Source organism: Mycobacterium sp. NPDC003323, from assembly GCF_053589535.1.
The window spans coordinates 238,950-352,310 of sequence record NZ_JBSFSB010000005.1 but is presented as its reverse complement, the minus strand read 5'-3'; the positions used below and the strand labels follow the sequence as shown (position 1 = coordinate 352,310).

Here is a 113,361-nt window from a genome sequence, read left to right as displayed (position 1 = left end):
CATGCTTGGCCGCCACGTAGTTGCCGCAGTGCGGGTAGGCCTTCAAGCCGCCCACCGAGCTGGTGAGGACGATCGACCCGCCCTGTCCTCCTGAGATGATGTGCGGGACAGCGGCTTTGACGGACTTCCAGACACCGGAGAGATTGATGTCGATCATCTCGTCCCAGTCCAGTTCGCTGGTCTCGTGCAGGACGTCGCCACCGTTGCCGATGCCGGCGTTGGCAACGACGATATCGAGGCGGCCCAGCTGCTCGACCCCGCTGTCGACGGCAGCCTTGACCGCCGCGGCGTCGCGCACGTCGACCTCGGCGGTGACGATGCGCCGGTTCAGACCCTTGACCAAGTTGGCCGTCTCGGCCAGATCATCGGGGGTCGACGCCGGGATCGCGGTGTCGACGCCGGGCCGGATCGGTCCGGCGATGTCGATCGCGATGATGTCGGCGCCCTCTTCGGCCAGTCGCACGGCGTGACTGCGACCCTGTCCACGAGCTGCGCCGGTGATGAATGCGACCTTGCCTTCTACCCGCCCTGCCATGTTTCCTCGATTCTGTACGAACGCGTTCCGCCGCGGACTGCTTGGCACTTGCTCAGCACTCTGTCACCGGCGGCGATCCGTGTCAACGACAGATCCGAAACGGAACATTTGTACTCTTCGCTTAGAAGAATCTGATTCTCGCATTGCGATGCCGACGCGACCGTGGGAGGCGTGCGGCGGACATGCCGAACACCGGCCGATGCACGAGCATCGACCGGCGAGCAGGGAGGAGAAATCAGTCTTCGGTGGTGAAACCGTGTGCCACGAAGTCCCACACCTCGGCGGCGGTGATCGGCTTGTTGGTGGCGTCATCGCTGCCACTGGACTGCGCCACGAACATCACGGTCTGCATCGTCATCGCCGCCATCCGGCGCGGGTTGATCGACGGACGCAACCGGCCTGCCGCGGCGGCCTCTTCCATCAACTCGGTGAGCAGCACCAGCAGTGGTGCGTGCGCCACCTTGACCTCCGACGGGTGCGAGACCAGCAGTCGAGGGGCGAAGTCGGTGAACAGCGGGCGCTTGGCGGTCGGGTCCGGGCGCGATGATTCGAACAGCAACTCGATGGCGACCTTGAGTCGCTCGATCGGATCGGTCTGGCTGGCCGTCGCGGCCCGGATCTGGTCCGCCGACCGGCTCAGTGCGTCCTCGAACAAGGCCAACAGCAGTTCGTGCTTACCGTCGAACTGGAGGTAGAAACTGCGCAACGACTGGCGGGACCGGTCGACGACCTCCTGCACGGTGAAATCCGTGCTGCCCTTCTCGATGATGATCGACTGGGCGGCGTCGAGGAAGCGCTGGACGCGTTGAGCGGCACGCAGTTTGGCGGTCTTGATGGACCGCTCGACGGCGCGCTGCTTCCAGGCGGGTTCTTCGCTTGCGCTGGTCACCGACGCCTCACCAGTGGGGAGAACATGAATGGACTGTACCGGAGAATGCCTGGGCATTGCTTCGCTCCACCCCCTCGCGACGGACGTGTCGGAGACTCTAGCTTTCTCATGGCGAGAATACTATTCTCATTTACGCAGTTTCAGAAGACCTACCGGGAAACCGGCTTTCCCTGTCCTGCGAAGTCCGCCACGAACACTACCTCGGGCCGACGAATCATGCTCCGAGCAGGACAAACGGGGTACCTGCAGGTGGTGCTAGAGCTGAGCCAACCGGGGTGCCGAGCCGCGGGCCCGCAAACCCGCACCGGCCTTGCGGGTCAGTTCGCGGGAGTTGCCCAGTAGCCCATCGAGCACCATCACGCGTTTCACATGGTGGTGTAGATCATGTTCGGCGGTGAATCCGATACCTGCCAACACCTGCTGGCAATGCTTGGCCGCGGTCAGCGCGGCCTTGCCGGCGGCGGCCTTGGCCAGCAGGGCGGTGAGGTCGGGATTGTCCACCGGGGGCAGCGTCAGGGTCGCCTCGGCGCCCTCGATCGCCACCAGCGTCTCGGCCAACCGGTGGCGCACCGCCTGGAACGACGCGATCGGCTTGCCGAACTGCACGCGGTCCAGCGCGTGGGTGCGGGCCAGGTTCAACATCGCCCGCGCCGACCCGAGCAGCCACCAGCTCACCGCGATGCGGGCCTCGGCGATGCGGATCGGGTAACCCTCCTCTTCCGGGAACAGCGGCAGTCCCCCCAGCGTCGCCGACGGTCGCGGGTCGGCACTGCGATCCCACACCACCCAGGTGTTGTTGGCGTAGGGCAACGGCAGTTCGACGGTGTCGCCGATGGTGTTGCCGGTGGCGTTGAGCACCACGTCGACCAGAACCGAGGCGTGCGAACCGGTTTCACCCAGCAGGCGGAACACCAGCGGAACCGCCAGCTCCGGCATGTCGGTGAGCATTTCGGCCCAGCCCATTTCGGCCAGCGCCGCGTCCAGCTCGGCACCCGATTCGGCGAGCATGGTCTTACGCAGCGTGTCTTCGAGCATCTCGACGTCACGGGTATCCACGGTTACTCCTTCCCGAGATCCAGCAGCCGACGGGCGATGATGTTGCGCTGCACCTCAGCCGTCCCGCCGTAGATGGTGGCCGCCCGCGAATACAAGAACTCGGTGCGCCATTCGTTGTCGTCCAGTTCGATGAGACCGGGTTGTAGATCGCGCACCGTGTCATAGAGCCGTTGTTCGGCCCCGGCGAGCAGGACCTTGTCGACGGAGGTGTCCGCGCCGAGCTTGTGCCCCTCTGCGAGACGGTGCTGGGTCGCGCGCGACCGGCAGCGCAGCGTGTGCAGGGCCAGGTAGGTCTCACCGAGATCGGTGTCGACGCTCGAACCCTGCCGCTTGACGTCCTCGATCAACGCGTCGAAACGCGAGTAGAGGTAGGCGATGCGCTGCCAGAAGCAGGTGGAGCGCTCGTATGGCAGCAGGTCCATCGCCAACTGCCAGCCGTCGCCGGGCTTTCCGAGCATCCGGTCCGCACCGACCACCACATCGTCGAAGTAGACCTCACAGAATTCGTCGACGCCGTGCATGGTGTGCAGCGGGCGCACGCTGATGCCCGGGGTGTCGACGTCGACGAAGAACGCCGTGATCGCCTCATGGCTGGGTACACCGGCGCCGCCCGTTCGGGTCAACAGGATGCAGCGATGGGAGAACTGGGCGAAGCTGGTCCACACCTTCTGGCCGTTGATGATCCAGCGATCACCGTTCTGCACGGCTTTGGTGGTCAGCGAGGCGAGATCGCTGCCCGAGCCCGGCTCGGAGAATCCCTGGCACCACTGCTCTTCCCCGGACAGCAGCTTGGGCACCATCTCGGCGGCGAGTTCGGGGGAGGCGTAGGCGATCATCGTCGGGGCCAGCACCTCGAGCATCGAGTACGGTCCGGGTTCGGCCAGTCGCCGGCCCACCACCTCCTCGCCGACGATGGCGCGCAGAATCGCCGGGCCACCGAGTCCGCCGGCGTGCTCGGGCCAGCCGTAGCGGCTCCAGCCCGCGTCGTACAACGCCCTCTGCACCCGGGCGAACTGGCGGATGTGCCCCTGCAGCGAATGGTCGTCCGGGGCGGTGAGGTCGTTCTCGCCCAACCATTCCTGCAGGGCCGCGCGGAACGTTGCGGGATCGTGGAGATCGCTCATGCCGACGGCCTCCCGATCGCGTGCGGCTTACCGTGGTCATGGGCACCGCTGCGGCGGATGAAGGTCATGGCCCTGGTTTGCAGCCGCCAACCGGCGTCGGTACGCACGTACGTGTCGCGGTAATAGCCGATCCGCATGTCGTGGGCCGAATGCTCGATGAAGCACAGCGGCTGGGTGCCACTGGCCTCATCCGCCCCCTCGGCGAGGTCGACCAGAGCCGTCCCGGTCATGAACAGACCCTTGGGCGCGGCGTCGACCAGCACCGGAAACCGTTCCAGCGCATATGTTTCGCCGAAGGCGCTGTAGGTACCATCCGGGGTGAACACGCTGACCAGGCCGTCGATGTCACCCTGGGTGATGGTCACCGCGTACTTGGCGAGCAGCTGTTGGATCTCGACCAGATCGTCGGTCTTACTTGGCGTAGTCATTGCGGTAGACCTTACCCCCCTTCATTACAAATGTGACATCCCGTGTAACGGCGATATCTTGGAGTGGGTCGCCGGGCACGGCGATGATGTCGGCCAGATACCCGTCCGCCAGTCGCCCGAGAACCTTGGAGTTGATCAGATCGGCGGCGATGGTGGTGGCCGAGCGCAGGACCGCGGCCGGCGGCATACCCCATTCCACGAGGGTGACCAGTTCATCGGCGTTCTTGCCGTGCGGGATGGCCGGCGCATCGGTGCCGACCGCGATCTTGACTCCCGCTTCGTAGGCCGCCTTGATCGAGGTCTCCGCCTTGGGGAACATCTCGGCGGCCTTGTCCTGCAATTCCTTCGGGGCCTTCGAGACGTCCATGGCCTGGGCCAGCCTGCGCGTGGTCACCAGGAACCGGTCGTTGTCGACCAGCATCTGGATCGCCTCGTCGTCCATCAGGAAGCCGTGCTCGATACAGTCGATACCGCAGGCCACCGCATGCTTGACGGCCTCGGCGCCATGGGTGTGTGCGGCGACCCGCAGGCCGCGGCGATGCGCCTCGTCGACGATCGCCCGCAGCTCCTCGTCCGAATAGTGCTGTGCGCCCGCTTCTCCGGTCAGCGACATGACGCCGCCGGATACGCAGACCTTGATCAATTGAGCGCCGTGCTTGATCTGATAGCGCACCGCCTTGCGGATCTCGTCGACACCGTTGGCGATGCCCTCTTCGACGGTCAGTTCCAAGGCTCCCGGCATGAACGCGGCGAACATGGTCGGATCGAGGTGACCGCCGGTGGGGGTGATGGCATGCCCGGCCGGGACGATGCGTGGACCCTCGACCCAACCGGCGTCGATCGCCTTGCCGAGTGCCACATCCAACAGATAGCCACCGGTTTTGACGAACAGGCCGAGGTTGCGGACCGTGGTGAAACCGGCACGCAGCGTGCGCCGGGCGTTGCCGACCGCGCGCAACACCCGGGTCGGGGGGTCGTCTTGCACCTGGGACAGGCCGGGGTTCTCACCGCGGCCGCCCATGAGGAGATTGACCTCCATGTCCATCAACCCGGGCAACAGGATCGCATCACCCAGATCGATGATGTCGCCGGCGTCGGCTGAGCCGACGATGTCATCGAGATCTCCGCCGACGCCGACAATGCGGTCTCCGTCGACACGAACGATGCCGGGGCGAACAATCGCCCCGGCATCGACGTCGACCAGACCCGCAGCTTTGAGGGTCAGCACGACTAGACCACCGGCTCCTTGATGAGGTTGATATAGGCCGCACCGCTGTCGAGGACGCGGGGCTGCTTCCACACCTCGATGGGAAAGCTCACCATCACGATCGACTGGCCCAGGTGCACCAGCGCCTTGGCGTCATCGGGCATGCTCGCCAGCGGGAACCGCGCGTCGACGTAGACCATGATGTCCTCCAGGCGGGCCATCCCGGCATCGTAGAGCTCCTGCATCTCGTCCATCGTGGAGTTCAGCCGCTTCTGGTAGCGCTCCTCCTCGGTGGGCAGACACCAGTCGCTGAACTGCTCCAGGTCGGCGAATTCGTCGGGCAGCTTAGACATTTGCGGGATCCTTCTCGGTCGTCTTGAGTGCTGAACCGTTCGTCGAGCCGTTCTTGGCCGCCATGGCTTCCTTGTACCGGTCGACATACTTGTGCGCGGTGTGGTGCAGGTGGCGCAGCAGGATCTCCTGGTCGCACAGCGGGAAGTCGAGCACGGCGCGGGTGCCGATCTGGGTCTGGGTGGCCTCCAGGGTGTTGGCGTCCTGGAAGGCGTACTCCTTGAACGTCACCGCGGCGAGCTCCTGTGAGAGACGCTCGCGCAGGTTCTTCGGCGGCACGAAGTACAGGTCGGCCTCGAAGATGTGGGTGTCCACCCCGGTGGGCCAGTAGTTGTAGGTGAGATACCAGCCCGGCACCCAGAACAGCAGGGTGAAGTTCGGGAAGAACTCGAAAGAGTCCTGGCCCCAGGTCTTGTGGCGGCCGGGATTGATGGCCGGCGGCAGTTCGTCGGGCAGAATGCCCTCGATGTCGGGACGGTCCCACGGCCCGAACAGACCACTGTGCAGGATCCGCTCGATGGGCTTGACCATCTTCAGGTCCTTCGGCGGGCTCATGCCACCCCAGGACGAGATCATCGAATGGTCACCCTTGATGTCGTAGTGCAGTGCCTCGAAGCCGAACTTGGCCAGCTTCTCGGCCTCCTCCTTCTCCGCCTGCTTCATGTGCAGGATCGGAGCGTGGTAGAACTCGACGAACGCGTCGATGAACAGCTTCCAGTTCGCCTTGATCTCCGAGCGGTAGCTGTAGTGCTCGGTCATCTCGTGGAACGGATAGCCCTTCAGGCCCTGACCGAATTCTCCGAGGTACTCCTCAAGCGAGACCGCGTCGTCGTCGAAGTTGACGAAGATGAAGCCCTCCCACACCTCGCAGCGCACCGGCTTGAGCGGGTAGTCGGCCTTGTCGAGGTCGAAGAACTCCTGCTCCTGCTGGACGAAGGTGAGATCGCCCTTGAGGTCGTAACGCCAGGCGTGGTACTTGCAGACGAACTGGCGGCAGCTGCCCGAGACCTCTTCGCCCGGATAGTCGTTCCACACCAGCTTGTTGCCGCGGTGGCGGCACAGGTTGTAGAAGGCGCGGATCTGCTCACCGTCGTTGACGATGACGATCGACGTGCCCGGCCCGACCGACGGCAGTTCGCGGGTGATGTAGCGGCCCTTCTTGGGCACCAGCTCCACCCGACCCATCTGCAACCAGGTCTTACGGAAGATGGCCTGCTGCTCGAGCTTCCAGTGCTCCGGGTCGATCGAGTCCTCGTAGTTGACCGGGGCGGTCCCGAGCTCGGGCCAGTTCTCGGTCCAGCTGCCGGCAGCCGGTTTCGGGAAAAATGCCACGGTGTACCTCTCCTGTGTGCGATGTGGTGGGGACGAATCCGGCCGTGCGCCGAGGTCGTCTTCTCCGGTACGAGAATCATATTCTCATATCTGACTAACAGATTTCCACTCTCGCGTCGTAAGGTCAATAGTGCAGGCCCGGCGACGTGGCCCAATTGGCGCGGGTGTCGGGCAAAACAGCGCGGTCAGGGGCGCTCGGACGGCTTGCGGACGTTGATTCTCGTCGCGCGAGAAGTTAGTTTGCATTGTTAGAGAACCCCAGATCGGCGATCGGCGAAAGGGACCAGCCGTGCATATCGACGACATGATTCTGATCAGCGTGGACGACCACATCATCGAACCGCCGGACATGTTCGCCAACCACCTGCCCGAGAAATACCGGGACGAGGCGCCGCGGTTGGTGCACAACCCCGACGGCTCGGACACCTGGCAGTTCCGCGACACCGTGATCCCGAACGTCGCACTCAACGCCGTCGCCGGCCGGCCGAAGGAGGAGTACGGCCTGGAGCCCCAGGGGCTCGACGAGATCCGCAAGGGTTGCTACGACGCCGCCGAACGCGTCAAGGACATGAACGCCGGCGGGGTGCTGGCCACGATGAACTTCCCGTCCTTCCCGGGGTTCGCGGCGCGGCTGTTCGCCACCGAGGACGCCGACTTCTCGCTGGCGCTCGTTCAGGCCTACAACGATTGGCACATCGATGAGTGGTGCGGTTCGCACCCGGGGCGGTTCATCCCGATGGCCATCCCGGCGATCTGGGACCCGCAGTTGTGCGCCCAGGAGGTCCGCCGGGTCTCCGAGAAGGGCGTGCACTCGCTGACCTTCACCGAGAATCCGGCGGCGCTCGGTTATCCGAGCTTCCACGATCTGGAGTACTGGAAGCCGTTGTGGGATGCGCTGGTCGACACCGACACCGTGATGAACGTGCACATCGGATCCTCGGGCCGGCTCGCGATCACCGCCCCGGACGCACCGATGGACGTGATGATCACCCTGCAGCCGATGAACATCGTCCAGGCCGCCGCGGACCTGCTGTGGTCGGCGCCCATCAAGGCCTACCCGGATCTGAAGATCGCACTGAGTGAGGGTGGCACCGGGTGGATCCCGTACTTCCTGGACCGGGTGGACCGCACCTATGAGATGCACTCGACCTGGACGCACCAGGACTTCGGCGGCAAGCTGCCCTCGGAGGTGTTCCGCGAGCACTTCATGACCTGTTTCATCTCCGACCCGGTCGGGGTGAAGAACCGGCACATGATCGGCGTGGACAACATCTGCTGGGAGATGGACTACCCGCACTCGGACTCGATGTGGCCCGGGGCGCCCGAGGAACTGCACGCCGTCTTCGACACCTACGACGTGCCCGACGACGAGATCAACAAGATCACCCACGAGAACGCGATGCGGCTGTACCACTTCGAACCCTTCACCCACATCCCGCGCGAGCAGGCCACCGTCGGCTCACTGCGCAAACAGGCTGAGGGGCACGATGTCTCGATCCAGGCGCTGAGCAATCACGAAAAGCGGGGTGGGTCCAGCGTCGCCGATTTCACCGCCAACGCGCGGGCCGTCACCGGCGTCAAGGACTAGCCCCGATTTCGAGGAGGGCACCGGCGCGCGCAGTGGTGCGCCGGTGCGTGACCATGTGAGCTGAGGAGTGCCCGTGTCCGGAATGAACTTCGAACTGACCGAGGATCAGCAGCTGATCCGCAAGTCGGTGGCCGAACTGTCGGCAAAGTTCGACGACCACTACTGGATGGAGAAGGACCAGGCCCACGAGTTCCCGACGGAGTTCTACGAGGCCATCGCTGCCGGCGGCTGGCTGGGGATGACGATCCCCGAACAGTACGGCGGGCACGGTCTGGGCATCACCGAGGCGACCATCCTGGCCGAGGAGGTGGCCCGCTCGGGCGGCGGCATGAATGCCGCCAGCTCCATCCACATGTCCATCTTCGGCATGCAGCCGGTGGTGGTCTTCGGCTCCGACGAGATGAAGGCCGAGACGCTACCGCGCATCGTCGACGGTGACCTGCACGTCTGCTTCGGGGTCACCGAACCCGGTGCCGGACTGGATACCTCGCGCATCACCACGTTCGCCAAACGCAGTGGCAGTGACTCGACCGGTGACTACATCGTCAACGGACGCAAGGTGTGGATCTCCAAGGCGCTGGAGTCGGAGAAGATCCTGTTGCTGACCCGCACGACCCCGCGCGACGAGGCGGCCAAACCCACCGACGGCCTCACCCTGTTCCTGACCGATATCGACCGTGACCACGTCGACATCCGCCCGATCAAGAAGATGGGCCGCAACGCGGTGTCCTCCAATGAGGTGTTCATCGACGACCTGCGGATTCCGGCGGCGCACCGCATCGGTGAGGAGGGCAAGGGATTCTCCTACATCCTGCACGGGCTGAATCCCGAGCGGATGCTGATCGCCGCCGAGGCGTTGGGTATCGGCCGGGTCGCCCTGGACCGTGCGGTGAAGTACGCCAATGAGCGGGTCGTGTTCGACCGTCCGATCGGGATGAACCAGGGCATCCAGTTCCCGCTGGCCGACTCGCTGGCCCGCCTCGACGCCGCCGAGCTGATCCTGCGCAAGGCCACCTGGCTCTATGACAACGGCAAATCCTGTGGACGCGAGGCCAACATGGCCAAGTATCTGTGCGCCGACGCCGGCTTCGATGCGGCCGACCGGGCGCTGCAGACCCACGGCGGGATGGGCTATTCCGAGGAGTACAACATCTCCCGGTTCTTCCGCGAGTCACGGCTGATGAAGATCGCTCCGGTCAGCCAGGAGATGATCCTGAACTTCCTGGGCGCCAACGTCCTCGGCCTGCCCAAGAGCTACTGATGGGTCCCTTCCCGCGGATCGTCGGCGGCATGGTTATGTGGCAGTGTGAGCGCACCGCTTAACGGGATCACCGTCATCGCCATGGAGCAGGCGGTGTCCGCGCCGATGTGCACCAGGGTGCTCGCCGACTTCGGCGCCCGGGTGATCAAGATCGAGAACCCCAACGGCGGGGACTTCGCCCGCGACTACGACGATGTGGTCAACGGGATGGCCGCGCACTTCGTCTGGGCCAACCGCGGCAAGGAGTCGGTGACGCTGAACCTGAAGTCGCCCGACGGTATGGCGGTGTTGCACCGCCTGCTCGACGGTGCCGACGCGTTCGTCTCCAATCTGGCCCCGGGGGCGACGGCGCGGCTGGGGCTGGGGCCGGACGATCTGCGGCAGCGCCATCCGCAGGTGATACCCGTCGAGATCGACGGCTACGGCCCGGGCGGCCCGCTGTCGGCCAAGCGCGCCTACGACCTGCTGGTGCAGGCCGAATCGGGTTCGTGCGCCGCGACCGGATATCCCGGGATGCCCGCCAAACCCGGCGCGCCGGTCGCCGATATCACCACCGGCCTGTACTCGGCGCTGTCGATCATGGCGCTGCTGCTCGGCCGGGCCCGCTCGGATGCCACCGATGCGGCGCCATCGGTGGCGGTCAGCCTGTTCGACACCATGACCGACATCATGGGCTACCAGTTGACCTACACCCAGCACTCCGGGATCGACCAGGAACCCCTGGGAATGAGCTCACCGGCGGTCGCGCCCTACGGAGCATTCCCCACCCGCGACGGGCAGACGGTCGTGCTCGGCACCACCAACGACCGGGAATGGAAGCGCCTGGCCCGTGAGATCATCGACCGGCCGGACCTGGCCGACGATGCCCGCTTCGCCACCAACCCGCAGCGCTGCGCGCACCGCGACGAGCTCAACGCCGCCATCGAATCCTGGTGTGCACACCATGATCTGGCCGATATCCAGCGGACTGCCGACGCGGCGGGCATCGGCAACTCCCGGTACAACAAGCCCAGCGAGGTCATCGCGCATCCGCATCTGCAGGCGCGCGACCGCTGGCGCCAGGTCGGCACGCCACAGGGGGAGATCGCCGCCCTGCTGCCGCCGCCGGTGATCAGCGGCCTGGAGTTGGGCATGGGCGCGGTACCGGGCCTCGGTGAGCACACCGATATGGTGCTCGGCGAACTCGGTTACAGCGCAGCCGATGTCGACGAGTTGCGTTCGGCAGGCGCGATCGGCCCGGCGTTCTCATGACATCACTGTTGGTGGACGACCGCGACGGCGTGCGCACACTCACCCTGAACCGGCCGCAGCGCAAGAATGCCATCGACGTCGAACTCTGGCACGCGTTGGCTGCCGCGCTGCGTGCCGCCGACACCGATGATGCGGTACGCGCGGTCGTCCTCACCGGTGCCGGCGGATCGTTCTGCTCGGGCGCCGATATCGGCACCGGTGAAAACGTGCACCCGCGCCGGAAACTGCAGCGGCTCACCGATGTCGCGCTGGCACTGCACAATCTGACGGTGCCGACCATCGCCAAGATCACCGGTGTCGCGGTCGGAGCCGGCTGGAATCTGGCTCTGGGCTGCGATCTGGTGGTCGCCACCCCGGAGTCCAGGTTCAGCCAGATCTTCGCCAAGCGCGGACTGTCGGTGGATCTGGGCGGCTCCTGGCTGCTGCCGAAACTTGTCGGCCTGCAGCAGGCCAAACGGCTGGTGCTGCTGGCCGACATGATCGATGCCGCCGAGGCGCACGAGCTCGGACTGGTCACCTGGGTGCGCGAGGCCGGTGAGATCGACGAGTTCGTCGATGCGTTGGCGCGGCGACTGGCCGATGGGCCACCGTTCGCGCTGGCACAGAGCAAGGCGTTGCTCAACGACGGCACCGCCGCCACCTTCGCCGAGGCGCTGGCCAATGAGGCACGTGCTCAGCCCGGCAATTTCGCCACAGCAGACTCGGGGGAGGCGTACGCGGCGTTCGCCGCGAAACGTGACCCGTCATTCACAGGAAGCTGGGCGGTACCGCCCGCCGGTACGAAGGAGTAACTCATGCGTGAGACCGTCATCGTCGGAGCCGTGCGCACCCCGGTCGGGAAACGTAACGGCGCACTGTCCGATCAGCATGCCGCCGACCTGTCCGCCCTGGTGCTCAACGAGCTGTCCGAACGCACCGGGGTGGACCCGTCGCTGATCGACGATGTGGTGTGGGGCTGTGTATCCCAGGTGGGCGATCAGTCCAGCAATATCGGCCGTTACGCGGTGCTGGCGGCCGGCTGGCCCGAGAGCATCCCTGGAACCACGGTCAACCGGGCCTGCGGATCCAGCCAGCAGGCACTGGATTTCGCTGTCCAGGCCGTCATGTCGGGCCAGCAGGACGTGGTGGTGGCCGGGGGTGTGGAGGTGATGAGCCGGGTCCCGCTGGGCTCGGCACGCGCCACCGGGCAGCCGTACGGACCGAAAGTGCTTGCCCGCTATGACGATTTCTCGTTCAATCAAGGCATCTCGGCCGAGATGATCTGCCAGAAATGGGATCTGTCCCGGACCCGGTGTGACGAGTACTCGGCACAGTCGCACGAGCGGGCCGCCGCCGCGCAGGACGCCGGCGCCTTCACCGACCAGATCGTGCCGGTGTTCACCGAATCCGACGTCGTCACGGATGACGAGGGAATCCGCCGCGGCACCACCGTCGAGAAATTGGCCGGTCTCAAACCGGCGTTCACCGAGGACGGCGTCATCCACGCCGGGAACTCCTCGCAGATCTCCGACGGTGCCGCGGCGCTGCTGGTGATGTCGGCCGATCAGGCGCTCAACCTCGGCCTGACCCCGCTTGTGCGTTACCGCGCGGGCGCGGTCACCGGTGCAGATCCGGTGCTGATGCTGACCGGCCCCATCCCGGCGACGGAGAAGGTACTGCACAAGGCCGGTGTCGGGATCGACGAGGTCGGCGTGTTCGAGGTCAACGAGGCCTTCGCGCCGGTTCCGCTGGCGTGGCTCGCCGAGACCGGCGTGGACGAGGCCAGGCTGAATCCGCTGGGCGGGGCGATCGCACTCGGGCATCCGCTCGGGGCATCCGGTGCGGTGCTGATGACCCGGATGATCCATCACATGCGCGACAACGGCATTCGGTACGGGCTGCAGACGATGTGTGAGGGCGGCGGTACCGCCAACGCCACGCTGGTCGAGCTCGTCTCCTGAGCGAAAGGAACTCCTGGAAGTGCAACGCAATCTGTTCACCGAAGACCACGAGGCGTTCCGCGAACTGGCCCGTGATTTCGTCGAGAAGGAAGTGGTGCCTGCCTATCCCGAGTGGGAGAAGGGCGGCCGGATGCCCCGTGCGGTCTTCGCGAAGATGGGGTCGCTGGGCATGCTGGGCATGGCCATTCCCGAGGAATTCGGCGGTGGGGGTGCACCGGATTACCGCTACAACGTGGTGCTGCAGGAGGAGGCGGCGCGCGCGCTGGTGACACTGTCGACCGTGCGCACGCAGCTGGAGGTGATCCTGCCGTATTTCCTGCACTACGCGAACGAAGAGCAGCGCAAGCGGTGGTTCCCGGGGCTGGCCGAGGGCACGCTGCTGACCGCCGTGGCGATGACCGAACCCGGCACCGGATCCGACCTGGCGGGCATGCGCACCACCGCCGTGCGCGATGGTGATGATTGGATTGTCAACGGCGCCAAGACGTTCATCACCGGCGGTATGCAGGCCGACCTCGTCATCGTCGTCGCCCGCACCTCCACCGACCAGGACAACCGCCGCAAGGGCCTGACCCTGCTGGTCGTGGAGGACGGCATGCCCGGGTTCACCCGGGGCCGGGAGCTGGAGAAGATGGGTTGCAAGGTGCAGGACACCGCGGAGCTCTCGTTCGTCGACGTGCGGGTGCCCGCGACCAATGTGCTCGGCGAGGTGGGTGAGGCGTTCGGCTACCTCGGACACAACCTGCCGCAGGAACGTCTGACGGTGGCGGTCGGTTCGGTGGCGCAGGCGCGCTCGGCGATCGCCGCGGCGATCGACTACACCAGGGACCGGAAGGCGTTCGGCACACCGGTCGCGTCGTTCCAGAACACCAAGTTCGAGCTCGCCGCCTGCTCCACCGAGGTCGAGGCCGCCCAAGCCATGCTCGACCGGGCGATCCAGCTTCATGTCGACGGCGAACTGTCCCCGTCCGATGCGGCGCGAACCAAGTTGTTCTGCACCGAGATGCAGGCCCGGGTGATCGATCGCTGCCTGCAACTGTTCGGCGGCTACGGCTACATGATGGAGTACCCGATCGCCCGGTTGTACACCGATGCACGGGTGGCACGCATCTACGCCGGCACCAGTGAGGTCATGAAGGTGATGATCGCCAAGGATCTCGGCTTGTAGACAGATCGGGTCCGAACTGTAACGTCGCTGGTCATCGGTTGAGCGCCGCTGCGACCGTGACACCTGTCGAAAAAATTGTTAAGTGAGACCCTTGTCACAGCCGCTCAACCAACCTACTGTGTGTTCAGTTGGTTGGTTCGCGACGACGAGGGAGATCCGTGTCGGCCATTTCTGCAGCGCCCGGGCCCAGGCCCTATGAGTCGCTGCTCGCCAAGGGCGAGGACCGCAAGCAGCGCATTCTCGCTGCTGCGGAGACCCTGCTGGCACGCAATGGCTGGCGCAACACCTCGCTGGCGCAGATCGCGCGCGAAGCGGGTGTGAGCGCCGCCGGCCTGCTGCACCATTTCGAATCGAAGGAAGCGCTGCTGCACGCGGTGCTGGACGCCCGTGATTTCGACGATGACACCCACGCCGACCGCGGGGGCGACCTGGTCGCCAACATCGGTCGGGTCGCCGAACGGTTCACCCGCGCACCGGCACTGGTGGGGACCTTCACCGTGCTGCTGGTGGAGAACATCCAGCCCGACGCACCGCTGCACGATCGGCTGGTCGCCCGCCAGCAAGCCGCCGTCGCGATCGTCGCCGATGCCATCCGGCGCGGGCAGGACGACGGCCGATACCGCTCAGACCTCGACCCGGCCGCCAAGGCCGTGGAAATCCTCGCTTTCGTCAATGGAATGGAGACCGCATGGCTACTCGATCCTTCGATTCCGCTCGCCGCCGTGTTCAAGGGGTACACCGAGGCACTGGCTCGCGACTTCGCCCCACTGACGGCAACGATTTCGGACAGGAGTTCGCTATGAGGTACCGACTCGACGTGGTGGCACCCAGCGTGGCCGAGGTGGTCCGCAACGCCGGCGGTTGGCTCGTCGACCGCGTGATGGCGGGGTGGGATGTCACCGTTCTGATCTCCGGCGACGGCGACGGCGATATCCGCCCGTTGCAGATCCTCGGCGTCGAGATCGGTGATCTGGAGGCGGCCATGCAGTCGTGGGAGGAACGGCCGCATCCGCAGACCGTGGCGGTGGCCGCCGACCTGTTCGTCAGCGATGCCCGCGTGCGTGAAGGTGTCCTCGGCGCTCTCGATCAGGGGTTGACCGAGGTGACCCTGTGGGGTGAGAGCTGGCCCCAGGAACTCGACAGCACCGTCGATTGCGTCCAGCACGAACTCAGTGCCGCCGCCCGTGCGTTCAAGGCCCAGGCGATGGCGGCCGCCGGCGACGCCGCCACCGTGCAGCGCACCGAGGTGTTCCGCTGCGGTGTGATGTCCTGTCCGTCGGTGGCCGCCGACCTGGTGCCGGCCAGCTAGCCGGTAGCCACGATGGTCGGCATCGCCGACCATCCGCGTACCGCCGCGGTCTCCGAGGCCACGGCGCCGTCCCAGTCCACCTCCCACTCCGGGAACCGTTTCAGGATCTCCTCCAGGGCGACCCGCCCCTCCAGGCGTGCCAATGCGTTACCCATGCAGAAGTGGGTTCCGGCGCCGAAGGTCATGTGCGACTTCGGTTCTCGATGGATGTCGAAGACGTCCCCGTCGGGCGCGAAACGACGGTGGTCGCGGTTGGCGGCACCGACGAGCATGAGCATGGCCGAGCCCTCGGGCACGGTTCGGCCGTAATACGCGACATCGCGGGTGACATAGCGCGCGATCTGCAGGGCCGGCGGCTCCCAGCGCAGGATCTCCTCGATCGCCTGCGGGATCAGCGCGGGATCGGCGACCAGGTCCCGACGCTGATCGGGATGGTCGGCCAGCGTCTTGCCTGCCCAGCCGAGCATCCGGGTGGTGGTTTCGGAACCGGCCGTGGCGATGACGGTCAGATACAGCAGCAATTCGTCGCGGCCGAGTTTGCGCACCGTGCCGGTCTCGTCCTCGAACTCGACGTTCAGCAGATCGGTCATGATGTCATCGGAGGGATGCTCGGCTCGCCAGTCGAGGAACTCGGCGAAAACCTCACCGGTGGCCAGAGAATCGACCGTCTTGCCCTGCAGGGTCTCCTCGCCGTGGTCGGTGATCTGGCGCTGCCGATCCTCGGGGATGCCGAGCAGCATGCCGATGACGCGCATCGGCATCTGTTCGCCCAGATCGTTCACGAAATCGAAACGGTCACCGGTGACCTGATCCAGACAGCGGGTGGTGAACTCCCGGATCTGCGGTTCCAGAGCCAGCACCTTGCGCGGGGTGAACATCCGCGACAGCAGGTTGCGGTGGATGTTGTGGATCGGTGGATCCTCGAAGATCAAAGTGCCCGGCGGTATTTCGATTCCCGACTTGATGAGCTCCAGCAGCGCGCCGCGACCGGAGATGAAGGTTTCGTGGTCGATGACACCCTTGTTGACATCGTCGTACCGGCTCAGCGCGTAGAAGTCGTGCTGCTCGTTGTAATACAGCGGCGCCTCCTCCCGGATTCGGGCGAACACCGGATAGGGGTTCATGTTCAGGTCGACGTTGTAGGGGTCGTAATACAGGTCGGCCTCGGTTGGTGCGCTCATGCGACTCCTGACAAAGTGTGGGCTGCTGGGCACCTGCCTAGCAGAGTTTCAGCAACCCGGTCAAGGCTGGAGCCGGCGTGGTGGGACATTACGATCATTGCGCTGGGTGTAAAGCCGCCTGCGGCGACGGCCGAACCTCGATCAGCACCTTGCCGACCGCTCGCCCGTCGGCCACGTGTCGCAGTGCGGCAACGGTGTCCGACAGTGGATAGACGGCACCGATATGTGGGGTCACCGAACCGGAGGCCAGCAGCGCCCGCAACTCCGACTCGTTGCGCGTGAACTCGTCGGCCGGCACGTCCTGGAAGTGGAAGCCGACGATGCTGATGCCCTTGACCAGCACCAGATTCAGCGGGATGCGGGGGATGGTGCCCGATGCGTAGCCGACCGTGACGAAGCGTCCGCCGCGATGCAGCGCTCGCAACGCCGGTTCGGACAACGTCCCGCCGACCGGATCGATGACCGCGGCGGCGCCACCGGGTAGCCCCTCACGCAGGGCAGCACGCAGATCGGTGGTTCGATGGTCGATCACCCGGGCCGCCCCGTGATGTGCTGCGGTATCGAGTTTCTCTTTCGATGACGCCACCGCGGTGACGACGGCGCCCAGCGCCGCGCCGAGGGCGACCGCCGCCAAGCCCACGCCGCCGCCGGCGCCCAGCACCACGATTTCGTCACCGGCGTCGACGCGGGCGACCGAGCGCAGGCAGTGGTAGGCCGTCCGGAATGCCACCCCGGACGCCGCCGCCGTCGGATCGTCGACGCCCGGCGGGATCGGCGTCAGCGTGCTGGGCTCGACACAGACCTGCTCGGCGAAGGCCCCGACCATCGCGGTGCCGGTGACCCGATCGCCGATGGCGAATCCCGAATGGACATTCGAGATCTCGGTCACCACACCGGCGAACTCACTGCCCGGCACGAACGGTGGTGGCACCTTCACCTGATACCGACCGGCGATCAGCAGCACGTCGGGGAAATTCACCGCGGCCATTCCTACGCGGACGCGCACCTGATTATCGCCGAGTTCGGGCGCCGCGAGTTCTCGGACCTCGACCACATCGGGTGGGCCGAAATCCGGGCAGACGGCGGCCCTCACCGGTAGTCGCTGGATTCGGCGAGTTCGGCCGCCGAGGCCATCAGGTCGGTGACCACCGGGCCGAACGCCAGCAGCTTCTCATCGGTGCCGGCGCGTTGATAACCCTGTTCGAGCACGATCGCCAGTTTCCACTTCGCGAGCACCAGATAGTAGTCCAGATCGTCGACCTGACGGCCGGATACCTCGGCGTAGTGCGCGACCACCTGATCGCGGGTGGGCGCGCCCCGCATGTCGACGTAATCCATGGCGGCCCGGTCGTTCTCGTCGGCCGGCCAGCTCTGCACCATCCAGGCGAGGTCGAGTTTCGGATCGCCGACGGTGCCCATCTCCCAGTCGACGATCGCCGCCAGCCGCGCGGGCGCGCCGTGTCGGTACATGACGTTGGCGAACTGGTAGTCGCCGTGCATGAGGCCAGGAATGAAATCGAGTGGTCGGTGTGCCCGCAGCCATGCCGTCGCCACTTCCAGGCCGGGCAGATCGCGGTTCTTGATGCGGTCCAGGAACCCGATCCAGCGATCCACCTGCCGCTCGTGGAAGCCGTCCGGCCGGCCGAGGTCACCCAGCCCGCGTGCCTGCCAGTCCACCCTGGACAGCAGGGCGATTCCCTCGGCCAGTTGATAACTCAGCGCCGGCCGGGTGGCGGGATCGCCGGCGAACGGCTCGGGCCACGCGCCGTGGCGGTCCATCGGTGACCAACCGTCGACGAACCCCATCAGGTAGAACGGCCGTCCCAGCACCGTCGGGTCGTCGCACACCGCAACGGCCTCGGTGTGCGGCACGTCGGTGCCGTCGAGAGCCTCGATGATGCGCCACTCGCGCAAGATGCCGCGGTCCCGGTCGGCCGGCGCCCCCGGCGGTGGCATCCGGATGACGCAGCGGTGCTCACCGCGGGTGAGTTCGTAAATCACGTTCTGCGTGCCACCGGACAGAAACCGCGCCTGCAGTGGGATGCCTCTGCCCGGAAGCCCTGCCCGGTCCATCCAGTCCGCAAGGCGGGCGATGTCGATAGTCGGGGCGTTCACAGGTTTCCGACCTCGGCTTCCAGGTATTCGGCGAAGCGGGCCCGCGCGGCATCGCGCTTGCCCGGCAACCATTCCGAGGGCCACAGCCCGTCGGTGCCGCGGTAGTCGCGCAGTACCTGCTTGGCGACGGTGGTCTTGTGCACCTCGGTCGGGCCGTCGGCCAGTCCCATCACGGCGGCGCCGGTCACCATGCCGAGGAACGGCATCTCGTTGGTGACGCCGAGCGCACCGTGCACTTGCATTGCCCGCCAGGCGATGTCATGCAGTACGGTAGGCATGACGACCTTCACCGCGGCGATATCCTTGCGCACCTTCTTGTAGTCGTTGTACTTGTCGATCTCCCACGCGGTGTAGAGCACCATCAGCCGGAACTGCTTGAGCTGGGCGTAGGAATCCGCGATATAGCCCTGGACGGTCTGCTTGTCGGCGAGCAGGCTACCCGCGGTGTGCCGTGACAGCGCCCGCTCGCACATCATGTCCATGGCCCTCTGCGCCAACCCGATGGTGCGCATCGCATGATGGATGCGGCCCCCGCCGAGCCGGGTCTGGGCGATGACGAATGCCTGCCCCTCCCCACCGAGCAGCGCGGTATCGGGCACCCGGACGTTGTCGTAGTGGATCAGCGCGTGCGAGCCCTCGCCATCGGCTTCGCCATAGAGCCCGGAATTGCGCACGATGGTGACGCCGGGCGTGTCGGTGGGCACCAGGAACATCGACATGCCTTGATAGGGACTGACATCGGGATTGGTGACCACCATGACGATCAGGAACGAGGATGTGGCGGCGTTGGACGAGAAGAACTTGTGGCCATTGATCACCCAGTGGTCGCCATCGCGCACCGCCGCGGTGCGGAACTGGGTCGGATCGGCACCGCCCTGCGGTTCGGTCATCGAATAGCAGGAGAAGACCTCCCCGTCGAGCAGTGGGCGCAGATAGCGCTCCTTCTGCTCCGGAGTTCCGTAATGGGCGATGATCTCGGCGTTGCCGGTGTCGGGGGCCTGACAGCCGAAGATGATCGGCGCCCACTGCGACCGGCCCAGGATTTCGTTCAGTAACGCGAGTTTGAGTTGCCCGTAACCCTGGCCGCCGAGTTCAGGTCCGAGGTGGGTGGCCCACAGCCCTTTTCGACGGACCTGCTGCTTGAGGGGATCGATCACGGCGCGGCGGGTGTCGTCCAACGGCGTGAACTGCAGGTGCGGCCAGATCAGATCCAGTGGTTCGACCTCATCGCGCACGAAGGTGTCGGCCCAGTCCAGGAGTTCGGCGAACTCCGGGTCGGTCTCGAAATCCCATGCCATCACGGTCTCCTTTGATATCCGGCGATCAGGGTGCTGATATCGGCGCCGACGACCTCGGCGAACGATCGGCTGCCGAACGCCCCGGCGGCCCAGTGCCGGGCGCCTTCGCTGACCATCGTCATGGCCAGATAGGCCAGATGGGCGGTGTCGGTGCCGGCGGGCAACTTCCCGTCGGCCACCGCGCGTTCGAACAGTTCGGTGAACATTCCGCCGTCCAGGTCCGGAGCGGTCTCACCGGTCGCCAGCAGGCGGTGTTCGTGCCGGTAACCCTCCAGGATCGTCTCGACGATCAGTTCGGCCGGATTGCGACTCATGGACCGCTCGAGGTCGGTCAGGGCGGCGGTGACGACGGCGGGTATGTCGTAGTCGCCGTCGAGTCGATCGGCGATGATGCGCTGCGCCGAACGGGTGGACATCACGCCCACCTCGGACAGCACGTCCTCCTTGCGCGGGAAGTAGAAGTAGAACAGTGCTTTCGACACGCCGGCGGCGGCACAGATCTCGGCGACGGTGGTCGTCGCGTATCCCTTGGTGCGCCACAGCGCCATCGCCGCCTGGACCAGCATGCGTTTGGTCTCATGGGAGTTGGCGCGCTGAAAGGTGGCCCTGCGCTGACCGCGGTCAGCTTTGGTGGCCCGCGAACTTCCCGCCATGGGTGCACGTTAACCGATGGCGGCAAAGCTGACCAGTGTCCAACTAAAACTCCGAACAGGTTGTCGCGGCACACTGGTGGCGTGGCATTACGAGCGGCAGGCGTGGCATTCGGGATGCTGGCGCTCGTCGCGGGCGGGCTGCAGCTGTGGGCGTACGGCGACTCGGGCTGGGTGCGGCATCTGATCCTGGGGTTGTTCGCCGCGGCGGTGGGAATCAGCGTCACCGCAGCGGCGCTGAAGCGATCGCGTCAGCCGGGCGGGATGCCCGCGCGCCGGGTGAGGTAATCGATCTGGCGGTACATGGCGATCAGCGCGAAGAACGGCAGGATCATGAACGGCACGTTCTCGGCGACGAATTTGAACCAGAGGCCGAACCCGCCCTGGCCGATATCGCCGAATCCGGCGCGCACCTCGGAGAGGAAGTAGACGGCGGTGCTGCTGATCAGCATGGCGCAGCCGGTGAATCCCAGCCACAGGCACTTGATGCGTGACTCGGTCGGCAGATCGGCGCGCAGCAGGCGCAGCCACACGATGAAGAGCATGGTGCCGGTGATGACCCCGACCAGTTCCAGGCCGAAGATCCAGGCGTTGCCACTGGTGTAGCGGGTGTCCGCCAGACCGTATTGCCACCACAGCCACTTCCAGCCGGGGTCGGAGGTCGGCGTCCACCAGTTCAGTGGGTGGCCGATGAGGAAGATGGTCTCGTAACCGAGTTGGCTACCCGCGGTGTACGGGAGATAGATCAACGTCAGCTCGGAAGCCCGCTCCAGACGTGGACGGTGTTCGCCGCGTCCGGTCCAGAAGTAGACGAGCGGAAGGATGATGACGGGCAGCCCGAAGGCCAGATTGGCGGCCACGTCGACGGTGAAGCTCGGCGGCAGCAGACCGGTGCCGACCCCGATGACGGCTGCGCTGAAGGCGACCCCGGTGATCGCGGTGAGAGCGACATAGGCCTTGCGCCGGTGCGGCGCCCACGGCCGAGCGAGATCGGGTTCACCGGCGGTCGCGGCCGGCAGGTCGACGTCGGAAGTCATCGGGTGGCCACCTCGAAATTCTGATGCTTGTCGAATTCTGTTCCTCAGCGGAGGATAGGCACTCGAGGTAGCAATGTTGAGCGAACGCTCAACATTGCGAGAACCACGTTCTCTGTAGTGGTCCGACCGGTGTCGATTGAGCGACTCGGTCAGGCGTTTGCCCTCGTTGACGACGGCGCGGCGCTATGGAAATGTGATACTCGTATTCGAGAGGCCCATTCTCATCGGATGGTGAATGGCGGCCAGGAACGGAGTGAAACCCATGGCGATCGACCCCGCCGGCATCGACTGGTTCAAGGACCCGCGGCTGGTCGACGACCCGTATCCGTACTTCAACGCGCTTCGTGACAAGTGTCCGGTCGAGCCCGAGGACCACTACGGCGTGACCATGGTGACCGGCTGGGAAGAGGCCGTCTCGGTGTACAACGACGAACAGACCTTCTCGTCGTGCACATCGGTTACGGGTCCGTTCCCCGGATTCCCGGTGCCGCTGGAGGGCCGCGACGACGTCGCCGAACTGATCGACAAGCACCGTGACGAACTGCCGTTCAGCGATCAGCTGCCCACCCTGGACCCGCCGGTGCACACCAATCACCGCTCGCTGATGATGCGGCTCATCACGCCCAAGCGCCTCAAGGAGAACGAGGACGCCATGTGGCAGCTCGCCGACGAGGTGCTCGACGATTTCCTGGCCCCCGGTAAGGGCGAGTTCATCAAGGGTTTCGCCAGCCCCTTCACCCTGCTGGTGATCGCGGACCTGTTGGGCATCCCACCGGAGGACCGCAACGCCTTCGTCGACGGGATCTCGCAGAACTCGGGTGGCGGCGTCGGCTCGACCAGCAGTGAATCCCTGGCGCACAGCCCGCTGGAATTCCTGTACGAGCAGTTCGAGGCGTACATCGAGGACCGCCGCGCCAACCCCCGTTCGGACATCATGACCGGAATGGCCACCGCGCTGTTCCCGGACGGCAGCACGCCCAGCCCCGGTGACGTCGCACGCGTTGCCACCAACGTTTTTTCGGCGGGCCAGGAGACCACCGTCCGGCTGCTCGGCACGGCACTGAAGGTGCTCGGCGATCACCCCGACATCCAGGCGCAGGTGCGTAAGGACCGCAGCCTGCTACCCAACTTCATCGAGGAGGCGTTGCGCTTCGAGAGCCCGGTCAAGGGTGACTTCCGGCTCTCGCGCACCCCGGTCACCGTGGGTGGCAAGGACTTACCGTCCGGGCGCACCGTCATGGTGGTCAACGGTGCGGCCAACCGCGATCCGCGCCGCTTCGAAAATCCCGACGAGTTCGATCCGGCGCGCAAGAACGCCCGTCAACACCTGGCTTTCGGGCGCGGTATCCACAGCTGCCCGGGCGCACCGCTGGCGCGTGCCGAGACCCGCGTCGGGCTGGAGCGGTTGCTCGATCGCACCACCGACATCCGCATCTCCGAGGAGAAGCACGGTCCGGCCGGCAATCGGGATTACCACTACATCCCGACGTTCATCCTCCGCGGGCTGACCCACCTGCACCTGGAATTCGACGTCAAATGAGGGTCGCCGTCGACGAGGACCGGTGCGCCGGGCACGGTATGTGCCTGACACTGTGCCCCGAGGTGTTCCAGCTGTCCGATGACGGCTGGGCGGTCGCCACGCCGGGGGAGATTCCCGCCGAGCACGAGGCCGCCGTCGAAGAGGCCATCGATTGTTGCCCCGAGAACGCGATCCACACCAGAGAAGGAGACTGACCAGATGGCCAAAGGCTATGTGCTGCTCACCGAGACGATCACCGATCCCGAGGGGATGAAGGAGTACGGGAAGCTGGCCGGTCAGGCGATGGCGGGCGCGACGATCCTGGTCGTGGATCAGAAGCCGACGGTGCTCGAGGGCTCGTGGGAGACCACCCAGACCGTGCTGCTGGAGTTCGAATCCGTGCAGGCCGCCAGCGACTGGTATCACTCGGACGCCTACCAGGCCGCGGCAAAGGTCCGCCAGTCCGCCGCCACGTGTAATGCCGTGATCCTCAACGGTTTCGGCTGACTCACCTTCTTTGCGCGAGCAGACGTGAAAGGCCCCCTTACTCGGCGTTTCGGGGCCCTTCACGTCTGCTCAGCCCGCAAGTCGGGCGCGGTCGAAGTGCCATCGCAGTCGGGCGCACAGCTGCTCGGGATAGTGGCGGACATCGTCGACCACCAGCGGTACCGTCGTCAGGCCGAGCTCCTGCAGTCGCGCGTACTTGATCCGGTCATGCCGAAGCGCCTCCGGGGTCGCGTGGAACTGCATGCTGTCGTACTCGGCCACCACACCCATTGCTGGCCAAGCGAAGTCGACGCGCCACAATTTGCCGTGCCGGTCGACGATCTCGTACTGAAGTTCCGCCGTGGGCAGGCCACCGTCGATGAACACCAGGCGGGCTTCACTCTCCATGGGTGATTCGGCACGACCATCGGCCAGCGGCAGCAATTCCCGGACGGCGACGATGCCACGCCTGCCCTTGTGCTCGGCCGCGGTCGCCACGAGTTCGGCAGCCGTGCACGAGCGGCTGTGCAGCGCGGCATCCAGCACCGCCAGCGCCCGCGGACGTCGCAGCGTGCGGGCGATCTCTATCGCAGTCCATGCCGGCGCCGTGGCCAGTCGGTCACCCACACGTCGAAGCGGCGCCCCGTGACGTTGGTGCACCACGAGCTGCGGCGTCGGACGCAGCCGGACGCCGGGGTCGAGGACGTGCAGCTTGTCGTCGGGCTCGGTATCGAAGCCGTACAGCGCCGCCGCCGTCTGCATGCAGGCGACGATCCGCTCGCGGGATCTCATCTCCAGGCTCGCCAATCGCAGTGCGGGGTCGGATTCGCGGCGTGCATAGACACCGCGCTCGACTCGGATCAACTCGCCCCATTGGACGAGCAGACGCAGTTGCTTTCGGGACATGAGCGCAAGCAACTGGGCTGTGCTGGCCACCTCGCTGTGGGTGAAGGCAGCGTGCCATGTCATGACGTGGATGGTTGCCCGGACGTGACTCGAAGGGAAGTGCGGGCCGGAAATGCCTGTGCATAACCTCGGTGAGCAGACGTGAAGGGCCCCTTTTACTCGGCATTTGAGGGCCCTTCACGTCTGCTCGCGGGAAGAGGTGATCAGCGCGGGACCAGGGGACCGACCGGCTTGGTGGTGGTTGCGTGCACCAGGAGTTCGGCGAGTTCGCGGGGCCGGCTCAGGAAGGGCGAGTGCGAGCTGTCGATCGACAGTTGCAGCACACCTAGTCGGCGCGCGACGGTATCGGCCAGCCAGCGAGGCATCGACCGGTCCTGTTCGCAGACGATGAAACTGCGCGGGATGTCGGCCGACCAGAAGTTCGGCACCGACACCGGTGTCACCGTGGTGTCCCCGAACCGTTCCGGTCCGAGCCGGTTGAACGCCCACCGCGCCGTCGCCTCGTCGCAGTCGTGGTAGAAGTACTTCCTGGCACCCTCGAAATCGGCGAAGGTCATGGCGCCGTCCTCGGCGAAGTGCAGATAGTTCAGCATCTGCCCGACATCGGCGTCGAACCCCTCGTGCAAATCCTCGTCGTCACGCATGGCCATCGCCTCGGGATAGGTACGACCCTCGCGGGGTAGCGCGGCCGCCAGATACACCAGATGGCGGACCATGTCCGGTGCGGCGTCGGCGGCCAGCGTGATGTCGAAACCACCCCCGGAGTGACCGACCAGCACATCGCCGGGCCGTAGCGCGGCCAGGATCGCATCGCGCCGATTCGCCAGTGTCGACTCATGATCGACGAGCGAGCCGTGACCGGGCAGGTCGATCGCGATCCCCTCGTGGTCGAGTTCGCTCAGCGCCCCGATGGTCCGATCCCAGCACCAGGCGGCGTGAAAACCGCCGTGTACGAACAGGAATCGCATCGGCTCACTCTACGATGGCGATCGCCTGCCGTGGGCATTGTCGGACCGATTCGCGGATCTGCTGCTCGTTCTCGGGTGTCACCTCATCGGAGAGGACGTGCAGATAATCCTCGTCGTCGAGGTGGAACACCTCCGGGATGATGCCCATGCAGACCCCGTTGCTCTCACACAGGCCGAAGTCCACCTCGATCTTGCTCACCGGACGGCCTCGCAAGCTCGCGTCGCTCCGTGATCGTCGATCATGACGCGATCCTGCGCACCGGCACATGTGAGTACCCCGCCACGTTCTGCATGTGAACTCGCTGCAGCCCTTCCCATTTCACCTCGTAACGCGGCATGAAGTCCAGCAGCTTCTCCAGGGCGATGACGCTCTCCATCCGCGCCAGCGCGGCACCCAGGCAACTGTGGATGCCGTATCCCAGCCCGAGATTCTGCGCCTCGGTGCGGTCGCGCTCGATATCGAACTTGTCGGCATCGGTGAACGCGTCGGTGTCACGGTTGGCCGCCGCGCTCAGCAGGAACACGGGCTTGCCGGCGGGGATGGTGCCGCTGGGCACGTGTGCCTCCTTGAGGGTGTAGCGCACGTTGTATTGCACCGGGCCCTCGTAACGCAGCAGTTCCTCGACGGCCGCGGGCACCAACTCGCGGTTGTCGAGCAGTTTCTGCCACTGGTCGGGGAACTTCGCGAACAGCACCATGGCGGTGCCGATCAACTTCGTCACCGTCTCGGCGCCGGCGCCGCCGAGCAGGGTGGCAAAGCCGGTGATCTCCACATCGTCGAGCTTGTGCAGTTCGCCGTCCTCGCGGGGGATCTCCGCGGCGATCAGGCGGCTGATCATGTCGTCGGTGGGATTCTCCCGACGCTTCTGCACCAGCGAGTAGTAGTACATCGCGGTGTCGATATTGGCCTTCATGCCGGCCTCGGAGGTGCTGAACTGCCCGGGCTCCCGCGACAGGCTGGTATCGATCCAATGCCGCACCTGCTGGCGGTATTCGGGCTCCACCCCGGCCATCCGGGTGATGACCTCGACCGGGAACGGGCCGGAGAAGTCCTGCACGATGTCGAAGTCGTCGGCGGTGATCGCGCTCAGGTAGCGGTCGACCTGTTCGATGATGGTGTCGCGCTGGGACTGGACGGCGCGCGGGGTGAACGCCTTGTTCAGCAGACTGCGCATATGCCGGTGATCGGGTGGATCCATGAAGATGATCGACTTCTGCGGCGGGGTGTCGCTCTGCACCATGGCCAGGTCGCAGCCGCGGGTCGACGAGAACGCCTCGTGGTCCTTCAGGGCGGCCGCGACGTCCTCGTGCCGGGTCAGTGCGTAGAAATCGCGCTCGGCGTTGTAATACAGGGGCGCTTCATTGCGCATCCGCCGGTAGATCTCGAACGGGTTCTCGAAGTATTCCTCGGAGAACGGGTCGAAAACGAGTTCCGCGGTGGTCATACTCGGTCCTCCTCCAGGGTGTGCGAACACACCCGAAGCATTACGGAAGGCTGTAAAACTGTAACGCTAACTGTAGACCCGTCGACGTGCATGCGAAACCATCAAACTCGGCCGCGTGTCCGCGAAATTCAGCGTCCCAGGCCCGCGTCGACCACCGCGTCGAGCGCGCCGAGATCGGCCCCCATCTCGGCGACCGTGCGCCGCACGACGGCGACATCCTTGCCGATGAACTCTCCGACGGCACCGATGAACGCGGCCGTCGACCCCGCACGCACCACGTTCTCCAGCGCGCGGCTGGCACCACTGCCGTACGGCAGCGCCCGCAGCAGCGCAGTTTCGTCCACCTCGAGGCGCCGGGCCAGCTTGGCCGCCTCGGCCAGCAGGCCGATCTGCGCGGCAAACAGCGTGTTGTTCACCAGCTTGACCTTCTGGCCGGCACCGAGCGGGCCGACATGCAGGGCCGGGTCGGCGTAGGCGGTCAGCACCGGTTCGGCGCGGACGAACGCGGCGTCGGCGCCACCGGCGAAGACGGTGATCCGGCCGGCGTCGATATCGTGCGGTCCACCGCTGACCGGCGCGTCGAGCACGCCGAGGTGCGGTGCCGCCGCGGCGATGTGCTCGGCGGTGCCGGGGCTGCCGGTGGTGTGGATGACCAACGCGGCCCCGGCGGGAACAGCGTCCAGCAGCGACGGCACCGCGATCTCGCGGACCTGCTCATCGGTGAAGACGCACAACACCACGACATCGGCGTCGACGGCGACGTCCGCCGCCTCGGACACCGGCGTCGCACCCAGGTCGGTTATGGCGCGACGCTTGTCCTCGGTGCGACCGAGTGCGCGCACATCGTGGCCGGCGGCGCGAATTCGGCGCACCATCGGCGCACCCATCCGGCCGGTGCCGATGAAGCCGACGCGCATCAGCGCGGATGCGCCATGAGGTGCAGCGCCGCATCGGCGGCATCGAACACCGCCCCCTCGGGCGCGGATGCCTTGTCGGCCAGCGTCGCTGCGTGCCGGCAATCCTTCTGCAGCAGGGCGCCGGCGATGGGGGCGAGGTTGTCCAGCGAACCTCCGAAGGCCGCGATGCTGCCCAGCGCCTTGCTGGTCGCCGATCCTCGGGTGATCACCTCGCACAGGCGCTCCCGGGGCACGCCCAGGGACTCACCGAGTTCCAGGGCGCTCATCGCCGCGCCGAGATTGGCGGTGAACAGCAGATTGTTGAGGATCTTGGACACCTGCCCGCTGCCGAGCGGGCCGAGATGCACGATCGGGTCGGCATAGGTGGCGAACACCGGTCGGACGCGCTCGACATCGGCCGCCTCGCCGCCGATCATCACCAACAGGGTCCCCGCCTCGACCGCGGGACCGCCACCGCTGACCGGCGCATCGATGACCGAGACGCCCTTGGCGGCAGCATGTTCGGCGATCTCGGTGCAGGTGTCGGGATGAATCGTGCTGTGGATAGCGATGATGCCTCCGGGCGCCATCCCGGCCAGCACACCTTCGTCACCGGACAGCACCTGGCGCACATCGTCATCGCCGACGACACACAGGCACACCAGGTCGCTGGCAGCACCCAGTTCGGCCGGGGTGGCGGCGACCTCGGCGGCCGTGTCGGCGTAGGGCTCCACAGACGCCGACCGGCGTGCCCACAGGGTCAGCTCGAAGCCGCCCTCCACGATCCGGCGGGCCATCGGCCCGCCCTGACTACCCAGTCCGATGAACCCGACACGCATCAACCAGCCTCCGCTTCCTGGGCACCGCCGGTGGCAGTGCACTCCTCGATGAACGACAACACCCGCGAGTGGTAGGTGTGCGCCGACAGGCCGACGCTGAGATTGTGCCCGCTGTCAGACATCTCGTTGATCGCCACGCGCGGCGCGGCGGTGAACAGATCGGTGATCTCGGTCAGCGCGGACGTCGACGTCTCCCACACCCGTTCGTGTTCGGCCACGCTGTACTGAACGGGCACCCGCACCCGCGCCGCGAGATCGGGGAAGTCGCGCCGCGACCAGTTGGCGGTCACCGCCGCCTCGTACGCCACGCCGGGCGCCGACAGCGCGCCGGTCAGCACCTCGGCCGGGTACAACTCGGCAGGCTCCCAGAGCAATTCACGCAGACCCGCCGGGCGCCGGGTCAACGTGGCCGTGCGAAGGATCTCGGCGGCGTCGCGCCGGTAGTGCAGGCCGGTGCCCGCCAATTCGACACCGATGACGTCATCGCGGGCGACCGTCATCCGCAGCGCGAGTTCGGAGCCGAGTGAGTGGGCGAAGACGAAGATCCCTGCCCCGCAGCGCTGCCCGGCAAGGATCTTGTCGACGGCGCCGGCGGCCAGCTCCACCCGCCGCGCCGCGTCGTCCATCACATCCTGGTACAGCGCCGAGGCGCCGTAGCCGGGGCGGTCGAGCGCGATGGCGGTGAAGCCCGCCGCGGTGGCGGCGTGCAGCAACGACAGCTCCGGGTGGCCCGGGCAGTCGAAGTACACCGACGAGGTCGCACCACCATGGATCGCGACGATCACCGCACGTGGCTCGGGTACGGCGGCGACGAGTGCAGACATCGGTACCGATCCGACCATGACCACCCGGGGCCGCACCGAGCTACCCATCGGCGCGCAGCAACAGGACACCGCTGGGCGTCAGACCGCCGCTGCTGACGACGGCGACACGGGCGTCGGCGACCTGGCGGTCGCCGGCCTCACCTCGCAATTGGGACACCGCCTCATGCACCAGGCCCATGCCGTGAGTGCGCCCGTGCGACAGCTGCCCGCCGTGGGTGTTGAGCGGGACGGTGCCGTCACGGGCGATGGCCGTGCCACCGTCGAGGAAGTCCTTGGCCTCGCCGATACCGCAGAATCCCAGCGCTTCGATCCACGACAGACAGTTGAAGGTGAATCCGTCATACAGCTGCGCGACGTCGACATCCGCGGGCCGCAGCGATGTGCGGGTCCACAGGTGGGCGGCCTGGCCGAGCACCTGCGGTTCGTGGGTGAGCGTGGTCTGGTCCCAGTCGGTGCGCTCGATGATCTGGGTACCCACGGCCTCGAAGTAGACCGGCGGCTTCGGCGCGTCGGCGGCGGCGTCGACCGCGGACACGACGACGGCGACGGCACCATCGCAGGGCACATCGCAGTCGTAGAGGCCGAAGGGTGTGGTGATCGGACGGGCGCTCAGATAATCGTCCATCGTCATCGGATCGCGGTAGATTGCAGTCGGGTTGAGCGCGGCATTCGCGCGCTGGTTCAACGCGATCCAGCCGAGCGTCTCCCGGGTGGTGCCATAGCGGTGGAAGTGTCGCTGCGCGTTCAGCGCCAGCGTGTGTGCCGCCGAGGTGGCACCGAACGGCGCCTGCCAGTTGTTGACCCTGGCACCACCGGGCGGGGCGACCTTGCCCTCCTTCATCAGCTGGTTGAAGGTCGCCTCCCACAGCGTGCGGAAGCACAACACGTGCCGGGCCATGCCGGTCGCCACCGCCATGACGGCCGCGATCACGGAACCGCCGGGCCCGAACGTGTCCATGCCACCGTTGATCCACGTCGGTCTGATCCCGAGCGCACCCTCCAGCGCCGTGCAGCCACCTTCGCCCATACCCATGGCGTCCATGGCCGGGTACGTCGACAGGCCGTCGATATCGGCCAGGGTCAGACCGGCGTCGGCGATCGCCGCCTCGCAGGCCTGCACGGTCAGCGACAAGGGTGAAACCATCAGCCGCCGACCGAGTGTGGATGCACCGATCCCGGTGATGGCCGCTGCGTCCTCGAACTTCTGCTGCGTCAGCCGGGGCCGGACGAACTTGCCGAAGTCCTGCGGGGCGATCTCGTCCTCGGGCAGTGCGGCCGCCTCGGCTTCGGCCGTCGGCCGGAACAACGGCAGCCACACATCGTCGTTCTGCTCGAACACCACCTCGACCACGCGCCCGAGCTCCAGCTCGGCCGGATCGCAATCGATGATGTTGGTGGTCAACCGAACCCGCGGATCCTCCTCGATCGCGACCTGCGCCACGACATACGGTGCCTGCAGACCGGGGATCGAGAATCGCTCGTTGATGGTGAAGGCCGACAACACCGCCCGGCCCGATACCGCACGTGGACCCAGATTGTGACTGCCGCAGTACCGGCACACCGGTTGCGGCGGGTGGATCAGCGCCTTGCAGTCACCACAGCCTTGGATGCGCAACACCCCGTCGGCGCCGGACGTCCAGAAGAACTCGTTGTCGAACGTCAGTTGTGGCAGCGGAAGACGGCTCATCGGGTGAGGTCCCACTGGGCGGCATCGGCGTCGGCGCGCACGTTGTCCACGTCCGGTTCGACCAGCGTCGGCGGCGGCGGATCATCGGGCCGGCGTTCGGAGATCTCCAGGATGGCGTGCACCGGGCAATCCAGCAGCGCGCGTTGGACGGCGGCCCGGTCCTGTTCGGGGATGTTGCCGTCACCGACGAGAACGGCGTAACCCCAGTCGTCGAGCGAGAAGTACTCCGGTGCGTGCCGGGCGCAGATGCCGAACCCGTCGCACAAGGTCCGGTCGAGTTTGATCCGCATCTTGTCGATCACAGGGACTCCACTTCGAACGGCCGTGTCGCGGTGTAGGTGGTCTCGCGGCGCGGACCATCGAGCAGGCGCGCGACGTCATCACCGAACATCGCCAGCATGCTGGCGGCGATGTTGCACGCGGCGTCCAGCGTCGCGCAGGCACCCCGGCCACGCAGCACCACCGACCAACGCTGCAGGCGGGCCAGGTCGTCCTGGTCGGCGACACCGTCACGCAGCGCGGCGGCCGCGGCCGCCATCGCGGCCGTGCCGTTGAAACACGAACCGCACTGGTCGGCGTTCTCCCGGTCGTAGTAGGCCAGCACCGCGGCGCCGACGGCGATCGGGCATTCGTCGGTGAGCACCGACACCGCGCCGCAGCCCAGTCCGCTGCCCAGCGCCTGCAGCGACGCGTGGTCCATGGTGGCGTCCAGGATGCGCCGGTCCAACATGCCGGCGAAATAGCCGCCCATCAGCGCACCGCGCACGTCGTCGGCCGGAATGCCGTGCAGCGCCAGGAGTTCGGACGCCGAGACACCGAAGGGCAGCTCGTAGAGGCCCGGCGGACGGCCGCCGCCGGTGATGGTTGCCAGGAAGGTGCCGGGGGAGCCGTCGGTGCCCAGTTCGCGGTAGGCAGCGGCACCGTGGCGGTGGACGAACGGCAGATTGGCCAGCGTCTCGACATTGCTGACCGCCGTCGGCAGACCACCCACGCCGACCTCGAAGACCCGGGGCGGCTTGTCGGTCGGTTTGGCCGGGCCGCCGTTGATGGCCCGCACCGCGGCCGACTCTTCGCCTGCGACATAGCTCGGTGCCACCGTGCGCACACTGATCGTGACCCCGTCGAGCGATTCGGGGGTGAGTTCGGCCAGCGCCGCGTGCACCGACTCGGCCCCGTGCCGGTCGGATACGTAGACGTGTGCGTGCCGTGCCCCGACGATCCGCGCGGCCAGTCGCACACCATCGAGGACCAGATGCGGCCGGTTGCGAAGCAGCCATCGATCCTTGATCGAGGCCGGTTCACCCTCCTCGCCGTTGGCAACCAGCACGGTGTCCTGACCTGCCAGCGCAGCGCGACGGACCGTGGTGAATTTGACCGCAACCGGGAACGCCGCACCGCCGCGGCCGACGACGCCGGCCGCGCCGAGATCGTCGAGCAGGGACTGCACATCGGTCAGCGGCCGGTAGCCGCCTGCTTCCCGATACTGCGCCAGCGACTCGGGTCCTTCACCGGCCCGTAGCAGACGCGGGGTGAGACCGGGCCAGGCGGCAACCGTCAGTTCGGTGTTCATCGCCGTGCTCATATCCGGCTACCCTTCCCTGCATGCGGACGGCAGTGGTGCGGATCGGCGTCGACCCCGAGGGCGGGCTGGACGCCGATCAATTGCGAAGCGGTATGGCCGAATTGGTCCGGCTGGCCGCCGAGGCCGGGGCCACGGTCATCGACAACGACCTCTCGGCGTTGCCGCTGTCGCGGCGGGAGGCCGAGATCCTGATGCAGGGTGCCGATGCCGATGTCCTGCAATCGCAGGCCCTGGCTATGTGCGCCAAGGCTTTTCAGACCCGGCCGGTTCTCGGTGTGCTCACGTTCGTCAGCCACGGCACCGACGATGACGCGCACGGTGTGCTCGCCGGTTTCGGATTGACCGGTCATGTGCACCGTTATCCCAGCGGGCAGGGCTGGGATGTGGTCGAGGTGACGCTGAGTCGAGCCGACCTGCAGCGGGTACCGGAAAGTCGCATCCATACCGCGCTGGAAGCCTCGCTCAACAGCGAGGTGCGCATCCTGGTGAGCTGACCCCATCAGGATGCGCCCAGGAAGTCCAGCATCGCCGGCGCGGCCTGTACCCAGGTGTCGAACAGGCAGAAGGTTTTTCCGCCGCTCTGGGCGAACCGCTCACCGGCTCGTTCCCAGGCGTCCTCCGGCCACGGCGGATCGATCAGCGTGGAGCCCTTGATCAGGCAACTCACCTCCAAAGAGGTGCGCTTGGGGTGATCCCAGTCGTTCTCGCCGCCACGGATGATGAGCGTGGGGACGGTGATGTTCTCGAACATCTCATCGGGCACGCCCGGGATGGTCTGGCCGGGCTTGGGCACGAATGCGTTCAGCCAGCGCAGCATGACCTTCAGGTAGGCGTCGGCGTCGAGATCGAGGATCCGCTGCCGGTTGTCGGGGTTCTGGTCGATGCGCTCGCGCCATTCGGCGACGTTCAGCAGACCTTCGATGCCCAGGCCCCGTACGGCCAGGATGCTGGGAATCACGTAGTGTCCGCCGAGCACGAATGAGCCGTACACGCCGCCGACGATGTTCCACACCACCAGCTTCCGCACGATCTCCGGGTACAGCATGGTGGTGATCATCGAGTCCCGCGCGCCGCCGGACCCGCCGGCGATGATGACCGGGCCGTCGGTCACCGCGGTGATCAGCCGGTGCAGCGTCTCGGCGCGCATGTGGGATTCGCTCTCGCCGTAGAACTGCACCCCGGACTTGCCGCAGTTGGGTCGATCCCACAGCAGCACCCGGTAACCACCGGCCACCAGGGCCTCGGCGAGCGGGCGCAATCCCGGGATGTCCTTGCTGAACCGGCCGCCCGGTGTCAGTGCGATCAGATCCCCGGTCTCGCCGAGGATCTCGTAGACGACGTCACCGCCGTTGATCTCGATGGACTGCTCGCCGGGACCCAGCACAGGGCCTGTCACACTCATGCCTGCACCAGTACTTCGTTGCCGACGACCCGGACCGGATACGTGCGGATGCTCCACTCCGGCTTGACGGCGGTGGTTCCGGTGGCCAGTTCGAAACCCCATTGATGCCAGGGACAGTAGATGTACTCCTTGTCGCGCACCATCACCGCGTCGCCGGGCACACTCTCGTCGACGATGTTGAGCCCGCGGGCCCGGCCGGAGCACAGCGGTCCGCCCTCGTGCGGGCAATAGTTCGCGATGGCATAGAAGGTGCCGTTGACGTTGTAGACCCCCACGCCGTGGCGGCCGATCGGCACCAGTTTGTGCGAGCCGTGCGGGATCTCGTCGACGGTGGCGACGACGTGTTCACGCCCCTGAGCGAGTCTGGGCGTCGTGTTGTCCTGTCCCATGTGTCAGAAGACCCGTACCTGACCCTCGAGTGCGGGCACGGTCGCCGGCACGTTGCGGTAGGTGGCTTGGGCGTTGCGGAACATGATCGGTTCGCGGGCATGGTCGGGCAGGTGCTTGACCAGCCACCGCGGGTCATCGAAAGTCCAGTGCGGGTAGTCGCTGCTGAACAGCAGGATCTTCTCGCATTCCATCCACTCGAAGGCGCGGGTCAATTCGGTCTTGTCCTCCGGGTAGTCCAGCGGCTGGGTGGTGAACTTGATGTGGTCCTTGACGTACTCACTGGGCTTGCGCTTGATGTCCAGCCATGACTTGCGGGCCTCGTACAGCGCGTCCATCCGCCACATCAACGGCAGGATCCACGTGAACGCGTGCTCGACAAAGACGATCTTGAGCGTGGGATGCCGGTCGAAGGTGCCGTCGAAGATCAGGCTCATCACCTGATTGGCCGCCAGCAGCGAGTAGGTGACCATGAAATCGTGGTTGTAGCTCGGCAACCCGACCGGCGGCATGGGCAGCTCGTCGTAATGGCTGCGGGACAGGTGGCAGCTGACGGGGATGTCGTGCTTGGCGGCCGCGGCCCAGATCGGGTCGTACTTCGGGTTACCCCAGGACGGTCGCGGCTCGGCCTTGATCAGGATCTGCGACATGTACGGATGATCGGCCCAGTTCTCGATCTCCTCGACGCTGCGCTCCGGCTCTTCGATCGCCAGGCAGATCGACCCGCGCCAACGCTCATGCCAGTTGTTCTTGCTGTCCAGCCAATGGTTGGCCTGCCAATGGTTGAGCGCGACGGACATCGCGTGCTGCGCTTCGGGGATGCGTGCCGGATAGGCCGCAGGCTCCAGGATGCAGACGTCCGCTCCGGCCTCCATGATGAGCTGCTTGAACGCCAGTTCGGGGTCACTGCAGGCGAATTCGCCATCGGAGGGAAAGGCGTCCAGGCGCATCGCGTAGGAATGGGCGTAATCGGGTGCATCGTAATAGATCTGGTCGCCGACCTTATGGGTGCCGAAGTACTTGCTGCGCCACGGTTCGGGGATGTACTGGCCGAGATCGCCCGACCGCGGGGCGGGGTGGACGTCGGAGTCCACACACCGCACGGCGATGCGTTCGGCCGTGGGTACCCGGGGATTGGCTGTGGTGGTCATGATCGTGCCTCCTCGTTCCCTCTACTGTGCCCCAGTCGCGGCCGTGAAGACCGGGATTTCGATGCCGTAGAGCTCCGCGGCGTTACGCCAGCACAGCTTGTCGCGTTGTTCGGCGCTGAAGGCAGCGGGCACCGACAGCTCGTTGAGTTGCCAGTGCGGGTAGCTGGAGCCGTAAATCACCATGTCGTCCTTGCCGGTGAAACCGGCCCATTCACCGGCGAATTCGACATCACCGGGTCCGTCGAGGACGCCCTGGATGAAGTGGACGTGGCCGGGCAGATAGTCACTGGGCATCTTCGGTGCCCACGGGGTCTGCTCCAGATGCGGTCTGCCGAAACAATCCATCCGCCAGATGAACGGCGTCAGCATGTCGGCGGCACCGTCGGCCCACACGAACTTCAGCTCCGGTGACCGCTCGAACACGCCCTCGGCGATCATGTTCATCAGGTGGTACAGGAAGTTGAGCGCGGTGAAACCCACGTACTGCTCGTAGGTGCGGGTGATGCCGTTGGGCGTCGGCGGCAACGCAACCCCGGACCCGACCTCGAAGTGCACGGCCACCGGGAGTCCGGCATCGACGGCGGCGTCCCACAGCGGCCAGAACTGCGGCTTGCCATACAGTTCGCGCGACTGCAGCGGGATGCCGATCTGCACCACCTGTGGATGGTCCTTGTACTTGGCGATCTCGCGCAACGCGCCGGTGATGTCATCGGGATTGACCCGGATGGTGCCCCGGAACTTCTCGCCGAACTCCGGATGCTCCAGCCATCGGGTCACCATCATCTCGTTGTGCGCCGCGGCGATCGCGGATCCGAGGTGACGATCGGGCATGATGCCGCGCGTCATCGGGTGTAGCACAGCGACATCCACACCGCGGTCGGCGAACAGGTGCTGGGCGACCACGGCCGGGTCCGATCCGGGGTACTGCCGGTCGGGACCGGTGGTGCGCGGTGCATACTCGCCGCCCGGTGCGCCGTACCAGTCCATCTCGTAATCCGGAAAGCCTCTGCTGCGGAACGGTTCCTGCAGGAAGTTCTTGCGCAGGTCCTTGTTCGACGCGACGAAGATGTGCACGCTGGCATCGATGACGGGCGTGCGCACGACGCCGCCCGTACCGTCCGGCAGCTCTTTCACTGTGGTCCATCCTTCACGTCTGCGGCCGACCGAGCGCCGCGCACTCCGGCAGCCGTCCCGAACCCCAGTGTAGATCCTAGTTCTTCGATATCAAGAACAATGTTCTCCAGCGGTTCGCTTACATACTCGCTGGTGAGAGTGTCTGCTGGTCAGTCGCGCAGCGTGCGGCTACGGGAACCTGATAGCGGCATTTCGAGAATGCCGGCATTGAGTATGAGAATGCTATTCTCATAGGGACGCGACGACGGAGAGACGGGAGGTGCCGGATGCTTCTGGAGTTCGACGCTGATCAGCGGCTTTGGCAGGAGACGGTGCGCGACGCGGTGGGCAAGCAGTGTCCGGCCTCGTTGGTGCGCGGCATCGCCGAGAACACCGACAGCGCCGGTGCCGCCGATTCGTTGTGGCGGTCCTATCTGGAGGCGGGATGGACCGAACTGACCGACCCGGTGAATGCCGTCGAGCTCGCCATCGTCCTGGAGGAACTGGGTCGAGCCACCGATCCGACACCGTTCCTGGCCACGTTGTCGCAGTTCGCCCCGTTGGCCGGTGCGCGTTTCGATCCTTCGGAGGCCGGCGCCGCCGTGTACGACGGTGTCAGCGCCAATTGGGCCGGTGACGGGTGGGCCCTCGACGGCACCTCGAAGTTCGTGCTCGACGGTGACCGCGCCGACAAGCTCGCGGTGGTGACCTCGGCCGGAGTGTTCGTCATCGACGCCGCCCTGGCCATCGCGCGGCGCCGTGACGTGTTCGATCCGGTGTTGCACGTGTCGGAGGTGAGCTTCGACTCCGTGCGGGTCGAGGAGTCCGACCGCCTCGACCTCGACCCCTCGGCGGCGCTGACTCTGGTGGAGCGCTCTCGTCACGTCGCCCTGATGGGCATGGCCGTCACCATGGTGGGCGCCTGTCAGCGGGTGCTCGACCTGGCCCTCGAACACGCCAAGAGTCGCTATCAGTTCGGGGTGCCGATCGGGTCGTTCCAGGCCATCCAGCACAAGGCCACCGACATGTACGTGGCGATCGAACGGGCGCGGGCGTTGTCGTACTTCTCCGCGCTGACCATCGCCGCCGATGACCCGCGTCGGCGGATCGCCGCGGCGATGGCCAAGGCCAGTGCGGGGGAGTGTCAGACTCTGGTGTTCCAACACGGCCTGCAAACGTTCGGAGCCATGGGCTTCACCTGGGAGAACGACCTTCAGTTCGCGTTGAAGCGGGCCAAGGCCGGCGAGCTTCTGCTCGGCGGCGCCGCCGAACACCGCGCTCTCATCGCCGAGGAGTTCGATGCAACTCGAATTTGATCCCGACGTCGAAGAGTTCCGCGCCGAATTCTCGGCCTTCCTCGACGAGCATCTGCCCTCTGCGGCAGACACTCTGGAACGTCCGCGTTCGGTATCGCACATGCCGCAGTGGGCGCGCGACTGGCAGCGGCTGCTGTTCGACAACGGCTGGTTGTTACCGGCGCAGCCGCCGGAGTTCGGCGGCCGCAATGCCACGGTGCTGCAGACTTACGTGCACCTGGAGGAACTGTGCCGGCGCCGGATCTACCATAGCTTCAACCCGCAGGGCGTCAACATCATTGCCGCATCGCTGATCTCGTTCGGCAGCGACGAGCAGAAGCAACAGTGGGCGGTACCGGTGCTGCGTGGCGAGAAGACCGCCTCCCTCGGTATGAGCGAGCCCAGCGCCGGGTCGGATCTCGCGTCGTTGCGGACCCGCGCGGTCCGTGACGGGGACGATTTCGTCGTCAACGGGCAGAAGGTCTGGACCTCGGGTGCCCACGACGCCGACTGGCTGCTGACCTTCGTCCGGACCGATCCGGACGCGCCGAAGCACAAGGGCATCAGCGTGCTCATCATCCCGACCGACACCGAAGGTGTGGTGTGCCGGCCGTTCGCCGACATCTGCGGTGAGGAGAACAAGGACTTCAACGAGGTCTTCTTCACCGACGTCCGGGTGCCCGCGCAGAACCTGGTCGGTCCGCTCAACGGGGGCTGGAAGGTGGCCAACGGATCGCTCGGGCACGAGCGCACCATGATGTGGTTGGGTTTCGCGGATCGAATCGCCAACTCGATCGGTGACTTCAAGCCGTCGACGCCGCTGGAACGTGACCAACTGGCCTCGACCATCATGGATTATCAGGCCCTGCGGCTGCTCGGTTCGGTCGGTCTGGCCAAGGCCGCCCGCGGTGAGGTCGATGTCGCATCGGTGTCGGTGCCCAAGCTGCTCGGCGCCGAGGCCGAGCTGCGGGCATCCAACAACGCGCTCATCGCCGCCGGTCCGGAGGGGCTGATCCATCCGTCGTTCAGCGGGCCCTACGCCCACATGAACCTGGATCACTACTACGCCAGCTGGTTCGAACGCCACGCCCGCAGCTTCTCGGGCACCATCGCCGGCGGCACCTCGGAGATCCAGCGCAACATCATCGCCCAGCAGGTGTTGGGACTGCCGCGCGGCTGAGTCGCCGGCAACAGAAACGTCCCGCCCTCCGGAACGGAGAGCGGGACGTTTCGGCGTTCAGCGAACTCAGTAGTTGTTGCAGGTCCCCGCGAGATTCTGCACGGCACCCAGGTAGCTCGCGGCGCCCGGGTAGGCGGCGATCTGGTTGACCGTGTTCTGGCGCTCGACCGGGCCGGAGTTCAGGAAGGTCCGCAGCATTCCCAGGGCCATCGGCTGAGCGTTGAACTGTGCGGCCAGATCCGGCTGCTGCGCGTTCATCGCGGCCATCACCTGGTCATACGTGCAGGTCGTGTTGACAACGGAACTGAGGTCGGGCTGGGCAGAGGCGATCCCGGCCGACATCGGCAGCGCTACCGCGATCCCGCCGATCACGACGGCCAGCTTCGTGCGCGACACCTTGAGCATGTGGTTTATACCTTTCCCCACCCGACTGATTCGGGCGACATCCTCCTTGTCGTGGAGGACACCTAATTTGTTACACATCGTTGTGATCAAAAGGCTAACAGGATCGCCGTTGATCCATGCAAGTCCTTTACCCAGCTACAACGCCGTAGAAACGGCTCCGGCTTCCCGCCCGCAACGGTGTGGGGGGAAGCCGGAATGCGGGCGCCGCTATTTCCAGTCGATGACGGCCTTTTCCTTGCGCTCGGTGATCGGCCGGGCCAGTTCCTGCTCATCGCAGATGCGCTGCAGGTTTTCCAGGGTCTCGTCCAGGCCGGGACCCAGCCGCTTGCCGGGGGTGAACGTCGCCGGCAGGTTGCGCATGCCCTGGATGACGCCGATGGTGTCGTAGTGCACGGTGCCCTCCGGATCGCACACGTAGTCGGGCATGCGGTCCAGCACGGCGGTCAGCATCGACTTGAACACCGTGCGGGCCACATTGGATCCGACACAGCGGTGCACGCCGATTCCGAAGCTGAAGTGCCGGTTGCCCTTGCGGTCCATGATCAGCTCGTTGGGCTGGTCGAACACCGCCGGGTCACGGTTGGCCATGGCCCAGGACAGCCACAACCGCTCGTACTGCTTGAACTGCTGTCCCTCGACCTCCACATCCTCGGCGAACGTGCGACCGTCGCCGGGTGCCGGGGTGAAGAACCGCAGGAACTCCTCGGTCGCGGGGTTCAGCAGCGTGTCGCGTTCGCGTGACAGCCGCTCGCGCTCGTCGGGGTTCTCGCCGAGCCACTCCAGGGCGTGTGCGGTCAGTGCGGTGGTGGTGTCGAACCCGCCGCCGATGACCAGACCGAGATTGCCCAGGATCTCCATGTCGGGGGCCGGCTCGCCGTCGATACGCAGTTGCAGCATCGCGTTGACCAGACCGGGCCGGGGGTTCTCCCGGATGGCCATCATGTTGTTGATGATGTCGATGCCCATCTCGCGGTGCTGCTCGTTGATCTTCTCGCGTTCCGGGGCGTGCTCGGGGGTGTAGACCGACGCGTGCGTCGGCTCGCTGTAGACGTTCCACTTCTTGAGCTCCAGGCCCATCATCGCCAGGGTGAACACCGCGGGCACCACATTGGCCAGGTGGTCGACGAAGTCGATGCGACCCGACTCGATGTGCTCGTCGAGGGCGGCGCGGGTGATCTCGTCGACGAACGGTTCCCAACGCTTGATCGCCGCGGGGGACAGGTACGGGTTCAGGGCGCCGCGGTAGGCACTGTGCTCGGGCTCGTCCATCTCCAGGATGCCGCCGCGCACCACGGTCGCGCGGCTGGCCTTGGGGATGGTGATGCCCTTGAACGGCGTCTCACCGGAGATGTCGTGGTGGTTGGACACCACCGGGCAGCGGGCAAGTTCGAAGACGTGCTTGCTGTCGGCGGCCACCCAGTGGCCGTCGTAGACGTCGGTCCAGGCCAACGGGCACTTGGACTGCATCTCTTCGGTGATCTTCTCGAACTGCAGCCGGTATTCCGGGGTGTGCCGATCGAAGTGGTAGGTGTTCTTCTTGCGGTCGTCGTCGGTCGAGACGTCATCGACGGTCATGGCTGCCTTTCTTCATGGCGTTGTCCCTTGAGCGACAGCATCATTCGATGACGATGGCCTGCTCGGGACAGGAGTGCACGGCTTCGCGGACCGCGTCCTCCTGGTCGGCGGGCACCACTTCGGAGGCCGGCGAGGCGTGACCGTCGACATCATCGAGTTCGAACGAGTCGGGGGCGATCATCGCGCACAGAGTGTGTCCCTGGCAGCGGCTTCCGTCGACCGAAACCTTCACTGTGTCAACCCCTTTCGTATCGGATCTGGGACCATCAGACGTGGTAGTCGTACCACTTGAGATAACCGCCGGCATCGACGCGCAACTGCATGCCGGTGACGAATCGAGATTCATCAGAGGCCAACCACAGCACCGCGTTGCTGATGTCCTCGGGCTCGATGTAGTTGACCTTCATGGCCTGCTGCACGCCGAAGACCGGCTCGGCGTCGGCGCGGGTCGGATTCGGCAGGTCCGGGCGGAACGAGCGGTACATCGGCTCGCTCTGCAGCATGTCGGTGTTGCAGTTGGTCGGGTGGATGACGTTGGCCCGAATGCCGCGCACCGCCAGTTCGGTGGCCAGGTAATGCACATATTCCGAGATCAGCCGTTTGCTGACCATGTAGCCCATGCCGCCGGGGTCGTTACCGGGATTCGGCTTGTTGTGCGCGTCCATCAGCGCCGCCGCCGATGCGGTGGCGACGATCGAGGCGCCCTCGGTCAGGTGCGGCAGCGCGACCTGGATGGCGTTGATGGTCCCGACGAAGTTGGTGTTGATGCCGTCGGTCCAGGCCTGCATGGCCGGCTGGCCCTTCATGGCGGCGATGCCGGCCTGTGCGACGACGATGTCGACCTTGCCGAACTCGGCCAGTCCGGCGTCCAGCGCGGTCCGCAACTCTGCCTCGTTGCGGACATCTGCCTGGGCGGTGACGATGCGGCGGCCGGTCTTCTCGACGTAGTTCTTGGTCTCTTCGAGATCCTCGGCGCTGGCCATGGCATAGCCGACGGTGTCGTAGTTCTTGCAGATGTCGACGGCGATGATGTCGGCACCCTCTTCGGCGAGCCGAATCGCGTGGCTGCGGCCCTGGCCGCGCGCGGCGCCGGTGATGAAGGCGACCTTTCCGGCTACCCGTCCTTGTGTATTACCCACTCGATAATCCCTTCTCGCTCAGGTGTTCCGGCCGCCGTTGACGCCCAGGATCTGTCCGGTGATGTAGCCGGCCTCTTCGGAGATGAAGAAGGCGCAGGCGGTTGCGATGTCCTCGGGCCTGCCCATGCGGCGCACCGGGGTCTGCTCGATCTGTTTGTCGGTGTCACCGAGGAAGCCGCGGCTTTCGGCCTTGCGCAGCATCGGTGTGTCGATGAACCCCGGGGGGACGGCGTTGACGGTGATCCCCATCGGTCCGTATTCCAGCGCCAGCGATTTCGTCAGTCCGTTGACCGCCGACTTGGCCGCGACATACGGGGCCATGAACGGCTGCCCGGAATGCGTGCTGGAGGAGGAGATGTTGACGATGCGGCCCCAGCCGGCCTCGATCATGCCGGGCAGCACCGCCTGGATGCAGTGGAAGGTCCCGTTGAGGTTCACGTCGATGACACGCTGCCACTGTTCGAACGAGGTGTCGGTGAAACGGCGGAAACTGTCCAATCCGGCGGCGTTGACCAGGATCGTCACGGGACCGAGTTGGGCCCGGATGCCGTCGAGGGCGGTGTCCACGGCGCCCCGGTCGGTGACATCGGCGACGAACGCGTTCGGTGTATCCGAGGGGTTCAGATCGAGGGTGGCGACGTGGTAGCCGTCGGCGCGCAGTCGGTCGGCGATGGCCCGTCCGATACCCGACCCGCCGCCCGTCACGACAGCGTTCTTCACTCTGGGAGCCTCCTTGACCAGACGTGGTGTGGCCGCGATCTCAAGAATCGTCCTTCCGAATATGAGAACCGTACTCTCGCAGGAGGCGGTTTTGCAAGACTCTTCGTCTCGGTTGGAAGTATGTAGTGGCGGGTCACGGCGGTGGCCGCGACCGTTCGACTAGCGAGTCTAGGCTTTCTTGCGTTCTCATTCACCGGATGTAGTATTCGCCGATGATGAGAATGAAATTTCCATCACAGTGAGGAGCCTGATGTCGGAGACGCCCACGATCACCGCGCACGACGCCGGCGACCAGTCCGCAGTCAAGGCGGACCGGCGCATGCTGGTCGACGGAGAACTGGTCGAAACACCCCGCACGTTCGTGTCGCTGAACCCGGCCACCGGCGAGGTTCTCGGCCACGCGCCGGACGCCTCGGTGGCCGACGCGGAAGCCGCCGTGGCCGCGGCCCGGCGCGCTTTCGACAGCTCGGGCTGGGCCACCGACGTCGCGTTGCGCATCCGGTGCCTGGAACAGTTCCACGCCGCGTTGGTCGAACACCGCGATGAGCTGGCCGCGCTGACCATCGCCGAGGTGGGTGCCACCCCGGCGCTCATCCAGGGTGCCCAGTTGGATCAGCCGATCGCGATCGTCGAGTACTACCTGAACCTGCTGCGCGACTATCCGCTCACCGAGGATCTCGGCAACATCGAGAGCCGCGGTATGCAGCACCACCGCTGGGTGGAGAAGGAAGCCGCCGGTGTGGTGGCCGCGATCATCGCCTATAACTATCCGAACCAGTTGGCGCTGGCCAAGTTGGCTCCGGCGCTGGCTGCCGGGTGCACCGTCATCCTCAAGGCCGCGCCGGACACCCCGTTGATCACCCTGGCCCTCGGCGAGCTGATCGCCAACCACACAGACATCCCCGCCGGCGTCGTCAACGTCATCGGCGGCGCCGACCCGCAGGTGGGTGCGGTGCTGACCACCCATCCCGATGTCGACATGGTGACCTTCACCGGCTCGACGCCGACGGGGCGCGCCATCATGTCCGCGGCCAGTGCGACGTTGAAGAAGGTGTTCCTCGAACTGGGCGGCAAGTCAGCCGCCATCGTGCTCGACGACGCGGATTTCAACACCGCCGCACTCTTCTCCGCGTTCAGCATGGTCACCCACGCCGGTCAGGGGTGCGCACTGACCTCACGGCTGCTGGTACCGCGCAGCCATCACGACCAGATCGTCGAACTGGTCAAGACCAACTTCGGATTCGTGCGCTACGGCGATCCGAACGAGCAGGGCACCTACATGGGTCCGCTGATCAGCGAGAAACAGCGCGACAAGGTCGACGCCATGGTGCAGCGCGCCGTGGCGGCCGGGGCCACGCTGGTGACCGGCGGCGAGAAGAAGGATCCGGGCTTCTTCTACACACCCACCCTGCTGACGAATGTCGACCCCGACAGCGAGATCGCCCAGGAGGAGGTGTTCGGTCCGGTGCTGGCGGTGATCACCTATGACGATGACGACGACGCCGTCCGCATCGCCAACAACTCCATCTACGGCCTGTCGGGTGCGGTGTTCGGCAGCGAAGAACGCGCCCTGGCGGTCGCCCGTCGCATCCGCACCGGCACCTTCTCCATCAACGGCGGTAACTACTTCAGTCCGGACAGCCCCTTCGGCGGATTCAAGCAGTCCGGTATCGGACGCGAGATGGGAAAGGCCGGACTCGAAGAGTTCCTGGAGGCCAAGACCTTCGCCGTCCCGGTAGGGGGTGCCTGATGTCGAGACCACTCGACGGGATCCGGGTTCTTGAGGTCGCCATGTACGGCTTCGTGCCCTCGGCCGGCGCGGTGCTCGCCGAATGGGGCGCCGAAGTCATCAAGGTCGAGCACGCCGTCACCGGTGATCCGCAGCGCGGTCTGCGGCAGACCGGTCTGCTGCGCGTCGACGGGGATCCCAATCCCAATATCGAACACGCCAACCGCCTTAAACGCAGTGTCGGACTGGACATGTCGGTGCCCGAGGGGCGGGAGGTGCTGCTGGAGCTGGCCAAGCGCGCCGACGTGTTCCTGACCAGCTTCCTGCCCGGGCATCGCGCCAAGTTCGGTATCGACGTCGACGATATCCGCGCCGTGAACCCGACGATCATCTATGCCCGCGGTAGCGCACTGGGTCCGCGCGGCGAGGAGGCCGGCAAGGGCGGCTACGACATGACCGCGTTCTGGTGCCGCGCCGGCACGGCGCGGACCATCACCCCGCCCGATATGCCCGGCATGATCGGCCCGCCCGGACCGGCCTACGGCGACACCATCTCCGGCACGAACCTGGCCGGGGGTATCGCGGCGGCGCTGGTGAAGCGCGAGCGCACCGGGGAGCCGTCGGTCGTCGACGTCTCGCTGCTGGGCAGCGGGCTGTGGGCGATGGGCCACACCGTGGCGCTGACCAACCACCTCAACGAGCGGATGGAGGCGTTCCCGCCCGGCACGCAGGGCTCACCGTTCAACCCTCTGGTCGGGCTGTACCCGACCGCCGACGACCGCTACATCTCGTTCGTCATGATGCAGCCGACCAAGTTCTGGGCCGACGTCTGCCGGCACATGGACCTCGACGAGTTGATCGACGATCCGCGGTTCGCGACGGCCGAATCGATCGCCGAGAACACCGCGGCGGCCAACGAGATCCTGACCGAGGCGATGAAGAAGCGCACGCTGCCGGAGTGGAGTGAGCGCTTTGCCACCCTGGCCGGTCCGTGGGCGCCGGTCCAGGACACGTTGCAGGCCGCCGAGGACGCCCAGATCCGTGCCAATGAATACCTGGTGCAGGCCGGCGAACTGGAGCTCGTCGCCAATCCGGTGCAGTTCGATGTGACCGCCCCGACCAGCGGACCCGCGCCGGCCTTCGCCGAGCAGACCGACGAGATCCTGCTCGAACTCGGTCTGGACTGGGATCGCATCATCGAACTCAAGACCGCCGGCGCGGTCACCTGAAACACCTGTCGCGGAGAGGTATTCACACAGCCCATGCCTTACGTTTCATCGATCGGCACCTACCTGCCGTGCTGGGGTGAACCCCGGCACCGGGTGCCCGGTGATGACGAGGACGCCATCACCCTGGCGGTCGAGGCGGGCCGTGCCGCGTTGGAATCCGGGGCCGCCGTCGAGCGGGTCGTGCTGGTCAGCCGGAATCTACCTTTGGTGGAGAGCAGCAACGCCGCGGTACTGCTCGCCGGCTTGGGCCTCGATCCCGAACTCGAGGTCGACGAGCGCCTCGGCGGCGCACCGGCGACGGCCGACGCAGTGAGTTCCGCGCGACCCCGCACGTTGATCATCGGGGTGGATCTGGAGCCCGCCGGTGCGGCGGCGCTGGTCACCGCCGAACAGGGCTTGCGGGTACGCACCGCGGCGCGGGTGGCACGCAGTCTGCCGGTGCGCACCCGGACCGCGGCGGGCGGCGTGCAGGAGTACGGCGACCCCCATCTGCTGCACGAGCGCGGCCTGATCGCGTCGCTGGAGGCGGCGTGGCTGGACACCCCGGCCGCGGTGGCCGGGGTCGCACACGAGCGGGCCGTCGAACTGTGCCTACCCGGGCCGCCCGAACTGCCTACCCTCGGTGCCAGCGCCAGCATCTTCGCGTTGGCCGGCATGGCCGAAGCGGGGCGCACCGGTGCGTTGGTGGCCGTCGAGCAGGCCATCCTGTCCGGTCTGACGGTCAGCGGCGGGCCGGCCGCGACACATCGCCGTGAAACATCGGCGCGGCCGGTGCCGACATATACCTATGTGCGGGGCAGTGATATCCCGATCTCTCTGGCCGCCTACGAGCGTGCCTTCGAGGCGAAGGTGCGCTGGGAGGCGGGAACGTTCGCCGGCAGTGACGATCTCGACTTCCCGCCGCGGTTCCGGGTCGGTCGGGACGGGACGCTGGCCACCGACTATGCCCTGGTGCCGTTGCCGCGCACCGGATCCGTCTACACCGAGGTGACGGTGCATGTACCCGTTCCGGGTCTGCGCACGCCCTATTCGCTGGTGATTGTCGAGCTCGATGACGTCGATGTCCGGGCCCTGGTCAAGGTGACCGGGGTGGAACCGGGCACGGTACAGATCGGTGATCGCGGCCGGATGGCGTTGCGCCGCGTCGCGGTGCGCTCGGGTGTGCCGGATTACGGCTATGCCTTCGCGCCGAACGAGGTCGCGGCATGAGTGGCCAGTCGGAGCCGGCACGCGGGTTTCGCAAATATGGGCACGTTTACCGTAAACCGTTCGATACCATCTCCCTCGCTACCGGGAGGGGGTCATGAGAAACGTCGCCATCGTCGGCGCGGGGATGACCACCTTCGGGGAACACTTCGCGCTCGGACTCAAGGATCTGCTTCCGTTGGCCTTCGCCGACTGCGTCCGCAGTATCGACAAGGGCCTGGACAAATTCGATCTGCAGGCGGCCTGGTACGGCTCGATGGGCACCGCCGACGGGTTCCCGGCGGGGATCCTGGCCGATACGCTCGGGTTGCCGGATCTGCCGGTCACGCGGATCGAGAACTCCTGCGCCACCGGTAACGACGCGGTACGCAACGCGCTCTTCGCGGTCGCCTCAGGCGCTTTCGACGTCGCCCTGGTCATGGGCGCGGACAAGCTGCGCGACACCACATCGGCGGACATGTTGTGGGAGTGGGAGGCGATGGCCCGGGACAAGGCCTGGGACTATCCGCTGGGACTGGTGGCACCAGCCGGGTTCGCCCTGCACGTGCGGCGCTATCTGCACGAGTCTCCCGCCACCCGGGAACATCTGGCGATGATCGCGGTCAAGAACCACCGGCACGGCATGCACAACCCCAAGGCGCGATTGCGCTTCGAGATCACCATGGAGCAGGCCATGGCGGCCCCGGTGGTGGTGACTCCGTTCCACGTATATGACTGTGCGCCACAGAGTGACGGCGCAGCGGCGCTGGTGCTCGCGGCCGAGGATGTGGTGAACCGTTTCACCGACCGCCCGGTGTGGATTCGCGGCGTCGGACTCGGCTTGGATTCGGTGATGCATCAGCACAAGGCCGACCTGACGACCTTCCCGGCCACCGTCCGGGCGGCCAAGCAAGCCTTCGCCATGGCAAATATGACACCGGCCGATATCGATGTCGCCGAAGTGCACGATTTCTTCACGGGAATCGAGCTGATCAGCTATGAAGATCTAGGCTTCGCCGACCGGTTCGACGGATACAAACTTGCCGAGGCGGAAGTCACCAGCGTCGGGGGAGCGCTGCCGGTGAACACCAGTGGGGGCTTGAAGAGCAAAGGGCATCCGCCGGGTGCCACGGGTGTGGCACAGTGCGTTGAGCTGTTCGAGCAGTTGCGCGGCCAGGCATGCAATCAGGTGGACGGTGCCCGAGTCGCGTTGGCGCACAATGTCGGCGGCCCGACAGCAGTAGCAGCAGTCACGATTCTGGAAGGACCCGGTGGGGATGGCGGATAAGTGGTCGCCGGGTATCGGCCAGATTCGACGGTTGTCCGGCCCGATGCAAGCTGTCGGAGCTCTGTTCCTGATGGGTGCCGACGCGTTCCGGTACGCGTTCCAGCGCCCTTTTTACGGTCGTGAATTCCTCGAGCAGTGCTGGTTCATCTCACGGGTGTCGATGGCACCCACCCTGCTGGTCGCCATTCCCTTCACGGTGCTGGTCAGCTTTACCCTGAACATCCTTCTGCGCGAACTGGGTGCCGCCGACTTGTCCGGTGCGGGAGCGGCATTCGGCGCCGTCACCCAGATCGGACCCATGGTCACCGTGCTGATCGTCGCGGGCGCCGGTGCCACCGCGATGTGTGCGGACCTCGGTTCCCGCACCATCCGCGAGGAGATCGACGCGATGGAGGTGCTGGGCATCAACCCGATCCAGCGACTGGTGACGCCGCGGATCCTGGCGTCCGGCTTGGTGGCACTGCTGCTCAACAGCCTCGTCGTCATCATCGGAATCCTGGGCGGCTACACGTTTTCGGTGTTCATCCAGGACGTGAACCCGGGTGCCTTCGCGGCCGGTATCACGCTGTTGACGGGCGTGCCGGAGGTGATCATCTCGTGCGTGAAGGCCGCGCTGTTCGGTCTCATCGCCGGCCTGGTGGCCTGCTACCGGGGGTTGACCATCACCGGCGGTGGTGCCAAGGCGGTCGGCAATGCGGTGAACGAGACGGTGGTCTACGCGTTCATGGCGTTGTTCGTGATCAACGTCGTGGTCACGGCCATCGGCATTCGATTGACGACGGGGTGATCTGATGGGTTCACTGGTGGTGTTGCGGTCGACGTACCCGCGGCTGGCCGCGCAGGTACGCAAGCCGGTGTCGTTGCTGTCGCGCATCGGCGATCACACGTTGTTCTACGGCAGGGCGATCGCCGGCGTCCCGCACGCGGCACTGCACTATCGCAAGGAGGTCATCCGGCTGATCGCCGAGATCTCCATGGGTGCCGGTACTTTGGCGATGATCGGCGGCACGGTGGTGATCGTCGGCTTCCTGACCCTGGCGACCGGTGGCACACTGGCCATCCAGGGCTACAGCTCGCTGGGCAATATCGGCATCGAAGCGCTGACCGGATTTCTGGCCGCGTTCATCAACGTGCGGATCGCGGCACCGGTCGTCGCGGGCATCGGCCTGGCCGCCACATTCGGCGCCGGTGTCACCGCGCAGCTCGGGGCGATGCGCATCAATGAGGAGATCGATGCGTTGGAGGCCATGGCCATCCGGCCGGTCGAGTACCTCGTCAGCACCCGCATCGTCGCAGGAATGATCGCGATCACGCCGCTCTATTCGATCGCCGTCATCTTGTCGTTCCTGGCCTCGCAGTTCACCACCACGGTGTTGCTCGGGCAGTCCAGCGGGCTCTACGACCACTACTTCAATACGTTCCTCAATCCGATCGATCTACTGTGGTCGTTCCTGCAGGCAATTTTGATGGCCATCGCGATTCTGCTCATCCACACCTATTTCGGGTACTTCGCCACCGGTGGTCCCTCCGGTGTCGGTGTCGCGGTGGGTAATGCGGTGCGCACATCTCTGATCGTCGTGGTGTCGGTGACCCTGTTGATCTCGCTGGCGATCTACGGCGCCAACGGAAACTTCAACCTGAGCGGCTAGCGGGCAGGAGACTTAGGTGACAGAGAATTTGGGCCCGGGCCCGGCCCACCGGTCCGAAACGACCAGCGGAGCACCGCCGATCGCGGCCAAGCCTGGCCGCAGCTTCGGCGCGGCCGGCTATGCGCGCCCACTGGCCGGGCTGGCGACGATCGTGGTGCTCGGACTCGTGGTGCTGCTCGCGGTCGGTCTGTTTCGTGCCGACTTCACGAGGACCGAGTCGGTGACGTTGATCTCGGACCGGGCCGGCCTGGTGATGAACCCCGATGCCAAGGTGAAGATGCGCGGTGTCGAGGTTGGCAAGGTCGCCGATATCGAGGCGCTGCCGGACGGGCGCGCCTCCTTGGAGCTGGAGATGAATCCCAGTCAGCTGCAGCTGATCCCATCGAACGTCACCGCCGATATCGCGTCGTCGACTGTGTTCGGCGCCAAGTTCGTCAACCTGGTACCACCGGATGTTCCGTCACCGAAGGCGATGTATGCCGGTCAGGTGCTGCAGGGGCAGAAGGTGACGGTCGAGATCAACACCGTGTTCCAGCAGCTCACCCGGGTGCTGGACAAGATCGACCCGGCCAAGCTCAACGAGACTCTCGGTGCCATGTCGGCCGCGTTCGGTGGCCGTGGCGAGAAGATCGGCCAGACGCTCAGCGATTTCGACGCGCTGCTGGCGAGATTGGAGCCCAGCCTGCCGAACATGGAACGTGATATCGAGGATATGGCGATCGTGGCCGATGCCTACGCCGACGCCGCACCGGATCTGATGCGCACTCTGGAGCACACCACGCGCATCAGCCAGAGCATCGTGGAGGAGGAGCGAAACCTCGATGCCTTCCTGATCAGCATGATCGGGCTCGCCGATGTCGGCAATGATGTCATCGGCAGCAACAGCCAGCCGCTCAGCGACACGCTGCGTCTGCTGGTGCCGACCACCGACCTGCTCCGTGAGTACGCGCCGTCGCTGACCTGCGCGTTGCAGGGCATGTTGTTCGTGAAGAACCAGCCACCGCTGCCCGATCCGGGTGTGCTGGTCAACGTGGCCTTCACGTTGGGCATCGAGCGCTACCGCTTCCCGCAGAACCTGCCCAAGGTCGCGGCCAAGGGTGGCCCCAACTGCATGGGCCTGCCCTACATCGGATTCGGTAACCGCGCCAAGTACCTGGTCACCGACACCGATGCGAATCCGTGGCAGTACGGCAACCAGGGCATTCTGCTGAACTCCGACGGCCTCAAGCAGATGCTCTTCGGACCCCTGGACGGTCCGCCGCGCAACACCACACAGGTAGGACAGCCGGGATGACGCGTTCGACGACCACTCTGGTCAAGTTCCTGGCGTTCGCCGTGGTCATGGTGCTGCTGACGGTGTTCCTGTTCATGGCCTTCGGCCAGTACCGCAGCGGCTCCACCAACGGATACTCGGCGGTCTTCGCCGACGCGTCGCGGTTGTCATCGGGTGATTCGGTGCGGGTTGCCGGTGTGCGGGTGGGCACCGTGAGCGATGTGACGCTGCAGGATGATCGAACTGTGTTGGTGAAGTTCGACACCGATCGTGAGGTCGCGCTCACCACCGGCACCACGGCCGCGGTGCGCTACCTGAACCTGGTCGGGGACCGTTACCTGGAGCTGATCGACACACCCGACTCGACGCGGTTGCTGCCGGCCGGGGCCCAGATCCCGATGGAGCGCACCGCCGGAGCGCTCGATCTGGACCTGTTGCTCGGCGGTCTGCGACCGGTGATCCAGGGTCTGAATCCGCAGGATGTCAATGCGCTGACCACCTCGCTGATCCAGATCCTGCAGGGCCAGGGGGGTGCCCTCGATTCGCTGATGAGCAGGACCTCGTCGTTCTCGAACTCGTTGGCCGACAACAACGAAGTGATCCAACAGCTGATCACGAACCTGAACGAGGTGGTCGACACGCTGGCCGCCGACGGTGACAAGTTCTCGGACACCATCGACGGGTTGGAGCAACTCATCACCGGCTTGGCGCAGGACCGAGACCCCATCGGCGACGCGATCACCGCGTTGGACAACGGAACCGCCTCGCTGGCCGGTCTGCTCACCGAGGCGCGCCAACCGCTGAAGGGCACCGTCGACGAGCTCAACCGGATGGCGCCGCTGCTGTATGACGGCCGTGCGGTTCTGGACGCGGGTCTGCAGAAGGCGCCCAACAACTACAAGAAGCTGGCCCGGCTCGGGTCCTACGGCAGTTGGATCATGTACTACATCTGCGGGCTCTCGATCCGCGTGACGGATCTGCAGGGACGCACCGCCGTCTTCCCGATGCTGAAACAGGAATCCGGAAGGTGCGGTGAGCCCTGATGCTGAAGTATCGCGGAACCAGCCTGGTCAAGGCGGGATTCATGGGCACCATTCTGTTGGTGCTCATTATCGCCGTCGGGCTACAGCCCGAGAAACTCGTGCAGTGGGCCACCTCGGTTCGCCACCAGGCGCTGTTCACCGAGGCCGGCGGCATCACGGTGGGCAACGACGTGACGTTGTCCGGCATCAAGATCGGTTCGGTCACCGATGTGTCGTTGGAGAACGGCGACGCGCTGGTCACCTTCACGACAGCGGGCAAGTATCCCCTCGGGTCGCAGACCACCGCGCACATCCGGACCGGTTCGCTGCTGGGCGAGCGGGTGCTCACCCTGGAATCGGCCGGCAGTGGCATATTGCGCCAGACCGAGGTCATCCCCACCTCGCGCACCTCATCGCCGTATTCGCTGACCGACGCGGTCAGCGAGTTGACCACCAATACTGCGGGCACCGATACGAACTCGCTCAACGAATCGCTGGACACGTTGTCGGCCACCATCGATCAGATCGCCCCGCGCCTCGGTCCCACCTTCGACGGCCTGAGCCGGCTGTCGAAATCGATCAACGGGCGCAACGAGGATCTGGCGGCATTGCTGCGCAGTGCGAGCGATGTCACTGAGGTACTCGGGCAGCGCAGCGATCAGCTGAACACCCTCATCCTGAACGCCAATGATCTGCTCGGCGTTCTGAGTGACCGTCGCGATGCCATCGTCGACCTGCTGGCCAACACCACCGCGGTATCCGAGCAACTCACCGGCCTGGTTGCCGACAACGAGGCGCAGTTGGCGCCCACCCTCGAGCGGCTCAACGGTGTGACCGAGGTACTGGAGCGCAACCGCGACAACATCAACGAGGCACTGCCCAACATCAAGAAGTTCATGCTGTCGCAGGCCGAAACACTGGCCAACGGGCCGTATTACAACGCCTACGTGCCGAACCTGCAGCCGGCGCAGATCCTGCAACCGTTCATCGACTACGCATTCGGATTCCGCCGCGGTGTCAACGCCGGTCAACCGACCGACAACATCGGACCGCGTGCCGAGCTGCCGCTGCCCTACAACGGGATTCCGGGAGGTTCGCGCTGATGAACCGCAAACGCATGACAACCGTCGTCGCCGTGGTGGTGGTCGCCGCACTGGCCGTCGGCGCGGTGGCGCTGGTGCGCCAGCTGTTCTTCGCGCCCCGCACCATCTCGGCGCTGTTCACCACCGCGACCGGTGTCTATCCCGGCGACGAGGTGCGGGTCTCCGGGGTGAAGGTCGGCACGATTGCGTCGATCACCCCGGAGGGCACCCAGACCCGGGTGGTGCTGCGGGTCGATTCCGGTATAGACATCCCGGCCGAGGCAAAGGCGGTCATCGTCGCGCCCAATCTCGTTGCCGCGCGGTATGTCCAGCTCGCACCGGCCTACCGCTCCGAGGGCCCGACGATGCCCGACGATGCGGTGATCCCACTCGATCGCACCGCCGTGCCGGTGGAATGGGACGAGGTCAAGACCCAACTGATGCGGCTGGCCACCGAACTCGGACCGCAGAGCGGTGTGTCGGGCACCTCGGTGTCGCGGTTCATCGACAGCGCCGCCACCGCGTTGGAGGGCAACGGACCCAAGCTCCGCGAGACGATCAGTGAGTTGTCAGGCGTCGCCCGGGTTCTCGCGGAGGGCAGCGGCGACATCGTCGGGATCATCACGAATCTGCAGAAGTTCGTCACCGCCCTGAAGAACAGCAATCAGCAGGTGGTGCAGTTCCAGAACCGGCTGGCAACACTGACCAGCGTGGTCAATGGCAGCGGTGATGATCTCGACGCCGCGGTCAAGAGCCTGTCGGTGGCGATCACCGAGGTGCAGCGGTTCGTGGCGGGCACCCGAAACCAGACCTCCGAACAAGTCCGGCGATTGGCCAATGTCACCGAGAATCTGGTGGACAACAAGATCCAGCTGGAGAACTTCCTGCACATCGCCCCCAACGCATTTCTCAACGGCTACAACATCTACAACCCCTCCACCGGCAGCGCCGTCGGCCAGTTCGTGCTCAACAACTTGTCCAATCCGACCGAGTTCATCTGCGGCGCCATCGGGGCGATCGAGAACGTGACCGCACCGGAGACGGCCAAACTCTGTGCGCAGTATCTCGGCCCGGCAGCACGACTGTTGAACTTCAATCATCTGCCGTTCCCGATTGCGCCGTATCTGATGCCCTCGGCCAAGCCCGAGGACATCATCTACTCCGAACCCGGCCTGATGCCCGGTGGAGCTGGTGGCTCGCCGGTAGCCCCTTCCGCGCCGCCGGAGCTGTCCGCCTATGTCCCGGGACCGCCGCCACCGCCCCCGTTCACCGGTCGCCCGCCCGGCACGCCCCCTCCGGGTGCGCAGCAGATGTTGCCCGGCGCACCGCCGGTGTCGGTTCTGCCGCCCAATGTGCCGTCCTCGTTGCGCGACATGCTGGCCCCAGCCGGTGCACTGCCCGGCCCGCCGCCGGGACCGGTTACGCCCGACACACCGCTGCTACCCGCCGAAGGGACCCCACCGGCATGATGCGAACACGCAGACTCTCGGTGACCGCGTTCGGGGCGTGCGCCGCGTTGGTGACGTCGAGTTGCGCCTTCCAAGGTGTCAACTCGCTGCCGCTGCCCGGCGCAGAGGGACGGGGAGCCGACGCCATCGTGTACCACGTCGAGATCGAGAATGTCGCCACGCTGGAGCCGAACTCGCCGGTGATGATCGACGACGTCGTGGTGGGCAGCGTGCGCAGCCTGGCCGTGAAGAACTGGCATGCCGATGTCGAGGTCTCGGTCAAGCCGGACGTGGTGGTGCCGGCCAACGCGGTCGCCAGCGTGGGTCAGACCAGCCTGTTGGGCTCCATGCACCTGGCCCTGAACCCGCCCATCGGCGAGGCACCCGAGGGCAGGTTGACCCCGGGAGCGACGGTGGCGCTGAGCACCTCGTCGACCTACCCCTCCACCGAACAGACCCTGTCGTCACTCGCGGCGGTCGTCAACGGTGGCGGCCTCGGCCAGATCGGCGATGTCATCCACAACTTCGGTGCCGCCGTGAGCGGTCGCGAGGGCGAGATCCGGGATCTGATCACCCGGCTGGACAGGTTCGTCGGCGTCCTGGACGGCCAGCGCGAGAACATCGTCGCATCGATCCAATCGCTGGACCGACTCTCGGGATCCTTTGCAGGCCAACGTGACACACTCGCCCGCGCGCTGGACAAAATCCCGCCGGCGATGGACGTGCTGATCAAGGAACGTCCCAGGCTCGTCGAGGCGATGCGCCGACTGGGCACGTTCAGCAACACCGCCACCGAGTTGGTCAACGAATCGCAGGCCGACCTGGTGGCGAACCTGAAAAATCTCGAACCCGCCATCAGAGCGTTGGCCGATGTGGGACGTGAACTGCCTGACGTGCTGGAGTACGCGGTGCACTTCCCGTTCACCCAGAGCTTCATCGACCGCGCGATCCGAGGCGATTACTACAACCTGTTCGCCACGGTCGACCTGACGGTGCCGCGCCTGAAGCGCAGCCTGTTCCTCGGCACGCGCTGGGGTGAGACGGGTCTGGAGATTGTCCCTGCGCCGGGTGATCCGCCCTACCTGAACTACACCTATGACCCGCTCAAGACCGGGGTCAACCCGCTGCCGCCGGAAGAAATGCCGCCGCCGGCCGAAGGGGAGATCGTGGCACAGTCGGCTCCGCCCCCGTTGCCGACCAACATGGGCCCGATCCTGCCGGTGACCCCGCCGCCGCCGATGGCCTTCGGCGGCGCGGTTCCGGCGCCGCCCAGCGACGGTCCGGCGCCGATCTTCGCCGGGCCGTATGGACCACAGGACAATCCGCCGACGGCCGAAGGGGGTCGCTGATGCTCACCCGCTTCGTCCGTACCCAGCTGATCCTGTTCACCATCGCCTCGATCGTCGGCGTCACCGTCATGGTGTTCAGCTACATGCAGGTGCCGACACTGCTCGGGATCGGCCGCCTGACCGTGAAGCTGGAACTGCCTGCCACCGGCGGGCTCTACCGGTTCAGCAACGTGACCTACCGCGGCTCCCAGATCGGCAAGGTCACCTCCATCGAACTCACCGAGAACGGAGCCGAGGCGACGATGTCGCTGGACACCTCGCCGCGGATCCCCGCCGACCTGGAAGCCCAGGTGCGCAGCATGTCGGCGGTCGGTGAGCAGTTCGTGGAGTTGTTGCCCCGCACCGATTCCGGCCCGTTTCTGGAGAACGGCTCGGTGATCGCGCGGGACAACACCACCATTCCGCAGCAGGTGGGTCCGATGCTCGACCAGTTGAGTGCCTTGATGGACACGATCCCCGGGGACCGGTTGAGCGATCTTCTCGACGAGTCCTACCAGGCCTTCAACGGCACGGGTTTTGACTTCGGTTCGCTGCTGGACTCGGCGTCGACGATCACCCGTGATGCCAACGAGATCTCAGATCGGACCCGGGCCTTGATCGACGACGCCGGGCCGTTCCTGGACGCGCAGGCGCAGACCACCGAGCAGACCCGTACCTGGGCGGCCAGTTTGGCCGGGATCACCGGCCAACTGTCCGACAACGATGCCCAGGTGCGGTCGATCCTGCAGAACGGTCCTGGTTTCGCGACCGAGACCTCGATGCTGCTGGAGCAGATCAAACCGACGCTGCCGGTGCTGCTGGCCAATCTGACGACGATCGGACAGATCGGTGTCACCTATAACGCGTCGCTGGAGCAGCTGCTGGTGCTCTTGCCGCCGTACGTCTCGCAGATCCAGACCTATGCGCCGACCAACAACCCGACGGGTCTGCCCAACGGCGAATTCTCGCTCGGTCTGGGTGATCCGCCGTCCTGCACGGTCGGGTTCCTCCCGCCGTCGGCGTGGCGATCACCGGCCGATACCACGGTGGTGGACACACCCGACAACATCTACTGCAAGCTGCCGCAGGATTCGCCCATCGCGGTGCGTGGTGCGCGCAACTACCCGTGTATGGAGCACCCCGGCAAGCGCGCCCCGACGGTCGAGCTGTGCAACGATCCCCGCGGATTCCAGCCGCTGGCACAGCGTCAGCATGCTCTCGGCCCGTACCCGATCGATCCGAACCTGATCGCTCAGGGTGTGCCGCTGGACGACCGGGTCCGGCCCGACGACAACATCTTCGGCCCGTTGCAGGGCACCCCGTTGCCACCGGGAGCGACGGTTCCACCCCCGTTGCCGTCGCCGGTGCCGGTCCCGCCGCCCAGCTTCCCGGGCATGGGACCGGGACCCATGCTGCCGGGGCAGCCGCTCTACACCGAGCCTCCGGTGGTGGGCCCGCCGCCGGCGCGGCCCGAACCCGACTACGAGCTGGTGCCGATACCTCCGGCAGACCTGCCGCAAGCCACACAGGTGCCGCAGTTCCCGGATACCGCCGTCGGGGTACCGCACGGTGGTGCCCAGCCACCGCCGCCGGCGGGTGCCGCGCCGGCTGCGCCGGCGGCATTCGGGGGAGCCGGCGAGACCGGGCCCTCGGTCGCGGTGGCCAAGTACAACCCGCGCACCGGCGAGTACATGGGTCCGGACGGGCGCCTCTATCAGCAGTCGGACCTGGTCAAGACGGCCAGCACATGGCAGGAGTTGATGCCGACATGACGTGGTGGACAGCGAAAGTGAGATCGTTGGCTGCGGTGGCGGCTGCTGTGCTCACGACCATCGGTCTCGCGGTCGCCCCGCCGGCGCAGGCAACGATGTACCTGGGCAATTACAACCTGCACATTCCGGAGCGACGTGACTTTCACACCTGGATCTGGTCGGCGCTCACACCGTGCCCGGACGGCCGCGCCGGACACATACCGGACTGCATCAACATCCTCACCATCCCGCAGCCGGTGGCCAAGGCGAAATACACGCACGCCGACGCGAAACTGGTCGACGGCCGTTACACGATGATCATCGACGATCCGTTCGGGCTGCGCTGTGGCGACATCTATTACGGGCCCACCATCCCCACCCACGACGTGTACACGTGGGACGAGAACACCCTTGCCGGCGAGCTGGTTTCGACATTCGCCGTCGGTTGTGACGGTGCCCCGGGAGGCACCCGTGTCTATCCGTTCCACCTGACGAGGATGTGACAATGCGCACGATGGCCCTCTTCGCCGTTCTGCCGGCCGTGGCGGCCATGACCGCGGCGACACCGGTGTCTGCCGAGCCGCCGCCGCCCCCGCCGCCGCCGTTGCACCACGTGCAGTACACCGTGACGACGGATGCGCCGTTCTGGGTTCACATCTACTACCGGGAAACCGACCCACCGACCTGGTCGGACTATTCCCACAATCCCTATGTCTTCAGCCCGCGTGCAGATGTCGACGTCGCCCCGGACAAGCCGTGGGTCTTCGATGCGATGCTGGCCGACCCGGATCTGTGGGCGATGGTCACCGTGCAGTCAGGTGAGTCGCCGAATCTCGATCCGCCGACCATGAATTGCACGTTGGCCGTCGATGGTGTCGTGGTGAAGACCGACAGCGGTCCCAAGGGTGCGTTGTGCTCGCTGCGGAGTTGGTAGATCGTGTCAGGAGTCGCCGCGGCGCCAGCGGGAGTCACCGTTCATCGCGACGCAGCTGAGGAACAGCCCGTCGGGAGCCTGTGCTACGGAATTGTTTTCGTTGATGCACAGACTGTGCTCCTCGCGGATCCCCATCATGGGTGGGGAACGGAACCAACGGGGCTCGTAGCGGCGGGGGGATCCGCAGAAAAGCAGCCGGCCCCAGTTGTTGCGCGCATCGACGCCGAAGGCGAAGTACGTGGTGTTGGTGCACGGGGCTCCCAGCACCGCGTGCGGATTGATGCCCGGGACGCAGAAGGCGTCATTGCAGGTTTGCGGTCCGGCCGCGGCGCGCGGGATGTTCGGTTGTGGGGCAACGACCATCCCGGCCGCTATCAACAAACTGCTTGCAAGCACGGTCACACGCACGTCTTCTACTGTCGCACAAAAGGAAACGAAATTCTCTATTACGGAGAAGATTGTGTGCCACCGGGATATTCTGCGTCCGGGGAACATCACAATCGCATCGGAGGGGTGAACCTTTGCCTGCCAGCAAGCTGACCGCGTTCGCGGCCGTCCTCGCGTCTGCCGGCGTCATAGCGGCCGGGTGCCCTGCCGTCGCCGTTGCAGATCCCGGGTGGGGTATCAACGGCACCTTCCTCACGTCCTCGAACGGTGAATGGGCACAAGTGAATCAGCGCCGCCAGAATCAACCGTCGACACGCAGCACCTGGACCATCAGCACGACCTGTGTCTCGCCGATCGACTGCACCGGCACGGTCAACAGTGATGCCGGCTGGACCGCGCCGATCTACACCACCAACGGCCTGTGGTACGTCAAACGACAGGTGCCCGACTGGCGGTATTGTGCCGACGGTGTGCCCGTCGAGGGGTTGCAGACCTACAAGTTCTATCAGATAGGTGAGAACGGGCACGTCAACAGTCTCGGCACGGAGTACGCCGGCTATGACAAGACCGTCGGTCCCAGTGGTTCCTGTGGTCGTAATCAGTGGCCCACCATCGAGATGCCGTTCTATATGAAACCGGCCTAGCCGCAGAACACCGAAATCGCTGCTACCGCAACGCGGTGGCAGCGATTTCGGTGTTCGACATCAGCCCAGCGGAGTGAAGTTGATGTTCAGCTCGGTCAAACCGCGCAGGACGAACGTCGGTTCGTAGGTGAAGTTCTGATCCCCGATCGGGCCGTGCTTCTCGGCGTCGACGGTGATGTCACCCATCCGATCCAGGAGCCGCTCGATGGAGACGCGTCCCTCGACGCGAGCCAGCGGGCCACCCGGGCAGGAATGCACCCCGCGGCCGAATGCCATGTGCTCGCGCACGTTCTTGCGGTCCAGTCGCAACTCGTGCGGATTGTCGAAGCGGTTCGGATCACGGTTCACCGCGCCGGGCAGCACCATCACCGGTGCGCCCGCGGGGATCCGCACGCCGGCAACCTCGGTCGTCTTGCGCGCCAGCCGGAAGTCGCACTTGACCGGGCTCTCCAGCCGCAGGGACTCCTCGATGAACGTCGGGATCAGGCTGCGGTCATCGCGCAGCTTCTGCTGCACCTCGGGATTCTCGGCGAGCACCCGCATGGCCGCGCTGAGCAGCTTGGTGGTGGTCTCCTGGCCCGCGGCGAACAGGAAGGTCGCCGAGCGCACCACCTCGATCACCGGTGGCACCGAATCGTCGGGGTACAGTGCGGTCGCCAGCGATGTCAGCACGTCCTCGCGCGGATTGGCCCGGCGGTCCTCCAGATATGCGATGAACTTGTCGTCCAGGAACTGCAGCGGATTCTCGTCGACGACCTCCTGCTCCAGCGAGCCCACCCGGGCGCCGGGACGATCGGCGCCGAGTTTGGTGCGGAACTGCTTGTGGTCCTCCTCGGGCACACCGAGCAGGTCGGCGATCACCAGCAACGAGAACGGTTTTGCGTACTCGCCGAGGAACTCGCACTTGCCGTTGTCGAGGAATTCGTCGAGCTGGACATCGGCCAGCTTCCACATGAAATCCTCGTTCTCCTTGAGCCGGCGCGGCGTCAGCAGCCGGTTCAGCAGCGAGCGGGCCTTGGTGTGATCGGGCGGGTCCATGGTGACCATGTGCTCGAACATCGGCAGCAGGTGCCGATGCGCTTCGAGCTGCTCGGAGATGTCGTCACCCTCGGGCGTGAACGGCAGCGGCGGGAACGGACCGCCGAGCGCGACCGCGTTGGAGAACGCGTCGGTGTTCTTGTACACCGCAACGGCTTCCTCGTACCCGGTGACGGCGTAACAACCCCACGGCGGAACCTGCAGCACCGGATTCTGCTCACGCAGATAGTCGAAGTAGGGATACGGGTTGGGCACCAGCGACTGATCGGTGAGGAAGTCCAGCGTCGCGTATTCGCTCATGGTATGGGGTTCTCCCGGGCTGTGGGGCGGATGTTCGCCGAAATTGCTGTGCACCTGCTTAGCATGGGGATAGAGTCGTGGTCAAGGTCACACCCGGCGGGTCGATACGATCTCTTCGGGTGGCCTGACCACGGCGACCATGCAGGAAGGTGACATGTCCACGGCACGCAGAATCGGGGCACCCGACGCCAAGAATCGTGGGGTGCTGCTCGACGCTGCGGAGGCGCTGATGCTCGACGAGGGGTACGCGGCGGTCACCTCGCGCCGCGTGGCCGAGCGCGCGGGCCTCAAACCCCAGTTGGTGCACTACTACTTCCGCACCATGGACGAGCTGTTCCTGGCCGTGTTCCGGCGCCGCGCCGAGCAAGGTCTGCTGGTGCAGGAGGCCGCGCTGAAATCCCCGCAGCCGCTGCGCGCGATCTGGCTGTTCAGCACCAACCCGGAGACGACGCGGCTGGCCATGGAGTTCATGGGCATGGCCAACCACCGCAAGGAACTGCGGGCCGAGATCAGTTACTACGCCGAGCGTTTCCGGGAGGACCAGCGTGCCGCCATGACGGCGGCGCTGCAACGCTACGGTGTCGATCCCGGTGCCGTTCCGCCGATCGTCTGGGCGGTGATCGGGACGAGTGTGTCGTGGAATCTGGTGATGGAGCAGGCCATGGGCATGTCCGCCGGGCACGCCGAAACCCTGGAGTTCGTGGAGCGCTGGCTGCGTGAACTGGAGGGCGAGGCGTTGCCTCTGGAAGAGATCTTCGGTGATCTGGCCGGCAGCGGATTCGAGGCCGCGTCGGGCAAGGTGTGGCCCGTTCCCGGGACCGATGCGACTGCCGATCAGAGTGCGGCGAAGTAACAACCGAGCAGCGCCGCGAACAGACCCAGAACCCATCCGCCGGTGGCGATCCGCAGCCAACCGGGTGCGTGTCGCACCTCCATGAAGTACCAGATCACCAATTGGGTCTTCGCGGCTGCGATGAGCAGAACCACGATCGTCACCGTCGCATTCAGCGCGGGGGCGGCCGCGGTGCCCCGCGCCGTCAGCCACGACACCACGGTGACCACCGTCAACGCCGCCCACGCCAGTGTCAGCGGATTGCGCAGGATGGTCGTCATCGCCTCACCTCATCACGTAGAGCAGAGCGAACAGCACGAGCCACAGCAGGTCGACCATGTGCCAATAGGTGGCGCCGGTTTCGACCAACGAGAGGCGGGGTGCCGCCGAGCGCAGGTTCCGCAGGACAAACGACAAGATCACCAGGCCGAGCATGACGTGGCACAGGTGCAGGCCCGTCATCACGAAGTAGTACATGAAGAACAGGTTCGTGCCGGGAGTGAGCCCGGCCGTGATCTCCGGGACATACTCGAACAACTTCAACACGGGGAAGGTAGCCCCCAACGCCAGTGCAATCGCGAAGTGCCGCACGCCGTCATCTGTGCGGCCCGCGCGTACGGCCGTCGTGCCGAGGGCGACGAACAGTGAGCTGGTGAGCAGCACCACCGTGTTGGCCGCACCGATGTCCAGGTTCAGCCGCGCCTGGCTGTCGAGGAACAGCGCGGCGTCCTGCCGGCGGTAGAACATATAGCTCACGAAATAGACGCCGAAGATCAGCAGGTCGCCCAGGACGAAGAACCACATGCTCGCCTCGCCGGGAATGCGCTTGTGCACGCTGCGATCTCGTCGCCGGTCGGAGATGCGCCGGTCACCGGCCACGTCGGTCATACCGTCTCGAGCTCGTCGGCGGGCTGATTCCTGATGGAGCGGTAGATGCAGATGTACACGATGATCTGCCACGGCACATAGATGAGCATCGCGAACCAGAAGGTCATCAGCCCGTTCCAGGCGAAGGGTCCGGACTTGGCGATCCACACCGGAGCCGCCATCAGTTCGGTGACGTACTGCCAAACCGTGTAATAGCCAAGCCATTTCGGTAGTACGCGGTGTTGGTCCAGGATGATGGCCAGCCCGAATGCCATCCACATCACACAGAAGCAGCCCAGGGAGCCGATATAGGCCAGATATCCGAAGTCGTAGAGCATCGCGAGGATCTCGGGGTCGTATCCCGCACGGAACGATCCCAAGCCGAAGCAGAACATCGGGAACAACATGCCGACGATGGCACCGCTCATGGAGCCGACCATGAGGGAGTACCGGAACACCGGACTGACCGACATGCGCTTGATCTGGCTGAGGTAGACCGCATTGGACAGCGGTGCCAAGCCGAAGCAGGCCGTGAGGATGGCGCAGGCGGTCAGCAGATTGTGCGACTGCATGAACTCGACGATCTGCGACGAGGAGGCACCTGGTGATCGTGGCGGCATCATCAAACTCAGCGGGACGAACACGATGCCGAACAACGTGAAGAAGAAGGGCACGGTCCAGAAGGCGATCCACTGGTCGAGCTTTCGCCGTGGGCGCCCCGACGTCACGCTCGACGGACCCGGTGGTGCGGCGGCAACAATATCGCTCACACCAGAACCTCGTGTTCACAATCGCGTGCCTGCCGATCGACGATGCGCAGCAGCACCGGGAACATGACGATCAAATATGCTGCGAGCACGGCGATGCGCAGCGTGAACGACACGGTGCCGTCCCACGCCAGCGGCCCCGATGTGAACAGCACCGAGAACGCGCCGGGAATCAGCAGCAGTGCCGTCGCGACGTTGAAATGCGCCACCCAGCGCGGAAATACCGGTTCGGCTCGCTCGTCGAGATAGCTGCTCACCGCCAGGCACAGGTTCTGCACCACGATGGTGCCGACGGGTGCGATGAAGAAGAACCACGCCATATCGTTGAGCAGGCTTATCAACTGCGGATCGCGGTCGGGCCGGAAAGCGGCTACGCCCCAGCAATAGTCGGCCAGGATGAACGCCGTCGTCCCGACACCGACGCAGATGATGTAGGCGTAACTGAAGACGCTGCTCGAGGTTGCGGTACGCGATATCTGGACCGCGATGACCGCGAACAGTGGCACCAATGAGCCGGCGATCAGATTGCACAGGATGACCACACCGAGGATGCCGGTGTTGTGGTCGCGGAAGAACGCCGCGACCTCCTCGGGTGTCATGGTCGGCGAGAGTGGCGGCGCGAAGACGGGAAACAGCAGGAACGCCAGGGCGAACAATGCCGCGGCGGGCGGTGCCGTCCACAGCAGGATTCGTTGGCCCCTGACGTTCATGCGACACCGCCCATTCCTCGCGCTAGCCGATCGGCTATCCCATTTGACGGTAGCCGATCGGCTAGTCGGTCTCAAGGGCGTCTTCGCCGGCGGCCAGTTGATACACGCCAGATCGCTTTCAGCGTGCGATAACTGGCCACTCGGTGGACGGCGGGAGGACGGACTACTTCGGCTTCTTCATCACCCTGTCGGCCGCGTCCCAGTGCTCGTCGGACACCCAGAGCCGGGCGAAGGCAGCGACGGCCTCGGTGGTGGTCGCGCCGTCGATCACCTTCTTGATCTCGCCGGCCGGGCGGCGGGCCAGCAGTCGCGCGATCTCACGCCAGCCGACGTCGAACTCCGCGCGCGGCATCACCTGGTCGACCAGTCCCACCCGCTCGGCCTCGGCCGCGCCGAGAATGCGGCCGGTGCCGGTGAGCAGCAGCGCCCGGCTGCGACCCACCAGCTTGCCCAGCCGTTCGGCACCACCCCAGGCGGGCATGATCGCCAGCGAGATCTGGTTGAACCCGATCTTGATGTCGTCGGCGGCGATGCGGATATCGGCGGCCACCGCGACCTCGGCGCCACCGCCGAGTGCGTGCCCGTTCAGCGCCGCCAGGACCGGGCCGGGGAAACCCGCGATCCGATCGCAGATTGTCCGCATCCGCCAGGCCATCTCTGCGGCCTCGGATTCGGTGCGCAGCGCGGCGAGTTCCTTGAGGTCACCGCCGGAGACGAACGCCTTGTCGCCGCCGCCGGTGATGGCCAGCGCCGCGGCGCCCTCGGCACCGTCGAGTGCCTTGCCCAGGGCATCCATGGTGTCCAGCGATATGGCATTGCGGGCATGCGGGCGGTCGATGGTGATGACCGCCAGTCCGTCCTCGACATCCAGGTCGACCATCAATCATTCTCCAGATCCGATATTGGCATTCTCGGTAGCTGAGAATAGCATCACCACTGTGCGTGCCATCCCCGCTGAGCTGACCAAACGCTACGTCGAGCAGGGCTGGTGGCGACCCGAATCGCTGGGCCAGATGCTGGCCGAGGGGTTGGCTGCCCACCCCGACGCGGGATTCTGCGTGCATTCGGACGTGCGGCCCTATCGCGGCACCTTCGCCGAGGTGGAATTGCAGGCCCGCCGGCTGGCCGCCGGGTTGCGGGATCGCGGGGTGCGTCCCGGTGACGTGATGGCCATGCAGCTGCCGAACTGGATGGAGGCTGCGGTCGCGTTCTGGGCGTCGGCGTTGCTGGGCACGGTGACGGTACCCATCGTGCACTTCTACGGCCGCAAGGAACTCGGCCACATCATCGGCACCGTCAAGCCCAAGGTCTTCCTGTCCACCGAGCAGTTCGGCCGCATGACGTTCCACCCCGACCTGTGCACCGACATCCCGATCGTCGGACTGGTCGGCCATTCCGGATTCGCCGACCTGTTCGCCGACGAACCGCTGGTCGGCACGCTGCCGGCCGCCCCGTCGGCCCCGGCGCTGATCGCGTTCACCTCCGGTACCACCAAGCAACCCAAGGGCGTCATCCACAGCCATCAGACCCTGGCGTTCGAGACCCGCCAACTGTTGGCGAACTATCCGCCCGAGCGCGGCAGGCAGCTCACCGCCACCCCCGTCGGTCATTTCATCGGCATGGTCGGGGCGTTTCTGATCCCGGTCATCGAGGGCGCCCCGATCGATCTGTGCGATGTGTGGGATCCGGGCAAGGTGCTGGATCTGATCGAGCGCGAGGACCTGTCGATCGGCGGCGGTCCGCCGTACTTCGTCACCAGCCTGATGGACCATCCCCGTTTCGACGAGGGTCATCTGGCCAAGTTCAGCACCGTCGGTCTGGGCGGCTCGACGGTGCCTGCGGCCGTCACCCGCCGGTTGGCCGATCTCGGACTGTTCGTGTTCCGGTCCTACGGCAGTACCGAACACCCGTCGATCACGGGTTCGGGACCGTCGGCGCCCGAGGACAAGCGGCTGTTCACCGATGGCAATGTGCGCACGGGCGTGGAGATCCGGCTGGGCCCCGACGGTGAGATCTTCAGTCGCGGACCCGATCTGTGTCTGGGCTACACCGACGACGAGCTGACGGCCAAGGCCTTCGACGAGGACGGCTGGTACCGCACCGGGGACATCGGTGTCCTGGACGCCGACGGCTACCTGACCATCACCGACCGCGCCGCCGACCTGATCATCCGCGGCGGCGAGAACATCAGTGCGCTCGAGGTCGAGGAGGTGCTGCTGGCCATGCCGGCGGTCGTCGAGGCGGTCGTGGTCTCCGCGCCCGACGCGCGGCTGGGGGAGCGGGTCGCGGCGGTGCTGCGCATCAGGTCGGGTGCCGGCATGCCCACCCTGGCGCAGGTGCGCGATCACTTCGAGCGTGCCGGGGTCGCGCGGCAGAAATGGCCGGAGGAACTGCATCAAGTGCCCGAGGGGATGGATCTGCCACGCACCGCCAGCGGGAAGGTGCAGAAGTTCAAAGTGCGCCAGGAACTCGCAGCGGCGACACCCATGGGCATTGCGGCATCACAATCATGAGAATATGATTCTCACGAACTGGAAGGGAGAATTCCATGGGGCAACTGTCGCACCGAGTCGACATTCCGTTTCCGCTCTTCGATGCGGACAACCATCTCTATGAGCCGCCGGAGGCGATGACCAAGTACCTCCCCAAGGAGTACAAGGACGTCGTCCAGTACGTGGAGGTCAACGGCCGCACCAAGATCGCGCTGAAGGGCCAGATCTCGAACTACATCCCGAACCCCACCTTCTCGGTGGTCGCCAAGCCGGGTGCCTGGGAGGAGTACTTCAAGTTCGGCAACCCGGACGGCAAGAGCAAGCGCGAGCTGTTCGGCGAGCCGATGAAGGCCATCCCGGCATTCTTCGAACCCGAGCCGCGCATCAAGGTGATGGACGAGCTCGGCGTCGACCGCAGCCTGATGTTCCCGACGCTGGCCAGCCTCATCGAGGAGCGTCTGTCCGACGATCCGGTCGCCATCCACGTCATCATCCACGCGCTCAACGAGTGGCTGCACGAGGTATGGGGCTTCAACTATCAGGGCCGGATCTTCACCACGCCCGTGATCACCCTGCCGATCGTCGAGAAGGCCATCGAGGAACTGGAGTGGTGCGTCAAACGCGGCGCCCGCGCCATCCTGATCCGTCCGGCACCGGTGCCCGGATTCCGCGGACCGCGCTCGTTCGCGCTGCCGGAGTTCGACCCGTTCTGGGAGCGCGTCGTGCACCACGACATCTTCGTGGGCATGCACTCCTCCGACAGCGGCTACTCGCGCTACACCTCCGAATGGGACGGCGCTGCCCAGGAGATGCTGCCGTTCCAGACCAACGCCATGTCGATTCTCAACGAATGGCGTCCGATCCAGGATGCGGTCGCGTCCTGGGTGATCCACGGTGCGCTGTTCCGCTTCCCGAAGCTCAAGGTCGGCATCGTCGAGGCAGGGTCGAAGTGGATGTTCCCGCTGCTCGATTCCATGGCCGAGGTGTACAAGAAGGCCCCGGAGGCCTTCCTGGGCAACCCGATCGAGGAGATCAAGAACCGCATCTATGTCAGCCCCTTCTACGAGGAGGGCATCGACGACCTGATCAACCTGATCGGTGTGGACCAGGTGCTCTACGGTTCGGACTGGCCGCATCCGGAGGGCCTGGCCGAGCCGACGCACTATGTCACCGCGCTCGATCACCTCTCGGTGGAGGATCAGGCCAAGATCATGGGCGGCAACCTGGGTCGGCTCGTCACGACATAGCGTCGCGTGACCTACCACCCACAGTGGGAGACCATCCCCGAGATGGTCCTGAGCGTCGGCGACCGCTTCGGTGATGCCGAGGCGGTCGTCGACGGACCGCTGCGCCTGACCTACGTGCAGCTGGCCGACCGGATCCGCAGGGCGGCAGGCGCTTTCGCCGACTTCGGGATCGGCCGCGGCGACCGTGTCGCCATCTGGGCGCCCAACTCGGCGGCCTGGCTGATCGCGGCGTTCGGAGCGGTGACCGCCGGTGGCGTGGTCGTCCCGGTGAACACCCGGTTCAAGGCAGAGGAAGCCGCGGACATCATCACCCGCAGCGGCGCCAAGGTGGTGATGATCCAAAGCGGTTTTCTGGGCCAGGATTTCAGCGTTCCCGCTCGCGTGCCGGCCATCGAGATCACCTCCGACTTCCTGTCCGCCGGGCGACCGTTCGTCGCCGACGGCCTGCGCGGCACCGATACCGCGGATATCATCTACACCTCCGGCACGACCGGCCGCGCCAAGGGCGTGATGATGAATCATCAACAGACGCTTCGGCTGTACACCGAATGGTGCGAGCTCGCCGATCTGCGGGAAGGCGATCGATACCTGATCGTCAACCCGTTCTTCCACACCTTCGGCTACAAGGCCGGTTGTATCGCCGCGCTGATCCGCGGCGCGACGATCCTGCCGGTGCCGGTGTTCGATGTGCCTGCGGTGGTCGACCTCATCGAGACCGAGCGCATCACCATGCTGCCCGGTCCGCCGACGCTGTATCACTCCCTGCTGGCTGTGCCCGACAAGCAGCGGCTGGCCACCCTGCGCGCCGGGGTCACCGGGGCCGCCGACATCCCGGTCGAACTGATCCGCCGAGTCCACGAGGAACTGCCGTTCAAGACGCTGGCGACCGGCTACGGGTTGACCGAGGCGGGCACCGTGACCTTGTCGCGCCCCGGTGATTCGTTCACCGACATCGCCACCACGGCCGGCCTGCCGTGCGACGGCGTCGAGGTCCGGCTCGCCGACGACGACGACGAGGTGCTGGTGCGCGGTTACAGCGTGATGCAGGGTTACCTCGATGATCCGGTCGCCACCGCCGAGACCATCGACGCCGACGGGTGGCTGCACACCGGCGATCTCGGCGTCTTCGACGCCGCGGGGCGGCTCAAGATCGTCGGCCGCAAGAAGGACATGTTCATCGTCGGTGGGTTCAACGCGTACCCGGCCGAGATCGAGGGTTTCCTGCTGCAGCACCCCGCGGTGCAACAGGCCGCGGTGATCGGCGTGCCCGACGAACGGATGGGACAGGTCGGCAAGGCCTTCGTCGTATGCCGTGACGCCGCGCTGTCGGAGGCGGAACTGATCGCCTGGAGTCGCGACCGGATGGCGGGCTATAAGGTGCCGCGGTACGTACAGTTCTTGGAGACGCTGCCGCTGAACGCGACCGGAAAGGTGATGAAAGATCGCCTGCAGGCCGAACCCAGCTGAGCGTCCGCACAGCGCGTAAATAGTATTTCCGCAGGAAGAGATGTGTTTTCCGGCGGTTTCGCTATGAGGTATCGTCGGTGGATAGCCGAGAATGAAAATGTCATTCTCGCCTGCTGCAGGAGGACATGGTGTTGAGCCGCAAGCGTGGGGCAGCGTCGCCCGACGCCGCCGAGGCTGACGACCTCGTGCTGTCCGCCGAGGAAGCAGAGGCGATGGCCGCCGAGGCGGAGGCCGCTGCCGTCGCCGCGCGAGCGCGGGCGCGGGCGATCAGGCTGCGTCGCGAGGCCGATGAGGCCACCAAGACTGCGCACCCGGCCGACGAGACCGCCGACTCCGAACCCCACGCACAGGATGCCGAGGTCGCTGCCGGCGAACCGCTCGATGCGCCGGTGGCCCCGGCCGGCGCCGACGCAGGCCGTGGCCGCGCCTTCCGCGCGGCCAAGGTCGCCGCGGTGGTTCTCGCGGTGCTCGGCATCGCCGGTATGGCCGCCTTCAGTGGCTGGATCGTCTGGCAGCACCGCGACGCCGAGCATCAGCGCCAGCTCGACGCCGAATTCTCGGCGGCGGCGCGCCAGGGCGTGGTCTCGCTGATGTCGTTGAACTTCGACAGCGCGCAGGCGGATGTGCAGCGCATCCTGGACAACTCCACGGGACAATTCAAAGAGGACTTCCAGAGCCAGGCCGAGGAATTCACCAAGGTTGCCGAGTCCTCGAAGGTCGTCACCGAGGCAACCGTGACCGCGACCGCGGTGCAGTCGAAGACCGAAGACACCGCCGATGTGCTCGTCGCGGCCAACTCGACGATCACCAATGCGCAAGGGGCGAAGGAGAACCCGCGCAACTGGCGGTTGATTGTCAGCGTGGCCCGCGACGGTGACCAGATCAAAATGGCGAAAGTCGAGTTCGCGCCGTGACCGCATCGAACGACCAGGACACCCGTATCGAGTCCGACGATGTCGAAAACCTCGATCGCGCCGCTGCGATCGACACCGACACCGACACCGACACCGACACCGACACCCCGGTGAGCGCTGCCGTCGCGCCGCCCGCCGCGTCCGGCGGCTTCGCGCAGGTGCTCGCCGCGGCCAGGCGGCATGTGGGCGCACTGGTACTGGTGTTGATACTGATCATGGCCGGCGGCGTCACCGGCTGGCTGTATGCCACCCAGTACCTGCCCGACCGTGCGACCGACGCCGCCGCGGCCGATGCCGCGCTGACCGCGGCCAAGGACGGCACCGTGGCCATGCTGTCGTACGCGCCGGAAACCTTGGATCAGGACTTCACCGATGCGAAGTCACATCTGACCGGTGATTTCCTGAACTATTACAACCAGTTCACCGAGCAGATCGTCGCGCCGGCCGCCAAGACGAAGTCGGTGGTCACCTCGGCGGCGATAGTGAACGCCGGTGTCGCCGAGCTGCGCCCCGACTCGGCGGTGGTGCTGATTTTCCTGAACCAGACGACCACCAGTACCGAGAACCCGGACGGTTCGTTCTCGACCAGCGCGGTGAAGGTCGGGCTGAAGAAGGTCGACGACTCCTGGTTGATCGCGTCGTTCGACCCGGTCTGATCGGTGACCGCGCAGGCCGACCTGGTGCTCTCCGGCGGAGGCGTCAAGGGCATCGGTCTGATCGGTGCCGTCGTCGGGCTGCTGGATGCCGGATACCGGGCACAGCGGGTGTCCGGAACATCCGCCGGTTCCATCGTCGGGGCGATCGTGGCGGCGGGTCCGCAGCTTTCCGGATCCGAATTCCGGGATATCGCACTGGAATTGAAGTACCACCGATTCCGCGACCCCGGCCCGATCGCCCGTATACCGCTGTTCGGCCAGTCGCTGGCGCTGGCGCGAGGACGCGGCATCTACCAGGGTGACTACGCGCACGACTGGCTGCGCAGCCAACTGGCGGCGCTCGGCGTGCGCACGTTCGCCGACCTGACGATCGACGATGACGAACTGCCACCCGAACAGCGCTACCGACTGGTGGTCACGGTTGCCGATATCACCACCGGGCAACTGGTGCGACTGCCCTGGGACTACCGCAGGGTCTACGGTCTGGATCCCGACGAGCAGCCCGTCGCCGACGCGGTGCGCGCCTCGATGTCCATCCCGTTCTATTTCCGGCCCGTACGCCTGGCCGGGCGGGGCGGCCGGGTCTCGACGCTGGTCGACGGCGGGCTGCTGTCGAACTTCCCGATCGACTCGCTGGACCGCGCCGACGGGGGCATCCCGCGTTGGCCGAGCTTCGGGATCACCGTGTTGCCGAACCTGCCCAACGATGCGGATCACCTGTTGCCCGACTGGGGATTCCTGCGTCGGCTGGGGCCATCCCGGATGCTCGACGATGTCATCACCACCGTGCTCGTGGGTCGCGATCAGGCTTATCTGAATCAGCCGTGGGTGAGCGCCAGAACCATCCGGGTGGACTCGACCGATGTCGGGTTCCTGGATTTCGACATCACCGGTCGCGAGGTGGAGGCGTTGTATGCCAACGGTTACGCCGCGGCGCAGAACTTTCTGAGGCGCTGGGACTGGCCGTCGTATCTGCGCCGGTTCCGCGCGGGCGGCCCGCTACCCTGACCGCCGTGAGACTTTCTGCGGTTCTGCCGCTGCCGCCGGCCGAGGATCCCGCGACGGTGCTGACGGCGTTGGCGGGGGAGTCCGCGCTGCGCCGGATTGTGCGTGCGCTGGTTCCCGCGGTAGAGCAGGTCGTCGTGGTCGTCGACGCCACCTTGGCCGATCGGGTGACCGATGATCTGTCGGGACAAACGGTGAACGTCGTCGTGCTCGATGGGACACCGAGCCGCGCAGCGTGTTTGGCGACGGCCGCCGACCGGCTGGGCGGCGATACGACCCACGTGTTGCTGGCCGATCACCGTCACCCGCTGATCCCGCCGGCGCTGCTCACCCGGGTGATCGATGCACTGGCAACCGGCGCGGAGCTGGTGGTTCCGGTGCTGCCCGTCACCGACACCGTGAAAGTTGTTGACGCCCAAGGCAGGATCGTCTCGACACTGGACCGCTCGCAGCTTCGGTCCGTGCAGTACCCGCATGGGATGCTCGCACGCCGGTTGTCCGAGGACGGGATGGCCGGCGTGGTCACGGTGCCCGGCGATGCCGATGCCGTGGCCGTCGCGCTGCCCGCCGACGCGGCGCTGGTCGAGGCGGTTATCGCCGGCCGATGAGCAGACGCTCGGCCAGGCGGATGTCAGGCGGATAGGTGACCTTCAGGTTGGTCGCCGCACCCGGGAACACCCGCACGTCGACATCGGTGAAGTGCTGCACGCACGCCGACGTGTCGGTGCCGTCGAAACCCTCGGTATCGGCCCGGCGATAGGCCGCCAACAGCGGCAGCGCGCGGAACGCCTGCGGGGTCTGCACGCGCACCGCCGACTCGGCCAACGCATGCAGGCCGTCGCCGGTCGGGCGGGCCAGTCCGGCGGCGGCGATCGCGGGCACGGCGCCGCCGTATTGCCGCGCGGTGTCCAGCGCCGCACGCATCATCGCCGGGTCGGCCAGCGGGCGGGCTGCGTCGTGGATCAGCACGACATCCACCTCCCCGGATTCGATGGCGGCCGCGAGATGGCGCAGCATGTTGAACTCGGATTCGTGCCGGCTGGCGCCGCCCTCCACGAGTTCGATGGCCCGGTCGGGCAGTTCCTCGTCGACCATGCGTTGGGCGATATCGCGCTCACCGCGCCGGTACACCAGGATCACCCGGCCGATCTCGGCGACGTCGGCGACCGCGCGCACCGACCAGGCCAGCATCGGCCGGCCCGCCAGCGTCAGGTAGGCCTTGTTGCCGTCCGCTCCGATCCGGGAACCGATCCCGGCGGCGAGCACGACGCCGACGGCTTGCGGACGGTCACCGGTGGCAGGCACGCAGTCACGCTAGCGTGTTGCACCGCGGCGCCGTGACGTCGCGTGCCGGACAGAAGGGACACCGATGAGTTCGACGGATACGCAGGCGTCGCTTCGGCGCGGCATCGTCGTCATGACCGGGCGCGATCCGCACGAGACGCATCGCGTGGCAACCCCGCTGGAACTGCTGTTCGATCTGACGTTCGTCGTCGCGTTCGGGGTGGCCGCCTCGCAGTTCGCGCACGCCTTCGCCGCCGGGCACGTCGCGGCCGGTCTGGCCGGGTTCGCGTTCGCGACCTTCGCGGTCTGCTGGGCGTGGATCAACTTCACCTGGTTCGCGTCGGCCTATGACACCGATGACTGGGTGTACCGGTTGACCACGATGCTGCAGATGGTCGGCGTGGTGATCCTGGCGCTCGGCCTTCCCGACATGTTCGCGTCACTGGAGCACGGCGGTCACGTCGACAACGTCGTGATGGTCGCGGGTTATGTGGTGATGCGGGTGGCGATGGTGGCGCAATGGCTGCGCGCCGCGCGTCAGGATCCGTCCCGGCGCAGCGCGTGCCTGACATATGCCGGCATCATCTCCGTGGCCCAGATCGGCTGGATCGCCGTGATCCTCGTCCATACCGGCCTGCTGGTGACCGCGCTGCTGGTGATCGCGTTGACGCTGCTGGAGATGGCCGGGCCGGTGCTGGCCGAACGCCGCGCCGGCGGTACGCCCTGGCACGCCCATCACATCGCCGAACGGTACGGCCTGATGGCGATCATCGCCCTGGGCGAGGGGGTTGTCGGCACGGTGGCGACGCTGACGGCCGTCGTCCACGATCACGGCTGGAGCACCGAGGCGATCCTGGTCGCGGTGGCCGGTGTCGGTCTGACCTTCGGCATGTGGTGGCTGTACTTCATGGTGCCGGCCGGCGAACTTCTGCACGCGCACCGGGAGACGTCGTTCTGGTTCGGCTATGTGCCCATCGTGTTGTTCGGCGCCATCGTCGGCACCGGCGCCGGTCTGCATCTGGCCGCCTACTACCTGGAGGACCACTCCGAGCTCGGATCGGCGGCGTGTGTGGCGACCGTGGCGGTCCCGGTCGGCCTGTACATCTGGGTGGTCTACCTGCTGCACGCGCTGATGTTGCGATCGCACAGCCCGGTGCACCTGGTGTTGTCGGTGCTGGCGACCGCGGTGCTCGCGGGCGCGGTGGTGCTGGCGGCATCCGGGGTGGCGATCGCGGTGTGTCTGCTGGTGACGACAGCGGCACCGGTGATCGTCGTCGTCGGGCACGAGCTGATCGGGCACCGGAACACCGCAACGGCGGTCGCCGCGCGCGTCAGCGGTTAGCGAGCTCCGGTTCGGGGTCGAAGGTCTCCAGCAGGTATCGGTCGGAGGCCTTGCCCTGCAGACCCAGCTGGCGCCGGGTCTTGTGCCGGGTGACCAGGATGCCGACGACGGCCAGCGCCCACACCGCGTACTGCACGGTCCAGGCCAGCCGGAACGACTCCGCCGAGTACCCGCCGGCGGCATCCAGGATCCAGCCCATCGCCTGCATCAGCAGCAGCGAGGCCAGGAATCCACCCATGTTGACCATGCCCTGCGCGGTGCCCAGCGTGGCGCTGGGATTGAAGGTGCGGGCGAAGTCGAAGCCCACCATGGACCCGGGGCCGCCGACGGAGATGACCACCACGAGCGTGATCAGCAGCCACAGCGGTGCCTGACCGGGCAACGCCAGCACGATCGTCCAGATGGCGGCGTTGCTACCGATGATGGCCAGCACGAACCGGGACCGGCGATGCGGGAAACGCCCACACAGGATGCCCAGCACCACGCCTGCGGCGATCGCGGTCACCACCGACAGGGTCAACAGCATGCCCGCGACACCGCGCGTCTGACCCTGTGCGGTGGTGATGTACGGGACGCCCCACATCAGACAGAAGGCGGTCACCGAGAACTGGGTGCCCATGTGGGTGAAGAAACCCAGGCGCGTACCCGGACGCATCCACACCGTGCGCACACTGGCCAGGGTGCCGCGGACGCTCATGGTGTTGGTGGTGACCAGACGGCCGTGCGGGGTGTTCTGTACCAGGGCGGCTGCCAGCACCAGGGTGATCACCGCGATGGCCGCCACCGACAGGTACGCCGAGGTCCATCCGCCCACCCCCAGCAGCGCCAAGAACGGAACCGCCGAGAGGACCTGTCCGAGCTGACCGCTGATGCCGGTGAGCTGGGTGAGCAGCGGGACGCGGCGGGCCGGGAACCAGTGCGGCACCAGGCGCAGCACCGAGATGAACGTGACGGCATCGCCGAGCCCGACGATGGCGCGGGCGCCCAGGGCCAGTGGCAGGGATTCGGTGACTGCGATCGCCAACTGGCCGAGCGCCATCAGGATGCCGCCGGAGACGATGAGCAGCTTGGAGCCGAACCGGTCCAGCAGCACACCGGCGGGAACCTGGGCGCCGGCGTAGACGATGATCTGCAGCACCACAAAGGTCGACAGCACGCTCGGGCCTGCGTGAAAACGGTCTCCGGCCTCCAGCCCGGACACCCCGAGCGTGGTGCGGTTGAGGACCGCGACGATATAGGCCAGCAGCCCCGTCGCCCACACGATCCAGGGACGCACGGTGGGGCCCCTTTCGTCGCGGTGGTGGAGTGGCTCCATATTCCCAAATTGGTGGGATGAATCGCCAATCGTTTTTCGGTGACATCCCTCACCGCGTTGCTTGAATTGACATTACCGCTGTTTCTCAGCGGTTTATCAGTTTGCTCAAACTCCCGCACCGCGCGCTACAGTGGTGATCATGACTGGGTATGTCGGGGGGTACCGCGCGGTGGCGGGCGCGTGGCGCTGACCGAATACCGTCTGCAGGAGCTCGCCCGGGTCTCCGGGGTCAGTGCCCGCAACATCCGTGCCTATCGCGAGCGGGGCCTGCTCGACCCGCCGCGCCGTGAGGGTCGCTCGGCGTACTACGACGCCTACCACCTGGCCCAGCTGCGCACCATCAACGCCCTGTTGGCCCGAGGATTCACCTCCGCGCACATCGCCGAATTCTTCGACACCATGCGTTCGGGGCGCAGCCTGGCCGAGTTCCTCGGACTGCAGCGGTCGATCCTGCGACCGCGGCCGACGCCGGCGCGGGTCGAGGGGCCCCTCGTCGCGATCGATCCGCGTAGCGCCGAGGGGCGGCGGCTGATCGAGTCGGGCCTGGCGCAGCGCTCCGGCGCCGGGCTGGTGTTCGCCAACGAGGTTCTCGGCAGGGTGTTCGCACGCGCACCCGATCCGCGGGGCTACGCCCAGATGGTGCTGGAGCTGCTCGACGCGACCAGTGGCAGCGTCGAATCGCTGGCCACCGATGCCATCACCGCGCTCAAGCGGGCCGTGGTCGAGCGCTACGGGACCACGGTGCCCGGTCCCGGCAACATCGACGAGATGGCTCGGTTGATCGCCGACTGCGCCGAGTTCAGCCGCGAGGTGATCGTCGGCCACGTGGAGACCGCGCTGCAGCAGCGGCTGATCGCGGAGATCTCCGAGTTCAACGAGACCCTGATGACCAGCGGCGAGTGGCAGCAACGCGAGGAGCGGTGACCGGCCGCCTCGGTGCCGTAATCGGATCCGAGCCCCTCGGACCGGAAAACTTACCGATCAGTAATAATTTCCAGCAAACTCATTTCCGCAACCGGGACGTCGCGGCGGACACTTTCCCGCAATGTGTCATTTTTCGGACAGTCCCCGTGCGCCGGATGACCGTGTCGAAGACCACGGAATTCTTAGATAACGATTTGGTAACGGCATCGCGCTGATCTGGGAAGTTATAGCTACTCGACCGTAACCACCCGCATGCAGGACGTTTGTCCCGTAGCAGTTTGCGAGCCTCGGACGCCCTCGTTACCCAACGTCTGGTTACCCGGGCGTAGAACTCGCCAGTAACCATTTATGGCCGGAAAACCGGCCCAGCTCTTATGACACTCTTAGTGGGGTCGGACTGTGCATGGGACACGTCTGGGACCGGATCGACAGGTACCCGGACCACTGGCACCCAAACCAGCCCGACGGAGATTCAACGCCGAATCGCCACCAGAGACCACAGGACGGATCCGGCCAGGGGGAGTCGGGGATCGGATCCACATCCTCGCCGCGACGCCGCGGCGCACCGGTACGACCAGCGATATTGCGTGAATGAGACTGCACCGAGGGAGATACAAGACGTGACGATCAACGAACACGACAGGGTGACGGCCGGCAGCAAGAACGGCCTGAGCGAGGGTTCGTTGTCGGGCGCACATGCGCTCGTCGATCTGCTGAACGCCGGCGAGCCGTATGCGGTCGCCTTCGGTGGTCAGGGTGGCGCCTGGCTGGAGAGCCTGGAGGAGCTGGTCAGCTCAGCCGGCATCGAATCCGAACTGAGCGAGCTCGTCGGCGAGGCCGCGCTGCTGCTGGAGCCGGTGGCCCGCGAACTCGTGGTGGTGCGCCCGATCGGCTTCGAGCCGCTGCAGTGGGTGCGTGCCCTGGCCGCCGAGGAGCCGCTGCCCGACACCAAGCAGCTGACCACCGCCGCGATCTCGGGCCCCGGCATCCTGCTGACCCAGATGGCCGCGATCCGCGCGCTGACGCGTCAGGGCCTCGACCTGATGGGCACCCCGCCGGTCGCGATGGCCGGTCACTCGCAGGGCATCCTCGGTGTCGAGTCGCTCAAGGCCAAGGGCACCCGCGACGCCGAGCTGCTCGCGCTGCTGCAGCTGATCGGCGCGGCCGGGTCGCTGGTCTCGCGCCGGCGCGGGATGGTCGGCCGCGGCGACAAGACCCCCATGGTCTCGGTCACCAACGTCGACCCCGATCGCATCGCCGAACTGCTCGAAGAGTTCTCCACCGACGTGCGCACCGTGCTGCCCCCGGTGCTGTCGATCCGCAACGGCCGCCGGTCGGTCGTCATCACCGGCACGCCCGAACAGCTCGGCCGCTTCGAGCTGTACTGCTCGAAGATCACCGAGAAGGAAGAGGCCGAGCGCAAGAACAAGCTGCGCGGTGGCGCGGTCTTCTCGCCGGTCTTCAATCCGGTCCAGGTCGAGGTCGGCTTCCACACCCCGCGCCTGGCCGACGGCGTCGCCCTCGTCGACCGCTGGGCCGCCAAGTGCGGTATCGACACCGAACTGGCCCACGCCATGACCGAGTCCATCTTCGTCAACCCCATCGACTGGGTGGCCGACGTCGAGGCCCTGCACACCGCGGGCGCCCGCTGGATCATCGACCTCGGCCCGGCCGACACCGTCACCCGGCTCACCGCGCCGGTCATCCGCGGCCTGGGCATCGGCATCGTCCCCGCGGCCACCCGGGCCGGACAGCGCAGCCTGTTCACCGTGGGCGCCGTGCCCGAGGTGCCGGCCCCGTGGACCAGCTACGCACCGTCGACGGTCACCCTGCCCGACGGCTCGGTGAAGCTGTCCACCAAGTTCACCCGCCTGACCGGACGCTCGCCGATCCTGCTGGCCGGCATGACGCCGACCACCGTGGACGCCAAGATCGTCGCGGCGGCCGCCAACGCCGGTCACTGGGCCGAGCTCGCCGGCGGTGGCCAGGTCACCGAGAAGATCTTCGACGACCGCATCGCCGAGCTGACCCAGCTGCTGGAGCCGGGCCGTGCCATCCAGTTCAACTCGCTGTTCCTGGACCCGTACCTGTGGAAGCTGCAGCTGGGCGGTAAGCGCCTGGTGCAGAAGGCCCGTCAGTCCGGTGCCCCCATCGACGGTGTCATCGTCACCGCAGGCATCCCCGAACTGGACGAGGCCGTCGCGCTGATCGACGAGCTCAACGAAATCGGCATCACCCACGTGGTGTTCAAGCCGGGCACCATCGACCAGATCAAGGCCGTCATCAAGATCGCCGCCGAGGTCCCCGGCAAGGACGTCATCGCCCATATCGAGGGCGGCCGCGCCGGTGGCCACCACTCGTGGGAGGACCTCGACGATCTGCTGCTGAGCACCTACGCCGATCTGCGCAAGCTCTCCAACATCACCATCTGCGTCGGCGGTGGCATCGGCACGCCCGACCGCGCCGCCGAGTACCTGTCGGGTCGCTGGTCGCAGACCTATGGCTTCCCGCTGATGCCGGTCGACGGCATCCTGGTGGGCACCGCGGCGATGGCAACCCTCGAGGCCACGACCTCGCCCGCGGTCAAGCAGCTGCTGGTCGACACCTTGGGCACCGACGTGTGGGTTGGCGCCGGTAAGGCCCAGGGCGGCATGGCATCCGGGCGCAGTCAGCTCGGTGCGGACATCCACGAGATCGACAACGCCGCGTCGCGCTGCGGCCGGCTGCTCGACGATGTCGCCGGCGACGCCGACGCCGTCGCCGAGCGCCGCGAGGAGATCGTCGCGGCGATGGCCACCACCGCCAAGCCGTACTTCGGCGACGTCGCGGACATGACCTACCTGCAGTGGCTGGACCGCTATGTCGAGCTGGCCATCGGTGAGGGTGACTCGACCGCGGACACCAAGTCCGCCGATTCGCCGTGGCTGGACATCACCTGGCGGGACCGCTTCGAGGAGATGCTCAAGCGCGCCGAGGCCCGGCTGCACCCCAAGGACTCCGGCCCGATCGAGACGCTGTTCGCCGCGAACTCCGAGGGCGAGGCGCTGCTGGAGCATCCGGCCGCCGCGGTCGACACGCTGCTCAACCGGTACCCCGACGCCGAGACCATCAAGCTGCACCCGGCCGACGTCCCGTTCTTCATCACGCTGTGCAAGACCCCGGGCAAGCCGGTGAACTTCGTGCCGGTCATCGACAAGGACGTGCGCCGCTGGTGGCGTTCGGACTCGCTGTGGCAGGCCCACGACGCCCGATACACCGCCGACGAGGTCTGCATCATCCCGGGCACCGCCGCCGTCGCGGGCATCACCCGCATGGACGAGCCCGTCGGTGAACTGCTCGACCGGTTCGAGCAGGCCGCCATCGACGAGGTCGTCGCCGCCGGTACCACCCCGGTGCCGGTCGTCTCGCGTCGCCAGGCCAACCCGGGCGCCACCGGACCCATTGCCGTCGTGCTGGATTCGCCCGATGTGCTGTGGGCCGGCCGCACGGCCATCAACCCGGTGCACCGCATCGGCGCGCCGAGCGAATGGCAGGTCAACGAGAACCGCGCCGCCACGCACCCGTCCACCGGGTCGCGCCTGGAACTCACCGACGAGGGTGTGACGCTGAGCGTCCCGCTCAGTGACATCTGGATCGACATCAAGCTGACGCTGCCGGCCGCCACCGTCAACGGCGGTATGCCGGTCGTCACCACCGAGGATGCCGCCGCGGCCATGCGCGCCGTGCTGGCCATCGCGGCCGGTGTGGACGGGGTGGACGCGCTGCCCGCCGTGGTCGAGAACACCGCGACCGTCACCGTCGGCTGGGATCCCGAGGAGGTCGCCGATCACACCGGCGTCACCGCCACCTTCGGCGCCCCGCTCGCCCCGGGCCTGACCCTGGTGCCCGACGCCCTGGTCGGCAAGTGCTGGCCGGCGGTGTTCGCCACCATCGGCGCCGCGGTCACCGAGGCCGGGTTCCCGGTCATCGAGGGTCTGCTGAGCCTGGTGCACCTGGACCATGCCGCGCACCTGCTCGCGGCGATGCCCAAGGATGTCGCCGAATTGACCGTCACCGCAACGGCTTCGGCCGCGGTCGACACCGAGGTCGGTCGCGTCGTCCCGGTCGATGTCGTCATCAGTGACGCCGCGGGCACCGAATTGGCCCGCCTGGTCGAGCGTTTCGCCATCCGCGGCCGCACCGGTGCCGTCGAGCTGGAGGATCCGATCCGCGCCGGCGGTGCGATGACCGACAACGCCACCGACACCCCGCGCCGTCGCCGTCGCGACGTCACGCTGACCGCGCCCACCGACATGAGCGCCTTCGCCGTGGTGTCCGGTGACCACAACCCGATCCACACCGATCGGGCCGCCGCGCTGCTGGCCGGTCTGAAGGGCCCGATCGTGCACGGTATGTGGCTCTCGGCCGCCGCCCAGCACGTGGTGACCGCCACCGACGGCCGGGCCACCCCGCCCGCCCGGCTGGTGGGCTGGACCTCGCGCTTCCTGGGCATGGTGCTGCCCGGCGACGAGATCGAGTTCCGCGTCGACCGCGTCGGCATCGACCGTGGTGCGGAGATCATCGAGGTGACCGCCAAGGTTGAGGGCAACCTGGTGATGGCCGCCTCGGCGCAGCTGGCCGCCCCGAAGACGGTGTACGCGTTCCCCGGCCAGGGCATCCAGCACAAGGGCATGGGCATGGAGGTCCGGGCCCGGTCCAAGGCCGCCCGCAAGGTGTGGGACACCGCCGACAAGTTCACCCGCGACACGCTGGGCTTCTCGGTGGTGCACGTGGTCAAGGACAACCCGACCAGCCTGATCGCCTCCGGTGTGCACTACCACCACCCCGAGGGCGTGCTGTACCTGACGCAGTTCACCCAGGTCGCCATGGCCACCGTCGCCGCGGCGCAGGTCGCCGAGATGCGCGAGCAGGGTGCCTTCGTCGAGGGCGCGATCGCCTGCGGTCACTCCGTGGGTGAATACACCGCGCTGGCCTGCGTGTCCGGTGTCTACGAGCTGCCGGCACTGCTGGAGGTGGTGTTCCACCGCGGCTCCAAGATGCACGACATCGTCCCGCGTGACGAGAAGGGCCGGTCCAACTACCGGCTCGCGGCCATCCGGCCGTCGCAGATCGATCTGCCCGATGATGACGTCACCGCGTTCGTCGCCGAGATCGCCGAGCGCACGGGCGAATTCCTGCAGATCGTGAACTTCAACCTGCGCGGTTCGCAGTACGCGATCGCCGGTACCGTGCGCGGTCTGGAGGCGCTGGAGGAGGAGATCGAGCGGCGCCGCGAGATCAGCGGCGGCAAGCGGTCGTTCATCCTGGTGCCCGGTATCGACGTGCCGTTCCACTCCGAGGTGCTGCGCGTCGGCGTCGCCGACTTCCGCCGCAGCCTGGAGCGGGTCATGCCCGTCGATGCCGACCCCGAACTGCTGATCGGCAAGTACATCCCGAACCTGGTGCCGCGCCCGTTCACCCTGGACCGCGACTTCATCCAGGAGATCCGGGATCTGGTGCCCGCCGAGCCGCTGGACGAGATCCTCGCCGACTACGACACATGGCGTAACGAGCGTCCCCGCGAGCTGATGCGCAAGATCGTCATCGAGTTGCTGGCCTGGCAGTTCGCCAGCCCGGTGCGCTGGATCGAGACCCAGGACCTGCTCTTCATCGAGGAGGCCGCGGGCGGTCTGGGCATCGAGCGGTTCGTCGAGATCGGCGTCAAGACCGCGCCGACGGTGGCGGGCCTGGCGACCAACACGCTGAAGCTGCCGGAGTACTCGCACAACACCACCGAGGTGCTCAACGCCGAACGGGATGCCGCGGTGCTGTTCGCCACCGATACCGACCCGGAGCCCGAGGCCGAAGAGGTTGCCGCACCGGAGGTTTCGGCCGAGGCCGCACCTGCTGCGGCGGCTCCCGCGGCGGCGCCGGCCCCGGCGGCCGCGCCGTCGGGCGGACCCCGTCCGGACGACATCACGTTCGATGCGGCCGATGCCACGCTGGTGCTGATCGCGCTGGCGGCCAAGATGCGCATCGACCAGATCGAGCCGCTGGACTCCATCGAGTCGATCACCGACGGCGCGTCCTCGCGACGCAACCAGATGCTGGTGGACCTGGGCTCCGAGCTGAACCTCGGTGCCATCGACGGTGCCGCCGAGGCCGATCTGTCCGGTCTGAAGGCACAGGTCACCAAGTTGGCCCGCACCTACAAGCCGTTCGGTCCGGTGCTCTCGGACTCGATCAACGATCAGTTGCGCACGGTGTTCGGTCCGTCCGGCAAGCGTCCGGCCTACATCGCCGAACGCGTCTCCAAGACCTGGGAACTGGGACCGGGCTGGGCCAAGCACGTGACCGCCGAGGTCGCGCTGGGCACCCGTGAGGGCTCCAGCGTCCGTGGCGGCAACATGGGCGGTCTGCACGAGGGCGCCCTGGCCGATGCGGCCTCGGTCGACAAGGTCATCGATGCCGCGGTGGCCGCGGTCGGCGCCCGCAAGGGTGTCGCGGTCAGCCTGCCGTCCTCCGGTGCCGCCGGTGGTGGCGTGGTGGACTCGGCGGCCCTCGGCGAATTCGCCGAGCAGGTCACCGGACCCAACGGTGTGCTGGCCAACGCGGCCCGCACCATCCTGGGCCAGCTCGGCCTGGACAGTCCGGTCAGCGCGCCGGAGACCGTCAGCGATGCCGACCTGATCGACCTGGTCACCGCCGAGCTCGGCTCGGACTGGCCGCGATTGGTCTCGCCGGTGTTCGACGCTCGCAAGGCCGTCGTGTTCGACGACCGGTGGGCGAGTGCGCGTGAGGATCTGGCCCGGCTGTGGCTGCTCGACGAGAGCGAGATCGACGCCGACTGGCAGCGGATCTCGGAGCGCTTCGAGGGTGCGGGCAACGTCGTGGGCACCCAGGCGACCTGGTGGCAGGGCAAGGCCCTGGCGGCCGGACGCAACGTGCACGCTGCGCTGTACGGCCGCGCGGCCGCCGGTGCGGAGAACCCCGCCAAGGGTGGCTACGCCAACGAGGTGGCCGTCGTGACGGGTGCCTCCAAGGGCTCCATCGCCGCGTCGGTGGTGGGCAAGCTGCTGGCCGGCGGTGCGACCGTCATCGCCACCACCTCGCGCCTGGACGATGACCGGTTGGCGTTCTACCGCAACCTGTATCGCGATCACGCCCGCTTCGACGCGACGCTGTGGGTGGTGCCGGCCAACATGGCCTCCTACTCCGATATCGACGCCCTGGTCGAGTGGGTGGGTAGCGAGCAGACCGAGAACCTGGGTCCCAAGGCCATCCACCTCAAGGACGCGCAGAACCCGACGCTGCTGTTCCCGTTCGCCGCACCGCGGGTCGGCGGGGACCTGTCCGAGGCGGGTGCGCGCTCCGAAATGGAGATGAAGGTCCTGCTGTGGGCCGTGCAGCGGCTCATCGCCGGCCTGTCGCACCTGGGTGCCGAGCGCGATATCGCCTCGCGCCTGCACGTGGTGCTGCCGGGCTCGCCCAACCGCGGCATGTTCGGCGGTGACGGCGCCTACGGTGAGGCCAAGGCGGCGCTGGACGCGGTGGTCACCCGGTGGAAGGCCGAAACCTCGTGGAGCCAGCGGGTCTCGTTGGCGCACGCGCTGATCGGCTGGACCAAGGGCACCGGCCTGATGGGCCACAACGACGCCATCGTCGGTGCGGTCGAAGAGGCGGGTCTGACCACCTACACGACCGACGAGATGGCCACGATGTTGTTGTCGCTGTGCGATATCGACTCCAAGGTCGCAGCCGCCCGCGAACCCATCCAGGTCGATATGACCGGTGGACTGGGTGAGATCGAGATCGACATGGCCGAGCTGGCCGCCAAGGCCCGCGAGGAGATGTCCTCGGCCGCAGCCGATGAGGAGGAGGCCGACGAGACCGGCATCATCCGGGCGCTGCCGTCGCCGCCGCGCGGCTACGCAGCCGCTCCGGCACCGGCCTGGGACGATCTGAACATCGATCCCGCCGACATGATCGTCATCGTCGGTGGCGCCGAACTCGGCCCGTACGGTTCCTCGCGCACCCGCTTCGAGATGGAGGTCGCCGGCGAGCTGTCCGCGGCCGGTGTCCTGGAGCTGGCGTGGACCACCGGCCTGGTCAAATGGGAGGACGATCCCAAGCCGGGCTGGTATGACACCGAGACCGGTGAGCTGGTCGACGAGGCCGAGCTGGTGGAGCGCTACCACGATGCCGTGGTGGAGAAGGTCGGTATCCGCGAGTGGGTGGACGACGGCGCGATCGATCCCGATCACGCTGCACCGCTGCTGGTTTCGGTGTTCCTCGACAAGGACTTCACCTTCGTGGTGTCGTCGGAGAACGACGCCCGGGAGTTCGTCAAGTACGACCCCGAGCACACCGTCATCGCCCCGGTGCCCGACAGCGCGGACTGGCAGGTCACCCGCAAGGCCGGCACCGAGATCCGGGTGCCGCGCAAGGTGAAGCTGTCGCGCACCGTCGGTGCCCAGATCCCGACCGGTTTCGATCCGCAGGTCTACGGCGTCACGCCGGACATGGCCAGCTCGATCGACCGGGTGGCGCTGTGGAACCTGGTGACGACCGTCGATGCGTTCCTGTCGGCGGGCTTCAGCCCGGCCGAGCTGATGCGGTGGGTGCACCCGAGCCTGGTGGCCAGCACGCAGGGCACCGGCATGGGCGGCATGACCTCGATGCAGACGATGTACCACGGCAACCTGCTGGGACGCAGCAAGCCGAACGACATCCTGCAGGAGGTGCTGCCCAACGTCTTCGCCGGACACGTGGTGCAGTCCTACATCGGCAGCTACGGCTCGATGATCCACCCGGTTGCGGCGTGCGCCACGGCCGCGGTGTCGGTCGAGGAGGCCGTCGACAAGATCCAGCTGGGTAAGGCCGATTTCGTGGTCGCCGGTGGGTACGACGACCTGACGCTGGAGGCCATCATCGGCTTCGGTGACATGTCGGCCACCGCCGACACCGAGGTGATGCGCGCCAAGGGCATCAGCGATTCGAAGTTCTCCCGCGCCAACGATCGTCGTCGGCTCGGGTTCGTCGAATCCCAGGGCGGCGGAACGATTCTGCTGACCCGCGGTGACCTCGCGGTGGAGATGGGTCTGCCGGTGCTGGCCGTGGTGGGCTACGCGTCCTCCTTCGGTGACGGTGTGCACACCTCGATTCCGGCTCCGGGCCTGGGTGCCCTGGGTGCGGGTCGCGGTGGTCCGGAGTCGCGGTTGGCGCGCTCGCTGGCCAAGCTCGGCGTGACCGCCGATGACATCGCGGTCATCTCCAAGCACGACACGTCGACGCTGGCCAACGATCCCAACGAGACCGAGCTGCACGAGCGCCTCGCCGCCTCGATGGGCCGTTCCAAGGGCGCACCGCTGTTCGTCGTCAGCCAGAAGAGCCTGACCGGGCACGCCAAGGGTGGCGCGGCGGCCTTCCAGATGATGGGGCTGTGCCAGATCCTGCGCGACGGCGTCATCCCGCCGAACCGCAGCCTGGACTGTGTCGACGACGAGCTGGCCCACGCCCAGCACTTCGTCTGGGTGCGGGAGCCGCTGCACATGGGCGAGAAGTTCCCGATCAAGGCCGGTCTGGTGACCAGCCTGGGCTTCGGTCACGTGTCCGGTCTGGTGGCGCTGGTGCATCCGCAGGCGCTGCTGGCCGCGTTGCCGGCCGATCAGCGTGCCGACTACCAGGCCCGGGCCAACGCCCGCGTGCTGGACGGTCAGCATCGGTTGGCCTCGGCCATCGCCGGTGGACCCGCGCTGTACGAGAAGCCGGCCGACCGCCGGTTCGGCAGCGACAGCCCCGAGAAGCCTCAGGAAGCGGCGATGCTGCTGGATCCCGAGGCACGCCTGGGCGCTGACGACCACTACTCGAAGTGAGCGAGGGGCAGTCGGATACCGTCTCCGGAATGGGCATCGTTGGAGTAGGGATCGACCTGGTGTCGATACCGGATTTCGCCGAGCAGGTCGACCAGCCGGGAACGGTTTTCGCCGAGACCTTCACGCCGGGGGAGAGGCGCGACGCCGCGGACAAGAGTTCGTCGGCGGCGCGCCACCTCGCGGCGCGGTGGGCGGCCAAGGAGGCCGTGATCAAGGCGTGGTCGGGGTCGCGGTTCTCCAAGCGGCCGATGCTGCCCGAAGGTATCCATCGCGATATCGAGGTGGTCACCGATATGTGGGGCCGGCCGAAGGTGCGGTTGACCGGGGCCATCGCCGAGCATCTCAAGGACGTGACGATCCACCTGTCGCTGACCCACGAGAAGGACACCGCTGCCGCCGTCGCGGTCCTGGAGGCCTAGCCTTTCCCCGCGAGCGTGCGTGTCTGCTGGTCAACACGCCGCTCGCGGGTGGGAGTTTGCGCACGCTCACGGTCGGCGGAAACCGTCCGCGGTCGCGAGGCAGCTCGCGCCGAGATATGGTCGAGCGTTTCTACGTGGCTTCAGTATTCGCGACGGTGGACGTCGGGAGATTGTGGTGGTGTACGTTATCCGGCGGTGAGACGTGCACAGGGTCAGCCCCGACCAGCACGGCGTGACCAGGCTGAAACCTGGTAGATCCCACCCGGCTGCCGCGGACTAGCCTTGAAACCATGACCGATATTGCCGCGCGTGTCCATGAGCTGCTGCCCTCGGTGCGGGCCGATCTCGAAGAGTTGGTCCGCATCGAATCGGTATGGGCCGACCCGGCCCGCCGCCCCGAGGTGCAGCGCAGCGCCGAGTTGACCGCGAAGCTGTTGTCGCAGGCCGGTTTCGACGATATCCGGATCGTTGCCGAGGGCGGAGCGCCCGCGGTGATCGCGCGCCACCCGGCACCCGAGGGCGCGCCGACGGTGCTGCTGTACGCCCACCACGACGTCCAGCCCGAGGGCGACCCGGCGCAGTGGCACTCGCCGCCGTTCGAGCCGACCGAGCGCAACGGGCGGCTCTACGGCCGCGGCACCGCCGACGACAAGGCCGGTATCGCAACACATCTGGCGGCGATCCGCGCCTTCGACGGGAATCTCCCGGTGGGCGTGACGGTGTTCGTCGAGGGCGAGGAGGAGTCCGGGTCACCGACGCTGCCCGCGCTGCTCGACGCGCATCGGGACCTGCTGGCCGCCGACGTCATCGTGATCGCCGATTCGGACAACTGGGCCGTCGACATCCCGGCGCTGACGGTGTCACTGCGCGGTCTGGCCGACTGCGTGGTCGAGGTCGCGACCCTGGACCACGGACTGCACTCGGGGCTGTGGGGTGGTGTGGTGCCAGATGCGTTGAGCGCCTTGGTCCGTCTGCTGGCCAGCCTGCACGACGACGAGGGCAATGTCGCCGTCGCGGGCCTGCATGAGGCGACCGCCGCCGAGGTCGAGTTCACCGAGGAAAGGGTGCGCGCAGATTCCGGGCTCCTCGACGGCGTACAGCAGATCGGCTCCGGGCCGGTGGTGCAGCGGATGTGGGCACGGCCGGCCATCACCGTCATCGGTATCGACACCACGCCGATCGCCAAGGCGTCCAACACGTTGGTGCCCAGTGCGCGCGCCAAGGTCAGCATGCGCATCGCACCCGGTGGTGATGCGCGCGCGCATCTGGACGCGTTGACCCGACACCTGGAATCGCATGTTCCGTGGGGTGCGCGGGTCACCGTGACGCCCGGCGATCTGGGGCAGCCCTATGCCATCGACGCCGGGGGACCGGTGTACGACGCCGCCCGCGCCGCCTTCGAGATCGCTTGGGGGCGTGAACCGATCGATATGGGTATGGGCGGCTCGATCCCGTTCATCGCCGAATTCGCCGCGGCGTTCCCGGAGGCCAAGATTTTGGTCACCGGGGTGGAGGACCCCGGCACCCAGGCGCACAGCATCAACGAGAGCCTGCACCTGGGCGTGCTGGAGCGCGCCGCGACATCGGAGGCGTTGTTTCTGGCCGCACTGGGCCGACGCTAGACGGAGATATCGCGGCGCAGCTTGGCGACGTGACCGGTGGCCTTGACGTTGTACTGGGCGACCTCGACCTTGCCGCTCTCATCGACCACGAACGTCGACCGGATGACACCCTGCACGGTCTTGCCGTACATCGTCTTCTCTCCGAACGCACCCCAGGCGGTGAGCACCTTCTTCTCCGGATCGGACAGCAACGGGAAGGTCAGCCCCTCGGCTTCACGGAACTTGGCCAGCTTCTCCGGCTTGTCCGGCGAGATGCCGACCACGTCGATGCCGGCATCGCCGAGTTCAGCGAGATTGTCCCGGAAATCGCAGGCCTGCTTGGTGCAGCCCGGCGTCGACGCCGCCGGGTAGAAGTACACGATCACCTTGCGGCCCTTGAAGTCGGAGAGCTTGACGGTGTTGCCGTCGGCATCGGGAAGGCTGAAGGCGGGTGCCTTGTCGCCGACTGCCAGACGCGGGGTGGGTGCCATGCGTCGATACGCCTTTCTTTCTCGACCGGTGCAGCGGGTTCGGCTCCGGCTGCTCTAGGGTAATTCGGTAGGCCGACGACATGGAGGACACAGTGGCTGATCGGGATCCCGAGGCGATCAAGAAAGATATCGACCAGGCTCGTGATCAGTTGGCTGCGACGGTCGACAGCTTGGCCGAGCGGGCGAATCCTCAGCGGCTGGCCGACGATGCCAAGGCCAAGGCGCTGGCATTCGTGACGAAGCCGCCGGTCCTGGTGTCGCTGGCCGGTGTGGGCACGATCGTGCTGGTGCTGGTGGTCCGCCGGGTCAAGCGCCGCTGACGGTCTCGCACCGGCGCCGGCGGGGACGCAGCCACTCGGTGAACGAGCGAGTGGGCGGGTTCGCGGTGCGTCCGAGACGGCTGCAGCTGATGACATCGATGACCCCGTCGGCGGGTGCGCCGCCGTCGGGACCGGCCGTCGCTGGCCGCGATGCGCTCTCGGCTGACATCAGCTAATACCTCGTTTCGTCCCCCGACAATGTGTAGCCGCGTGATCTTGCGACGTACAGCTAACTTGAGACTAGCATGATGCGGGCCTGTGGGGTCAACTGTTCAAACTCATCCGACCTCGGTTTTTACCTCGCACAGCAAGCGGATGGGCCCAAGTGCAGCCGCAATATGTATCCGGATAACGCAATCACAGCACATTGATGACCGGCGTCACGGCAGGTGGGAGAGAAATTGACGCCTGCGTTGAGCGCAACGCTAGCAGTGGCATGGGGATGTTTGCCGTGGATCTCGGTGAATTCTGAGTTACCCGTTCCCGGCGTTGCTCACACCCGCGCGATCTCAGGCGGGACCGATGAGCGGTTGATACCAGTATTCGCCGGTGCCTGTCAGTACGGCGCTGATGACGTCATCGGAGACCACCAGTTCGGCGCTGACACCCGGTTTCGGTGCGGGATGCGCCGGGGTGACCGCGCTTGCGCGATGGCCGCAATCCACGGCAAATCGGTCTTTGCCCAAGAGGAGATTGCCGACCTGCGATACCGCATGCGGTCGATCGTCACCGGGAGTGCACGGTGTGAAGATGAGGCTCGCGGATTGACGGGATATGAATGGCATGTCGGCGGCCCGGGGCGCGGGTGCCGGTTGGGCCATCGTCTCGACGCGGATGCCGCATCCGCCGATCGTCATACCGATCGTCACCAGGGTCATCAGCATCAGCGGGTGCACACGGTTGCGTCGGGAAGTCATCTGACGTCCCTCCCTCCAGGTACCCCGTCCGACGTTTTCCAACGACTGTCGACGAGTGATTCACCAGGCGGCAACCGAGCTTAGATAACGGCAGTAAAGAATTGACGTGAAAGAAAATTCAATTGTGATCTCGACAATTTGCTGTGGGATCGCGATCGTTTCACATCGCGGCCTCGGATGCGGTCCTTATGCATAATTTTCGCGACGCCGGCCCACGGCGCAAAAAAGAACGCCCCCTCCGAATGAAGGGGGCGTCTGCGACCTGAGGTCAGTGCGCCGTCAGGGTTTCGAACCCCGGACCCGCTGATTAAGAGTCAGCTGCTCTACCAACTGAGCTAACGGCGCGCGGGAGAAACAATAACAGCCCTGGTGCGCAGAGGTGAAATCCGCATGACAGAGCGGGTTTCGCGGCCTCGCCGGGGCCGCGGTCGTCGGTGCTTCCCTTAGACTATCGCCAAGAAGTCGTGGCCCATCTGGGTCCGTGTCATGAGGTGGGGCAAGCAGATGGTGCAGGATTCGCCAAGGGTGAGCGCGCGTCGGGTGAAGACGTGGTCGACCGTGATCGCAGTGGCCGTCACCGCTGCGCTCGCGGTCAGCGCCTGCAGCACCCAGCAGGCCCCCGAGCAGCCGAGAACGATCGCCGACAAGGGCACCCCCTTCGGCGACCTGCTGATGCCCAAACTCACCGCGTCGGTGACCGACGGCGCCGTCGGCGTCACGGTCGACGAACCGGTCACCGTCAGCACCGAGGGCGGGGTTTTGGGGGCGGTCAGCCTGGTCGACGAGGACGGCGAGCCGATCGCGGGGACGCTGAGCAAGGACGGGTTGACGTGGTCGACCACGGATCCGCTGGATTACAACGCCAGCTACACCCTGACCGCCAGTTCGCAGGGGCTCGCCGGCGAAGCCACCAGCCACATGACGTTCGAAACGCACTCGCCGGAAAACCTGACGATGCCCTACCTACTGCCCAACGAGGGCGAGGTGGTCGGTGTCGGCCAACCGATCGCGGTGCGCTTCGACGAGAACATCACCGATCGGGCCGCCGCCGAGAAGGCCATCAAGGTCACCACCACCCCCAAGGTCGAGGGCGCGTTCTACTGGCTGAACAACCGTGAGGTCCGGTGGCGCCCGGCCGATTACTGGAAGCCCGGCACCAAGGTCGAGGTGAACGTCGACACCTACGGTGTCGAGGTGGGTGACGGGCTGTTCGGTCAGGAGAACGTCAGCACCAACTTCACCATCGGCGACGAGGTCGTCGCGGTCGCGGATGACGCGACCAAGACGCTGACCGTGCGGCGCAACGGCGAGATCGTCAAGACCATGCCGATCTCGATGGGCAAGGACAGCACGCCCACCAACAACGGCGTCTACATCATCGGCGACCGCTATGCCGAACTGGTGATGGACTCATCCACCTACGGCGTTCCGGTCAACTCGCCCAATGGATATCGCACCGAGGTCGACTACGCCACCCAGATGTCCTACAGCGGCATCTACGTGCACGGCGCACCCTGGTCGGTGGGCAGCCAGGGCTACAGCAACGTCAGCCATGGCTGCCTCAACGTCAGCACCTCCAACGCGCAGTGGTTCTACGAGAACACCAAGCGCGGCGACATCGTCGAGGTCGTCGGCACCGTGGGTTCGGTGCTGCCCGGTACCGACGGACTCGGCGACTGGAACATCCCGTGGTCGCAGTGGAAGGCCGGCAACGCCAGCGCCTAGGACGCTGCGGTCGCAGACCGCTCCAGCGCGCCCAGGGATTCCTCGATGTACTGCTGCGGGAACGGCGGCATCCCGCCGACCTGATCGCGGAAGCTCTGGGGCGTATCGGTCCAGTCGTAGGTGATCGTGACATCGGTCCCGTCGCCGTTGGGCGTCAGGTCGTACCGCCACCACCAACCCCCGGGCTGATGCGTGCCGTCTTCGTCGAGCCGGCCCGGCAGCCAGGCGATGGTCCGGTCCTGCTCGTAATGGCTCACCAGGTTGTGCATGACGTAGTGGCCGCCGGCGAATTCCAGGAACATGTTGATCACGAAGATCTGCCCCACCTCGGTGATGGGTTCGCGGCTGACCGCGTCGCGCACCCAGTCGCCGGGTTCGGTGTCCTGATGACGGGCGGGGTCGGTCAGCACCGCGAACACATCGCTCGGCGAGGCGGGGATGGTGCGGGTGACGACGAAACGTTCAGTGGTCACGTCAGGAGTCCTTTCCATAGGCGCGGGCGACATCGGGACTATCCAACCAACCGGAGTACGTCGGTTGGGACGGCCATCCCTCGGGGGAATCGAGCCACTCCTCCTGCCTACCCCACGGCAGGATGTCGATCAGCGCGAATGTGTGGCTGAGCTGTTCGGTGCCGCGGCCGTTGGTGTGCCACGTGCGGTACACGGTGTCACCGTCACGCAGAAACACGTTGACCGCGAAGCCTTCACCGGGGGCGGCGTCCACATCGGCGCCGAAGCTGCTGCCCGCGCAGGAGTACCAGTCCATCTTGTTGCCGACCTTGTCCCGATAGGCCAGGGCCTCGTCGATACCGCCGTTGGTGACGATGACGAACCGTGCGTCGTAGTTCTGCAGGAACTCCAGCCGGGTGAATTGGGAGGTGAACCCGGTGCAGCCGCCGCACTGCCACTCGGCGCCGTCGTTCCACATGTGGTGATAGGTGATCAGCTGGGAGCGGCCCGCGAACACGTCGGCCAGCCGGATCGGTCCATCGGCACCGGTCAGGGTGTAATCGGGTAGCTGCACCATCGGCAGCCGACGACGCTGGGCGGCGATCGCGTCGAGTTCGCGGGTGGCCGCCTTTTCCCGGCGACGTAGATCGGCCAGGGCGGTGCGCCAGGTGTCTTCGTCCACCACGGGTGGTTTCGCTGTCATCGCAGTCTCCTTCTCCGCAACACGAGGTCACTGTGTAGACCCGCGGTGCGGTCACAATTCATCGCGCGCGGTACTGTCCGACCAACAAAGGGTGCCCTAACACACAATCGGATCGGAAAGCGAGTCGAACAACAATGAGTGGTGAAGGTTCCGATATCGCCGGCTTGCGTCTGCTCGTCGTCGGCGCATCCTCGGGTATCGGTCACGCGGTGGCGGAGCGCGCCGCCGAGCGCGGAGCCAAGGTGGCGGTGGCGGCCCGGCGCACCGACCTGCTCGAGGAACTCGCCGGCCAGATCGGTGGCACGGCGTACGAACTCGACGTCGAGGATCCGGCCGCCATCAGCCGGGTGATCGACGCCGCGGCGCGGACCCTCGGCGGATTCGACGCCGTCGTGTTCACCAGCACGGTCGCGCCGATGGCCCATATCGAGGACACCGACATCGCCACCTGGATCCACGCGTACAGCGTCAACACCCTGGGCGCGCATCACGTGCTGCGGGCCATACGACCCCATCTGTCCGATACCGGCGTCGTCCTGATCACGTCCAGCCACGACGTGGGCCGGCCACGGGCCGGCGTCGCGGCGTATAACGCCAGCAAGGCCGCACTCAACGAGATCCTGCATTCGTGGCGCAGCGAGCATCCCGACCTGGCGATCGTCCGGGTGGGAATCGGCCCGACCGAGGACACCGAGATCCTGCGTGGCGCCGACCGGGAGTTGCTGTCGCTGCTGTTCAAGTCGTGGCAGCGGCACGGTCAGCTGCCCGAGCAGATGTCGGCGCTCAATGATGTTGCCAACACCCTGGTTTCGCTCGTCGGCACCGCTCACCTGAATCCGAGCGTGGTCCCCGAGGTGGTGCAGTTGGCACCGCGGATCCGGCGCAGCTAACGGTCATCGCCGAAAGCCAGCGCCGCCGAGACGCCGCTGTCGGTGACGGGTGGGCCGAGCAACACCCGGACGTCATCGATGGCGGGATCGTAGGCCAGCAGTGCGATCCCGGGACCGCAGGATTCGGTGACGCGCAGCAGCAGCGTGCGGCCGCTGGCGCCGACGACCACAACCGATCGGGAGGCGTCGACGCCGGGCACCCGCAGTGGTTCGGTAACGCGATCCGGCGTCACCCGGGACAGGTGGCTGGCGCCGCAGGCGCCCAGCGATTGCACGACGGAGCCGGCCGGCAGCCGCCAGGCGGCGATATCGCCGTAGTCGTCCCGGCGCCCGGACTTGAAGTCGGTCACCGCCGTCGGGGCGACACCGTCGAGCGGTACCTGCCACAACTGGGTGCCGACCGAATCGGCGTTGGAGCAGCGGGCCAGGACCGCGCCGCTGCTCCACCACCGCACCGGCACGCAGTCGGTGTGCGGCCCGGGCACCGGAAGATGGTCCCGCAGTCGGCCGTTGTTGCCCATGACGGCCAGCCCGTTGTCGGCGCCGAGCACCAGCACCGTCCCGTCGATGCTGGCCAGGTGGTGTCCGTTGTAACGGCCGGCCGCGCCCAGGCGGTCGGTGGGGTAGGACAGTTGCTCGACGCCGGTGAGATCCACCCGCCGCAGCGTCCTGCCGTCGTCGTCGGCGATGAACAGTGCCTTGCCGCTGGGGCGGGTGTAGCGCGCGGTGATCCGGCCCTCCACGGTGATGGTCTGCGTGGCACCGGTGCTCATGTCGATCTCGGTCAGCATCGTGGTGCCCAACTCGTAATCGCCGGCACTGAACAGCGCTCGTCGGCCGTCGCCGGACCAATCCGCCAGCCGCGACGGTCCGGGCAGCCGGGTGATCTGGTGGCGGTCACCGGCCGGGCTCACCAGGGTCAGCAACGACGCGTCGGCGGACTCGGCCACGCTCGCCAGCGTCCAACCCGTGCCGACCTGTGACCAGGGAATCTGCCGGTCGATCAGGACGACGGGCGCGTCCTCGGGCGGGCGCGGGCCGCCGGAGGTCGCCGTGCTGCACGCCGTCGCCAGCAGGGCCGTCAACGCGACGGTGACCTGGCGGACGAGGGTTGCGGGGCCCACAACGCCCCATGATGCGTCGGGGTGATCGGCGGATCCGGGCAGGCGCGCCGGTGGTCGTCCAGATTACGCGGGGCACGCACAGACGAAAACGCCGCCCGCTGGTGCGGACGGCGCTCCCGATCTCGGGGTGGCTGACGGGACTCGAACCCGCGACAGCCAGGATCACAACCTGGTGCTCTACCAACTGAACTACAGCCACCATTGCCGCGCGAGCGGCGTTGACGATCTTAACCGGTCGGACGCGTTACGCCGAATCGGTGTCCTTCTGACCGTTCCCGGCGGGCCCGAGCTCGGCCGCAATCGTCGCGATTTCGCTGGTCGAGGGCCCGGGTGCGGTGACGAAGGCGGTGCGCCGGTAGTACTTGAGCTCTTGGATGGACTCGTGGATATCGGCCAGCGCGCGGTGCGCCAGTCCCTTCTCGGGCTGGCCGAAGTAGATGCGCGGGTACCACCGTCGGCACAATTCCTTGATCGAGCTGACGTCGATCATCCGGTAGTGCAGGTACTCGTCCAGTGTGGGCATGTCCCTGGCGATGAAGCCGCGGTCGGTGGCGATCGAATTTCCGCAAAGCGGAGCGGTTTTCGCGGTCTTGACGTGACTGCGGACGTAATCCAGCACCATGGTCTCGGCGGTCGCGAGGTCCACGTCGGAGGCCAGCACCTCCTTGTCCAGCCCGGAGTTCGCATGCATCTTGGCGACCACCTCGACCATGCCGGACAGGTCGTCGGCATCGGCGTGGATCACCACGTCGATGCCCTCGCCGAGGACGTTGAGGTCGGCATCGGTGACCAACGCGGCAATCTCGATGAGCTTGTCGGACTTCAGGTCGAGCCCGGTCATCTCGCAGTCGATCCACACCAGTTCTTCACGCACAGCGATCCACAGTATTCCCACCGCCGACACTTGGCTGCCTGTACCCGCCCACGTCGGGGCGTGTTCAGTACTGTCTGGCAGATGACCTCCGAACCGACCGGCGCCCCCGCACAGCAGATTGCCGCTGGTTATGCCGTCGACGGGCAGGCGATCGAACTCGGGACGGTGATCGTCGATGGGGTCGCCGACCCGGCCGCGGCGGTGCGGATCCCGCTGGCCATGTTCAATCGGCACGGTCTGGTCGCCGGCGCCACCGGTACCGGCAAGACCAAGTCGCTGCAGGTGATGGCCGAGCAGCTCTCGGCGGCCGGGGTGCCGGTGCTGATGGCCGACGTGAAGGGCGATCTGTCGGGGTTGTCGCGTCCGGGGGAGGCAGGCGACAAGATCGCCCAGCGCGCCGCCGACACCGGTGACGGCTGGACGGCCACCGGTTATCCGGTCGAATTCCTGTCGCTGGGTACCGGTGGGCTCGGGGTGCCGGTGCGTGCCACGGTCACCAGCTTCGGTCCGATCCTGCTGTCGAAGGTGTTGGGACTCAACACCACTCAGGAGTCGACGCTGGGCCTGATCTTCCACTTCGCCGATCAGCAGGGGCTGGCGCTGCTGGATCTGAAGGATCTGCGCGCCGTCATCCAGTACCTGATCAGCGACGAGGGCAAGTCCGACCGCAAGGCACTGGGGGCGGTGTCGACGACGACCGCCGGGGTGATCCTGCGGGCCCTGGTGAACCTGGAAGCCGAGGGCGGTGACACCTTCTTCGGTGAACCGGAGCTGGAGCCCGAGGACCTGATCCGGGTGGACTCGCTGGGCCGCGGGGTGATCACGCTGCTGGAGCTCGGCGCGCAGGCCACCCGACCGGTGATGTTCTCGACGTTCCTGATGTGGGTGCTGGCCGACCTGTTCACCACGTTGCCCGAGGAGGGCGACCTGGACAAGCCGAAGCTGGTGTTCTTCTTCGACGAGGCGCATCTGCTGTTCGATGACGCCTCCAAGGCGTTCCTGGCGCAGGTCGAGCAGACCGTCAAGCTGATCCGGTCCAAGGGCGTCGGCGTGTTTTTCTGCACCCAGCTGCCCACCGATGTCCCCAACGAGGTGCTCAGCCAGCTCGGTGCGCGGGTGCAACATGCTCTGCGGGCGTTCACCCCCGACGATCAGAAGGCACTGTCCAAGACGGTGCGCACCTACCCGAAGACCGAGGTCTACGACCTGGAGTCGGCGCTGACGTCACTGGGCATCGGGGAGGCCATCGTGACCGTGCTGTCCGAGAAGGGTGCCCCGACCCCGGTTGCGTGGACGATGATGCGTGCGCCGCGCTCGCTGATGGACACCATCGGGCCGGACGCCATCACGGCTGCCGCCCAGGCCAGCCCGTTGCAGGCCGCCTACGGTCAGACCATCGACCGCGAATCCGCCTATGAGCGGCTCAACGCGCGGTTGGCAGCGCCCGAGCCGGCCGCCCCGCCGGTTCCCGACCTGCCGCCTCCGCTGGACCCCGTGGCTATCCCGGACCTGCCGCCGCCGGCACCGGACGAACCGAGTTTCCTGGAGAAGATGGCGGCCAGCCCGGCGTTCAAGAGCGCCATGCGCTCGGCAGGCACCGTGATCGGGCGCGAGATCACCCGCAGCATCTTCGGGACCGGCCGGCGTCGTCGGCGGTGATTTCGGTGAGGATACGTGCGCTCACCGCACGTGACCTCACCGAAATCGCTACTCCCCGCCGAGTTTCTTGTAGACCGCCCCGACGATCGGGGTGACGATCGCCCGCGGTGCGTACCCGCTGGCGACCGACATCGCCTTGGACGTCAGGCCGGGCACGATGCGCATCTTGTTGGCTTCCAGCGCATCCAGGGACACCTTGGCCGTGTACTCGGTGTTGATCCACAGGAAATCCGGGATCAGCCGTTCGACCAGGGACTGCTCGGCGATGTCGGGCAGTTCGGTGCGGACCGGGCCCGGCGCCAGCAGCGTGACGTGCACACCGTCCTTCTTGACCTCCCCGCGCAGCGACTCGCTGAAGGTGTTGGCGAACGCCTTGGTCGCTGCGTAGGTCGCATTGTTGGGAATGGGCGAGTTGCCCGCCGCCGACCCGGAGATCAGGATGCCGCCGGCCTTGCGCGCCAACATGCCCGGCAGGACCGCCAGGCAAAGGTCGTGCACGGCAAGGGCATTGAGCTGTACCTGGGCTTTCTCGCCGGCCGGGTCCAGTTTGGCCAGCGGCCCGAACGTGGCGGTGCCGGCGTTGGCGCACAGGATGGAGATCTTGCGGCTGGCCAGTTCCTCGCACAGCACATCGCGTGCCGCGGGATCGGCCAGGTCGACCGCGCGCACCTCGACGGTGACACCGTGGCGCGCGGTGATCCGCTCGGCGAGGTCGTCCAGGACGTCACCGCGGCGCGCCGTGATGATCAGGTGATGGCCGCGTCCGGCCAGATCGAACGCGAGTGCCTCACCGATGCCCTGCGAGGCGCCGGTGACAACCGCGCGGGCGTCGGGGTGGGGAGCAGGTACAGGCATGGGAGAAATCGTAGGGCCGTTAGGGTGGCGGCCATGAGCAGCCCCGGGTCGGTGCCCGATACGGCCCGGCGGTCCCAGGTCCGAGCGTGGGTCCTGTACGACTGCGGGGCCACCGCGGTCAACGCGATCGTGGTCACCTTTGTCTTCTCGGTGTACCTGACCAACGCCGTGGGTGAGGGCCTGCCGGGGGAGACGACGCCGTCGAGTTGGCTCGGCCGCGCCCTCACCGTGGCCGGGATCTTCGTCGCGCTGCTGGCACCGGTCACCGGCATCTGGGTCGACGCCCCGCACCGCAGGCGCCGCGCACTGGTGCTGTTGACCGGTGCGACGGTGCTGCTGGTGGCGAGCATGAGTTTCATCCGGACCGACCACACCTATCTGTGGGCCGGCCTGGCGCTGCTGGCCGTCACCGCGGCCTGCAACGACCTGGCGACCGTGCCGTACAACGCGATGTTGAGCCAGCTGTCGACGCCGGCGACCTCGGGCCGGATCTCCGGGACCGGTCTGGCGGTCGGCTACGGCGGCAGCGTCGTCCTGCTGCTGATCGTGTACTCCGCGTTCATCTCCGGTGACGGCGGGCTGTTGGGTTTGCCGACCGACGACGGACAGAACGTGCGGGCCGCCATGCTGGTGACCGCGGCCTGGTTCCTGGCGTTCGCGTTGCCGCTGCTGTTCCGGGCGCCCCGCCCGCCGGCGGATGCGGCGCACCGTCCCGTCGGCTTCTTCGCCGCCTACCGCAAGTTGTGGGGTGAGGTGCGCGCCGAGTGGCGCCGCGACCGCAACGTCGTCTACTACCTGGTCGCCAGCGCCGTCTTCCGGGACGGGTTGACCGGGGTGTTCACCTTCGGCGCGGTGCTCGGGGTCAACGTGTACGGCATCTCCCCGGCCAGCGTGCTGCTGTTCGGGGTGTGCGCCTGTGTCGTGGCGGCGGCCGGTGCGGTGATCGGCGGACTGCTCGATGATCGGTTCGGTGCCAAACCGGTGATCCTGAGCGCATTGACTTTGATGGTCGTCATCGGGCTGACACTGATGGCGCTGTCGGGGCAGCTGGCGTTCTGGGTGTGCGGGCTGTTGCTGTGCCTGTTCATCGGCCCCACGTTGTCGGCGGCGCGCACCCAGATGCTGCGGATGTCCACCGAGGGCAAAGAGGGCGTCGCGTTCGGGCTGTACATGATGACCGGGCGGGCCGCCGCGCCGCTGGCGCCATGGCTGTTCTTCTTGTTCATCGATGCGTTCGGCACCGACCGGGCCGGGATGGGCGGACTGTGCGTGGTGCTGGCGCTGGGTCTGTTCCTGATGTTGGGCGTGAAGGCGCCGCGTCGAGTGTCCCGTTAAGGCAGCGGACTGCAGATCGTCAGGCCGGACCCGGAGCGTTCCTGGACCTCGGCGCCCTCGATGCTGATCGAACAGGTCACCTCGCGGCCGACGTTGATGATGCTGACGCTGGCCGACTGTTTGGCCGGCTGGGGCAGCGCCACCTCCTTGCTCCAGGGCAGCAGCACGTTGAACTCGGTTTGCAGCACACCGCCGTTGTCGACATAGGTGATGTTGATGGCGCGGCCCTGCCCGTCGACGGTGTAGGTGACGGTCTCGGTGGCGCCCGGTGTCGTGGACGGTGCCGTGGTCGAGGGGGTGGTCGACGGCGTGGTGGCCGGCGGCACCGCCGTTCGTGGCGTGGTCGTGGTGGTCGGGCGGCGCGTGGTAGTCGGCACCGTCGGCTCGTCGGTCGGTTCGCCCAGCGACGGAACGGGCGCGACCACCGTCTCCTGTTGGGAGCTGTTCACGATCACCAACGCGATCACCAGACCGATGACGGTCAGGACGGCGATACCGGCGACGATCCACAACCAGCGCGGTGTGCGGGGTGGTTCTGGCGGTTCCGGTGCGCCCGGCGGTGGGGGCGGCGGCCCGCCGTACTGGCCGGTGTAGGGGTCGTACCCGTACGCGGGGTAGGCGGGCATCTGCTCGGTGGGGCGGTACGGCGACTGGCCCGCGTACGCGGGATCGACGTATCCGGAGTAGCCGGAGTTGCCACCGTCGAGCCGACGAGTCGGCTCATCCCGACGTGGATACTCGGTCATGCCCACCTCATGTGCCCCACGGTACCCGCGTGCCTGCGGATCGGGCCGCCGACGGGGCGGCCACGGGCTCATCGCGCTGCGGTGAGCGCCGCGACGGTCATCGACCGCAGCACCGGCCGCGACGAGTGCGTCGTGCTCGGCATCTTCAGGCTGTAGGGCGTCGAGTTGAGCAGGCCGAATGCCGCATGCGCCTTGACCCGGGCGTCCGCCTCGTCGAGGTCGGGATCGACCTGGCGCAGCACGTCGACCCAGATCTCGACGTACTGTCGCTGAGCCTTGCGTACCTGGCGTTTGGCGGCCGGTGGCAGGTGGCTGAGGTCGCGGTCCTGGATGCGGATCAGATTGGACTCACCGAGGGCGAAGTCGAGGTGGAACTCGATCAACCCGTCGAGTGCCGTGGCCGGATCGGCGGACTCGGCGAGCACGGCGCGGGCGCCGGCGAGCAGTCGGGTGCTGATCCCGACCAGCAGCTCGACCAGCAGCGCCTCCTTGTTCGGAAAATGGCGGTAGATCGCCGGGCCGCTCACCCCGACTGCGGCGCCGATGTCCTCCAGACGCACCGACAGATAACCGTGTTCGGCGACCAGTCGCTCGGCGGCGCCGATCAACTGGCTGCGCCGATCGGATTTGGCTTTGCTGCGCGGAGTCTCAGTGGACATGCCCGGCTCCATCTTCCCCGTAGACATTCCAGTTAATGACGATTAACATCGTACGAGTTAATCGTCATTAACTCAACTGGACGGGTTCACCGATGACGCATCGCGAGGCGCACACCGCGCTGGTGACCGAACTGCGCGCGAAGCTGGCCACCGCCGCGCGCGGCGGACCGGACAAGGCGCGGGACCGACATGTGGGGCGCGGTAAGCTGCTACCCCGCGACCGGGTCGACACGCTGCTCGACCCGGGAAGTCCCTTCCTGGACATCGCGCCGCTGGCCGCCGACGGCATGTACGACGACGAGTGCCCGGGTGCCGGCATGATCGCCGGCATCGGCCGGGTGTCCGGGCGCGAATGCATGGTGGTGGCCAACGACGCCACCGTCAAGGGCGGCACCTACTACCCGGTCACCGTCAAGAAACACCTACGCGCCCAAGAGATTGCCGCGCAGAACCGGTTACCGTGCATCTATCTCGTGGATTCCGGTGGTGCCTTCCTGCCACGGCAAGATGAGGTGTTCCCCGACCGCGAGCACTTCGGGCGCATCTTCTACAACCAGGCCACCATGAGCGCGGCGGGCATCCCGCAGATCGCCGCCGTGCTCGGATCCTGCACCGCCGGCGGCGCGTACGTGCCCGCCATGAGCGACGAGGCCGTCATCGTGCGCAACCAGGGCACGATCTTCCTCGGCGGCCCACCCCTGGTGAAGGCCGCCACCGGTGAGGTGGTCACCGCGGAGGAACTCGGCGGCGGCGACCTGCATTCGAAAACCTCCGGTGTCACCGACCATCTCGCCCACGACGACCGCGACGCACTGCGCATTGTGCGGCGCATCGTGTCCACCTTCGGGCCGCGACAGAACCCGCCGTGGGAGGTGCGGCCCACCGTCGACCCGATCGCCGATCAGCGCGAGCTCTACGATGTCGTGCCGGTGGATTCCCGGGTGCCCTACGACGTGCACGAGGTCATCACCCGCATCGTCGACGGTGGTGAATTCGCGGAGTTCAAGGCCGAATACGGCACCACCCTGGTCACCGGCTTCGCCCGCATCCACGGCCACCCGGTCGGCATCATCGCCAACAACGGGGTGCTGTTCGGCGAGTCGGCGGTCAAGGGCGCGCACTTCATCGAACTGTGCGACAAACGCAACACACCCCTGGTGTTCCTGCAGAACATCGCCGGGTTCATGGTCGGGCGTGACTACGAGGCCGGCGGCATCGCCAAACACGGCGCCAAGATGGTCACCGCGGTGGCGTGCGCACGGGTGCCGAAGCTGACGGTCGTCATCGGCGGTTCGTACGGCGCGGGCAACTACTCGATGTGCGGGCGGGCGTATTCGCCGCGCTTCCTGTGGATGTGGCCCAATGCCCGCATCTCGGTGATGGGCGGCGAGCAGGCTGCTTCGGTGCTGGCCACCGTGCGGGGTGAGATGACACCCGAGCAGGAGGAAGAGTTCAAGGCGCCGATCCGCGCGCAGTACGAACACCAGGGCAACCCGTACTACTCCACCGCGCGGTTGTGGGACGACGGTGTCATCGACCCGGCCGATACCAGAACCGTTCTTGGATTGGCCCTCTCGGTTGTCGCACAGGCTCCGCTGGAGCCGGTGTCCTACGGCGTCTTCAGGATGTGAGGCACACGATGACTACACAGCTGTTCAGCACCGTCCTCGTCGCCAACCGTGGTGAGATCGCCGTCCGGGTCATCCGCTCGTTGCGCGACCTGGGTATCCGCTCGGTCGCGGTCTACAGCGACGCCGACGCCGGTGCCCGCCACGTTCACGAGGCCGACACCGCGGTGCGGATCGGGCCGGCCGCGGCCCGACAGAGTTACCTCGACATCGACGCCATCGTCTCCGCGGCCCGACGCACCGGGGCGCAGGCCGTGCACCCCGGATACGGATTCCTGGCCGAGAACGCCGATTTCGCGGCCGCCCTGCACGCCGCGGGCATCGTGTTCATCGGACCGCCGGTCAACGCCATCAAGACCATGGGCGACAAGATCGCCGCCAAGGCCGCGGTATCGGAATTCGATGTCCCGGTGGTGCCGGGAATCTCGCGACCGGGCCTGACCGACGAGGAACTGATCGCCGGCGCGCCCGAGGTCGGCTTCCCGGTCCTGGTGAAACCGTCGGCCGGCGGTGGCGGCAAGGGCATGCGGGTGGTGCACTCCGCTGACGAGCTGCCGGGGGCGTTGGCCTCGGCGCGGCGCGAGGCGGCCTCGGCGTTCGGTGACGACACCCTGTTCCTGGAGCGTTTCGTTCTGAACCCCAGGCATATCGAGGTGCAGGTGCTCGCCGACGGCCACGGCAACGTGATCCACCTGGGGGAGCGGGAGTGCAGTCTGCAGCGACGGCATCAGAAGGTCATCGAGGAGGCGCCGTCGCCGCTGCTCGACGCGGCCACCCGCGCCCGCATCGGCGAGGCCGCCTGTAACACCGCCCGCAGTGTCGACTACACGGGTGCGGGCACCGTGGAGTTCATCGTCTCGGCCGACCGGCCCGACGAGTTCTTCTTCATGGAGATGAACACCCGGCTGCAGGTCGAGCATCCGGTCACCGAGATGGTCACCGGGGTCGATCTGGTCGCCCAACAGGTACGCATCGCCGCCGGGGCCGCACTGGACATCATGCAGGACGACATCACGATGACCGGGCACGCCATCGAGGCCCGGGTGTACTCCGAGGACCCGGGCAACGGCTTCCTGCCCACCGGTGGCACGGTGCTCGACGTCGTCGAACCCATTACGGCGCGCGTGGATTCGGGCATCTACGCCGGAACAGTGGTGGGCAGCGACTACGATCCCATGCTGGCCAAGGTCATCGCCCACGGCCCGGACCGCGAAAGCGCGCTACGTGGCCTGGACCGCGCACTGGCCGAATCCGCCGTGCTCGGTGTGACGACCAATATCGACTTCCTGCGGTTCCTGCTGTCCGATCCCGATGTGCTGGCCGGCCGGCTCGACACCGGACTGCTCGACCGCCGGATGCCCGACTACCGCGCACCACAAGCCAGCGACGAGGACCTGATCGCCGCGGCCGCTCACCGCTGGCTGCAGGCCTGGCAGCACGGCGACGGCAGTGTGTGGTCGATGCCGTCGGGGTGGCGCACCGGTGAGCACGCATCGTTCACCCTGCGGCTCGGCGCCGGTGACCGCGTCGATCATGTGGCGATCACCGGGGTGCCCGAATCCGCCACGGCCACCGTCGAACACGGCACGACCCATGACATCAGTGCGACGATCCGGGGCCGCACGTTGACCCTCGTCGTCGACGGTGTGCGCACCGACTACGTCCTCGCCACCGACGGCGCCCACACCTGGGTGAGCGGTGCCGGTCGCACCATCGCGGTGCACGAGGTGCGCGAGGCCCCGGTGCGGCCCGATGACGGGCATGCCGGGGACGCCGAATTGCTGAGTCCCATGCCGGGATCCGTGGTGGCCGTCGGCGTCGCCGATTCGGCCGAGGTGGCCGCGGGCGCGGTCGTGGTCACCGTCGAGGCGATGAAGATGGAGCATGCCCTCAAGGCACCCGTCGACGGTGTCGTGGAGCTTCTCGTCGCCGTCGGCGACCAGGTCAAGGTCGGTCAGCCGCTGGCCCGAATCACCGCTGCAAGCAAGGAGTCCGAGAATGCCTGACTATCTGTCCACGGGCGCACTGCCCGACGAATACGCCCAGCTGGCTGCGACGGTGCGCGATTTCGCACAGAACGTCGTGGCTCCGGTCGCCGCGAAACACGATGAGCAGCACAGCTTCCCGTACGAGGTCGTCGCGGGGATGGCCGATATGGGCCTGTTCGGGTTGCCATTCCCCGAGGAGTACGGCGGGATGGGCGGTGACTACTTCGCGTTGTGCCTGGCATTGGAGGAACTCGGCAAGGTCGACCAGAGCGTGGCCATCACGCTGGAGGCCGGTGTGTCCCTCGGTGCCATGCCCGTCTACCGCTTCGGCAACGACGCGCAGAAGCAGGAATGGTTGCCGCTGCTGGCCAGCGGCAAGGCGCTGGGCGCCTTCGGCTTGACCGAGGCCGGTGGCGGTAGCGATGCCGGCGCCACCAAGACCACCGCGAAAGAAGACGGCGCCGACTGGGTCATCAACGGCTCCAAGCAGTTCATCACCAACTCCGGCACCGATATCACCCGACTGGTCACCGTCACGGCGGTCACCGGCGGGCAGGACCGCGAGGATGCCCGCCATGGGCGCGGCAAGAAGGAGATCTCGGCGATCCTGGTGCCGGTGCCGACCGAGGGGTTCACCGCCGAGCCCGCCTACAACAAGGTCGGCTGGAACGCCTCGGACACTCATCCGCTGAGCTTCGACGATGTGCGAGTGCCGCAGGAGAATCTGTTGGGCGAGCGTGGCCGCGGATACGCCAATTTCCTGAGCATCCTCGATGAAGGCCGCATCGCGATCGCGGCACTGTCGGTGGGCGCGGCGCAGGGGTGTGTGGACGAGAGCGTGAAGTACGCCAAGGAACGGGAGGCTTTCGGCGCGGCGATCGGCACCAACCAGGCCATCGCCTTCAAGATCGCCCGGATGGAGGCCCGCGCCCATACGGCCCGCACCGCCTACTACGACGCCGCCGCACTGATGCTTGCCGGCAAGCCGTTCAAGAAGGCGGCGGCGGTGGCCAAACTGGTGGCCAGTGAGGCCGCGATGGACAATGCCCGCGATGCCACCCAGATCTTCGGCGGGTACGGATTCATGAACGAGTACTCGGTGGCCCGGCATTACCGGGACTCCAAGATCCTCGAGATCGGGGAAGGCACAACGGAAGTGCAGCTGATGCTGATCGCGCGAGGGTTGGGCCTGTGAAAGACCAGAAGGTCGTAGAGCAGCGCGGGTTGTGGTTCGAGGAATTCGAGACCGGGGTGCTGTACCTGCACCGGCCCGGACGCACCATCACCGAGGCCGACAACGTGCTGTTCACCACTTTGACGATGAACACCCAGGCGCTGCATCTGGACGCCGCATTCTCCGATGCGCTGCCGCCGTTCAATCAGCGCCTGGTGAATTCGATGTTCACGCTGTCGACGTTGGTCGGGTTGTCGGTGGCCCAGTTGACCCAGGGCACCATCGTCGGCAACCTCGGGTTCTCCGAGATCGCCTTCCCCAAACCGCTGTTCCACGGCGACACGCTGTACGCCGAATCCGAGGTCGTCGACAAGCGGGAGTCCAAGAGCCGGCCCGGCGAAGGAATCGTCACCTTCGCCCACGTCGGCCGCAATCAGCACGGTGACATCGTGGCGACCGCGTCACGAAAGACCATGGTGCGCAAGAAGCCCCAGGAGGGTTGATGCCACTCGCGAATGCCGGGCCGGCGTGGATCTTCTGCCCGGCCGACCGTCCCGAACGTTTCGCCAAGGCGGCGGCCGCCGCCGATGTCGTCATCCTGGACCTGGAGGACGGTGCCGGTGACAAGCCGGCCGCCCGCGACGCCGTCGTCGACACGCCGCTGGACCCCGAGCGCACCGTCATCCGGATCAATCCGCACGGCAGCGAGGACCAGCGACTGGACCTGGAGGCGCTGCGTCGCACCGATTACACGACGATCATGCTGCCCAAATGCGAGGCCGCCGAGCAAGTGACCGCGCTGGCGCCGCTGGACGTGGTGCTCATCGTCGAGACCCCGTTGGGCGCGCTGAAGGTCGCCGACACGGCCGCCGCGGCCAACACCATCGGTGTCATGTGGGGTGCGGAGGATCTGTTCGGTTCACTGGGCGGCACGGCCAACCGGTTCCCGGACGGTTCCTATCGCGAGGTCGCCAAGCACGTGCGGTCACAGTCGCTGCTGGCCGCCAAGGCGTACGGCAGGCTCGCGCTGGATTCGGTGTACATCGACATCAAGGATCTCGACGGGCTGCGCCGCGAGACCGATGACGCCGTGGCCGTCGGCTTCGACATCAAGGTGGCGTTGCATCCGACGCAGGTGAGTGTCATCCGGGACGGCTATGCACCGACCGGCGAACAGGTCGAGTGGGCGCGACACGTGCTGGCCGCTGCCGCAAACCACCGGGGCGCATTCGCCTTCGAGGGCATAATGGTGGATGCCCCGGTACTGCGGCGGGCGGAGCGGATAGTCCAGCTTGCGCCTCACCCCGGTAGCTAGCCGGCGCCCCTGACCAGGGGGTCGCACCGACCGCCTCTGTGCCGAGCACCTCGAGGAAACGGCGGCCGAACATGCCGCCACCCTGAAGGAGGCGGTATGGCTGGTATTTCTGCACCCCTGCAACTGGTCGGTGCGGACGGCGCCCCGACCGCCGAGACGCGTCATCGACGCGATCTCCCACCCGAAACCCTGGCCTGGCTCTACGAGCTGATGGTGCTGACCCGCGAACTCGACACCGAGTTCGTCAACCTGCAGCGGCAGGGGGAGCTCGCGCTGTACGCCTCCTGCCGCGGTCAGGAGGCCGCCCAGGTCGGGGCCGCGGCCTGTCTGCGCAAGACCGACTGGCTGTTCCCGCAGTATCGCGAACTCGGCACGTTCCTGGTGCGCGGCATCGCGCCGGCGCAGATGGGCGCGGTGTGGCGCGGATCGTGGCACGGCGGTCTGTCGTTCACCGACAAATGCTGCGCGCCGATCTCGATCCAGATCGGCACCCACGGCCTGCACGCCGTCGGCGCCGCCATGGCCGCCCAGCGTCTGGGTGAGGACTCGGTGACGGTGGCGTTCATGGGCGACGGCGCGACGTCCGAGGGTGACGCCCACGAGGCGCTGAACCTGGCTGCGGTGTTCGCCGTGCCGACGATCTTCTTCATCCAGAACAACCAGTTCGCCATCTCCACGCCGGTCAGCCATCAGCACGCCGCAACCTCGTTGGCCGACCGCGCCGCCGGTTACGGGATGCCCGCGGTACGGGTCGACGGCAATGACGTGCTGGCGTGTTTCGCCGCGACGGCCGAGGCGGCGCAGCGGGCCCGCGACGGCGGCGGCCCGACGTTCATCGAGGCCGTCACCTACCGGATGGGGCCGCACACCACCTCCGATGACCCCACTCGGTATCGGTCCGACGCCGATACCGAGAAGTGGGCGGCACGCGACCCGATCGCCCGCTACGCGACGTACCTGCAGACGACGGGGGTGCTGACCGACCGGCTGGCCGAGCGGGTGGCGGGCAAGGCCGCGCGGATGCGCACCGAGTTGCGCGAGGCGGTGGTCGGCGCCCCGGATCGCGATATCGCCGAGGTGTTCGACGCCGTCTATCACGACATCACCCCGGAACTGGCCCGGCAACGCGACGAACTACTGGTCGAACTGGGGAAGGAGTCCTGACATGACGCAGATCATCGAGCGCCCACCCATGGGTGACTTCCCCGAGCCGCGGCCGTCCCTGCTGACACTGACCATGGCACAGGCCATCAACCAGGGCCTGCACGACGCCATGGCCGCCGACGATCGGGTGCTGGTCTTCGGCGAGGACGTCGCGCGGCTGGGCGGGGTGTTCCGGGTGACCGACGGACTGGCCGAGACCTTCGGTCCGCAACGGTGTTTCGACACCCCGCTGGCCGAGTCGGCGATCATCGGTATCTGCGTCGGCCTCGCGCTGCGCGGCTTCGTACCGGTTCCCGAGATCCAGTTCGACGGCTTCTCGTCGCCGGCCTTCGATCAGATCGTCAGCCACCTGGCCAAGTACCGGATGCGTACCCACGGTGATGTCGACATGCCGGTGACGGTGCGTATCCCGTCGTTCGGCGGAATCGGTGCGGTGGAACATCATTCGGAGTCCACCGAGAGTTACTGGTTGCACACCGCGGGCCTGAAGGTCGCGGTGCCGTCGACCCCGTCGGACGCATACTGGCTGCTGCGCCAGTCTATCGCGTGCCCGGACCCGGTGATCTATCTGGAACCCAAACGACGGTACTGGTCGCGCGGCACCGTCGACACCGAGACGGCACCGGTGCCGTTCGGGCGCGCCACCATCCGACGCGCCGGCGAGCATGTCACCGTGCTGACCTACGGGGGTCTGGTCGACACCGCCGTCAGTGCCGCTGAGCTGGCGGAGGACCGCGGAGTCGATGTGGAGGTCGTCGACCTGCGGACGCTGAATCCGCTGGACTTCGAGACCATCACCGATTCCGTGCGCCGCACCGGGCGCGCCGTGGTGATGCACGAGGGCCCGCGGACGCTGGGGTTCGGTGCCGAACTCGCGGCCCGGATCTCCGAGGAACTGTTCTACGATCTGGAGGCGCCGGTGCTGCGGGCCACCGGGTTCGACACCCCGTATCCACCCGCCCGGCTGGAGAAGTTGTGGTTACCAGGGGTGGATCGGTTGCTGGACTGCGTCGAGAAGGTCATGGGCCAGTGAGCGGGTTCGAATTCCGGGTGCCCGATCTCGGCGAGGGGTTGGAGGAGGCCACCATCACCGGATGGTCGGTGCAGGTGGGCGACACCGTCGAACTGAACCAGGTGCTGTGCACGTTGGAGACCAACAAGGCCGAGGTGGAAATACCCAGCCCGCAGGCCGGCCGGATCGCCGAACTCGGTGGGGCCGTGGGGGACACGCTGGCCGTCGGCGCGGTGCTGGTGCGCATCGGTGCCGAGGAGAAAACCGGGGCCGGCGCAGTTCTGGTGGGTTACGGTGCCGATGACCGGATGGACACCTCCCGGCGCGCCCGCGCCAAACCGTCGACCCGGAAGTTGGCTCGCGACAGCGGTGTCGATCTGGGTGCGGTCACGCCGACCGGACCCGATGGCATCGTCACCCGAGATGATGTGCTGGCCGCCTCGGCTACTCCGGACATGGTGGCGCTGTCCGGCGTGCAGACCGAGATGGCGAAGCGGATGAGTCTGTCGCGCAGCCGAATTCCCGATGCCCATGCCTCGGTGGTGGTGGACGGCGCCGCGCTGCAGCGGCTCTCGCACCGATTGGAGGTCACGCCGTTCGTGCTGACCCTGCGGCTGCTCACGCTGGTGCTGCGCCGGCATCCATTGCTGAATGCGACGTGGGTCGACACCGCCGACGGGCCGCGGGTTCACCGTCATGCGTCGATACACCTCGGCATCGGCGTGGCGACCCCGCGTGGCCTGCTGGTCCCGGTGGTGACCGAGGCGCAGCAGCGCACCACGCGCACGCTGGCGGCTGAGGTGACCCGGCTGATCGAGGGCGCTCGCGGCGGCACGCTGCGACCCGCCGAGTTGATGGGATCGACGTTCACGGTGTCGAACTTCGGGGCGCTCGGTCTGGACTCGGGCGTGCCGGTGATCAATTATCCCGAGGCGGCGATCCTCGGGATGGGGTCGCTCAAGCCCAGGGCCGTCGTCATCGACGGTGCGGTGGTCGCCCGCCCGACGATGGAGCTGACGTGCGCGTTCGACCATCGCATCGCCGACGGTGCGCAGGCGGCGGCGTTCCTGTCCGACCTGCGTGAACTGGCAGAGGCGCCGGAGCTGGCGCTGGCCGACCTCTAGCGGTTCTTGGCTGCGGCCAGTCGGTTCTGGAACTCCGGTGATTCGATGGACCGCGCCTGGGGGGTGATCTCCACATCCACGGCGATCGCGTGCTGATCGCTGTCGACGGCGCCCGGGTTGGCGGTGGCCCTCATGGATGCCTTGGTGGCGATCACGACGTCGCGCGGTGCGGCGGCCGGACCGGCGGCCAGCTCGCGCGCCGCGGCCACCGGGTCATCGGCCACCTCGAGCGCCAGGCCGTAGCGGACCGCCTCCTGCGCGTCGAAGCGCTTACCGAACAGCAACGCTGCCCGGGCGACCTGCGGTCCGACGCCACGTTGCAACATCCAGGTTGCCCCGCCGCCCGGATGGATGCCGAGTTTCTGGAAGCGTGGGTCGAAGAGCGCTGCCGGACCGGCGATTCGAACGTCGGCGGCCAGGGCCAGATTCAGTCCCGCACCGACTGCCGCACCGTTTACGGCGGCGATGGTCGGCAGCGTGCAGTTGGCGACGGCGAGGAAGCCGTCGTAGATGACGCGAAGCCCGTCTTCGGCGGCTTCGCCGAGGGCGGTCAGATCGGCGCCGGCGCAGAACGCCTTACCCGCACCGGTCACGATCACGGCGTGCACGTTCGGGTCGGCCTCGGCGTTCTCGACCGCGGTGCGCAGGGCCGCCGACATCTCGGCGGTGACGGCGTTGCGCCGGTCGGGGTCGTTGACGGTGATGGTGGCGACGTGATCGGCGAAGTCGACCATGACGAGATCGGGCATGGGTTCAGGCTACGGATCGCCGCGAACGGCTGAGCTTGGAGGTCAAGACCGGGGTGTTGGCCCAGCGTGCGGTGGTTCGGGCGGCGTTCTGTCACGGGCCCGGATCTCCTTTGCATCGGAACGGTAACCGTCCCGTTCGGCGCGCCGGGAAGTTTCAACCGTGTCATTTACCTTCTTCCCTGACTGCAACGTCAATAAGAAACACGCTTGGGGATGACATGGTGAGTAAGTCAAATCGTTTGGCTGTCAGCATCTTTGCGGCCGCGGCTCTGTGCACGCCGCCGCTGTTGTTGATCGCGACTGCCGAGGCCCAACCTGCGTTGCAGTCGAGTGCAGGCGGCGTGCCGTGTGTCGGCATGGTGCAGCAACTCGCTGCGACCCCGCCTGATCTGAGCCAGTCGTTCCAGGGCATCGCGGCGCCGTTCACGGGTGCCGGCGCGGCTCCTGTTGTCGTCCCGCCCGCCACCGCCGCCGGTGCGATCCCGGCGGCGGGGGTGACCGGCGGTGGTGCCGCCGGTGGTGCAGGTGGTGCGGGCGGCGGTGCTGCAGGCGCTGCGGGTGGTGCCGCGGGCGGCGGTGCTGCAGGCGCTGCGGCTGGTGGCGCTGGTGGTGCGGGTGCCGGCGGTGCGGGTGCTGGTGGAGCGGGTGGTGCCGGCGGTGCGGGTGCTGGCGGAGCCGGCGGTGCGGGTGCCGGTGGTGCGGGTGCTGGCGGAGCGGGTGGAGCCGGCGGAGCGGGTGCCGGTGGTGCCGGTGCTCCTGTTGGCGGCGGCGCGCCTCTGGTCGATGCGGCCGGTGTCGGTGCCCCGGTTGGCGGTCCGGCAGCGGGAATGGTCAACGATGCCGCGGCGGCCGCGCCGGGTGGCGGTGCACCGCTCGCGGATGCGGCAGCCCATGCCGGTGGGGGTGGCGCGCCCGGTGCCGGAGGTGGTGCTCCGGGTGCAGGGGGCGCGGGTGGCGATGGCGCGCCGGCCGGTGCTTTGGTCGATGCCGCCGCTGTGGCCCCGCCCGTTGTCGAGGCGCCCGTCCCCGCTGCGGCTGTGGTCGATGGAGCAGCCGCGGCCCCGGCTGCGGCAGCTCCCGTTGTCGGCGGCGGAGAGGCTGCCGCTCCTGCCGCGGCGATCGGCGGAGGAGACGTTGCCGGTGGCGCTGGAGGTGCAGGCGGTGGCGGTGCGGCCGGTGGTGGCGCTGGAGGTGCAGGCGGTGGCGGTGCGGCCGGTGGTGGCGCTGGAGGTGCG

At 66.8% G+C, this 113,361-nt stretch carries 109 protein-coding genes and 2 tRNA genes (1 of these 111 cut by a window edge); 57 read left to right on the top strand and 54 right to left on the bottom strand.

The features are described 5' to 3' along the window. The 8 genes from ACWDUN_RS15765 to ACWDUN_RS15730 all read right to left on the bottom strand — a co-directional run. Nucleotides 1-535, bottom strand: the 5' portion of a protein-coding gene (locus ACWDUN_RS15765) for a mycofactocin-coupled SDR family oxidoreductase (RefSeq protein ID WP_449930157.1). It extends 311 nt beyond the left edge of the window; the window shows 535 of its 846 coding nt (coding positions 1-535); its start codon is at nucleotides 533-535; its stop codon lies beyond the left edge, outside the window. A 235-nt stretch (nucleotides 536-770) separates the two neighbouring features. After that, the gene (locus ACWDUN_RS15760) at nucleotides 771-1,481 is read right to left on the bottom strand and encodes a TetR/AcrR family transcriptional regulator (RefSeq protein WP_449930155.1); all 711 of its coding nucleotides are present in this window, start codon (nucleotides 1,479-1,481) and stop codon (nucleotides 771-773) included. 198 nt (nucleotides 1,482-1,679) lie between these two features. Continuing rightward, nucleotides 1,680-2,459 carry an acyl-CoA dehydrogenase family protein gene (locus tag ACWDUN_RS15755; protein ID WP_449930201.1) on the bottom strand — a complete coding sequence of 260 codons (780 nt, stop codon included), beginning with the start codon at nucleotides 2,457-2,459 and terminating at the stop codon, nucleotides 1,680-1,682. A 23-nt stretch (nucleotides 2,460-2,482) separates the two neighbouring features. Beyond that, nucleotides 2,483-3,604 carry an acyl-CoA dehydrogenase family protein gene (locus ACWDUN_RS15750; RefSeq protein WP_449930153.1) on the bottom strand — a complete coding sequence of 374 codons (1,122 nt, stop codon included), beginning with the start codon at nucleotides 3,602-3,604 and terminating at the stop codon, nucleotides 2,483-2,485. Beyond that, complete coding sequence (locus ACWDUN_RS15745) at nucleotides 3,601-4,032, bottom strand: nuclear transport factor 2 family protein (protein ID WP_449930151.1); 432 nt, start codon at nucleotides 4,030-4,032, stop codon at nucleotides 3,601-3,603. The genes ACWDUN_RS15750 and ACWDUN_RS15745 overlap by 4 nt, the downstream gene beginning before the upstream one ends. Further along, nucleotides 4,016-5,260 (bottom strand): amidohydrolase family protein, encoded by a 1,245-nt coding sequence (locus ACWDUN_RS15740; RefSeq protein WP_449930149.1) that lies wholly within the window; start codon nucleotides 5,258-5,260, stop codon nucleotides 4,016-4,018. Before ACWDUN_RS15740 ends, ACWDUN_RS15745 begins: the two co-directional genes overlap by 17 nt. 2 nt (nucleotides 5,261-5,262) lie before the next feature. Beyond that, nucleotides 5,263-5,592 carry a hypothetical protein gene (locus ACWDUN_RS15735; protein WP_449930147.1) on the bottom strand — a complete coding sequence of 110 codons (330 nt, stop codon included), beginning with the start codon at nucleotides 5,590-5,592 and terminating at the stop codon, nucleotides 5,263-5,265. Beyond that, complete coding sequence (locus ACWDUN_RS15730) at nucleotides 5,585-6,922, bottom strand: aromatic ring-hydroxylating oxygenase subunit alpha (protein WP_449930145.1); 1,338 nt, start codon at nucleotides 6,920-6,922, stop codon at nucleotides 5,585-5,587. The genes ACWDUN_RS15735 and ACWDUN_RS15730 overlap by 8 nt, the downstream gene beginning before the upstream one ends. A gap of 289 nt (nucleotides 6,923-7,211) precedes the next feature. Here ACWDUN_RS15730 and ACWDUN_RS15725 point away from each other — a divergent pair, with 289 nt between their 5' ends. The 8 genes from ACWDUN_RS15725 (at nucleotide 7,212) to ACWDUN_RS15690 (ending at nucleotide 15,439) form a co-directional block, all read left to right on the top strand. Next, nucleotides 7,212-8,510 (top strand): amidohydrolase family protein, encoded by a 1,299-nt coding sequence (locus ACWDUN_RS15725; RefSeq protein ID WP_449930143.1) that lies wholly within the window; start codon nucleotides 7,212-7,214, stop codon nucleotides 8,508-8,510. 82 nt (nucleotides 8,511-8,592) lie between these two features. Beyond that, nucleotides 8,593-9,771 carry an acyl-CoA dehydrogenase family protein gene (locus ACWDUN_RS15720; RefSeq protein WP_449930199.1) on the top strand — a complete coding sequence of 393 codons (1,179 nt, stop codon included), beginning with the start codon at nucleotides 8,593-8,595 and terminating at the stop codon, nucleotides 9,769-9,771. A 45-nt stretch (nucleotides 9,772-9,816) separates the two neighbouring features. Continuing rightward, entirely contained in the window at nucleotides 9,817-11,022 is a 1,206-nt protein-coding gene (locus tag ACWDUN_RS15715) for a CaiB/BaiF CoA transferase family protein (RefSeq protein WP_449930141.1), read from the top strand. Next, complete coding sequence (locus ACWDUN_RS15710; RefSeq protein ID WP_449930139.1) at nucleotides 11,019-11,813, top strand: enoyl-CoA hydratase/isomerase family protein; 795 nt, start codon at nucleotides 11,019-11,021, stop codon at nucleotides 11,811-11,813. The genes ACWDUN_RS15715 and ACWDUN_RS15710 overlap by 4 nt, the downstream gene beginning before the upstream one ends. A gap of 3 nt (nucleotides 11,814-11,816) precedes the next feature. After that, nucleotides 11,817-12,962: a thiolase family protein gene (locus tag ACWDUN_RS15705; protein ID WP_449930137.1), complete on the top strand. Its 1,146-nt coding sequence runs from the start codon at nucleotides 11,817-11,819 to the stop codon at nucleotides 12,960-12,962. A 19-nt stretch (nucleotides 12,963-12,981) separates the two neighbouring features. Further along, the gene (locus ACWDUN_RS15700) at nucleotides 12,982-14,130 is read left to right on the top strand and encodes an acyl-CoA dehydrogenase family protein (RefSeq protein ID WP_449930135.1); all 1,149 of its coding nucleotides are present in this window, start codon (nucleotides 12,982-12,984) and stop codon (nucleotides 14,128-14,130) included. A 167-nt stretch (nucleotides 14,131-14,297) separates the two neighbouring features. Then, nucleotides 14,298-14,933 (top strand): TetR/AcrR family transcriptional regulator, encoded by a 636-nt coding sequence (locus tag ACWDUN_RS15695; protein ID WP_449930197.1) that lies wholly within the window; start codon nucleotides 14,298-14,300, stop codon nucleotides 14,931-14,933. Beyond that, nucleotides 14,930-15,439, top strand: coding sequence for a hypothetical protein (locus tag ACWDUN_RS15690; RefSeq protein WP_449930133.1), 510 nt, complete (start codon nucleotides 14,930-14,932; stop codon nucleotides 15,437-15,439). The genes ACWDUN_RS15695 and ACWDUN_RS15690 overlap by 4 nt, the downstream gene beginning before the upstream one ends. On the opposite strand, the gene ACWDUN_RS15685 is transcribed toward ACWDUN_RS15690, so the two are convergent. The 5 genes from ACWDUN_RS15685 to ACWDUN_RS15665 all read right to left on the bottom strand — a co-directional run bounded on the left by ACWDUN_RS15685 (nucleotide 15,436) and on the right by ACWDUN_RS15665 (nucleotide 20,686). Beyond that, a complete protein-coding gene (locus ACWDUN_RS15685; protein ID WP_449930131.1) occupies nucleotides 15,436-16,620 on the bottom strand; it encodes a cytochrome P450 in 1,185 nt (394 codons plus the stop codon). The two genes, ACWDUN_RS15690 and ACWDUN_RS15685, sit on opposite strands and share 4 nt — an antisense overlap. 94 nt (nucleotides 16,621-16,714) lie before the next feature. Continuing rightward, nucleotides 16,715-17,713: an NADPH:quinone oxidoreductase family protein gene (locus tag ACWDUN_RS15680; RefSeq protein WP_449930129.1), complete on the bottom strand. Its 999-nt coding sequence runs from the start codon at nucleotides 17,711-17,713 to the stop codon at nucleotides 16,715-16,717. Beyond that, the gene (locus ACWDUN_RS15675) at nucleotides 17,710-18,693 is read right to left on the bottom strand and encodes a phosphotransferase family protein (protein ID WP_449930195.1); all 984 of its coding nucleotides are present in this window, start codon (nucleotides 18,691-18,693) and stop codon (nucleotides 17,710-17,712) included. Before ACWDUN_RS15675 ends, ACWDUN_RS15680 begins: the two co-directional genes overlap by 4 nt. Before the next feature lie 38 nt (nucleotides 18,694-18,731). Next, nucleotides 18,732-20,033 (bottom strand): acyl-CoA dehydrogenase family protein, encoded by a 1,302-nt coding sequence (locus tag ACWDUN_RS15670; RefSeq protein WP_449930128.1) that lies wholly within the window; start codon nucleotides 20,031-20,033, stop codon nucleotides 18,732-18,734. Beyond that, nucleotides 20,033-20,686, bottom strand: a complete 654-nt coding sequence (locus ACWDUN_RS15665; RefSeq protein ID WP_449930126.1) for a TetR/AcrR family transcriptional regulator — start codon at nucleotides 20,684-20,686, stop codon at nucleotides 20,033-20,035. The genes ACWDUN_RS15670 and ACWDUN_RS15665 overlap by 1 nt, the downstream gene beginning before the upstream one ends. 81 nt (nucleotides 20,687-20,767) lie before the next feature. Here ACWDUN_RS15665 and ACWDUN_RS15660 point away from each other — a divergent pair, with 81 nt between their 5' ends. Further along, a complete protein-coding gene (locus ACWDUN_RS15660; RefSeq protein WP_449930124.1) occupies nucleotides 20,768-20,971 on the top strand; it encodes a hypothetical protein in 204 nt (67 codons plus the stop codon). Here ACWDUN_RS15660 and ACWDUN_RS15655 read toward each other — a convergent pair. After that, the gene (locus ACWDUN_RS15655; protein WP_449930122.1) at nucleotides 20,935-21,720 is read right to left on the bottom strand and encodes an emopamil-binding protein; all 786 of its coding nucleotides are present in this window, start codon (nucleotides 21,718-21,720) and stop codon (nucleotides 20,935-20,937) included. The genes ACWDUN_RS15660 and ACWDUN_RS15655 overlap by 37 nt on opposite strands. Nucleotides 21,721-21,982: 262 nt before the next feature. Here ACWDUN_RS15655 and ACWDUN_RS15650 point away from each other — a divergent pair, with 262 nt between their 5' ends. The 3 genes from ACWDUN_RS15650 to ACWDUN_RS15640 are packed head-to-tail and all read left to right on the top strand — an operon-like array spanning nucleotide 21,983 to nucleotide 23,746. Then, the gene (locus ACWDUN_RS15650; RefSeq protein WP_449930120.1) at nucleotides 21,983-23,260 is read left to right on the top strand and encodes a cytochrome P450; all 1,278 of its coding nucleotides are present in this window, start codon (nucleotides 21,983-21,985) and stop codon (nucleotides 23,258-23,260) included. Next, nucleotides 23,257-23,454, top strand: a complete 198-nt coding sequence (locus ACWDUN_RS15645; protein WP_449930118.1) for a ferredoxin — start codon at nucleotides 23,257-23,259, stop codon at nucleotides 23,452-23,454. Before ACWDUN_RS15650 ends, ACWDUN_RS15645 begins: the two co-directional genes overlap by 4 nt. Before the next feature lie 4 nt (nucleotides 23,455-23,458). Then, nucleotides 23,459-23,746, top strand: a complete 288-nt coding sequence (locus tag ACWDUN_RS15640) for a DUF1330 domain-containing protein (protein ID WP_449930116.1) — start codon at nucleotides 23,459-23,461, stop codon at nucleotides 23,744-23,746. A gap of 69 nt (nucleotides 23,747-23,815) precedes the next feature. Here ACWDUN_RS15640 and ACWDUN_RS15635 read toward each other — a convergent pair whose 3' ends face one another. The 10 genes from ACWDUN_RS15635 to ACWDUN_RS15590 form a co-directional block, all read right to left on the bottom strand. Further along, complete coding sequence (locus ACWDUN_RS15635) at nucleotides 23,816-24,694, bottom strand: hypothetical protein (protein WP_449930114.1); 879 nt, start codon at nucleotides 24,692-24,694, stop codon at nucleotides 23,816-23,818. Between the two features lie 140 nt (nucleotides 24,695-24,834). After that, nucleotides 24,835-25,599: an alpha/beta fold hydrolase gene (locus ACWDUN_RS15630; protein WP_449930112.1), complete on the bottom strand. Its 765-nt coding sequence runs from the start codon at nucleotides 25,597-25,599 to the stop codon at nucleotides 24,835-24,837. A gap of 4 nt (nucleotides 25,600-25,603) precedes the next feature. After that, a complete protein-coding gene (locus ACWDUN_RS15625) occupies nucleotides 25,604-25,798 on the bottom strand; it encodes a ferredoxin (protein ID WP_449930110.1) in 195 nt (64 codons plus the stop codon). A 40-nt stretch (nucleotides 25,799-25,838) separates the two neighbouring features. After that, nucleotides 25,839-27,044 (bottom strand): cytochrome P450, encoded by a 1,206-nt coding sequence (locus ACWDUN_RS15620; RefSeq protein ID WP_449930108.1) that lies wholly within the window; start codon nucleotides 27,042-27,044, stop codon nucleotides 25,839-25,841. A gap of 128 nt (nucleotides 27,045-27,172) precedes the next feature. Further along, nucleotides 27,173-27,961 carry an NAD(P)-dependent oxidoreductase gene (locus ACWDUN_RS15615; protein ID WP_449930107.1) on the bottom strand — a complete coding sequence of 263 codons (789 nt, stop codon included), beginning with the start codon at nucleotides 27,959-27,961 and terminating at the stop codon, nucleotides 27,173-27,175. Next, a complete protein-coding gene (locus ACWDUN_RS15610) occupies nucleotides 27,961-28,779 on the bottom strand; it encodes an NAD(P)-dependent oxidoreductase (protein WP_449930105.1) in 819 nt (272 codons plus the stop codon). Before ACWDUN_RS15610 ends, ACWDUN_RS15615 begins: the two co-directional genes overlap by 1 nt. Beyond that, complete coding sequence (locus ACWDUN_RS15605) at nucleotides 28,779-29,603, bottom strand: alpha/beta hydrolase (RefSeq protein ID WP_449930103.1); 825 nt, start codon at nucleotides 29,601-29,603, stop codon at nucleotides 28,779-28,781. Before ACWDUN_RS15605 ends, ACWDUN_RS15610 begins: the two co-directional genes overlap by 1 nt. 40 nt (nucleotides 29,604-29,643) lie before the next feature. Further along, nucleotides 29,644-31,290, bottom strand: a complete 1,647-nt coding sequence (locus tag ACWDUN_RS15600; RefSeq protein WP_449930101.1) for a thiolase C-terminal domain-containing protein — start codon at nucleotides 31,288-31,290, stop codon at nucleotides 29,644-29,646. Next, the gene (locus ACWDUN_RS15595) at nucleotides 31,287-31,580 is read right to left on the bottom strand and encodes a ferredoxin (RefSeq protein WP_449930193.1); all 294 of its coding nucleotides are present in this window, start codon (nucleotides 31,578-31,580) and stop codon (nucleotides 31,287-31,289) included. The genes ACWDUN_RS15600 and ACWDUN_RS15595 overlap by 4 nt, the downstream gene beginning before the upstream one ends. Before the next feature lie 8 nt (nucleotides 31,581-31,588). After that, entirely contained in the window at nucleotides 31,589-32,872 is a 1,284-nt protein-coding gene (locus ACWDUN_RS15590) for an NADH-ubiquinone oxidoreductase-F iron-sulfur binding region domain-containing protein (RefSeq protein ID WP_449930099.1), read from the bottom strand. A gap of 20 nt (nucleotides 32,873-32,892) precedes the next feature. Between ACWDUN_RS15590 and ACWDUN_RS15585 the strand changes: the two genes are divergently transcribed. Further along, complete coding sequence (locus ACWDUN_RS15585) at nucleotides 32,893-33,366, top strand: hypothetical protein (protein ID WP_449930097.1); 474 nt, start codon at nucleotides 32,893-32,895, stop codon at nucleotides 33,364-33,366. Nucleotides 33,367-33,371: 5 nt separating this feature from the next. Here ACWDUN_RS15585 and ACWDUN_RS15580 read toward each other — a convergent pair whose 3' ends face one another. From ACWDUN_RS15580 to ACWDUN_RS15565, 4 genes are read right to left on the bottom strand one after another with little or no spacing between them, the layout of a single operon-like run. Next, entirely contained in the window at nucleotides 33,372-34,274 is a 903-nt protein-coding gene (locus tag ACWDUN_RS15580; protein WP_449930095.1) for an alpha/beta fold hydrolase, read from the bottom strand. Further along, nucleotides 34,271-34,663 (bottom strand): Rieske (2Fe-2S) protein, encoded by a 393-nt coding sequence (locus ACWDUN_RS15575; RefSeq protein WP_449930093.1) that lies wholly within the window; start codon nucleotides 34,661-34,663, stop codon nucleotides 34,271-34,273. Before ACWDUN_RS15575 ends, ACWDUN_RS15580 begins: the two co-directional genes overlap by 4 nt. Nucleotides 34,664-34,666: 3 nt before the next feature. After that, nucleotides 34,667-35,812 carry an amidohydrolase family protein gene (locus ACWDUN_RS15570; protein WP_449930091.1) on the bottom strand — a complete coding sequence of 382 codons (1,146 nt, stop codon included), beginning with the start codon at nucleotides 35,810-35,812 and terminating at the stop codon, nucleotides 34,667-34,669. Between the two features lie 21 nt (nucleotides 35,813-35,833). After that, entirely contained in the window at nucleotides 35,834-36,946 is a 1,113-nt protein-coding gene (locus tag ACWDUN_RS15565; RefSeq protein WP_449930089.1) for an amidohydrolase family protein, read from the bottom strand. A 266-nt stretch (nucleotides 36,947-37,212) separates the two neighbouring features. Here ACWDUN_RS15565 and ACWDUN_RS15560 point away from each other — a divergent pair, with 266 nt between their 5' ends. Beyond that, complete coding sequence (locus ACWDUN_RS15560; protein ID WP_449930087.1) at nucleotides 37,213-38,241, top strand: acyl-CoA dehydrogenase family protein; 1,029 nt, start codon at nucleotides 37,213-37,215, stop codon at nucleotides 38,239-38,241. Next, a complete protein-coding gene (locus tag ACWDUN_RS15555) occupies nucleotides 38,225-39,400 on the top strand; it encodes an acyl-CoA dehydrogenase family protein (protein ID WP_449930085.1) in 1,176 nt (391 codons plus the stop codon). Before ACWDUN_RS15560 ends, ACWDUN_RS15555 begins: the two co-directional genes overlap by 17 nt. 66 nt (nucleotides 39,401-39,466) lie before the next feature. Here the strand turns inward: ACWDUN_RS15555 and ACWDUN_RS15550 are convergent, their stop codons facing one another. The 5 genes from ACWDUN_RS15550 to ACWDUN_RS15530 form a co-directional block, all read right to left on the bottom strand. After that, nucleotides 39,467-39,805: a hemophore-related protein gene (locus tag ACWDUN_RS15550; RefSeq protein WP_449930083.1), complete on the bottom strand. Its 339-nt coding sequence runs from the start codon at nucleotides 39,803-39,805 to the stop codon at nucleotides 39,467-39,469. A gap of 207 nt (nucleotides 39,806-40,012) precedes the next feature. After that, complete coding sequence (locus ACWDUN_RS15545; RefSeq protein ID WP_449930081.1) at nucleotides 40,013-41,380, bottom strand: cytochrome P450; 1,368 nt, start codon at nucleotides 41,378-41,380, stop codon at nucleotides 40,013-40,015. A 40-nt stretch (nucleotides 41,381-41,420) separates the two neighbouring features. Further along, the gene (locus ACWDUN_RS15540) at nucleotides 41,421-41,612 is read right to left on the bottom strand and encodes a ferredoxin (RefSeq protein ID WP_449930079.1); all 192 of its coding nucleotides are present in this window, start codon (nucleotides 41,610-41,612) and stop codon (nucleotides 41,421-41,423) included. Nucleotides 41,613-41,646: 34 nt separating this feature from the next. After that, complete coding sequence (locus ACWDUN_RS15535; RefSeq protein WP_449930077.1) at nucleotides 41,647-42,519, bottom strand: mycofactocin-coupled SDR family oxidoreductase; 873 nt, start codon at nucleotides 42,517-42,519, stop codon at nucleotides 41,647-41,649. A gap of 18 nt (nucleotides 42,520-42,537) precedes the next feature. Next, on the bottom strand, nucleotides 42,538-43,239 hold the full coding sequence (locus ACWDUN_RS15530; RefSeq protein WP_449930075.1) for an SDR family NAD(P)-dependent oxidoreductase: 702 nt from the start codon (nucleotides 43,237-43,239) through the stop codon (nucleotides 42,538-42,540). Between the two features lie 250 nt (nucleotides 43,240-43,489). On the opposite strand from ACWDUN_RS15530, the gene ACWDUN_RS15525 reads away from it, so the two are divergent. The 14 genes from ACWDUN_RS15525 to ACWDUN_RS15460 all read left to right on the top strand — a co-directional run bounded on the left by ACWDUN_RS15525 (nucleotide 43,490) and on the right by ACWDUN_RS15460 (nucleotide 59,157). After that, nucleotides 43,490-44,989: an aldehyde dehydrogenase family protein gene (locus tag ACWDUN_RS15525; protein ID WP_449930073.1), complete on the top strand. Its 1,500-nt coding sequence runs from the start codon at nucleotides 43,490-43,492 to the stop codon at nucleotides 44,987-44,989. Next, nucleotides 44,989-46,197, top strand: a complete 1,209-nt coding sequence (locus tag ACWDUN_RS15520) for a CaiB/BaiF CoA transferase family protein (RefSeq protein ID WP_449930071.1) — start codon at nucleotides 44,989-44,991, stop codon at nucleotides 46,195-46,197. The genes ACWDUN_RS15525 and ACWDUN_RS15520 overlap by 1 nt, the downstream gene beginning before the upstream one ends. 33 nt (nucleotides 46,198-46,230) lie before the next feature. Continuing rightward, nucleotides 46,231-47,406, top strand: coding sequence for an OB-fold domain-containing protein (locus tag ACWDUN_RS15515; protein ID WP_449930069.1), 1,176 nt, complete (start codon nucleotides 46,231-46,233; stop codon nucleotides 47,404-47,406). A gap of 94 nt (nucleotides 47,407-47,500) precedes the next feature. Further along, the gene (locus ACWDUN_RS15510; RefSeq protein WP_449930067.1) at nucleotides 47,501-48,670 is read left to right on the top strand and encodes a thiolase C-terminal domain-containing protein; all 1,170 of its coding nucleotides are present in this window, start codon (nucleotides 47,501-47,503) and stop codon (nucleotides 48,668-48,670) included. Continuing rightward, a complete protein-coding gene (locus ACWDUN_RS15505) occupies nucleotides 48,660-49,457 on the top strand; it encodes an MlaE family ABC transporter permease (protein WP_447711185.1) in 798 nt (265 codons plus the stop codon). Before ACWDUN_RS15510 ends, ACWDUN_RS15505 begins: the two co-directional genes overlap by 11 nt. A 4-nt stretch (nucleotides 49,458-49,461) precedes the next feature. After that, nucleotides 49,462-50,319: an MlaE family ABC transporter permease gene (locus tag ACWDUN_RS15500; RefSeq protein ID WP_449930066.1), complete on the top strand. Its 858-nt coding sequence runs from the start codon at nucleotides 49,462-49,464 to the stop codon at nucleotides 50,317-50,319. 16 nt (nucleotides 50,320-50,335) lie between these two features. Further along, the gene (locus tag ACWDUN_RS15495) at nucleotides 50,336-51,613 is read left to right on the top strand and encodes an MCE family protein (RefSeq protein WP_449930064.1); all 1,278 of its coding nucleotides are present in this window, start codon (nucleotides 50,336-50,338) and stop codon (nucleotides 51,611-51,613) included. Further along, nucleotides 51,610-52,635, top strand: coding sequence for an MCE family protein (locus tag ACWDUN_RS15490; RefSeq protein ID WP_449930062.1), 1,026 nt, complete (start codon nucleotides 51,610-51,612; stop codon nucleotides 52,633-52,635). The genes ACWDUN_RS15495 and ACWDUN_RS15490 overlap by 4 nt, the downstream gene beginning before the upstream one ends. Beyond that, nucleotides 52,635-53,717, top strand: a complete 1,083-nt coding sequence (locus ACWDUN_RS15485; protein WP_449930060.1) for an MCE family protein — start codon at nucleotides 52,635-52,637, stop codon at nucleotides 53,715-53,717. The genes ACWDUN_RS15490 and ACWDUN_RS15485 overlap by 1 nt, the downstream gene beginning before the upstream one ends. Then, nucleotides 53,717-55,165 carry an MCE family protein gene (locus tag ACWDUN_RS15480; RefSeq protein ID WP_449930058.1) on the top strand — a complete coding sequence of 483 codons (1,449 nt, stop codon included), beginning with the start codon at nucleotides 53,717-53,719 and terminating at the stop codon, nucleotides 55,163-55,165. Before ACWDUN_RS15485 ends, ACWDUN_RS15480 begins: the two co-directional genes overlap by 1 nt. Further along, the gene (locus ACWDUN_RS15475; protein ID WP_449930191.1) at nucleotides 55,165-56,493 is read left to right on the top strand and encodes an MCE family protein; all 1,329 of its coding nucleotides are present in this window, start codon (nucleotides 55,165-55,167) and stop codon (nucleotides 56,491-56,493) included. The genes ACWDUN_RS15480 and ACWDUN_RS15475 overlap by 1 nt, the downstream gene beginning before the upstream one ends. Then, nucleotides 56,493-58,244 carry an MCE family protein gene (locus ACWDUN_RS15470; protein WP_449930057.1) on the top strand — a complete coding sequence of 584 codons (1,752 nt, stop codon included), beginning with the start codon at nucleotides 56,493-56,495 and terminating at the stop codon, nucleotides 58,242-58,244. The genes ACWDUN_RS15475 and ACWDUN_RS15470 overlap by 1 nt, the downstream gene beginning before the upstream one ends. Then, nucleotides 58,241-58,726, top strand: a complete 486-nt coding sequence (locus ACWDUN_RS15465) for a hypothetical protein (protein ID WP_449930055.1) — start codon at nucleotides 58,241-58,243, stop codon at nucleotides 58,724-58,726. Before ACWDUN_RS15470 ends, ACWDUN_RS15465 begins: the two co-directional genes overlap by 4 nt. A 2-nt stretch (nucleotides 58,727-58,728) precedes the next feature. Beyond that, nucleotides 58,729-59,157, top strand: coding sequence for a hypothetical protein (locus ACWDUN_RS15460; RefSeq protein ID WP_449930053.1), 429 nt, complete (start codon nucleotides 58,729-58,731; stop codon nucleotides 59,155-59,157). Nucleotides 59,158-59,163: 6 nt separating this feature from the next. Here ACWDUN_RS15460 and ACWDUN_RS15455 read toward each other — a convergent pair whose 3' ends face one another. Next, entirely contained in the window at nucleotides 59,164-59,565 is a 402-nt protein-coding gene (locus ACWDUN_RS15455) for a hypothetical protein (RefSeq protein ID WP_449930051.1), read from the bottom strand. 113 nt (nucleotides 59,566-59,678) lie between these two features. On the opposite strand from ACWDUN_RS15455, the gene ACWDUN_RS15450 reads away from it, so the two are divergent. Next, nucleotides 59,679-60,188: an Rv2253/PknI dimerization domain-containing protein gene (locus ACWDUN_RS15450; RefSeq protein ID WP_449930049.1), complete on the top strand. Its 510-nt coding sequence runs from the start codon at nucleotides 59,679-59,681 to the stop codon at nucleotides 60,186-60,188. Nucleotides 60,189-60,248: 60 nt separating this feature from the next. Here ACWDUN_RS15450 and ACWDUN_RS15445 read toward each other — a convergent pair whose 3' ends face one another. Next, nucleotides 60,249-61,526, bottom strand: coding sequence for a cytochrome P450 (locus ACWDUN_RS15445; protein WP_449930047.1), 1,278 nt, complete (start codon nucleotides 61,524-61,526; stop codon nucleotides 60,249-60,251). 154 nt (nucleotides 61,527-61,680) lie between these two features. Between ACWDUN_RS15445 and ACWDUN_RS15440 the strand changes: the two genes are divergently transcribed. Next, complete coding sequence (locus tag ACWDUN_RS15440) at nucleotides 61,681-62,379, top strand: TetR/AcrR family transcriptional regulator (protein WP_449930045.1); 699 nt, start codon at nucleotides 61,681-61,683, stop codon at nucleotides 62,377-62,379. Here ACWDUN_RS15440 and ACWDUN_RS15435 read toward each other — a convergent pair. The 5 genes from ACWDUN_RS15435 to ACWDUN_RS15415 all read right to left on the bottom strand — a co-directional run bounded on the left by ACWDUN_RS15435 (nucleotide 62,361) and on the right by ACWDUN_RS15415 (nucleotide 65,582). Beyond that, a complete protein-coding gene (locus ACWDUN_RS15435; RefSeq protein WP_449930043.1) occupies nucleotides 62,361-62,639 on the bottom strand; it encodes a cytochrome C oxidase subunit IV family protein in 279 nt (92 codons plus the stop codon). The two genes, ACWDUN_RS15440 and ACWDUN_RS15435, sit on opposite strands and share 19 nt — an antisense overlap. A gap of 4 nt (nucleotides 62,640-62,643) precedes the next feature. Beyond that, nucleotides 62,644-63,246, bottom strand: coding sequence for a cytochrome c oxidase subunit 3 (locus ACWDUN_RS15430; protein ID WP_449930041.1), 603 nt, complete (start codon nucleotides 63,244-63,246; stop codon nucleotides 62,644-62,646). Beyond that, a complete protein-coding gene (locus tag ACWDUN_RS15425; RefSeq protein WP_449930040.1) occupies nucleotides 63,243-63,995 on the bottom strand; it encodes a hypothetical protein in 753 nt (250 codons plus the stop codon). The genes ACWDUN_RS15430 and ACWDUN_RS15425 overlap by 4 nt, the downstream gene beginning before the upstream one ends. Then, nucleotides 63,992-64,702 (bottom strand): hypothetical protein, encoded by a 711-nt coding sequence (locus ACWDUN_RS15420; RefSeq protein WP_449930038.1) that lies wholly within the window; start codon nucleotides 64,700-64,702, stop codon nucleotides 63,992-63,994. Before ACWDUN_RS15420 ends, ACWDUN_RS15425 begins: the two co-directional genes overlap by 4 nt. A gap of 163 nt (nucleotides 64,703-64,865) precedes the next feature. Beyond that, on the bottom strand, nucleotides 64,866-65,582 hold the full coding sequence (locus ACWDUN_RS15415; RefSeq protein ID WP_449930037.1) for an enoyl-CoA hydratase/isomerase family protein: 717 nt from the start codon (nucleotides 65,580-65,582) through the stop codon (nucleotides 64,866-64,868). A 58-nt stretch (nucleotides 65,583-65,640) separates the two neighbouring features. On the opposite strand from ACWDUN_RS15415, the gene ACWDUN_RS15410 reads away from it, so the two are divergent. From ACWDUN_RS15410 to ACWDUN_RS15380, 7 genes are all read left to right on the top strand, one after another. Next, nucleotides 65,641-67,215, top strand: a complete 1,575-nt coding sequence (locus ACWDUN_RS15410) for an AMP-binding protein (RefSeq protein ID WP_449930036.1) — start codon at nucleotides 65,641-65,643, stop codon at nucleotides 67,213-67,215. Nucleotides 67,216-67,250: 35 nt separating this feature from the next. After that, a complete protein-coding gene (locus ACWDUN_RS15405; protein ID WP_449930034.1) occupies nucleotides 67,251-68,441 on the top strand; it encodes an amidohydrolase family protein in 1,191 nt (396 codons plus the stop codon). 6 nt (nucleotides 68,442-68,447) lie between these two features. Next, on the top strand, nucleotides 68,448-69,908 hold the full coding sequence (locus ACWDUN_RS15400; RefSeq protein WP_449930032.1) for a FadD3 family acyl-CoA ligase: 1,461 nt from the start codon (nucleotides 68,448-68,450) through the stop codon (nucleotides 69,906-69,908). 125 nt (nucleotides 69,909-70,033) lie between these two features. Next, nucleotides 70,034-70,822: a hypothetical protein gene (locus ACWDUN_RS15395; protein WP_449930031.1), complete on the top strand. Its 789-nt coding sequence runs from the start codon at nucleotides 70,034-70,036 to the stop codon at nucleotides 70,820-70,822. After that, the gene (locus tag ACWDUN_RS15390; RefSeq protein WP_449930029.1) at nucleotides 70,819-71,478 is read left to right on the top strand and encodes a hypothetical protein; all 660 of its coding nucleotides are present in this window, start codon (nucleotides 70,819-70,821) and stop codon (nucleotides 71,476-71,478) included. The genes ACWDUN_RS15395 and ACWDUN_RS15390 overlap by 4 nt, the downstream gene beginning before the upstream one ends. Before the next feature lie 3 nt (nucleotides 71,479-71,481). Beyond that, on the top strand, nucleotides 71,482-72,486 hold the full coding sequence (locus tag ACWDUN_RS15385; RefSeq protein WP_449930027.1) for a patatin-like phospholipase family protein: 1,005 nt from the start codon (nucleotides 71,482-71,484) through the stop codon (nucleotides 72,484-72,486). Nucleotides 72,487-72,491: 5 nt separating this feature from the next. Further along, a complete protein-coding gene (locus tag ACWDUN_RS15380; RefSeq protein ID WP_449930025.1) occupies nucleotides 72,492-73,091 on the top strand; it encodes an IspD/TarI family cytidylyltransferase in 600 nt (199 codons plus the stop codon). Here the strand turns inward: ACWDUN_RS15380 and ACWDUN_RS15375 are convergent. Continuing rightward, entirely contained in the window at nucleotides 73,075-73,788 is a 714-nt protein-coding gene (locus tag ACWDUN_RS15375) for an IspD/TarI family cytidylyltransferase (protein WP_449930023.1), read from the bottom strand. The two genes, ACWDUN_RS15380 and ACWDUN_RS15375, sit on opposite strands and share 17 nt — an antisense overlap. A gap of 64 nt (nucleotides 73,789-73,852) precedes the next feature. Here ACWDUN_RS15375 and ACWDUN_RS15370 point away from each other — a divergent pair, with 64 nt between their 5' ends. After that, a complete protein-coding gene (locus ACWDUN_RS15370) occupies nucleotides 73,853-75,109 on the top strand; it encodes a low temperature requirement protein A (protein WP_449930021.1) in 1,257 nt (418 codons plus the stop codon). Here ACWDUN_RS15370 and ACWDUN_RS15365 read toward each other — a convergent pair. Next, nucleotides 75,099-76,385 (bottom strand): MFS transporter, encoded by a 1,287-nt coding sequence (locus tag ACWDUN_RS15365; protein WP_449930019.1) that lies wholly within the window; start codon nucleotides 76,383-76,385, stop codon nucleotides 75,099-75,101. The genes ACWDUN_RS15370 and ACWDUN_RS15365 overlap by 11 nt on opposite strands. Before the next feature lie 219 nt (nucleotides 76,386-76,604). Between ACWDUN_RS15365 and ACWDUN_RS15360 the strand changes: the two genes are divergently transcribed. The 4 genes from ACWDUN_RS15360 to ACWDUN_RS15345 all read left to right on the top strand — a co-directional run bounded on the left by ACWDUN_RS15360 (nucleotide 76,605) and on the right by ACWDUN_RS15345 (nucleotide 89,243). Then, nucleotides 76,605-77,348 carry a MerR family transcriptional regulator gene (locus ACWDUN_RS15360; protein WP_449930017.1) on the top strand — a complete coding sequence of 248 codons (744 nt, stop codon included), beginning with the start codon at nucleotides 76,605-76,607 and terminating at the stop codon, nucleotides 77,346-77,348. 620 nt (nucleotides 77,349-77,968) lie between these two features. Next, nucleotides 77,969-87,202, top strand: a complete 9,234-nt coding sequence (locus ACWDUN_RS15355; protein WP_449930015.1) for a fatty acid synthase subunit beta domain-containing protein — start codon at nucleotides 77,969-77,971, stop codon at nucleotides 87,200-87,202. Between the two features lie 29 nt (nucleotides 87,203-87,231). After that, nucleotides 87,232-87,621, top strand: coding sequence for a holo-ACP synthase AcpS (acpS, locus tag ACWDUN_RS15350; protein ID WP_447711158.1), 390 nt, complete (start codon nucleotides 87,232-87,234; stop codon nucleotides 87,619-87,621). Between the two features lie 290 nt (nucleotides 87,622-87,911). Further along, nucleotides 87,912-89,243, top strand: coding sequence for a M20/M25/M40 family metallo-hydrolase (locus ACWDUN_RS15345; RefSeq protein WP_449930013.1), 1,332 nt, complete (start codon nucleotides 87,912-87,914; stop codon nucleotides 89,241-89,243). Here the strand turns inward: ACWDUN_RS15345 and bcp are convergent. Further along, a complete protein-coding gene (bcp, locus tag ACWDUN_RS15340) occupies nucleotides 89,240-89,713 on the bottom strand; it encodes a thioredoxin-dependent thiol peroxidase (protein WP_449930011.1) in 474 nt (157 codons plus the stop codon). The two genes, ACWDUN_RS15345 and bcp, sit on opposite strands and share 4 nt — an antisense overlap. A 92-nt stretch (nucleotides 89,714-89,805) precedes the next feature. On the opposite strand from bcp, the gene ACWDUN_RS15335 reads away from it, so the two are divergent. Beyond that, nucleotides 89,806-90,033 carry a DUF3618 domain-containing protein gene (locus ACWDUN_RS15335; RefSeq protein ID WP_449930009.1) on the top strand — a complete coding sequence of 76 codons (228 nt, stop codon included), beginning with the start codon at nucleotides 89,806-89,808 and terminating at the stop codon, nucleotides 90,031-90,033. Nucleotides 90,034-90,542: 509 nt separating this feature from the next. Here ACWDUN_RS15335 and ACWDUN_RS15330 read toward each other — a convergent pair. Both ACWDUN_RS15330 and ACWDUN_RS15325 read right to left on the bottom strand, forming a co-directional pair. Next, nucleotides 90,543-90,950 (bottom strand): hypothetical protein, encoded by a 408-nt coding sequence (locus ACWDUN_RS15330; RefSeq protein ID WP_449930007.1) that lies wholly within the window; start codon nucleotides 90,948-90,950, stop codon nucleotides 90,543-90,545. Between the two features lie 272 nt (nucleotides 90,951-91,222). Further along, nucleotides 91,223-91,295: transfer RNA gene (locus tag ACWDUN_RS15325), tRNA-Lys, on the bottom strand. A 141-nt stretch (nucleotides 91,296-91,436) separates the two neighbouring features. Between ACWDUN_RS15325 and ACWDUN_RS15320 the strand changes: the two genes are divergently transcribed. Continuing rightward, on the top strand, nucleotides 91,437-92,675 hold the full coding sequence (locus tag ACWDUN_RS15320; RefSeq protein ID WP_449930005.1) for a L,D-transpeptidase: 1,239 nt from the start codon (nucleotides 91,437-91,439) through the stop codon (nucleotides 92,673-92,675). On the opposite strand, the gene ACWDUN_RS15315 is transcribed toward ACWDUN_RS15320, so the two are convergent. Continuing rightward, the gene (locus ACWDUN_RS15315) at nucleotides 92,672-93,166 is read right to left on the bottom strand and encodes an SRPBCC family protein (RefSeq protein ID WP_449930003.1); all 495 of its coding nucleotides are present in this window, start codon (nucleotides 93,164-93,166) and stop codon (nucleotides 92,672-92,674) included. The genes ACWDUN_RS15320 and ACWDUN_RS15315 overlap by 4 nt on opposite strands. Beyond that, the gene (locus ACWDUN_RS15310; RefSeq protein WP_449930001.1) at nucleotides 93,150-93,830 is read right to left on the bottom strand and encodes a DUF899 domain-containing protein; all 681 of its coding nucleotides are present in this window, start codon (nucleotides 93,828-93,830) and stop codon (nucleotides 93,150-93,152) included. Before ACWDUN_RS15310 ends, ACWDUN_RS15315 begins: the two co-directional genes overlap by 17 nt. A gap of 134 nt (nucleotides 93,831-93,964) precedes the next feature. Here ACWDUN_RS15310 and ACWDUN_RS15305 point away from each other — a divergent pair, with 134 nt between their 5' ends. Next, nucleotides 93,965-94,720 carry an SDR family oxidoreductase gene (locus ACWDUN_RS15305; RefSeq protein WP_449929999.1) on the top strand — a complete coding sequence of 252 codons (756 nt, stop codon included), beginning with the start codon at nucleotides 93,965-93,967 and terminating at the stop codon, nucleotides 94,718-94,720. On the opposite strand, the gene ACWDUN_RS15300 is transcribed toward ACWDUN_RS15305, so the two are convergent. The 3 genes from ACWDUN_RS15300 to orn all read right to left on the bottom strand — a co-directional run bounded on the left by ACWDUN_RS15300 (nucleotide 94,717) and on the right by orn (nucleotide 96,718). Next, nucleotides 94,717-95,844: a hypothetical protein gene (locus ACWDUN_RS15300; RefSeq protein ID WP_449929997.1), complete on the bottom strand. Its 1,128-nt coding sequence runs from the start codon at nucleotides 95,842-95,844 to the stop codon at nucleotides 94,717-94,719. The two genes, ACWDUN_RS15305 and ACWDUN_RS15300, sit on opposite strands and share 4 nt — an antisense overlap. A 126-nt stretch (nucleotides 95,845-95,970) precedes the next feature. Then, a tRNA-His gene (locus tag ACWDUN_RS15295) sits at nucleotides 95,971-96,043 on the bottom strand. Between the two features lie 45 nt (nucleotides 96,044-96,088). After that, nucleotides 96,089-96,718, bottom strand: coding sequence for an oligoribonuclease (orn, locus tag ACWDUN_RS15290; protein WP_449929996.1), 630 nt, complete (start codon nucleotides 96,716-96,718; stop codon nucleotides 96,089-96,091). Nucleotides 96,719-96,799: 81 nt separating this feature from the next. On the opposite strand from orn, the gene ACWDUN_RS15285 reads away from it, so the two are divergent. Further along, nucleotides 96,800-98,377, top strand: a complete 1,578-nt coding sequence (locus ACWDUN_RS15285; RefSeq protein WP_449929994.1) for a helicase HerA-like domain-containing protein — start codon at nucleotides 96,800-96,802, stop codon at nucleotides 98,375-98,377. A 48-nt stretch (nucleotides 98,378-98,425) separates the two neighbouring features. On the opposite strand, the gene cmrA is transcribed toward ACWDUN_RS15285, so the two are convergent. Next, entirely contained in the window at nucleotides 98,426-99,232 is an 807-nt protein-coding gene (cmrA, locus tag ACWDUN_RS15280) for a mycolate reductase (RefSeq protein WP_449929992.1), read from the bottom strand. A gap of 33 nt (nucleotides 99,233-99,265) precedes the next feature. Here cmrA and ACWDUN_RS15275 point away from each other — a divergent pair, with 33 nt between their 5' ends. Next, entirely contained in the window at nucleotides 99,266-100,567 is a 1,302-nt protein-coding gene (locus tag ACWDUN_RS15275) for an MFS transporter (protein ID WP_449929991.1), read from the top strand. Here the strand turns inward: ACWDUN_RS15275 and ACWDUN_RS15270 are convergent. Together ACWDUN_RS15270 and ACWDUN_RS15265 are read right to left on the bottom strand one after the other, a co-directional pair. Beyond that, nucleotides 100,564-101,313, bottom strand: a complete 750-nt coding sequence (locus ACWDUN_RS15270; protein WP_449929989.1) for an MmpS family transport accessory protein — start codon at nucleotides 101,311-101,313, stop codon at nucleotides 100,564-100,566. The genes ACWDUN_RS15275 and ACWDUN_RS15270 overlap by 4 nt on opposite strands. Before the next feature lie 68 nt (nucleotides 101,314-101,381). Continuing rightward, entirely contained in the window at nucleotides 101,382-101,972 is a 591-nt protein-coding gene (locus ACWDUN_RS15265; protein WP_449929987.1) for an SACE_7040 family transcriptional regulator, read from the bottom strand. A gap of 92 nt (nucleotides 101,973-102,064) precedes the next feature. Between ACWDUN_RS15265 and ACWDUN_RS15260 the strand changes: the two genes are divergently transcribed. From ACWDUN_RS15260 to ACWDUN_RS15225, 8 genes are all read left to right on the top strand, one after another. Further along, nucleotides 102,065-103,603: a carboxyl transferase domain-containing protein gene (locus tag ACWDUN_RS15260; protein WP_449929985.1), complete on the top strand. Its 1,539-nt coding sequence runs from the start codon at nucleotides 102,065-102,067 to the stop codon at nucleotides 103,601-103,603. An 8-nt stretch (nucleotides 103,604-103,611) separates the two neighbouring features. Continuing rightward, complete coding sequence (locus tag ACWDUN_RS15255) at nucleotides 103,612-105,606, top strand: ATP-binding protein (protein ID WP_449929983.1); 1,995 nt, start codon at nucleotides 103,612-103,614, stop codon at nucleotides 105,604-105,606. Beyond that, nucleotides 105,599-106,783 (top strand): acyl-CoA dehydrogenase family protein, encoded by a 1,185-nt coding sequence (locus ACWDUN_RS15250; RefSeq protein WP_449929981.1) that lies wholly within the window; start codon nucleotides 105,599-105,601, stop codon nucleotides 106,781-106,783. The genes ACWDUN_RS15255 and ACWDUN_RS15250 overlap by 8 nt, the downstream gene beginning before the upstream one ends. After that, entirely contained in the window at nucleotides 106,780-107,265 is a 486-nt protein-coding gene (locus tag ACWDUN_RS15245) for a MaoC family dehydratase (RefSeq protein ID WP_449929979.1), read from the top strand. Before ACWDUN_RS15250 ends, ACWDUN_RS15245 begins: the two co-directional genes overlap by 4 nt. Continuing rightward, entirely contained in the window at nucleotides 107,265-108,077 is an 813-nt protein-coding gene (locus ACWDUN_RS15240; RefSeq protein ID WP_449929977.1) for an HpcH/HpaI aldolase/citrate lyase family protein, read from the top strand. Before ACWDUN_RS15245 ends, ACWDUN_RS15240 begins: the two co-directional genes overlap by 1 nt. Before the next feature lie 96 nt (nucleotides 108,078-108,173). Continuing rightward, a complete protein-coding gene (pdhA, locus tag ACWDUN_RS15235) occupies nucleotides 108,174-109,241 on the top strand; it encodes a pyruvate dehydrogenase (acetyl-transferring) E1 component subunit alpha (protein ID WP_449929975.1) in 1,068 nt (355 codons plus the stop codon). 1 nt (nucleotide 109,242) lies between these two features. Further along, the gene (locus tag ACWDUN_RS15230; RefSeq protein ID WP_449929973.1) at nucleotides 109,243-110,274 is read left to right on the top strand and encodes an alpha-ketoacid dehydrogenase subunit beta; all 1,032 of its coding nucleotides are present in this window, start codon (nucleotides 109,243-109,245) and stop codon (nucleotides 110,272-110,274) included. After that, entirely contained in the window at nucleotides 110,271-111,377 is a 1,107-nt protein-coding gene (locus ACWDUN_RS15225; protein WP_449929971.1) for a dihydrolipoamide acetyltransferase family protein, read from the top strand. Before ACWDUN_RS15230 ends, ACWDUN_RS15225 begins: the two co-directional genes overlap by 4 nt. Here ACWDUN_RS15225 and ACWDUN_RS15220 read toward each other — a convergent pair. Then, complete coding sequence (locus ACWDUN_RS15220; RefSeq protein WP_449929969.1) at nucleotides 111,374-112,126, bottom strand: enoyl-CoA hydratase; 753 nt, start codon at nucleotides 112,124-112,126, stop codon at nucleotides 111,374-111,376. The genes ACWDUN_RS15225 and ACWDUN_RS15220 overlap by 4 nt on opposite strands. 504 nt (nucleotides 112,127-112,630) lie before the next feature. Here ACWDUN_RS15220 and ACWDUN_RS15215 point away from each other — a divergent pair. After that, nucleotides 112,631-113,361 (top strand): hypothetical protein (locus ACWDUN_RS15215; RefSeq protein WP_449929967.1); only part of this gene is annotated, 731 nt, incomplete at its 3' end.

Coding starts and splice junctions, on each gene's coding strand:
- ACWDUN_RS15760 (WP_449930155.1), bottom strand. CDS start 1,481: ATGCCCAGGCATTCTCCGGTACAGTCCATTCATGTTCTCCCCACTGGT.
- ACWDUN_RS15755 (WP_449930201.1), bottom strand. CDS start 2,459: ATGCTCGAAGACACGCTGCGTAAGACCATGCTCGCCGAATCGGGTGCC.
- ACWDUN_RS15750 (WP_449930153.1), bottom strand. CDS start 3,604: ATGAGCGATCTCCACGATCCCGCAACGTTCCGCGCGGCCCTGCAGGAA.
- ACWDUN_RS15745 (WP_449930151.1), bottom strand. CDS start 4,032: ATGACTACGCCAAGTAAGACCGACGATCTGGTCGAGATCCAACAGCTG.
- ACWDUN_RS15735 (WP_449930147.1), bottom strand. CDS start 5,592: ATGTCTAAGCTGCCCGACGAATTCGCCGACCTGGAGCAGTTCAGCGAC.
- ACWDUN_RS15720 (WP_449930199.1), top strand. CDS start 8,593: ATGAACTTCGAACTGACCGAGGATCAGCAGCTGATCCGCAAGTCGGTG.
- ACWDUN_RS15710 (WP_449930139.1), top strand. CDS start 11,019: ATGACATCACTGTTGGTGGACGACCGCGACGGCGTGCGCACACTCACC.
- ACWDUN_RS15705 (WP_449930137.1), top strand. CDS start 11,817: ATGCGTGAGACCGTCATCGTCGGAGCCGTGCGCACCCCGGTCGGGAAA.
- ACWDUN_RS15690 (WP_449930133.1), top strand. CDS start 14,930: ATGAGGTACCGACTCGACGTGGTGGCACCCAGCGTGGCCGAGGTGGTC.
- ACWDUN_RS15685 (WP_449930131.1), bottom strand. CDS start 16,620: ATGAGCGCACCAACCGAGGCCGACCTGTATTACGACCCCTACAACGTC.
- ACWDUN_RS15675 (WP_449930195.1), bottom strand. CDS start 18,693: ATGGACCGGGCAGGGCTTCCGGGCAGAGGCATCCCACTGCAGGCGCGG.
- ACWDUN_RS15670 (WP_449930128.1), bottom strand. CDS start 20,033: ATGGCATGGGATTTCGAGACCGACCCGGAGTTCGCCGAACTCCTGGAC.
- ACWDUN_RS15665 (WP_449930126.1), bottom strand. CDS start 20,686: ATGGCGGGAAGTTCGCGGGCCACCAAAGCTGACCGCGGTCAGCGCAGG.
- ACWDUN_RS15655 (WP_449930122.1), bottom strand. CDS start 21,720: ATGACTTCCGACGTCGACCTGCCGGCCGCGACCGCCGGTGAACCCGAT.
- ACWDUN_RS15650 (WP_449930120.1), top strand. CDS start 21,983: ATGGCGATCGACCCCGCCGGCATCGACTGGTTCAAGGACCCGCGGCTG.
- ACWDUN_RS15645 (WP_449930118.1), top strand. CDS start 23,257: ATGAGGGTCGCCGTCGACGAGGACCGGTGCGCCGGGCACGGTATGTGC.
- ACWDUN_RS15640 (WP_449930116.1), top strand. CDS start 23,459: ATGGCCAAAGGCTATGTGCTGCTCACCGAGACGATCACCGATCCCGAG.
- ACWDUN_RS15635 (WP_449930114.1), bottom strand. CDS start 24,694: ATGACATGGCACGCTGCCTTCACCCACAGCGAGGTGGCCAGCACAGCC.
- ACWDUN_RS15630 (WP_449930112.1), bottom strand. CDS start 25,599: ATGCGATTCCTGTTCGTACACGGCGGTTTTCACGCCGCCTGGTGCTGG.
- ACWDUN_RS15620 (WP_449930108.1), bottom strand. CDS start 27,044: ATGACCACCGCGGAACTCGTTTTCGACCCGTTCTCCGAGGAATACTTC.
- ACWDUN_RS15615 (WP_449930107.1), bottom strand. CDS start 27,961: ATGCGCGTCGGCTTCATCGGCACCGGCCGGATGGGTGCGCCGATGGTG.
- ACWDUN_RS15610 (WP_449930105.1), bottom strand. CDS start 28,779: ATGCGTGTCGGGTTCATCGGACTGGGTAGTCAGGGCGGGCCGATGGCC.
- ACWDUN_RS15605 (WP_449930103.1), bottom strand. CDS start 29,603: ATGTCTGCACTCGTCGCCGCCGTACCCGAGCCACGTGCGGTGATCGTC.
- ACWDUN_RS15600 (WP_449930101.1), bottom strand. CDS start 31,290: ATGAGCCGTCTTCCGCTGCCACAACTGACGTTCGACAACGAGTTCTTC.
- ACWDUN_RS15595 (WP_449930193.1), bottom strand. CDS start 31,580: ATGCGGATCAAACTCGACCGGACCTTGTGCGACGGGTTCGGCATCTGC.
- ACWDUN_RS15590 (WP_449930099.1), bottom strand. CDS start 32,872: ATGAGCACGGCGATGAACACCGAACTGACGGTTGCCGCCTGGCCCGGT.
- ACWDUN_RS15585 (WP_449930097.1), top strand. CDS start 32,893: ATGCGGACGGCAGTGGTGCGGATCGGCGTCGACCCCGAGGGCGGGCTG.
- ACWDUN_RS15580 (WP_449930095.1), bottom strand. CDS start 34,274: ATGAGTGTGACAGGCCCTGTGCTGGGTCCCGGCGAGCAGTCCATCGAG.
- ACWDUN_RS15575 (WP_449930093.1), bottom strand. CDS start 34,663: ATGGGACAGGACAACACGACGCCCAGACTCGCTCAGGGGCGTGAACAC.
- ACWDUN_RS15570 (WP_449930091.1), bottom strand. CDS start 35,812: ATGACCACCACAGCCAATCCCCGGGTACCCACGGCCGAACGCATCGCC.
- ACWDUN_RS15560 (WP_449930087.1), top strand. CDS start 37,213: ATGCTTCTGGAGTTCGACGCTGATCAGCGGCTTTGGCAGGAGACGGTG.
- ACWDUN_RS15555 (WP_449930085.1), top strand. CDS start 38,225: ATGCAACTCGAATTTGATCCCGACGTCGAAGAGTTCCGCGCCGAATTC.
- ACWDUN_RS15550 (WP_449930083.1), bottom strand. CDS start 39,805: ATGCTCAAGGTGTCGCGCACGAAGCTGGCCGTCGTGATCGGCGGGATC.
- ACWDUN_RS15545 (WP_449930081.1), bottom strand. CDS start 41,380: ATGACCGTCGATGACGTCTCGACCGACGACGACCGCAAGAAGAACACC.
- ACWDUN_RS15525 (WP_449930073.1), top strand. CDS start 43,490: ATGTCGGAGACGCCCACGATCACCGCGCACGACGCCGGCGACCAGTCC.
- ACWDUN_RS15520 (WP_449930071.1), top strand. CDS start 44,989: ATGTCGAGACCACTCGACGGGATCCGGGTTCTTGAGGTCGCCATGTAC.
- ACWDUN_RS15515 (WP_449930069.1), top strand. CDS start 46,231: ATGCCTTACGTTTCATCGATCGGCACCTACCTGCCGTGCTGGGGTGAA.
- ACWDUN_RS15510 (WP_449930067.1), top strand. CDS start 47,501: ATGAGAAACGTCGCCATCGTCGGCGCGGGGATGACCACCTTCGGGGAA.
- ACWDUN_RS15505 (WP_447711185.1), top strand. CDS start 48,660: ATGGCGGATAAGTGGTCGCCGGGTATCGGCCAGATTCGACGGTTGTCC.
- ACWDUN_RS15500 (WP_449930066.1), top strand. CDS start 49,462: ATGGGTTCACTGGTGGTGTTGCGGTCGACGTACCCGCGGCTGGCCGCG.
- ACWDUN_RS15490 (WP_449930062.1), top strand. CDS start 51,610: ATGACGCGTTCGACGACCACTCTGGTCAAGTTCCTGGCGTTCGCCGTG.
- ACWDUN_RS15485 (WP_449930060.1), top strand. CDS start 52,635: ATGCTGAAGTATCGCGGAACCAGCCTGGTCAAGGCGGGATTCATGGGC.
- ACWDUN_RS15480 (WP_449930058.1), top strand. CDS start 53,717: ATGAACCGCAAACGCATGACAACCGTCGTCGCCGTGGTGGTGGTCGCC.
- ACWDUN_RS15475 (WP_449930191.1), top strand. CDS start 55,165: ATGCGAACACGCAGACTCTCGGTGACCGCGTTCGGGGCGTGCGCCGCG.
- ACWDUN_RS15470 (WP_449930057.1), top strand. CDS start 56,493: ATGCTCACCCGCTTCGTCCGTACCCAGCTGATCCTGTTCACCATCGCC.
- ACWDUN_RS15465 (WP_449930055.1), top strand. CDS start 58,241: ATGACGTGGTGGACAGCGAAAGTGAGATCGTTGGCTGCGGTGGCGGCT.
- ACWDUN_RS15460 (WP_449930053.1), top strand. CDS start 58,729: ATGCGCACGATGGCCCTCTTCGCCGTTCTGCCGGCCGTGGCGGCCATG.
- ACWDUN_RS15445 (WP_449930047.1), bottom strand. CDS start 61,526: ATGAGCGAATACGCGACGCTGGACTTCCTCACCGATCAGTCGCTGGTG.
- ACWDUN_RS15440 (WP_449930045.1), top strand. CDS start 61,681: ATGTCCACGGCACGCAGAATCGGGGCACCCGACGCCAAGAATCGTGGG.
- ACWDUN_RS15435 (WP_449930043.1), bottom strand. CDS start 62,639: ATGACGACCATCCTGCGCAATCCGCTGACACTGGCGTGGGCGGCGTTG.
- ACWDUN_RS15430 (WP_449930041.1), bottom strand. CDS start 63,246: ATGACCGACGTGGCCGGTGACCGGCGCATCTCCGACCGGCGACGAGAT.
- ACWDUN_RS15420 (WP_449930038.1), bottom strand. CDS start 64,702: ATGAACGTCAGGGGCCAACGAATCCTGCTGTGGACGGCACCGCCCGCC.
- ACWDUN_RS15415 (WP_449930037.1), bottom strand. CDS start 65,582: ATGGTCGACCTGGATGTCGAGGACGGACTGGCGGTCATCACCATCGAC.
- ACWDUN_RS15405 (WP_449930034.1), top strand. CDS start 67,251: ATGGGGCAACTGTCGCACCGAGTCGACATTCCGTTTCCGCTCTTCGAT.
- ACWDUN_RS15395 (WP_449930031.1), top strand. CDS start 70,034: ATGGTGTTGAGCCGCAAGCGTGGGGCAGCGTCGCCCGACGCCGCCGAG.
- ACWDUN_RS15370 (WP_449930021.1), top strand. CDS start 73,853: ATGAGTTCGACGGATACGCAGGCGTCGCTTCGGCGCGGCATCGTCGTC.
- acpS (WP_447711158.1), top strand. CDS start 87,232: ATGGGCATCGTTGGAGTAGGGATCGACCTGGTGTCGATACCGGATTTC.
- ACWDUN_RS15345 (WP_449930013.1), top strand. CDS start 87,912: ATGACCGATATTGCCGCGCGTGTCCATGAGCTGCTGCCCTCGGTGCGG.
- bcp (WP_449930011.1), bottom strand. CDS start 89,713: ATGGCACCCACCCCGCGTCTGGCAGTCGGCGACAAGGCACCCGCCTTC.
- ACWDUN_RS15330 (WP_449930007.1), bottom strand. CDS start 90,950: ATGACTTCCCGACGCAACCGTGTGCACCCGCTGATGCTGATGACCCTG.
- ACWDUN_RS15320 (WP_449930005.1), top strand. CDS start 91,437: ATGAGGTGGGGCAAGCAGATGGTGCAGGATTCGCCAAGGGTGAGCGCG.
- ACWDUN_RS15315 (WP_449930003.1), bottom strand. CDS start 93,166: ATGGAAAGGACTCCTGACGTGACCACTGAACGTTTCGTCGTCACCCGC.
- ACWDUN_RS15310 (WP_449930001.1), bottom strand. CDS start 93,830: ATGACAGCGAAACCACCCGTGGTGGACGAAGACACCTGGCGCACCGCC.
- ACWDUN_RS15305 (WP_449929999.1), top strand. CDS start 93,965: ATGAGTGGTGAAGGTTCCGATATCGCCGGCTTGCGTCTGCTCGTCGTC.
- ACWDUN_RS15285 (WP_449929994.1), top strand. CDS start 96,800: ATGACCTCCGAACCGACCGGCGCCCCCGCACAGCAGATTGCCGCTGGT.
- cmrA (WP_449929992.1), bottom strand. CDS start 99,232: ATGCCTGTACCTGCTCCCCACCCCGACGCCCGCGCGGTTGTCACCGGC.
- ACWDUN_RS15275 (WP_449929991.1), top strand. CDS start 99,266: ATGAGCAGCCCCGGGTCGGTGCCCGATACGGCCCGGCGGTCCCAGGTC.
- ACWDUN_RS15270 (WP_449929989.1), bottom strand. CDS start 101,313: ATGACCGAGTATCCACGTCGGGATGAGCCGACTCGTCGGCTCGACGGT.
- ACWDUN_RS15265 (WP_449929987.1), bottom strand. CDS start 101,972: ATGTCCACTGAGACTCCGCGCAGCAAAGCCAAATCCGATCGGCGCAGC.
- ACWDUN_RS15260 (WP_449929985.1), top strand. CDS start 102,065: ATGACGCATCGCGAGGCGCACACCGCGCTGGTGACCGAACTGCGCGCG.
- ACWDUN_RS15255 (WP_449929983.1), top strand. CDS start 103,612: ATGACTACACAGCTGTTCAGCACCGTCCTCGTCGCCAACCGTGGTGAG.
- ACWDUN_RS15250 (WP_449929981.1), top strand. CDS start 105,599: ATGCCTGACTATCTGTCCACGGGCGCACTGCCCGACGAATACGCCCAG.
- ACWDUN_RS15240 (WP_449929977.1), top strand. CDS start 107,265: ATGCCACTCGCGAATGCCGGGCCGGCGTGGATCTTCTGCCCGGCCGAC.
- pdhA (WP_449929975.1), top strand. CDS start 108,174: ATGGCTGGTATTTCTGCACCCCTGCAACTGGTCGGTGCGGACGGCGCC.
- ACWDUN_RS15230 (WP_449929973.1), top strand. CDS start 109,243: ATGACGCAGATCATCGAGCGCCCACCCATGGGTGACTTCCCCGAGCCG.
- ACWDUN_RS15220 (WP_449929969.1), bottom strand. CDS start 112,126: ATGCCCGATCTCGTCATGGTCGACTTCGCCGATCACGTCGCCACCATC.